The 115,343-nt window shown below is 30.0% G+C and carries 90 protein-coding genes, 7 tRNA genes, 1 other RNA gene and 1 pseudogene (2 of these 99 cut by a window edge); 33 read left to right on the plus strand and 66 right to left on the minus strand.

Annotation, left to right across the window (positions count from 1 at the left end; genetic code table 11):
* The 12 genes from nusA to rplU form a co-directional block, all read right to left on the minus strand.
* On the minus strand, positions 1-1,102 hold the 5' portion of the coding sequence (gene nusA, locus M9407_RS02170; protein WP_250236861.1) for a transcription termination factor NusA. 413 nt of this gene lie to the left of the window's left edge; the window shows 1,102 of its 1,515 coding nt (coding positions 1-1,102); its start codon is at positions 1,100-1,102; its stop codon lies beyond the left edge, outside the window.
* A 487-nt stretch (positions 1,103-1,589) separates the two neighbouring features.
* Positions 1,590-1,663 (minus strand) — tRNA-Met (locus M9407_RS02175).
* A 70-nt stretch (positions 1,664-1,733) separates the two neighbouring features.
* Positions 1,734-1,819, minus strand: a tRNA-Leu gene (locus M9407_RS02180).
* A gap of 162 nt (positions 1,820-1,981) precedes the next feature.
* Positions 1,982-2,266: a preprotein translocase subunit SecG gene (gene secG / locus M9407_RS02185; RefSeq protein WP_250236862.1), complete on the minus strand. Its 285-nt coding sequence runs from the start codon at positions 2,264-2,266 to the stop codon at positions 1,982-1,984.
* Positions 2,267-2,409: 143 nt separating this feature from the next.
* Complete coding sequence (gene glmM, locus M9407_RS02190; protein WP_250236863.1) at positions 2,410-3,771, minus strand: phosphoglucosamine mutase; 1,362 nt, start codon at positions 3,769-3,771, stop codon at positions 2,410-2,412.
* A 13-nt stretch (positions 3,772-3,784) separates the two neighbouring features.
* Complete coding sequence (folP, locus tag M9407_RS02195) at positions 3,785-4,624, minus strand: dihydropteroate synthase (protein ID WP_250236864.1); 840 nt, start codon at positions 4,622-4,624, stop codon at positions 3,785-3,787.
* A 132-nt stretch (positions 4,625-4,756) separates the two neighbouring features.
* The gene (gene ftsH / locus M9407_RS02200) at positions 4,757-6,685 is read right to left on the minus strand and encodes an ATP-dependent zinc metalloprotease FtsH (protein ID WP_250236865.1); all 1,929 of its coding nucleotides are present in this window, start codon (positions 6,683-6,685) and stop codon (positions 4,757-4,759) included.
* A gap of 72 nt (positions 6,686-6,757) precedes the next feature.
* Entirely contained in the window at positions 6,758-7,384 is a 627-nt protein-coding gene (gene rlmE / locus M9407_RS02205; RefSeq protein ID WP_250236866.1) for a 23S rRNA (uridine(2552)-2'-O)-methyltransferase RlmE, read from the minus strand.
* A gap of 374 nt (positions 7,385-7,758) precedes the next feature.
* Complete coding sequence (gene greA, locus M9407_RS02210) at positions 7,759-8,235, minus strand: transcription elongation factor GreA (RefSeq protein WP_250231541.1); 477 nt, start codon at positions 8,233-8,235, stop codon at positions 7,759-7,761.
* A 296-nt stretch (positions 8,236-8,531) separates the two neighbouring features.
* The gene (obgE, locus tag M9407_RS02215) at positions 8,532-9,587 is read right to left on the minus strand and encodes a GTPase ObgE (protein ID WP_250236867.1); all 1,056 of its coding nucleotides are present in this window, start codon (positions 9,585-9,587) and stop codon (positions 8,532-8,534) included.
* Positions 9,588-9,942: 355 nt separating this feature from the next.
* The gene (gene rpmA / locus M9407_RS02220) at positions 9,943-10,203 is read right to left on the minus strand and encodes a 50S ribosomal protein L27 (RefSeq protein ID WP_250231543.1); all 261 of its coding nucleotides are present in this window, start codon (positions 10,201-10,203) and stop codon (positions 9,943-9,945) included.
* 16 nt (positions 10,204-10,219) lie between these two features.
* The gene (gene rplU, locus M9407_RS02225) at positions 10,220-10,546 is read right to left on the minus strand and encodes a 50S ribosomal protein L21 (protein ID WP_250231544.1); all 327 of its coding nucleotides are present in this window, start codon (positions 10,544-10,546) and stop codon (positions 10,220-10,222) included.
* 194 nt (positions 10,547-10,740) lie between these two features.
* Between rplU and ispB the strand changes: the two genes are divergently transcribed.
* Positions 10,741-11,715 carry an octaprenyl diphosphate synthase gene (gene ispB, locus M9407_RS02230; protein WP_250236868.1) on the plus strand — a complete coding sequence of 325 codons (975 nt, stop codon included), beginning with the start codon at positions 10,741-10,743 and terminating at the stop codon, positions 11,713-11,715.
* Between the two features lie 238 nt (positions 11,716-11,953).
* Positions 11,954-12,487, plus strand: coding sequence for an inorganic diphosphatase (ppa, locus tag M9407_RS02235; protein WP_250236869.1), 534 nt, complete (start codon positions 11,954-11,956; stop codon positions 12,485-12,487).
* A gap of 64 nt (positions 12,488-12,551) precedes the next feature.
* On the opposite strand, the gene tamB is transcribed toward ppa, so the two are convergent.
* From tamB to orn, 18 genes and pseudogenes are all read right to left on the minus strand, one after another.
* On the minus strand, positions 12,552-16,388 hold the full coding sequence (gene tamB / locus M9407_RS02240; protein WP_250236870.1) for an autotransporter assembly complex protein TamB: 3,837 nt from the start codon (positions 16,386-16,388) through the stop codon (positions 12,552-12,554).
* Positions 16,385-17,131 carry an autotransporter assembly complex protein TamA gene (locus M9407_RS02245; RefSeq protein WP_250236871.1) on the minus strand — a complete coding sequence of 249 codons (747 nt, stop codon included), beginning with the start codon at positions 17,129-17,131 and terminating at the stop codon, positions 16,385-16,387. The genes tamB and M9407_RS02245 overlap by 4 nt, the downstream gene beginning before the upstream one ends.
* 236 nt (positions 17,132-17,367) lie before the next feature.
* Entirely contained in the window at positions 17,368-17,895 is a 528-nt protein-coding gene (locus tag M9407_RS02250; protein ID WP_250236872.1) for a POTRA domain-containing protein, read from the minus strand.
* Between the two features lie 634 nt (positions 17,896-18,529).
* Positions 18,530-19,285: a 3'(2'),5'-bisphosphate nucleotidase CysQ gene (gene cysQ / locus M9407_RS02255; protein WP_250237414.1), complete on the minus strand. Its 756-nt coding sequence runs from the start codon at positions 19,283-19,285 to the stop codon at positions 18,530-18,532.
* 290 nt (positions 19,286-19,575) lie between these two features.
* A complete protein-coding gene (gene rplI, locus M9407_RS02260; RefSeq protein ID WP_250236873.1) occupies positions 19,576-20,046 on the minus strand; it encodes a 50S ribosomal protein L9 in 471 nt (156 codons plus the stop codon).
* A 54-nt stretch (positions 20,047-20,100) separates the two neighbouring features.
* Positions 20,101-20,328, minus strand: coding sequence for a 30S ribosomal protein S18 (rpsR, locus tag M9407_RS02265; protein ID WP_015344384.1), 228 nt, complete (start codon positions 20,326-20,328; stop codon positions 20,101-20,103).
* A gap of 242 nt (positions 20,329-20,570) precedes the next feature.
* Complete coding sequence (gene rpsF / locus M9407_RS02270; RefSeq protein ID WP_250236874.1) at positions 20,571-20,924, minus strand: 30S ribosomal protein S6; 354 nt, start codon at positions 20,922-20,924, stop codon at positions 20,571-20,573.
* A 173-nt stretch (positions 20,925-21,097) separates the two neighbouring features.
* Complete coding sequence (gene rlmB, locus M9407_RS02275) at positions 21,098-21,841, minus strand: 23S rRNA (guanosine(2251)-2'-O)-methyltransferase RlmB (RefSeq protein ID WP_250236875.1); 744 nt, start codon at positions 21,839-21,841, stop codon at positions 21,098-21,100.
* A 227-nt stretch (positions 21,842-22,068) separates the two neighbouring features.
* Positions 22,069-23,367, minus strand: a complete 1,299-nt coding sequence (locus M9407_RS02280; protein ID WP_250236876.1) for an adenylosuccinate synthase — start codon at positions 23,365-23,367, stop codon at positions 22,069-22,071.
* Between the two features lie 146 nt (positions 23,368-23,513).
* Positions 23,514-24,539 carry a protease modulator HflC gene (hflC, locus tag M9407_RS02285; protein WP_250236877.1) on the minus strand — a complete coding sequence of 342 codons (1,026 nt, stop codon included), beginning with the start codon at positions 24,537-24,539 and terminating at the stop codon, positions 23,514-23,516.
* A complete protein-coding gene (gene hflK / locus M9407_RS02290) occupies positions 24,540-25,835 on the minus strand; it encodes an FtsH protease activity modulator HflK (RefSeq protein ID WP_250236878.1) in 1,296 nt (431 codons plus the stop codon). It lies immediately after the preceding gene.
* Positions 25,836-25,892: 57 nt separating this feature from the next.
* Positions 25,893-27,179, minus strand: coding sequence for a ribosome rescue GTPase HflX (hflX, locus tag M9407_RS02295; RefSeq protein WP_250236879.1), 1,287 nt, complete (start codon positions 27,177-27,179; stop codon positions 25,893-25,895).
* 159 nt (positions 27,180-27,338) lie between these two features.
* A pseudogene (gene hfq / locus M9407_RS02300) lies at positions 27,339-27,578 on the minus strand (RNA chaperone Hfq); the annotation flags it as partial.
* A gap of 82 nt (positions 27,579-27,660) precedes the next feature.
* Entirely contained in the window at positions 27,661-28,581 is a 921-nt protein-coding gene (miaA, locus tag M9407_RS02305) for a tRNA (adenosine(37)-N6)-dimethylallyltransferase MiaA (protein ID WP_250236880.1), read from the minus strand.
* A gap of 261 nt (positions 28,582-28,842) precedes the next feature.
* Positions 28,843-30,114, minus strand: coding sequence for an N-acetylmuramoyl-L-alanine amidase (locus M9407_RS02310; protein WP_250236881.1), 1,272 nt, complete (start codon positions 30,112-30,114; stop codon positions 28,843-28,845).
* Complete coding sequence (gene tsaE / locus M9407_RS02315) at positions 30,111-30,599, minus strand: tRNA (adenosine(37)-N6)-threonylcarbamoyltransferase complex ATPase subunit type 1 TsaE (protein WP_250236882.1); 489 nt, start codon at positions 30,597-30,599, stop codon at positions 30,111-30,113. Before tsaE ends, M9407_RS02310 begins: the two co-directional genes overlap by 4 nt.
* 587 nt (positions 30,600-31,186) lie before the next feature.
* Positions 31,187-31,262, minus strand: a tRNA-Gly gene (locus M9407_RS02320).
* Between the two features lie 155 nt (positions 31,263-31,417).
* The gene (orn, locus tag M9407_RS02325) at positions 31,418-31,957 is read right to left on the minus strand and encodes an oligoribonuclease (RefSeq protein WP_250236883.1); all 540 of its coding nucleotides are present in this window, start codon (positions 31,955-31,957) and stop codon (positions 31,418-31,420) included.
* Between the two features lie 712 nt (positions 31,958-32,669).
* Between orn and asd the strand changes: the two genes are divergently transcribed.
* Positions 32,670-33,560, plus strand: coding sequence for an archaetidylserine decarboxylase (gene asd / locus M9407_RS02330; protein WP_250236884.1), 891 nt, complete (start codon positions 32,670-32,672; stop codon positions 33,558-33,560).
* A gap of 46 nt (positions 33,561-33,606) precedes the next feature.
* Positions 33,607-36,993 carry a miniconductance mechanosensitive channel MscM gene (gene mscM / locus M9407_RS02335; RefSeq protein WP_250236885.1) on the plus strand — a complete coding sequence of 1,129 codons (3,387 nt, stop codon included), beginning with the start codon at positions 33,607-33,609 and terminating at the stop codon, positions 36,991-36,993.
* 13 nt (positions 36,994-37,006) lie between these two features.
* Here mscM and efp read toward each other — a convergent pair whose 3' ends face one another.
* From efp to M9407_RS02350, 3 genes are all read right to left on the minus strand, one after another.
* On the minus strand, positions 37,007-37,573 hold the full coding sequence (efp, locus tag M9407_RS02340) for an elongation factor P (RefSeq protein ID WP_250236886.1): 567 nt from the start codon (positions 37,571-37,573) through the stop codon (positions 37,007-37,009).
* 126 nt (positions 37,574-37,699) lie between these two features.
* Positions 37,700-39,337 carry a chaperonin GroEL gene (gene groL, locus M9407_RS02345; protein WP_011282623.1) on the minus strand — a complete coding sequence of 546 codons (1,638 nt, stop codon included), beginning with the start codon at positions 39,335-39,337 and terminating at the stop codon, positions 37,700-37,702.
* Positions 39,338-39,386: 49 nt separating this feature from the next.
* Positions 39,387-39,680, minus strand: coding sequence for a co-chaperone GroES (locus tag M9407_RS02350; RefSeq protein ID WP_011282622.1), 294 nt, complete (start codon positions 39,678-39,680; stop codon positions 39,387-39,389).
* Between the two features lie 413 nt (positions 39,681-40,093).
* Here M9407_RS02350 and cutA point away from each other — a divergent pair, with 413 nt between their 5' ends.
* The 3 genes from cutA (at position 40,094) to metC (ending at position 43,178) form a co-directional block, all read left to right on the plus strand.
* A complete protein-coding gene (gene cutA, locus M9407_RS02355) occupies positions 40,094-40,411 on the plus strand; it encodes a divalent-cation tolerance protein CutA (protein ID WP_284309672.1) in 318 nt (105 codons plus the stop codon).
* A gap of 363 nt (positions 40,412-40,774) precedes the next feature.
* Positions 40,775-40,847: transfer RNA gene (locus M9407_RS02360), tRNA-Phe, on the plus strand.
* 1,137 nt (positions 40,848-41,984) lie between these two features.
* Positions 41,985-43,178 carry a cystathionine beta-lyase gene (gene metC / locus M9407_RS02365; RefSeq protein WP_250236888.1) on the plus strand — a complete coding sequence of 398 codons (1,194 nt, stop codon included), beginning with the start codon at positions 41,985-41,987 and terminating at the stop codon, positions 43,176-43,178.
* 158 nt (positions 43,179-43,336) lie between these two features.
* Here metC and M9407_RS02370 read toward each other — a convergent pair whose 3' ends face one another.
* The 3 genes from M9407_RS02370 to hldE all read right to left on the minus strand — a co-directional run bounded on the left by M9407_RS02370 (position 43,337) and on the right by hldE (position 47,353).
* Positions 43,337-44,095, minus strand: a complete 759-nt coding sequence (locus M9407_RS02370; protein WP_250236889.1) for a 1-acylglycerol-3-phosphate O-acyltransferase — start codon at positions 44,093-44,095, stop codon at positions 43,337-43,339.
* 335 nt (positions 44,096-44,430) lie between these two features.
* The gene (gene ribB, locus M9407_RS02375) at positions 44,431-45,075 is read right to left on the minus strand and encodes a 3,4-dihydroxy-2-butanone-4-phosphate synthase (RefSeq protein ID WP_250236890.1); all 645 of its coding nucleotides are present in this window, start codon (positions 45,073-45,075) and stop codon (positions 44,431-44,433) included.
* A gap of 844 nt (positions 45,076-45,919) precedes the next feature.
* Complete coding sequence (gene hldE / locus M9407_RS02380) at positions 45,920-47,353, minus strand: bifunctional D-glycero-beta-D-manno-heptose-7-phosphate kinase/D-glycero-beta-D-manno-heptose 1-phosphate adenylyltransferase HldE (RefSeq protein ID WP_250236891.1); 1,434 nt, start codon at positions 47,351-47,353, stop codon at positions 45,920-45,922.
* Positions 47,354-47,788: 435 nt separating this feature from the next.
* Between hldE and M9407_RS02385 the strand changes: the two genes are divergently transcribed.
* Entirely contained in the window at positions 47,789-49,015 is a 1,227-nt protein-coding gene (locus M9407_RS02385) for a tRNA CCA-pyrophosphorylase (RefSeq protein WP_250236892.1), read from the plus strand.
* 266 nt (positions 49,016-49,281) lie between these two features.
* Here M9407_RS02385 and M9407_RS02390 read toward each other — a convergent pair whose 3' ends face one another.
* Positions 49,282-50,169 (minus strand): undecaprenyl-diphosphate phosphatase, encoded by an 888-nt coding sequence (locus tag M9407_RS02390; protein ID WP_250236893.1) that lies wholly within the window; start codon positions 50,167-50,169, stop codon positions 49,282-49,284.
* Between the two features lie 96 nt (positions 50,170-50,265).
* Positions 50,266-50,649 (minus strand): dihydroneopterin aldolase, encoded by a 384-nt coding sequence (folB, locus tag M9407_RS02395; protein ID WP_250236894.1) that lies wholly within the window; start codon positions 50,647-50,649, stop codon positions 50,266-50,268.
* A 121-nt stretch (positions 50,650-50,770) separates the two neighbouring features.
* On the opposite strand from folB, the gene plsY reads away from it, so the two are divergent.
* Positions 50,771-51,358, plus strand: coding sequence for a glycerol-3-phosphate 1-O-acyltransferase PlsY (gene plsY, locus M9407_RS02400; RefSeq protein WP_250236895.1), 588 nt, complete (start codon positions 50,771-50,773; stop codon positions 51,356-51,358).
* Between the two features lie 34 nt (positions 51,359-51,392).
* Here plsY and tsaD read toward each other — a convergent pair whose 3' ends face one another.
* The gene (tsaD, locus tag M9407_RS02405; RefSeq protein ID WP_250236896.1) at positions 51,393-52,409 is read right to left on the minus strand and encodes a tRNA (adenosine(37)-N6)-threonylcarbamoyltransferase complex transferase subunit TsaD; all 1,017 of its coding nucleotides are present in this window, start codon (positions 52,407-52,409) and stop codon (positions 51,393-51,395) included.
* Positions 52,410-52,572: 163 nt separating this feature from the next.
* Between tsaD and rpsU the strand changes: the two genes are divergently transcribed.
* The 4 genes from rpsU to M9407_RS02425 all read left to right on the plus strand — a co-directional run bounded on the left by rpsU (position 52,573) and on the right by M9407_RS02425 (position 57,097).
* On the plus strand, positions 52,573-52,788 hold the full coding sequence (gene rpsU, locus M9407_RS02410) for a 30S ribosomal protein S21 (protein WP_250226797.1): 216 nt from the start codon (positions 52,573-52,575) through the stop codon (positions 52,786-52,788).
* 159 nt (positions 52,789-52,947) lie between these two features.
* Positions 52,948-54,693 carry a DNA primase gene (dnaG, locus tag M9407_RS02415; RefSeq protein WP_250237415.1) on the plus strand — a complete coding sequence of 582 codons (1,746 nt, stop codon included), beginning with the start codon at positions 52,948-52,950 and terminating at the stop codon, positions 54,691-54,693.
* Between the two features lie 176 nt (positions 54,694-54,869).
* Positions 54,870-56,705 carry an RNA polymerase sigma factor RpoD gene (rpoD, locus tag M9407_RS02420; protein WP_250236897.1) on the plus strand — a complete coding sequence of 612 codons (1,836 nt, stop codon included), beginning with the start codon at positions 54,870-54,872 and terminating at the stop codon, positions 56,703-56,705.
* 317 nt (positions 56,706-57,022) lie between these two features.
* Positions 57,023-57,097: transfer RNA gene (locus tag M9407_RS02425), tRNA-Ile, on the plus strand.
* 167 nt (positions 57,098-57,264) lie between these two features.
* Here the strand turns inward: M9407_RS02425 and M9407_RS02430 are convergent.
* The 3 genes from M9407_RS02430 to rsmI form a co-directional block, all read right to left on the minus strand.
* Positions 57,265-57,831: a DedA family protein gene (locus tag M9407_RS02430; RefSeq protein ID WP_250236900.1), complete on the minus strand. Its 567-nt coding sequence runs from the start codon at positions 57,829-57,831 to the stop codon at positions 57,265-57,267.
* 603 nt (positions 57,832-58,434) lie between these two features.
* Positions 58,435-58,839: RNase P RNA component class A (gene rnpB / locus M9407_RS02435), an RNA gene on the minus strand.
* Between the two features lie 51 nt (positions 58,840-58,890).
* Positions 58,891-59,760, minus strand: coding sequence for a 16S rRNA (cytidine(1402)-2'-O)-methyltransferase (gene rsmI / locus M9407_RS02440; protein WP_250237416.1), 870 nt, complete (start codon positions 59,758-59,760; stop codon positions 58,891-58,893).
* Positions 59,761-60,284: 524 nt separating this feature from the next.
* Between rsmI and dolP the strand changes: the two genes are divergently transcribed.
* The gene (gene dolP, locus M9407_RS02445; RefSeq protein WP_250236903.1) at positions 60,285-60,875 is read left to right on the plus strand and encodes a division/outer membrane stress-associated lipid-binding lipoprotein; all 591 of its coding nucleotides are present in this window, start codon (positions 60,285-60,287) and stop codon (positions 60,873-60,875) included.
* Between the two features lie 1,527 nt (positions 60,876-62,402).
* Here dolP and rpsI read toward each other — a convergent pair.
* Both rpsI and rplM read right to left on the minus strand, forming a co-directional pair.
* Positions 62,403-62,801 carry a 30S ribosomal protein S9 gene (gene rpsI, locus M9407_RS02450; protein WP_250236905.1) on the minus strand — a complete coding sequence of 133 codons (399 nt, stop codon included), beginning with the start codon at positions 62,799-62,801 and terminating at the stop codon, positions 62,403-62,405.
* 17 nt (positions 62,802-62,818) lie between these two features.
* Positions 62,819-63,247: a 50S ribosomal protein L13 gene (gene rplM, locus M9407_RS02455; RefSeq protein WP_250235176.1), complete on the minus strand. Its 429-nt coding sequence runs from the start codon at positions 63,245-63,247 to the stop codon at positions 62,819-62,821.
* Positions 63,248-63,777: 530 nt separating this feature from the next.
* Between rplM and M9407_RS02460 the strand changes: the two genes are divergently transcribed.
* A complete protein-coding gene (locus tag M9407_RS02460; protein ID WP_284309675.1) occupies positions 63,778-64,176 on the plus strand; it encodes a Z-ring associated ZapG family protein in 399 nt (132 codons plus the stop codon).
* Positions 64,177-64,399: 223 nt separating this feature from the next.
* Complete coding sequence (locus tag M9407_RS02465) at positions 64,400-65,773, plus strand: Do family serine endopeptidase (protein ID WP_250236907.1); 1,374 nt, start codon at positions 64,400-64,402, stop codon at positions 65,771-65,773.
* A gap of 107 nt (positions 65,774-65,880) precedes the next feature.
* Here M9407_RS02465 and murA read toward each other — a convergent pair whose 3' ends face one another.
* Both murA and M9407_RS02475 read right to left on the minus strand, forming a co-directional pair.
* Entirely contained in the window at positions 65,881-67,146 is a 1,266-nt protein-coding gene (gene murA, locus M9407_RS02470) for a UDP-N-acetylglucosamine 1-carboxyvinyltransferase (RefSeq protein WP_420022226.1), read from the minus strand.
* Positions 67,147-67,194: 48 nt separating this feature from the next.
* The gene (locus M9407_RS02475) at positions 67,195-67,452 is read right to left on the minus strand and encodes a BolA family protein (protein WP_250235174.1); all 258 of its coding nucleotides are present in this window, start codon (positions 67,450-67,452) and stop codon (positions 67,195-67,197) included.
* Positions 67,453-70,111: 2,659 nt separating this feature from the next.
* Between M9407_RS02475 and lptC the strand changes: the two genes are divergently transcribed.
* Genes lptC through lptB form a run of 3 tightly spaced genes read left to right on the plus strand, consistent with a single transcriptional unit; the run spans position 70,112 to position 71,972 of the window.
* Positions 70,112-70,714 carry an LPS export ABC transporter periplasmic protein LptC gene (gene lptC, locus M9407_RS02480; protein ID WP_250237417.1) on the plus strand — a complete coding sequence of 201 codons (603 nt, stop codon included), beginning with the start codon at positions 70,112-70,114 and terminating at the stop codon, positions 70,712-70,714.
* Positions 70,692-71,201 (plus strand): lipopolysaccharide transport periplasmic protein LptA, encoded by a 510-nt coding sequence (gene lptA / locus M9407_RS02485; protein WP_284309677.1) that lies wholly within the window; start codon positions 70,692-70,694, stop codon positions 71,199-71,201. The genes lptC and lptA overlap by 23 nt, the downstream gene beginning before the upstream one ends.
* A 45-nt stretch (positions 71,202-71,246) precedes the next feature.
* Entirely contained in the window at positions 71,247-71,972 is a 726-nt protein-coding gene (gene lptB / locus M9407_RS02490; RefSeq protein ID WP_250236909.1) for an LPS export ABC transporter ATP-binding protein, read from the plus strand.
* 757 nt (positions 71,973-72,729) lie between these two features.
* On the opposite strand, the gene M9407_RS02495 is transcribed toward lptB, so the two are convergent.
* From M9407_RS02495 to M9407_RS02510, 4 genes are all read right to left on the minus strand, one after another.
* Positions 72,730-73,590 (minus strand): metal ABC transporter permease, encoded by an 861-nt coding sequence (locus tag M9407_RS02495; protein ID WP_250236910.1) that lies wholly within the window; start codon positions 73,588-73,590, stop codon positions 72,730-72,732.
* A 91-nt stretch (positions 73,591-73,681) separates the two neighbouring features.
* Positions 73,682-74,326: a metal ABC transporter ATP-binding protein gene (locus M9407_RS02500; protein ID WP_250236912.1), complete on the minus strand. Its 645-nt coding sequence runs from the start codon at positions 74,324-74,326 to the stop codon at positions 73,682-73,684.
* Positions 74,327-74,343: 17 nt separating this feature from the next.
* Complete coding sequence (locus tag M9407_RS02505) at positions 74,344-74,481, minus strand: hypothetical protein (protein WP_250231623.1); 138 nt, start codon at positions 74,479-74,481, stop codon at positions 74,344-74,346.
* A 323-nt stretch (positions 74,482-74,804) separates the two neighbouring features.
* Positions 74,805-74,887 (minus strand) — tRNA-Leu (locus M9407_RS02510).
* Positions 74,888-75,355: 468 nt separating this feature from the next.
* Here M9407_RS02510 and M9407_RS02515 point away from each other — a divergent pair.
* Positions 75,356-76,255, plus strand: coding sequence for a LysR family transcriptional regulator (locus tag M9407_RS02515; RefSeq protein WP_250236913.1), 900 nt, complete (start codon positions 75,356-75,358; stop codon positions 76,253-76,255).
* Positions 76,256-76,288: 33 nt separating this feature from the next.
* Here M9407_RS02515 and lptG read toward each other — a convergent pair whose 3' ends face one another.
* Together lptG and lptF are read right to left on the minus strand one after the other, a co-directional pair.
* Complete coding sequence (gene lptG, locus M9407_RS02520; RefSeq protein ID WP_284309735.1) at positions 76,289-77,362, minus strand: LPS export ABC transporter permease LptG; 1,074 nt, start codon at positions 77,360-77,362, stop codon at positions 76,289-76,291.
* Positions 77,363-77,367: 5 nt separating this feature from the next.
* Positions 77,368-78,489 carry an LPS export ABC transporter permease LptF gene (gene lptF / locus M9407_RS02525; protein ID WP_250236915.1) on the minus strand — a complete coding sequence of 374 codons (1,122 nt, stop codon included), beginning with the start codon at positions 78,487-78,489 and terminating at the stop codon, positions 77,368-77,370.
* A 251-nt stretch (positions 78,490-78,740) separates the two neighbouring features.
* Between lptF and M9407_RS02530 the strand changes: the two genes are divergently transcribed.
* From M9407_RS02530 to M9407_RS02550, 5 genes are all read left to right on the plus strand, one after another.
* Complete coding sequence (locus M9407_RS02530; RefSeq protein ID WP_250237418.1) at positions 78,741-80,246, plus strand: leucyl aminopeptidase; 1,506 nt, start codon at positions 78,741-78,743, stop codon at positions 80,244-80,246.
* Positions 80,247-80,360: 114 nt separating this feature from the next.
* Positions 80,361-80,813, plus strand: coding sequence for a DNA polymerase III subunit chi (locus tag M9407_RS02535; protein WP_250236916.1), 453 nt, complete (start codon positions 80,361-80,363; stop codon positions 80,811-80,813).
* A gap of 11 nt (positions 80,814-80,824) precedes the next feature.
* Positions 80,825-83,677 (plus strand): valine--tRNA ligase, encoded by a 2,853-nt coding sequence (locus M9407_RS02540; protein ID WP_250236918.1) that lies wholly within the window; start codon positions 80,825-80,827, stop codon positions 83,675-83,677.
* A 273-nt stretch (positions 83,678-83,950) separates the two neighbouring features.
* Positions 83,951-84,979: an ornithine carbamoyltransferase gene (gene argF / locus M9407_RS02545; protein ID WP_250236919.1), complete on the plus strand. Its 1,029-nt coding sequence runs from the start codon at positions 83,951-83,953 to the stop codon at positions 84,977-84,979.
* Positions 84,980-85,059: 80 nt separating this feature from the next.
* A complete protein-coding gene (locus M9407_RS02550) occupies positions 85,060-85,461 on the plus strand; it encodes a Rid family detoxifying hydrolase (protein WP_250236920.1) in 402 nt (133 codons plus the stop codon).
* A gap of 271 nt (positions 85,462-85,732) precedes the next feature.
* Here the strand turns inward: M9407_RS02550 and gltP are convergent, their stop codons facing one another.
* The 4 genes from gltP to dnaB all read right to left on the minus strand — a co-directional run bounded on the left by gltP (position 85,733) and on the right by dnaB (position 92,194).
* Positions 85,733-87,025 carry a glutamate/aspartate:proton symporter GltP gene (gltP, locus tag M9407_RS02555; RefSeq protein WP_420022286.1) on the minus strand — a complete coding sequence of 431 codons (1,293 nt, stop codon included), beginning with the start codon at positions 87,023-87,025 and terminating at the stop codon, positions 85,733-85,735.
* Between the two features lie 694 nt (positions 87,026-87,719).
* Positions 87,720-89,363, minus strand: a complete 1,644-nt coding sequence (locus M9407_RS02560; protein ID WP_250231638.1) for a Na+/H+ antiporter — start codon at positions 89,361-89,363, stop codon at positions 87,720-87,722.
* Between the two features lie 524 nt (positions 89,364-89,887).
* Positions 89,888-90,361: a single-stranded DNA-binding protein gene (gene ssb / locus M9407_RS02565; RefSeq protein ID WP_250236921.1), complete on the minus strand. Its 474-nt coding sequence runs from the start codon at positions 90,359-90,361 to the stop codon at positions 89,888-89,890.
* Positions 90,362-90,820: 459 nt separating this feature from the next.
* Complete coding sequence (dnaB, locus tag M9407_RS02570) at positions 90,821-92,194, minus strand: replicative DNA helicase (RefSeq protein ID WP_250235148.1); 1,374 nt, start codon at positions 92,192-92,194, stop codon at positions 90,821-90,823.
* A gap of 521 nt (positions 92,195-92,715) precedes the next feature.
* Here dnaB and zur point away from each other — a divergent pair.
* On the plus strand, positions 92,716-93,189 hold the full coding sequence (zur, locus tag M9407_RS02575) for a zinc uptake transcriptional repressor Zur (RefSeq protein WP_250236922.1): 474 nt from the start codon (positions 92,716-92,718) through the stop codon (positions 93,187-93,189).
* A gap of 292 nt (positions 93,190-93,481) precedes the next feature.
* On the opposite strand, the gene ubiA is transcribed toward zur, so the two are convergent.
* A complete protein-coding gene (gene ubiA / locus M9407_RS02580) occupies positions 93,482-94,354 on the minus strand; it encodes a 4-hydroxybenzoate octaprenyltransferase (RefSeq protein ID WP_250236924.1) in 873 nt (290 codons plus the stop codon).
* Between the two features lie 352 nt (positions 94,355-94,706).
* Here ubiA and M9407_RS02585 point away from each other — a divergent pair, with 352 nt between their 5' ends.
* The gene (locus M9407_RS02585) at positions 94,707-96,329 is read left to right on the plus strand and encodes an inorganic phosphate transporter (RefSeq protein ID WP_250236925.1); all 1,623 of its coding nucleotides are present in this window, start codon (positions 94,707-94,709) and stop codon (positions 96,327-96,329) included.
* 412 nt (positions 96,330-96,741) lie between these two features.
* Here M9407_RS02585 and M9407_RS02590 read toward each other — a convergent pair whose 3' ends face one another.
* The gene (locus M9407_RS02590; protein ID WP_250236926.1) at positions 96,742-98,823 is read right to left on the minus strand and encodes a M3 family metallopeptidase; all 2,082 of its coding nucleotides are present in this window, start codon (positions 98,821-98,823) and stop codon (positions 96,742-96,744) included.
* 191 nt (positions 98,824-99,014) lie between these two features.
* Positions 99,015-99,088: transfer RNA gene (locus M9407_RS02595), tRNA-Pro, on the minus strand.
* Between the two features lie 334 nt (positions 99,089-99,422).
* Between M9407_RS02595 and M9407_RS02600 the strand changes: the two genes are divergently transcribed.
* Complete coding sequence (locus tag M9407_RS02600; protein ID WP_250236928.1) at positions 99,423-100,040, plus strand: Fe-Mn family superoxide dismutase; 618 nt, start codon at positions 99,423-99,425, stop codon at positions 100,038-100,040.
* A gap of 179 nt (positions 100,041-100,219) precedes the next feature.
* Here the strand turns inward: M9407_RS02600 and glyS are convergent, their stop codons facing one another.
* Both glyS and glyQ read right to left on the minus strand, forming a co-directional pair.
* A complete protein-coding gene (gene glyS, locus M9407_RS02605; protein ID WP_250236929.1) occupies positions 100,220-102,313 on the minus strand; it encodes a glycine--tRNA ligase subunit beta in 2,094 nt (697 codons plus the stop codon).
* A gap of 26 nt (positions 102,314-102,339) precedes the next feature.
* Positions 102,340-103,251: a glycine--tRNA ligase subunit alpha gene (gene glyQ, locus M9407_RS02610; RefSeq protein WP_250236930.1), complete on the minus strand. Its 912-nt coding sequence runs from the start codon at positions 103,249-103,251 to the stop codon at positions 102,340-102,342.
* A gap of 445 nt (positions 103,252-103,696) precedes the next feature.
* On the opposite strand from glyQ, the gene M9407_RS02615 reads away from it, so the two are divergent.
* Positions 103,697-104,704, plus strand: a complete 1,008-nt coding sequence (locus M9407_RS02615) for an AI-2E family transporter (protein WP_250236931.1) — start codon at positions 103,697-103,699, stop codon at positions 104,702-104,704.
* A gap of 152 nt (positions 104,705-104,856) precedes the next feature.
* Here the strand turns inward: M9407_RS02615 and M9407_RS02620 are convergent, their stop codons facing one another.
* From M9407_RS02620 to dnaN, 3 genes are all read right to left on the minus strand, one after another.
* On the minus strand, positions 104,857-105,267 hold the full coding sequence (locus M9407_RS02620; protein ID WP_250236932.1) for an Hsp20 family protein: 411 nt from the start codon (positions 105,265-105,267) through the stop codon (positions 104,857-104,859).
* 212 nt (positions 105,268-105,479) lie between these two features.
* Complete coding sequence (gene gyrB / locus M9407_RS02625; RefSeq protein ID WP_250236933.1) at positions 105,480-107,894, minus strand: DNA topoisomerase (ATP-hydrolyzing) subunit B; 2,415 nt, start codon at positions 107,892-107,894, stop codon at positions 105,480-105,482.
* A 311-nt stretch (positions 107,895-108,205) separates the two neighbouring features.
* Positions 108,206-109,309, minus strand: a complete 1,104-nt coding sequence (dnaN, locus tag M9407_RS02630; RefSeq protein ID WP_250236934.1) for a DNA polymerase III subunit beta — start codon at positions 109,307-109,309, stop codon at positions 108,206-108,208.
* A 341-nt stretch (positions 109,310-109,650) separates the two neighbouring features.
* Between dnaN and rpmH the strand changes: the two genes are divergently transcribed.
* From rpmH to mnmE, 4 genes are all read left to right on the plus strand, one after another.
* Entirely contained in the window at positions 109,651-109,803 is a 153-nt protein-coding gene (rpmH, locus tag M9407_RS02635) for a 50S ribosomal protein L34 (RefSeq protein WP_250236936.1), read from the plus strand.
* 20 nt (positions 109,804-109,823) lie between these two features.
* Entirely contained in the window at positions 109,824-110,171 is a 348-nt protein-coding gene (rnpA, locus tag M9407_RS02640; RefSeq protein WP_250236937.1) for a ribonuclease P protein component, read from the plus strand.
* Positions 110,150-112,072: a membrane protein insertase YidC gene (gene yidC, locus M9407_RS02645; RefSeq protein ID WP_250236939.1), complete on the plus strand. Its 1,923-nt coding sequence runs from the start codon at positions 110,150-110,152 to the stop codon at positions 112,070-112,072. Before rnpA ends, yidC begins: the two co-directional genes overlap by 22 nt.
* Before the next feature lie 68 nt (positions 112,073-112,140).
* On the plus strand, positions 112,141-113,550 hold the full coding sequence (gene mnmE, locus M9407_RS02650) for a tRNA uridine-5-carboxymethylaminomethyl(34) synthesis GTPase MnmE (RefSeq protein WP_250237420.1): 1,410 nt from the start codon (positions 112,141-112,143) through the stop codon (positions 113,548-113,550).
* Positions 113,551-113,773: 223 nt separating this feature from the next.
* Here the strand turns inward: mnmE and glmU are convergent, their stop codons facing one another.
* Together glmU and M9407_RS02660 are read right to left on the minus strand one after the other, a co-directional pair.
* Positions 113,774-115,156 (minus strand): bifunctional UDP-N-acetylglucosamine diphosphorylase/glucosamine-1-phosphate N-acetyltransferase GlmU, encoded by a 1,383-nt coding sequence (glmU, locus tag M9407_RS02655; RefSeq protein ID WP_250236940.1) that lies wholly within the window; start codon positions 115,154-115,156, stop codon positions 113,774-113,776.
* 124 nt (positions 115,157-115,280) lie between these two features.
* Positions 115,281-115,343 carry the 3' portion of a F0F1 ATP synthase subunit epsilon gene (locus M9407_RS02660; RefSeq protein WP_250235137.1) on the minus strand. It continues 372 nt past the right edge of the window, so only the last 63 of its 435 coding nucleotides appear in the window; the start codon falls outside the window, past its right edge; the stop codon is at positions 115,281-115,283.

The following is a 115,343-nucleotide window of genomic DNA, read 5'->3' on the forward strand; positions in this document are numbered from 1 at the left end:
GCTCATTGATATTTAAAGCATGAATAAAAATATTGGTGATAGCACACATTTCAACTTGACGTTTCTTTTCCAACTCATCTACAGTCATAATGTTGAGTTCCCATCCACTTAATTGAGACACGAGACGAATATTTTGTCCATTCCTTCCAATAGCTTGAGGTAAATTAGATTCCTCTACTGAAATATCCATTGTATGCTTATCCTCATCTATCACAATAGACGCAACATCAGCAGGAGACATAGCGTTGATAACAAATTGAACAGGATTGTCATCCCATAATATAACATCTACACGTTCTCCTCCTAATTCACCAGATACAGCCTGAACACGTGCTCCTCTCATTCCTACACACGCTCCTACTGGATCAATACGCTTATCATTTGTTTTAACAGCAATTTTTGCTCGTGAACCAGGATCTCGCGCTGCAGCTTTAATTGTGATTAATTCTTCTCCGATTTCAGGTACTTCAATACGAAATAATTCAATCAACATTTCAGTTCTAGTACGACTTATAAGTAATTGAGGGCCCTTAAAATCTGGTCGCACCAAATAAAGAATACCACGAATTCTATCTCCCAATCTAAAATTTTCACGAGGTAACATTTCTTCTCTATTAATAATGCCTTCAGCATTATTTCCTAAATCTATACTTATACTATCTCTATTAATTTTCTTTACTATACCTGTAACAATATCACCCTGGCGATTTAAAAACTGTTCTATAATAATTGCACGTTCAGCTTCGCGTACCTTTTGAACAATAACTTGTTTTGCAGTTTGAGTTGTAATACGATCGAAACTAATAGATTCAATGACATCTTCAACGTAATCACAAATTTGAACTTTTGGATTCTCAAATCGAGCTGCATCTAATGTAATTTCTTTAGTAGGTTGAGTTACTTGTTCCACTACAATCCACCTCCGAAATGTATTAATCTGACCTGATTTACGATCAATTACAACACGAACTTCAATATCTTGTTCATATTTCTTTTTTGTAGCAGCAGCCAATGCTGTTTCTAATGCTTCAAAAATTTTTTCTTGAGGTACAGCTTTTTCATTAGAAACTGCTTCTATAACAGCCAAAATCTCTTTATTCATCCCAGTTTCTCAAAATGCTATTTCCTTAATAGCTATTGTATTATTATTGTGTAATTAAATTTCAAAAAATAACCCACCCCTACATCGTATTGAAAACATGATGTATTGCAATTTATCGGTTCAATTACAAACACTATGATTGTAATTGATACAAATTAATTTAATCGTCCTATTCATATCAGACAACCTTGTAACACATAACAGAATTCTATTCGATATTATAAAATTAATAAACCTTGAGAAATTTCCATAGAAAATAATCAGTGATCTACTTACTTGATAGGTATATCATCAACATAAAAAGAAATCTATTAATATTCTCTAAATATTAACGTTTAACCATAACTAATTTAATAAATTGATATTATTTATGTAACTTTACCTAACATCAACATATTTTCTATTATTCTTAAACTACAATACCAGGCCGGTATAACAACACTATACGTATTATTTCCGTATAGACAAAGCAAACTACTTGATACGGTTGCGGGGGTCGGATTTGAACCAACGACCTTCGGGTTATGAGCCCGACGAGCTACCATACTGCTCCACCCCGCGCCTGTATAAAACAATAGGAATTGTATACCATATAACTTCGAAAAAGCAAACTATTTATATTAAGAAACAATACCGAGGACGGGACTTGAACCCGTAATCTCAAATAAGAGAACTACCACCTCAAAGTAGCGTGTCTACCAATTCCACCACCTCGGTTATTAATAATCCATTAATATTACTATATGTGATTATAGTAATATTATGATGCATATATAAATTGATAGTTACACATATTTTATATCTTTTTTATATATATAAAAAAGATATCTCTAATTAATTTATTGGTTGGAAAACCTACGCTGAAAATTTATATAATTTTTATTGATCTTTCAATTGACTATTTTGCACATTCTTGTGAATATACTTTTGATTTTGTTTACTATTCATATTTCCCAGCAATAAACTAAATAAAAAAAATAATATAGCTAAAATTACTATTAAACATGTTATACCATCATTGATACCTCCCGAACCCAACATATCCCCTAAAGAACGACTACTAAACATCCCTCCTGAATCATTACTTTTGTTTTGCTGTAACATAATCAATGTAATTAAAGCTATTGCTATAATTAAAAATATAACTAAACAAACTTGATACATGACACTACATCACCTCATATAAACACATTATGCTTAAAAAAATAAACAATTTCTGCAACTACTAATATTTATTTTTATGTAAAAATATCACATAGTTCACTTATATTATAACTATTCGATATACGCATAATATTTAAAATAAATTACTGTTGTATTGACTTTATTTCTGATCTTATTACAGAAGCAATCCTATTTGCTAAATATAATATTTTACCATAACGTTTCCCCTCCACCATAATACGAATATACGGTTCAGTACCAGACTGACGCAATAATACGCGTCCTTGTTCAGATAACTCCTGTTCCACTGCTTTAGTTTCTTTTCTAACCAAATCAGATTCTAAAGGGCTTTTAATACTAGAACAATATACATTAACTAAAATTTGAGGCAATAAAGACACATCGTTGCATAATTCGTACAAACTTACGCAATTATTTACCATTGCGGATAATATTTGAAGAGCAACAATAATACCATCCCCCGTGGTAGTTTTATCTAAAAGTACAATATGCCCGGAATTTTCACCGCCAATATTCCAACCCTGTTTTTTTAACATTGCAAGTACACATCGATCGCCAACGTTAGAACGTATAAAAGGAATATTTAACTGTTTTAATGCCAATACAAGCCCCATATTACTCATAAGAGTTCCTACAATACCACCTGTTAATTGTTTACAATGTAATTTTTCTCGCGCAATAATGTACAGCATTTGATCGCCATCTACTTTATTTCCAAAATGATCAACCATAATGACCCTGTCTCCATCCCCATCATAAGCAATACCTAAATCTGCTTTTTTTGCTAATACATGGGCACGTAATTGTCGAATATCTGTAGTACCACATTCTTTATTAATATTAACTCCATTTGGACGACACGCAATAGTAACTACGTCAGCGCCCAACTCACGAAATACACTTGGAGCGATATGATAAGTAGCTCCATTAGCACAATCTACAATTATTTTTAATTTTCTTAAACTGAGATGAGCAGGGAAAGTTCCTTTGCAAAATTCTATATAACGACCTGCTGCATCAACAATACGACTGGCTTTTCCTAATTCTTTTGGGTCAACGCACGTTAAACATTTATTTAATTCTATTTCTATAGAATGCTCTACTTCATCATCTAATTTAGTGCCCTTAATAGAAAAAAACTTAATTCCGTTATCATGGAAAGGATTATGCGAAGCAGAAATTACAATGCCAGCTTCAGCTCTGAAAGCACGAGTCAAATATGCAATAGCTGGAGTAGGCATAGGACCGGTTAATGCAGCAGACAAACCAGCGGCGGCTAATCCTGATTCTAATGCCGATTCTAACATATACCCAGAAATGCGAGTATCTTTTCCAATAATAATGTAATTAGACCTACCACCACTAAAACGACTTAATACTTTTCCTGCAGCCCAACCAAGCTTTAAAATAAAATCTGGAGTAATCGGAATTCTCCCAACTTTACCTCTAATTCCATCAGTACCAAAGTATTTGCGATGCTTCATATTAATTTTTGCCTTACTTTTCTTGCTGTTTCAACATCATGCGCACCACTTTTAATGCTTCTGCCGTTTCCTTAACATCATGCACTCGAATAATTTGTACGCCTTGTGTAGCTGCAATCACTGCGCAAGCAATGCTACCTATTAATCTTTGTTTAGGATTATATGAATTAGAACTAAGACTAAGCATCGACTTACGTGATATGCCTACTAATAAAGGTAAACCAAAATGATGAAAATATTTCAAATTAGCTAATAGCTGATAATTATGTGATAAACTTTTCCCAAACCCAAAACCAGGATCAAGTAATAATTTATTTCTGCTAATACCCGACGATTCAAAACGAGCGATTTGTTTAGTAAAATACTCGTTTACTACATGTATAACATTAGAATATATGGGAGAATTTTGCATTGTATTAGGTTCTCCTTGCATATGGACTAAACATACCGGCAGTTTACAATATAATGCAGCCTGCAGCGCTCCTGTAGCAGTAAGAGAGCGGATATCATTAATCATATGAGCACCGATAGCTGCGCTCTCACGTATTATTAATGCTGATGATGTATTTATTGAAATATAAGTATCAAAACGCTGTGCTATAGCACGTACTACGGGTATAACACGATCCGCTTCTTCTTCATCGCTGACAACATCGGATCCAGGCCGCGTTGATTCTCCTCCAACATCAATACAAGTAGCGCCATAAGTAATCATATTAAATACATGATCAATTGCTTTAGGAAGGGTACAATAATTGCCTCCATCAAAAAAGGAATCAGGAGTAATATTTAAAATTCCCATAATTTGAATTTCAGAAAAATCTAAAATACGTTTATTTGTAATCAATGTCATAAATTTAAAGACATCTCCAAACATTATTTAAAAATTAATTTAAGTGATCTGATTTATATAAAAATGTAAAACATTATTTAAAGCTAACAATAAGTCAAATTTTTTTTGTTTTTATATGAAAATAATCACATATTATTGTGATGCAGCATCAGGATTATCATTGTAAGATTCGCTGTCTACTGATTTTGTCCCTTCTACAGAAGAAACACAAGTATCCTTACTGCTATCGTTAGTATCAGACGCGTTATTTTCCCATCCAGATGGAGGCTTAATTGATTTTCGATCCATCAAATCATTTATTTGAGATGCATTAATCGTCTCGTATTTTATTAACGCATCTTTCATAGAATGAAGAATATCCACATTTTCTATCAAAAGATTACGAGCACGTATATAATTTCTTTCAATCAGAAATTTAATTTCCTGATCAATAATACGAGCAGTTTCATCAGACATATGCTTTGCTTTAGCCACTGAACGCCCAAGAAATATTTCCCCTTCTTCTTCTGCATACAATAACGGACCAAGTTTTTCAGAAAACCCCCATTGAGTTACCATATTTCGAGCGATAGAAGTAGCTACTTTAATATCATTAGAGGCGCCAGTAGATACTTTATTAGGACCATAAATTATTTCTTCAGCAAGCCTACCCCCATATAATGTAGAAATTTGACTCTCTAATTTCTGTCGACTGGTGCTAATTGCATCGCCTTCTGGTAAAAAAAACGTTACACCTAAAGCACGTCCCCTAGGGATTATAGTCACTTTGTGAACCGGATCATGCTCCGGAACTAATCTACCAATTATAGCATGACCAGCTTCATGATAGGCTGTAGATTCTTTTTGAGCTTCTGTCATCACCATGGAACGACGCTCTGCCCCCATTACAATCTTATCTTTAGCTTTTTCAAACTCTACCATCGATACCATATGTTTGCTATCACGAGCGGCAAATAACGCCGCTTCATTCACGAGATTAGCTAAATCCGCTCCTGAGAATCCTGGTGTACCCCGAGCAATTACTAATATATCTACATCTGATGACAACGGTACATGGCTGATATGCACTTTTAATATTTGCTCTCTCCCCCGAATATCCGGTAATCCTACAACTACTTGACGGTCAAATCGCCCTGGTCTTAATAAAGCTGGATCTAACACATCTGGACGATTAGTAGCAGCTATGACAATAATACCTTCTTTTCCTTCGAACCCATCCATTTCTACTAACATCTGATTTAGAGTTTGTTCACGTTCATCATGTCCCCCTCCTAAACCTGCACCTCTCTGACGACCAACCGCATCAATTTCATCAATGAAAATAATACATGGGGCAGCTTTCTTAGCCTGCTCAAACATATCCCGCACACGAGACGCTCCGACACCAACAAACATCTCTACAAAGTCAGAACCCGAAATAGTAAAAAATGGAACTTTTGCTTCTCCCGCAATAGCTTTGGCTAAAAGTGTTTTTCCGGTTCCAGGAGGTCCTACCATTAAGACTCCTTTTGGAATTTTTCCCCCTAGTTTTTGAAATCTGCTAGGTTCACGTAAATAATCTACCAATTCCTTCACTTCTTCTTTTGCCTCATCACATCCTGCTACATCTGCGAAAGTAGTTTTTATTTGATCTTCAGTTAGCATACGTGCTTTACTTTTACCGAAAGACATAGCTCCCTTGCCACCTCCTTGCATTTGACGCATAAAGAAAACCCACACCCCAATCAATAATAACATCGGGAACCAAGAAATAAAAATAGATGTAATTAAACTAGGTTCTTCTGGGGGCTCCCCAACAACTTTAACTTTTTTAGTTAAAAGAATGTCGAGTAATTTCGGGTCATTTACTGGAATATAAGTAGTATAACGATTATTATCCTTTTTAATAACCACAATTTCACGGCCGTTAATGCGAGCTTCTTTAACTTGATCTTGGTTTAAATCATACATAAAAGTGGAATAATCCAATTTGCGACTGCTTGAGTCGCTAGGCCCAAAATTCTGGAATAAAGACATCAAGACTACTGCAATGACTAACCAGATCCCCAGATTTTTCGCCATATCACTCAAAAGATTAACCTCGCATTACAACAAAATTTAAATAATTTTAACATATCTACATATAAATTATGCTTATTTACGTTCTTTCGCTACAATATAAATCTCACGAGAATGAGACTTAGAGGCATTTGGCTTACGGATCCTTACTATGTTAAATAAGGAATGCATATCACACAAGTATTTATCCAAACCCTTTCCCTGGAAAACTTTCACTAAAAAAGTGCCTCTACGCATTAATACACTACGACATATATTTAATGCCAAATTCCCAAGATATATAGACCGACTTACATCGATTGTTGATATACCAGTTGTATTAGGAGACATATCAGATAAAACCACGTTAACTTTTTTATGCCCTACCCATTTGCATAATATTTTGAAAATATTAGGATTAGAACAATCTCCTTTCAAAAAGTTCACTCCAGAAATATTACGCATAGACAATATGTCGCACGCTACAATACGTCCTGTTTTACCTATTTTATTTTTTGCATAAAGTGCCCACCCCCCAGGCGCTGATCCCAAATCTATTACTGTCATACCAGTAGAAAATAATGCATCCATGCGATTTATTGCGTCAAGCTTAAACCAAGACCGTGACCGAAGTTTTTGTCTTTGTGCTTCTTTCGCATACTGGTCTTTGAAATGTTTTTGTAACCATACTGAAGAACGCGCAGAACGTTTGCTATTTACCATATCAGGTTACTTCTCAAATGTTTTTAATAAACAACATTGACAAAATGTCGATAACTTGTATCTCTTTCAATCTTACTTACACAAAAAATAAACATTCCATAAAACAAATAAATTTTTTATTTATATCCAATTTTTATATATTTTTCCAGCTATTACAAATAATAAGCATAAAAATATATCTCATTGTAAATAATTAAACATTTCAAAACAAATGAAAGTAAAAATATAAACTTATTAGTAAAAATATTAATAGCATCATATACTTGTGCTGTTAATGTTAATTAACACAATGACTACGAATAAAATTTATTTTTTACTTTCATAATCATCATTTTATAAAATTTTTAAAATAAAAACTAAAATAAAAAATATGTTTAACAATATTTAACCTGGAGTATTTTATATCTTACTTGCCCTTTCGGAGTATTAATTCGAACAATATCTCCTGCTTTATGACCAATCAAACCTCTAGCAATAGGAGAATTGATAGAAATCATACGTTCTTTAATATTTGCCTCATCATCTCCTACAATACTATACGTTTGTCTATATGTTGTATCTAAATTTTCGACATCAACCGTAGCGCCAAAAACTACTCTATCGTCAGTAGTTAGTTTGGCAATATCTATAATATGTGCATTAGAAAGCTTAGACTCTATTTCTTGAATACGCCCCTCACAAAATCCTTGTTGTTCTCGAGCAGCATGATACTCAGCGTTTTCTTTTAAGTCGCCATGCTCCCGCGCTTCGGAAATATTTTTTATAATTTCTGGACGACGAATATTTTTTAAATAATCCAGTTCTTCTCTCAACTTTTCAGCTCCACGTAAAGTCATTGGGATACGCTTCATGTTGTACCTTTATTATATTGCATACATTTAAACAATAAACAATCACACTACATACAAAAGCATGATTTAATTAAACATTATATATTTTTATCTTTTAAAAACACAAAAATTGTTATTACCCAACTTTTAAAAACTTAATTAAAAACATTTCTCTTAATATACATAAATTATTTTATAAATAGCTACGTTTATAAAACATCATAAATTGCGACATTAGGATATTAAATTTTTTTAAACTTAGCGGTATATTATGTGTATTGTTTTAAAATAACAATAAAATTAGCCAATCCTGATTCCTACTCATTGTCCTGTGTATACATAAGGGTTGTTTCTTGACTTTGAGTATGATGAACAATAAACTTCATAATACTGTTACATAGCGATGATACATTCGTATTATGCACAGAAGATATAGAGTAATAGCGCCCTTTCCATTTTAAGGAACTAATAACATGATTAATCCTTTTTTCCGCCACGTGTCGTTCCAACAAATCTATTTTATTGAATATTAACCAACAAGGTTTGCTAGCCAAATTTGTATTGTAATTACTTAACTCATGCTGAATAGTAATAATATTTTCTAATGGATCGGAATCATCCACAGGCGCAATATCAATAAAATGCAGTAAAATTTGACAGTGTTCTAGATGCTTCAAAAATCGCATTCCTAAACCCAATCCATGAGAAGCGCCTTTAATAACACCCGGAATATCCGCAATAATAAATCTATCATAGTTATTAATTTGTACTACACCCAAATACGGTACTAATGTAGTAAATGGATAATCTGCTACCTTTGGTTTAGCTGCCGATATCATACGAATAAAACTAGATTTTCCAGAATTAGGTAATCCAAATATTCCAACATTTGCTATTAGAAGCAATTCTAATAGCAAATGTTGGAATTCTCCCGTTGACCCATGCGTATTAAGTACATTACGACGTACAGAAGATTTAAAATGTCCATTTCCCAAACCATGGCGCCCTCCTTTAGCCACCATCAACCGCTTGTGATGAATACCCATGTCTCCTAATAATTTATTTGTTTTTTTATAACTCACTCTGGTTCCCCACGGGACTTTCACAATAACATCTTTACCTCTTTTCCCTGTACAACCACGACTACGTCCACATTGTCCATGTCCAGCTCTAAAAACACAATTAGAATGAAAATAATTTAAAGTATTAATATTAGGATCTGCTAATAACCAAACATCTCCACCATTTCCTCCATTGCTACCATTAGGTTTCTTCAAAAAAGAAGCTCTTCTTCCTGATTTTTGAAAACTAATACATCCATTCCCGCCGTTACCCGCAATAACCGTAATATTGGTCATGTCGACAAATTTCATAACATACCTCTAACATATCAGCTATATTTATGGTATATACATCTTATCCCTTAATAAATTAGTGTAAATTTTGTGATAACAAAATTTATTTCATATTGTTAAATAACGTTTTCAGCATTTTTGTTACTTCTATCGTTATCAATATACACAGTTATTTACCTTTCAAATCTATATGGATACATAGGCGTTTTTAATGATTCTTGAACTTTATAAAAAAACACATATGGCATGTTTAAAATACTAATACGATCACCACTAGTAACTATTCAATCAACAAAATATCTGGGCATGATTAATGTCTTATTCATAAAAATTAAAAATTTTAATTATTAATTAATGCTAACAAATCACGTTTCTATTCGTTAGAAACAATACTAATAAACCTACGACGCAACGCTCCTCTTTTTTCAAATAAAACTTTCCCAGATTTTAAAGCAAAAAGAGTATAATCCCTTCCACAACCTACGTATTTTCCTGGATGAAATGTATTGCCTCGTTGACGCACAATAATAGTGCCTGACGATACACATTCACCTCCAAAACATTTAACTCCTAAACGCTTACTATGTGAATCTCGGCCATTACGAGTAGAGCCTCCGGCTTTTTTATGTGCCATTTTTATTCCTTATTTCTTAATGATTTGAATTACAATTGCTGATACTTATTATTTTTATTGTTGTAAAACACTGACGATGTCCTTGAAATTTACGAAAATGTTTACGGCGTCTAAATTTAATAATCTTTATCTTCCGATTAAGACTTTGAGCTATAATTTGCGCTATAATCTGTCCATTTTTTATAAAAGGACTTCCTATGTGAAGGCACTCATTAGACTCAATAAGTAATATTTGATTAAATTCGACTTGATTACCAACGTCAATATCAATACGTTCTATATGAATCACTTGGCCTTCAACAACACGATGTTGTTTACTACCAGTTTGAAAAACTGCATACATAAATAATAATCCATCTCTTGTTTATAATCTGATATTATTTCTATACATATTCTTATACATTAAAAAAAAATGTTTCTCAACACAATAATAAAATTTACTACATACTCACAAATATAGTTTAACTTAATAAAAACTAAATTGCGTACGCAAGTAATATATAAATACATGAACATTTTATATTTATAATAATATTAATGAATATTGATCAAATCTCCGCACTAACTGAACAAGATATGGAAGATGTGAATTCAGAAATCCGCACGCGATTAGCATCTGAAATTACTTTAATCAACAAACTTGTTCAATACATTGTAAATAGTGGAGGGAAACGAATTAGACCCATGATTACCCTTCTGACCGCAAGGGCGTTACGCTATAAAAAAACACAACATGTTACTATTGCTACATTAATAGAGTTTATTCATACTGCTACTTTGTTACATGATGACGTAGTAGATAAATCACACATGAGACGAGGCAGGACAACTACTAATATAATTTTTGGTAATGCTGCTAGTGTATTGGTAGGAGATTTTATATATACACGAGCCTTTCAAATGATGACTGAATTAAAATCCTTGCGAATATTATCTTTGATGGCAGACGCTGTTAATATAATTGCGGCAGGTGAGATATTGCAATTAACGCACTGCAATGACCCCACTATTACTATCGCTAGTTACATGAAAATTATTTATAGCAAAACTGCTCGTTTATTTGAAGTAGCTTCTCAAGCATCTGCTATTTTAGCTGATGCTAATTCGTGCCAAGAAAAAGCATTGCGTAATTATGGACGATATATGGGGATTGCCTTTCAACTAGTTGATGATTTATTAGATTATTCTGCCTCAGAAACAATATTTGGGAAAAATGTCGGAAATGATTTAAGTGAAGGCAAGCTTACTCTTCCTTTGCTACACGCTATTCATCATAGCACCTCAAAACAAGCATCGCTTATAATTCAATCTATTAAAAAAAAAGGTAGCCATCGTCACTTGTTCAATATAATTTTAGATACCATGCACCAACATGGATCATTAGAATACACTCGACAATGCGCTGAAACAGAAGTCAAAAAAGCTATCTCTTGTCTTGATATTTTACCTCCTTCTCCTTATCGACAAGCATTAGCAAGTTTGGCAGCTTATACGATTCAAAGAATTTATTAAATTTTCACCTTGAAAATCACAAATACATTTGACATTAAAAAATTATATATCAAATATAGAAAATATAAAATTGTGATGCTTATAAACATGAAATTCCTTTGTTTTTTAAAAGTATGTAAATATTTTTATTAACTGTAATAAACACAACCATGTTGTATTAACAAACATATTGATAATAAGACATATGTGACATATAATTATTTTCAACATTTATTATTTACACAGATAGGCAATATACATGTATTTCAATCAAGTACCAGCGGGAAAAAATATTCCAGAAGATATATACGTGATTATTGAAATTCCAGCTAATTCTGATCCAATTAAATATGAAATTGATAAAAAAACAGGAATAATATTCGTTGATCGTTTTCTGTTAACACCTATGTTTTACCCGTGCAATTATGGCTATATTAATAATACTTTATCGCTGGATGGAGATCCAGTTGACGTATTAGTACCTACTCCATATCCTTTACGATCAGGTTGCGTAATACATTGCCGCCCTATAGGTATGCTGAATATGCTAGATGAATCTGGAGAAGATGCAAAAATAATTGCAGTACCCCATGAGAAAATATCAGAACAATACTCACTAGTGAGAGATATAAATGATTTTTCAATTTTATTACGTAATCAAATTAGTCATTTTTTTAAAAATTATAAAGAATTAGATTCTGGAAAGTGGGTAAAAATAAAAGGCTGGAGCAATATTAACGCCGCTAAAACAGAAATTTTAAACTCTTTTGAACGTTTTGAAAAGAAAATATAATATTACACTTTCACTGTATATTAGATCGCATATATTATAAGTTGCATATAAATATAAAAACAACTTAAAAATCAAACTTATATAATACGTCAACCGCTTGCTGATTGCTGCCAGACGTAACTTCTAAATATAGCTGCGAACCCAAGCAATAACGCACCGTTATCGTTGTCAATAAATCAAAAATGCTAATTCCATATTTAATTTGCAGACCAGGAGCAATATATCCACTTAATGCAACTAACGGTGCAGTACCAATATCTTGAGTATTTAATGTTAAATCTTGAACACCAAATATCTTTCCTATTTTATTAATAAACTTCTCGCTATTCCTGACAGTTGCTCCGATTAACAACGATGTTACTATGTTCGTATCTGTATTCAAAAGAATTATATTCTTGCTGCCGCTCAAAAAATAAGATGTTATCTCTTGCGAAGAAAGGGATGATGAATCAGAGAAAATTTCTATTTTTGGTTGACTAAAAGCACCATTAATCCGTATACCAACTATACTCCCTTCTTTAATAGAAGGGTCACAAATTGCTTCAATATCGATATATGGTTGGTTTATCGCTCCAGAAAACAATAATTGTCCTTTTCGGATTATTAAATTTTGTCCATATGCTTGAAAACAACCAGAAAGTATATCAATATGGCCTGTTAATGCTGAGTGATTTTTATTGTATTCAATTTCTAAATTACCCCTTAATTTCGTACGAAAACCCAATCCGTTAAAATTAACATCATTACCAAGACACACGTTAATATTAGCAGAAAAAGCAATAAATAAATTTTTAGAATTATTTAAAATAAGTTGGAAACTATCATCTAACAAAATCTCCTCTGAAGAAATATTTGTTATATTTTTTGAATACTCCTTCATTTCAATATGGGCCCAAGGGATTTCAATGTTGCCTTCTATATGAACTTTTTCTGCAGTAATTGCACAAGTAAAATCAGGAGATATCTTCATTTTTATTTCGGGAGACATACAAAAATTAATTTGGTTACCTCGTATTTTAAAAAACGCACGTATATTACTAATAGAATCAAAATTCATAATATTCCCGTTTACATGCAACCTACATCCGTAATCTGTATCTATTGTTCCATTTAATACAGCATGATCTCCAAAGAATTTTATAAATAATTGGCCATTTTTTACAAAAAATGGCGTATCAGGTTTATTAACATTAAAATTTTTTAATTGAGCTGTACCAAAAATTTTTAAGCGATGTTTATATCCATAAAAATAAATATTTAAATTTAATAATCCATTTACAGGTTCTTTTAACGAAAGCAATGAATTACAAAAAGATACTAACGAAACATTTTCAAAATGTGCATTTCCTACCAATTTAGATGTATTACGTAATTTAGTTATTTTAAACAATCCACGGATTTGATCATCATGCCCAATGTTCATAAACCATTTACAACACGAAGTAGTTTGTGTCAATACGATTTTTGCAGTTATGTTATTTATTTTAATCGGAAAAATTTCGAGCTCTTCAATAGAAGATTTAATGTTAAATTGTTTTCCTGAAAATAAAATTGTACCCTTAGGTAATAAGGTTCCTAATATCCAATAACAATCTGTACAATATATACGAGCAGTGTGCATGTTTATTAATCCTGGTAATAAAATTTTTAAAGAAACTACATTAAAATTTTTAAATGCATCATTCACTTTATTCAATATATTCTTCTTTAAAACATTAGAAATAGGGATTGTGCAATCAATAATTTCCCAATAATGTGAATTCAGGATAACTTTTCGAGTTAAATATTGATAAGTAAGAACAATATCTTGCATTAATTTCCATGTTCCTGTTGAAGTAACAATGCTTGTTTTGTCAATTTTACTATGCCAAGTTTTATGAAAAAGATCTAAATTTCCAAAAAGTTTTACTTGACCAGACAACATATCTCCGGAAGCAACTAAATTTAAATAATGTTCTTTAATATTACCTTGTCCTTGCATAATTAATTGACGTAACGATAAAATTCCACACTTTATCTGATTTGCTTGAAAAAAAATTTTGCTGGGTATAACGGTATCATAACAAATATCGCCATTTATCATTATTTTGTCAAAATTAAGGTTTTTATCGCGCCAATACAAAGAACATGCATCAATATTTAACAACAATCTAGGAGAATATTTAACGGAGTTATATAATTTAAATTTTCCATATACACTGCCATTTAATCCAGGTATAAGCACATTGCAATCTGGTGCCGCAAACACAATGTTGAAAATAGAATCTCTTTTAAAGTCTTCTTGTATTTTTAACGCATTAGGACCCCACTTAATTAGTAATGTGGGTATTTTCCATATACCAGTTGAATTATTATATAATACGCCTATGCATGAAATACTATTATTTTCTATACTCCCCCTGATATTTAAATCAGATATTGTTATGTCCCAAGCATCAGAACATACGTGCCCTTGTGTACTGATATTACCTGAAAAATTTACAGGATATTTTAACCAATTTTGAAAAATATTTATTTTGTTTAATACACACACACTGTTCCAACTAATCATATCGCCCTCCCAATTAATCACTCCTTGTATATCAAGATATTCTTCTAATGCGGTCATTCTTAATTTAGAAATAGAACAGCCATTAACATCTCCCTGAGCGTTCATAACCATATGTACTAACGATGAAAATTGAGCGCTACTTAATTGAGATATTATCTGAATAGAATAATTTCTTACTTCACCATTTACAGATACATCAAGTTCTTCTATTAAACAATCATTCTTTCCTAAAAAAGAAAGTGGTATTTTTCTGCCAACTATAGATATAGTTATAGGCATACCAAATTGTGTTATCTTAGTTTTTAATAATACATGTACTGTAGAAATAACACCTAAAAAATCACAACAAAGGCATATCTCATTATATAATTCTCCTGCAATAACTAATTTTATTTTACTTACGTCCTTGTTCTCTATATTGGTAGAATTACTACTAGTATTAGAATTATATTTCGTATAATTGAGGGTTAGATTTATGGGGTAATACTCTTTGAATATTATGCTACCTATTGCATCAAAGTATCCATACGGCAATTTAAGATTCAACTTGATATTTGCGGTCTGATTATATAAATATGTCTGCAAATAAAAATAATTAATAATATAAGAATTATTATTATTAAAAATATAAAAATTCTCTCCTATGATATCTTTTAGAATTATATCTATAGGAAGATTGAAAGAAGGTAATTTTATTAATAATTTACTAGACAGTAATTTTAATAAATACTTCATATTCTGTTGATTACTATACTTATATATATCTATCGCATTGGTTGTTATATTTAATACATTTATATCGGAAAGATTTAAAACCGCCCCTTTGATATTTACAGGCAAAACTGTCAATAAATTATCTTGAAATGTTAATTCAGTATCTAATTTTGTTACTTTAAGCGTAATGTTATTTGAATGAATACAAGTATTATTCAATACTATATTCTTTAATATTATAGCAAACGGGATAGAAAAAATATTATCTATTTTTATCCTTTCGTATTTTTTATGTGATTCACTCGGCGCATTGTTTTTTTTTATTTTTATACAAACATCCTCCAAAAAAAGATGATTAATATATATTTTTTTATTCCATATATATTTTAGATTAAAAAAAACATCACATTTATCAACGTTAATTATACTCTTGGCGGTTTCGTATACTACATGAGTTATATTAAAATTACCCCAACTACCAGAAACAGAATCAAATTTTAAACCAGGAATACAATACGTAATACCTGTAAAAGTTAAATATGTTCCTATATTAGTACCTAATAAAAACACAAAAAATCCGCATACTATTGATATCCATAATAAAAAAATAACACAGATTTTTTTTATAAACATCATAAATCTGGTCCTAAACTGACGTATAAATATAAAAACTGATGATTCATATTTCCTTTATGAATCAATGGAGTTGCTATGTCCAATTTTATAGGACCTATTGGTAATTGCCAGCGCGCTCCGATACCTATACCAGATTTAAAACTATTCCATTTAATATCATGAGTAATCTCTCCTGCGTCTATAAAAATAGCTCCCCACCATTTATTAATTACATTATACTGATATTCAAACGTAGTAGTAATAAATTTAGTAGCGACACCTATAAAAGATTCAGAATTATCATAAGGATATAAGGATTTATATTTATATCCACGGATACCATTATTTACATTAGAAAAAAATCGCGACATTAAATCAATAGATGAAAAATTATTGGTATCTATCCAACTTAAATTTCCACGAGCCAAAATACGATGTTTTTTTAACAATGTCCGAACCCAAATATTTTGAACTTGCACAACAATAAAATTAACATCCGATTTCCAACAATTATTAGATATATTAATTGAGTAACGCTGACTATCTCCCCAATACGGTATTATTTCTCCGCGTTTTCGAATACGGGATATACTTATCCCTGGATAAATTAACATAATATTTTTAGCGATAATATTATTAGAACAATGATTAAAGTGCCAATGCACATTAATTGAACGTTGCCATTTATGGGAACAATTCCAATAACGAGCTATATTTATAGTCGCAGCACTAGACTGAACATTATGTGTATCTTCATGTATCAACCCTCCTTGTAATAAATAATATTCTTCTAATGGATTAGAAAACAGTGGAATTTTGTAACTTAGGTCAAGATCTTGCTCTGGCCTAGATAAACTAAAATTAGTTTCTAAACTATGTCCGCGCGCATTAATCCACGGTTTTTTCCAAATGATTTTAGTTCTAGGGCCTGTATCAATAGCAAAACCAGATCCAGTTGAAAAATTATTTTTTGCGCAAGGATAAAGAAAAATATCTAATACTATTTTTTTTTTTGTTGAAGACGCATATAATCTGAAGAAATCGATATTGATTCAAACCAATTAGTATAAGAAAATCGGCGATTTAATTCCATAACGGATGTAGCACTGTAATATTCTCCCAATCGTATATTAGATATATTTTTTAAATAATCTTCCTTAATTTGACTACCATGAAATTTAATTCTTTCAAAAACATAACGCTGACCACTATAAAAATCTATGTTCCAAATACTCTGACAACGAGAAGGGATGACAATAAGTTGACTATTTTGGAACTTAGCATCAAAATATCCTTTAAATAAAGCTAAATTATATAGTTTATTTTTGCACTGTTCGTAATCATTGTGGTTCAATCTTTTCCCAATAAAAGACTTGCTGTCTTTTATTATTTTCTGGTAATCAACATCCTTTATGCCTTCTCCTCGTATGACGATATTTACATCAGTAACTACAACTGGATCCCCAGGTTCAACTTTAATAACTAATAGATCAGAGTCTTTGTTCAACGGCTTAAGCGGAAAAAACATCAATGTAGGAGCGTAATAACCCAGTGGGCGCAGTCCAGTTCTAATTGCATTGTCTATTTTTTTTTTAAATCTGAATCTATATATTTTACATTAGTATTTATATTCAATAATTTTTGACGTACATTATAATTTAATTCGCTATTTAAACCTTCTATTCTTAAATTGATACTACTATTACATATTAACGGCATAAAACAATATATTACTAAATAGAACCTTATTGTCATATATTTTTTAAAATCCCTAAACATATATCAAATCCTTAATTATACCAAATCTTTAAATAAAGAATTTTCATACTCTATTAATACACTATATTTTTATATAACCCTATATCAAAACATATAATATACATTTTATAATTTAAAAACATAAAACCTATTTGATAAGGCATATTAATAAATTAAAAAATAATAATTATATTTGTAATATATATTACATGCTATGATATTTGTATCTATTCGACATCTACAATTAATATATGAACCCAGCATGATACACCATATTTTTGTGTAAATTATTAATATCTTACTGACGATTCTGACAAATAATATTACAAATTTAAAAATTAAAACATTGATAGTAATTATTTATTTACCTAATATAAATAATTACTATCAATGCACATAATCAATCAACGCGATGAAACTTGAAAAGCGGGATTTAAAAAAGACTGATTGATATTTTTATAGTGCAAAGGATTGCCATTCCAATCATTAACAACGGCGCCAGCTGTTCTAGCGATTACATGACCAGCAGCCGTGTCCCAAATTTTAGTACAAGAAAATCTTGGATAAAATTGAGCACTACCTTCTGCTATTAAACAAAATTTAAATGAAGATCCAATATTGATAATTTTATAGTCTTTCAACCTGTTTAAATAATTGTCCAATTTATATTGATCATAACAAAAATTACTACGACTCATCACTATAATTGGATAACGAGACATACGTACTGCAATATTTATACGTTCTCCTCTAGCATTAATTTTCCATACCTGTCCATTATCTGCAGCATATAACATGTTATACACAGGAACATACACTACTCCCATAATAGGTTGGCCATGTTCAACGAAAGCAATATTAACAGTGAATTCGCCATTGCGTAATAAAAACTCTCTAGTTCCATCTAAAGGATCTATTAGCCAAAAACAACTTTTATCTCTACATTCCCGCCATGTAGTAATATCTTCTTCAGATAAAATTGGGATTTCAGGTGTCAAATTTTGCAAATAGTATACAATCATTTTGTGAGAGAATAAATCAGCATTAGTTACAGGAGATGTATCTAATTTTTTGTATGCGTTTAACTTTAAACCTCCATTATAAATCCTCATAATTTCTATTCCAGCTTTACGAGCAATACAACTTATTTTTTCAACCATTTTATGGTAAAAAATCATCATATATATCCTTTAATAAATTTTTAAGCACTCCATAGCATGGATTCGAAAACACAGTATATTAATAAACATATTTATAAAATATATACTCAGTTTTAAGCAATCATATACTATAATTATTGATTGAAATAAAAGACACGCGCATTCGTGTGTATATCTCTTTAAACAAAACATATACACTTTAATACTCTCATATTACGATAATTAAAAAAAGTTTAAATAAATTTTTTATTACGATAAATAACGATAAAAAATCATTGTATTACTTATGATTATTTACCCTTAAGTATTTCATCAAGAATAATGACATTTATTTTAGAAAAAATATCATTGTAAATATGAATATTTATGCTATATGTACCAATAGTTCTTAATACATCATGATTAGGCAATCTAATCTGAGATTTAGAAATATTAAAACCAGAAGCCGCTGTGATTGCAGTAGCAATATCACGAGAACCGATGGAACCAAACAATTTCCCTTCAACACCTGATTTAGCTTTAATAATAATACTACCTAATCTATTAATTGTTTTCGCACAAAATTCAGCCTGAGCGTGCGCCTCTATAGCTTTAGATTGCAACTCAAGTTGTTGTGCTTTAAATATTTCAATATTTTTCTTTGTGGCTGGCATTGCTTTAGATTTCGGTATTAAAAAATTACGGGCATAACCTGAACGCACGATAATCTCTGATCCTATATTTCCAAGTTTCTCGATATTATCCAGCAAAACAATCTTCATTCTTATTTCCATAATAATATATATAAATTATATTCATTTACAAAAAATTATACCTTACTGATGATGATCAGTATATGGTAATAAAGACAGATAACGCGCTCTCTTAATGGCACGCGCTAACTGTCGTTGATATCTCGCTCGTGTTCCAGTAATTCTACTTGGAATGATCTTTCCGCTTTCTATAATAGAATGCTGTATTGTAACAAGATCTTTATAATCAATATTAATGCATTTTTCCGCTGTAAACCTACAAAATTTGCGATGACGTACAAAACGTGCCATAACTAACTCCATACTTCATTATAAAACTAAATATAAATGTAATTAACTTTTTTTAAAATTAAAATTGTTATTTTTCTCCAAATTAAAAAGCTAATCAATATATTCTATACGTACAATTATTATTTTTATTACAAAAAAAATTTACAAAAAAACACTAGATCAACACAATACTGAATATATTTAAATAAAATCGGCAACTTACGTACTTCATGCTTGAAAGCATATATATTTCATTATACTATCTATGTATTAGCTACATAATACTCTTGGTTTTCTTCTCTTTTTTTCATCATAGGAGATGGCTCAACTACCGCATATTTAGTTCGTACAATCATGCTACGTATGATATTTTTATTAAAATGAAAATCATCATTTAATTCTTTAACAGTATCTTGAGATGCTTCTATATTTAATAATACATAATAAGCTTTATAAAGCTTTTTAACTGGATATGCTAATTGACGACGTCCCCAATTTTCTATGCGATGAACTTTTCCTTGAGCATTAGTAACAATTGTTGTATAGCGATTAATTATGCTAGATATTTGTTCGCTAAAATCGGGATGTACCATAAAAACTATTTCATAATAACGCATATATTATTTTCCTTTTATTATAAATCTTCCGATTGTATTGAAAATAACAACATTCTTAAAAAATTACAGATATTTATATTTTTACGTATTTCATCCCTAAATAATTTTTATATAAATTCTCAAACTTCATTTTCTATGAAGAAGACTATACTATTATATAATATCAATCCTCATTATTTATATTGACCACGTTGTCTTAATGTTTCAAACAAACATATTCCTGTGGCTACTGAGACATTCAGTGATGTCGCAGCCCCTAACATTGGAATAGTAACTAGTTCATCGCATTTTTTCTGAGTCAGATAACGAATACCATTCCCCTCAGAACCCATTACGAAGGCTAACGGTCTAATTAATTTGCTGTTAAAAATTAGACGTTGTGATTCTATTACAGTACCAATAATCCAGATATTATATTTTTTCAGTAATTGTAACGTCCTAACTAAATTAGTTACTTGCATAAAAGGTATATTATCTACAGATCCACTAGCCACTTTTCTAACTGTTCCATTTAAACATGCTGAACGATTACGGGGGGCGATGACTATATGTGCACCAGCTGCATCTGCAGATCTCAAACATGCACCCAAATTATGTGGATCAGTCACTCCATCTAATATCACTAATAACGGTGTAGTTTTACATTGCATTAAAAAATTCGGTAAATCATTTTCTTTCATACAATCATTTGGAACTATTTTAGCAACAATACCTTGATGCAACGCATCTTGCACTTGAATATCTAACTGTCGGCGACTGCATTCTCGAATGCTAATTCGACGTTGTTTTATTTGATCGATTAACGATTTCAAACGCAAATCTTTAGATTTCTGCATAACACATACAGACAAAATTCGATGTGAATAATTATCTAAAACCGACTTTATTGCATGTATACCGTATACTAATTCGCTCATTTCATTTATTAAAATAATTACTTCAACACACAGTATTGCAGTAAATTTTTCAAGTATCTCCTATACTCTTATCATGAGAATCATCAATTTAATATAATTAAGATGATTTATTAAATATTTTATTTATCATAACCGTATTTCTAATTATATTAGAAATACGGTTTAATATTTATTAACCACGCAAATAATCTTCTATTCAAAATAAGACATCACTTTCTTCGTATTAATCACAAATCAAACGGATTACGTAATATTATTATTGCGGACCGATCTGAACCGGTAGAAATAATATGTATAGGAACTCCAATAAGTTCTTCTATGCGTTTTACATAAAACTGTGACTCCTTAGGAAGCTGATGGAATGCCGTGATACCTGCGGTGCTTGTCATCCACCCGGGTAATGTTTCGTATATGGGTACACAATTTTCCAGTTCTTCTAAAGAACATGGAAAATTGTGTATTACTTGTCCATTTTTCTTGCGATATGCAATACAAATTTTTAGCTCTTTTAAGCCATCCAAAACATCAAGCTTTGTTAAACAACACGAAAAAAAAGAATTAATTTTTACAGAATACCGTACTGATACCGCGTCGAACCAACCAGTACGACGACGACGTCCAGTGGTAGAACCAAATTCATTCCCATGCATACATAACCAATTACTTATATCGTTTGACAATTCTGTAGGAAAAGGACCAAAGCCAACACGAGTAGAATACGCCTTTACAATACCTAAAACATAATCAATATAATTAAGGCCAACTCCTGCGCCAACACTCACACTCCCAGCAACAGTATGAGTGGAAGTAACATAAGGATATGTTCCATGATCGATATCTAATAAACTACCCTGCGCTCCCTCAAATATAACTGAATTACCCCGTTTTGTGGCATCATCTAATAACTCAGGCACATCCACAACCATATCTATCAGTATGGCGGATATCGACAACACTTCATCTAAAACAATCTGATAATTAATAGGCTGTGTTTTATAATAATGAACTAATTGAAAATTATAATAATCTACCACATCTTTCAATTTATTTTGAAAATTTTTTAGATTATATAAATCGCTGACTCGTAAAGCACGGCGCGCAACTTTATCCTCATATGCTGGCCCAATCCCGCACCCCGTGGTACCAATGACTTTAGAAAGATGATTATTTTCTCTAGCCAAATCCAATGCTACATGATAAGGTAGTAGCATAGGACAAGATGCAGAAATAAATATGCGTTTGCATGTTGACACGCCTAATTTCAGTAACATTTTCATTTCTTTTATTAAAGAACCCGGCGATAATACGACGCCGTTAGCAATAACAGCAGTAACATGATTATGCAAAATTCCAGAAGGAATTAAATGTAAAGTTATTGTTTTCTGGTTTACTGAAATAGTATGGCCAGCATTGTGCCCTCCTTGATAACGTACTACATATTGAGCTCGGGAAGTTAACCAATCAACTACTTTTCCTTTACCTTCATCGCCCCATTGAGCTCCTAATACAACAATACTTCTAGCCATTTCTTAAAACACCTATTAATTCAGATTAACTATTTTGATGATAAAATTAAATTATAATTTCTATTACATATACCATAACTCTATATATCAAACATAACGAATAATAACTATCCAAGAATATGCAAACACCCTTCTTAATTACATAATTAATTATTAACCCCGATAGTACTTTTTGGTGATTTCATAAAACGTAAAAAATCAGTTTCTGCGCTTAACACCATAAGATCGTTATTGTTTTTCTTAAAACTATTTTCATATGCACGCAAGGTACGTACTAAAGCATAAAATGACGGATCTTCATTAAAAGTAGTAGCATATAGTTTAGCAGTTTCTGCGTCAGCTTCACCCCGAACGATTAACGACTGACGTTTAGCCTCAGCTAGAGTACGTGTTACTTCATAATCTGCTGTAGCACGTAATTTTTCCGCTTCTTCTCGTCCCTGGGATCTATGGCGTCTAGCGACAGCATCGCGTTCTGCACGCATACGTTGATAAATTGCATCAGACACTTCTGTTGGCAAATTAATTTGCTTGATTCGCACATCCACTATCTCAATACCCAATGCAGCCATACTATTTGGATTAACCAAATCAGAAACACGATATTGTTCTGGCATTGACGAATCATAATTTTTCAAATGCAAATTCAACTTTTTAAAGTTATTAAAATAAAATTCTGACACTTCCTCTCCTGAAGTGCCATTATTTAACGATGCCCGTACATCAGTCATTAATTTATTTCGAGAATCTGTCACAATGCCTTGAACATTCAATCTCCCTAATTCTGAACGTAAGCGATCGGAAAATTTTCGTTTTATCAGTACTTCCGCTTGGGAAATATCACCCCCTCCTGTTGCTAAATAATATCGACTCAAATCACTAATACGCCATTTTATATAAGAATCAATAATCAGATCCTTTTTTTCCATAGTAACAAAGCGATCTGCTTGATTGTCCATAGTCTGAATACGCGAATCTAAAATTTTTATTGTCTCAATAAATGGAATTTTAATATGCAATCCAGGATTATAAATTAATGGATTGTTATCTGCATCACGTAATACTTTGCCAAAACGCAATATAATACCCTTATGCCCCTCTTCTATTGTAAATAAAGAAAAAAATAACACTATTATTACACATATAACAAATGAAAAAAAATTTCGTATCATCTACGACTCTCTCCCTTTGCGCACAATATCAACACGTTGTATATTAGCCTGTCTTTGATCTAATGCTTTTTCCTCAGGTATAACATTTGTATGACGAGACAGATGGTTACTCTTTGATATTAACTGCGCATTATTCATATTAGCATCACTAGTAGCACATATTTTATTTAAGTTCAAAGCATCATCAGTATTATCAATACTATCAGAATATGCAATGTCATTGTTATCTTTAATCTGTTTTAATTGACCCGAAGATAGTAATAGTACATTCTGGGTATCTTTTGAATTTACAAATATTTTTCTAGTATTGCTTAACACGCGCTCCATAGAATTAATATATAATCGCTCACGAGTAATTTCAGGAGCTGCTTTATATTCTGGCAAAATTTTAGTAAATCTTTGTACTTCACCTTGCGCTTCCAAAATAGTGCGTGCTTTATATGCACGCCCTTCCTCTAAAATACGTTGCGCGTGTCCATTGGCGCGTGGTTGCACTTCATTAGCATAAGCTTCAGCTTCACGAATATATTGTTGTTCATTTTCTCGGGCAGCAATAGCATCATCAAATGCTGCTTTTACTTCTTCTGGGGGACGAGCTGTTTGAAAATTTACATCTAATAAAGTAATACCCATATTATAAGGATATATCGTTTTCTCTAACACCTTTCGAGTATCACTGCGTACCACCGTGCGTCCTTCTGTTAAAATACGATCCATATTATATTTTCCAATAACCCCGCGCAAAGCGCTATCAGTAGCTTGACGCAAGCTATCGTCAGCATCAATAACGTTAAATAAATAGTTTTTTGGATCAGTGACGCGGTACTGTACATTCATCTCTACTCGGACTACATTTTCATCTGAAGTTAACATCATACCAGAAGCTGCTAATTCACGTACTGATTCTACATTTACTGGAATTACAACATCAAAAAAAGTAGGCTTCCAATTTAAACCTGGTTGTACTAAATGATGATATTTTCCAAATCTTAAAACTACCCCGCGTTCTGCTTCTTTAATCGTGTACAAACCACTAATAATCCACGTAAAAACAACAATAATTAACATTAACATTATAAAAAAATTTTTATTTTTAGGAAATTTTTCAGAATCTTGATTGCGTTTGTTAAATATATTTAATTTATCAGTTATTTTATCTAAATATTTATCTGCATCTAATATATTAAATTCAGATTTATTCTTGTCTTCAATAGAAGAACGATCTACATCATTCTTATCATGATGTCCCCATGGATCATGAATATATTTATAGTTATTAAGATGATTACAAATCATATTTTTCCTCACACATTATATGAGCGATATATATATTCCCTTTTTATTTTAAAAATATTAAACAATATAATTTATCAATAATTTATTATTTTTTAATAAACGACCCCAACTTACAGAAGATAAATATATTTTTAACCTAATATAATTATCATCTTCAACCCAATATTGTTTAACAACCTGTAGCTTATATAACTTCTCACATAAACCGTTACTTATAGGCATTCTTAATTCATAAGAAATCATATAATTTGACAACAATTCATTAATAGCTTGCACCAATAAAGAAAGACCTACATTGTTTTGAGCTGATATCCAGACCCGTATTGGACAGCCATGATTATCTCGATCAATACGTGGCGCTATTTCTTTCAATTGATCTATCTTGTTCATCACCAAAATCCTTGGAACATTATGAACACTCAAATTACTCAAAATACAATGTACCGTGTTAATATTTTGTTCAAATTTTTCATCAGCAACGTCTACAACATGTAATAATAGAGTTGCTTGTACTGTCTCTTGCAAAGTCGCCTTAAAAGAAGATATTAAACCACGCGGTAAATTTTGAATAAAACCTACCGTATCTGTTAATATAATATCATGAGCACCTTTGTATACAATACGTCTACTTGTAGGATCAAGAGTGGCAAAAAGTTTCGATGATGTATACGCATGTGATGCGGTCATTGTGTTAAATAAAGTAGATTTTCCAGCATTTGTATATCCTACTAAAGAAACAGTAGGCACTCCGATTCTAACACGATGTCGTCTACCCTGTTCCCGTTGGTTTTCTATTTTTTTTAGACGCAATAAAATCTGGGTCATCTCCTTACGTAATAAACGGCGATCACTTTCTAATTGCATCTCTCCTGATCCCCCTCGCAAACCAATACCTCCTTTTTGACGCTCCAGATGACTCCATTCATGTACTAAACGAGAATTTAAATGCCTCAGTTGAGCTAATTTCACTTGCAACTTACCTTCGTACGTACGTGCACGTTGCGCAAAAATATTGAGAATCAGTTGATTTCTATCAATTATCTTGCATTTCAACAAACACATAAGATTCCGTTCTTGATGAGGAGATAAAATACAATTGAACAACACAATAGATACGGAATTATTTCTAATCATTCGCTCAAGTTCTAATGTTTTTCCGATCCCGATAAAATATTTAGAGTTACAAGTCTTACAATTACTAGTAAGAATATCCAATATCTCCATGCCTGCCGTAGATGCCAAAGATAAAAATTCCTGTAAATTAAAATTTTCATTTTGGTTTTTTTTGGCAAAAAAAGTATGAACTAAAATAGATTGATTATTCAAATAACCTGAATCACACAATAAAAGTTACTCCACAAATAAGTTATACACATATAATCACATATAATGAAGTTATCAAACGTTTTATAGTATACCATACTTAATAGTATTCGATACTACTACATTTAGTACATAATTATACTTAAAAAATTAAAAAGTCTCTGAAATAAACGATCAGAATGTAGTGTGATTGCCAGCACGACTAACATAGTATGAAACAACACGGGAAGGGACAATAGTAGATATAGCATGCTTATAAATCATTTGATTCACTGTATTTCTTAACAAAATCACAAATTTATCAAAAGACTCAATTTCTCCTTGCAATTTAATACCGTTTACCAAATAAATAAAAACCGGAACGCGCTCACGACGTAATACGTTCAAAAATGGATCTTGTAATGATTGAACTTTGTGCATTTTCAATTTCCTTAAAAATTAATTTTATATTATTCTAAACGGTCTAAATAAAGCAGATGATTTCAAATTTAATTTTTTAATTTTATATATTAGATGAATTTTTAATTAATATCTTCGATATACTATCAGTCGCCTCAGATAAATTATCACTATTTAACCAACACAAATTCGGCCATCTACGTAACCAGGTTAATTGTCGTTTCGCAAGTTGCCGAGTAGCATAAATTCCTTTAATTATCATCTGATTATAGTTAATATCGCCAGATAAATATTCCCACATTTGACGATAACCTACGCAAGAAATGGATGATTTTACTGCTTTGGTATGCAAATCAGATCGATTAAATAATCTAATAACTTCATCTTCAAACCCGATATCTAACATTCTATGGAAACGTTTCTCAATTCGTTTATATAACAAATCACGACTTGATGGAACAATAGCAAATTGTTGAAATCGATATTTCAGTTTTTGACTATTAATTAGTTTTAATTCTGTCCATGTTTTACCAGAAATAAAAAAAATTTCTAATGCTCGGATTATTCTCTTATGATCATTTAAATGAATTTTGTTGGCCGAAATCGGATCAATATGTTTTAATAAATCGTGTATATTTATCCATCCCGTTCTTTTTGCTTCATATTCCAGATCATCACGAATTTTTTGATTAGTTGCTGGTAAAATAAACAACCCCTCTAGCAGAGTTTTAAAGTATAACATCGTTCCACCCACCAACAAAGGTGTATGTTCAGATTGTATAATATTTTCCATTTCATTATCTGCATCACGATAAAAATCTGCCACTGAATAACATTCAACTGGATCACGAATATCTATCAATTTATGCGGGGCTAGTTTTAATTCTTCAGCAACAGGCTTAGCTGTCCCGATATTCATATCACGATATATCAAAGCCGAATCAACACTGATAATATCTATTTTTTCTTTTCTTTTTTTTAAAGCTATAGCTAAACTTGTTTTCCCGGCAGCCGTAGGACCCATTAAAAATATAACTAACGGTTGATGTTTAATAAAATTCTCCCTTAATTTACATAAAATCAAAAATATTATTACCTGAAATCATTTTTACAATTTATCAAAAAATTCAATTATTTCAAGATACATGTTAACTCTTATATATATACGTATGTGCATAAGTATCAATAAATATTTCTTAAAAATACTGAATGTATGATAATTTATTTAATATAATAATTGTTGATTTTTTTGTTTATTAATTTACAGTAAATACATTTTTTGAGATCATGAATGATCTAATAATTTTTGTTGTGACATCATGAAATAAGAGCATAAGCCTTTGTACAAAGCATTAGCTATTTTTTCTTGATATCCGTTATTAACCAACAGAAATTCTTCTTTTACATTGCTAATAAATCCAGTTTCTACTAAAATAGATGGAATATCAGGAGATCGTAATATACCAAAACTAGAATATTCAGGTATATCCTTATGTAAAGGAGTAATATTTTTTAATTGATGTAAAACATGTGCTGCAATATCATACCCTGCTCTTTGAGCGTAACCAAATTGTAAATCTAAAACTAAATGATTAAAATACGGATCACTATGATAGCTGGTTAATATATCTCCCAATCCTCCCAATAACTCTGCGTGTTTCTCACTGCGTTGTAGCCAATGTATCATTTCACTTTTAGCGCGACGATTAGATAATACCCAAACTGATGCCCCTCTAACATTAGTGTTTAAAGCAGAATCTGCATGAATAGACACTAATACATTTGCTGCTCTTTTTCGAGCCAAATTAGAGCGTTCCATGACCGATAGAAAATAGTCTCCATCACGAATCATAACAGCTTTAAAACTCGGATCTAAATCCAATAATGTTTTTAGTTTTTTAGCTATGTTAATCGTAATATTTTTTTCATATATTCCATGGCGACCTGTAGCTCCTGGATCCTGCCCTCCATGTCCAGCATCGATAGCTACAATAATAGGAGATAATGTCTTATTGTGGTTCTGATTTTTTCTAAATTGCGTATCTATTATTCTCTCTTGATTATTTATTACTTGACCTGAATTAACATGAATTTTACGGTGTATAATGGGGGATATTTTGCGAGTATTTACATCAGAGACGGTAAACATTTTTTTTTTCAAAATTGTTAATACAATACGATAATGTTCTTTTATTTGTTTTTGTGCTACCGTTCCTATGTTGGAAGGAGAAGTTAAATCTAATACTATACGTATACTTTGGTGATTAAGAGATGTATTTGTTCGAATACGTTTAACTAAATTAGTGCCATTAAAATTTATTGGAAATATATTTTTTTGAACTTTAGATGTTTTTAAAAGATCTATTACAATTCTTTCCGGGTTATGCAAGGAAAATACCATATACATGGGAACAACAGCGCTATCTAATGTTACTATAGCTTGATTTGTATTATTGGTAACAGAGATTGAACTAAGAGTTGATGCTATAACTGGGTCAACACATAAATATTTTGAAAATATTGTCATTACGAAAATTATTTCGTATTTTAACTTCATGTTTCTAACTTCCAACATGCTAACAAAGTATCTAACATTTTGTTACCTAAACTACTAAAAGATTCTATAATGACTTTCCTAGATTCTTTACGATCATGATAATTTATCGTTACTGAAATATCTTCTTTTGGTAAAATTCCCATTCCTTGTTTTGGCCACTCTATTAAGCATACAGTGTAGCCATCAAAATAATCTCTAATCCCCATGTACTCTAGTTCTTCTGAAGAAGTTAACCGATAAAAATCAAAATGACATACACGCCAATGCGTCAAAATATAAGATTCAATTAAAGTGTAAGTAGGACTATGTATATGGCCATTATGTCCTAATGCATTTAAAAATCCCTTACAAAAAACAGATTTTCCTGATCCTATATAACCATTTAAATAAATCACACAACCTTGAACACAAACAGAAGCCAAAGTAGCACCTAATGACAGGGTTTTTAATTCATCAGATAATACCAATACACATTTCTTCATCATTAATATAAATTTAAGATCTTATACGCTAAAGTATTATTATAAGTAAAATAATATAAAAAATATTAACATAATCACTCATCATTCAATTAATTTTTTGTAGATACATAACAATATATATATAAAACTCATATAACAAATATAAAATTATAAACAACACTAATCACATCGCTCTACGCTAAAGAAAATTTTTTCGTTAAAATTAAAAAATAATAATCTATGCGCACTTAAAATTAATTTGTATTACTACAAACTACCCCAGCAAATAATTTACTCTTTATATCAATGTTAGGAGTTGATATAGAAAATAAGAGTAAATCAATCTCAAATCAAATGTATTCAAAAAAAATAATCGTATACTATTTATACTTATAAAAGCGAAAATAATTTTGTCGTATTCGCTATCCATTAATTTGTCAAACTCATTGCCATATCAATAAATATACATGCTCAATTTATTTTTAAACGACAAACAATTTTTAATTTATATATAATTGCCGCGCTAAAATATATTAATATTACACTTATTTTAAACTGTATTTAGAATGAGTATACAATGGTAATTAATGATATAAAATTAAATACTAAAATGGAGCGGGAAACGAGATTTGAACTCGCGACCCCAACCTTGGCAAGGTTGTGCTCTCCCAGCTGAGCTATTCCCGCTTACTTTAAATGAAAAATTAAAAACATAGCTACTTATTCAATGAATCTACATCATATATTTGACAACAATTACAAACTACATCAACTAACTAATTTAGTTAATTGATTTTTCTTGCGCTTTCAAATAATATCTAAATTATGAATTTTATGGCGCTTTATAATTGTATAAAATGCTCGCGATAATACATTAATTCTGAAACAGATTCGCGAATATCATCTAATGCGCAATGGGTTTTCTGTAATCGTAATCCAGATATCAAATCTGGTCTCCAGCGCATCATTAATTCTTTAATCGTACTCACATCTAAATAACGATGATTAAAATATGATTCTAATTCTGGCATATATCGGAGTAAAAATAGACGATCCTGAGCTATACTATTTCCGCATATCGGTGACTTTTTAAAATCGACCCAATTTATTAAAAATTTTATTGTCAAATTAGATGCGCTAATCTCATCCAATGCACTACATCTCACCTTTTCTATCAAACCAGTAGCGCTATGAACACGCATGTTCCAGTCGTCCATTAATAATAGCTGAGATTCAGATTGATGTATCGGTATAACAGGACCTTCTGATAAAATATTCAATTTACTATCGGTAACTAAAGTAGCCACTTCCAAAATACGATCCCGTTCTGGATTTAATCCAGTCATCTCTAAATCAATCCATATCAAATTATCATCACGCATATAACCCCGCTTATGCCTATATACCGAAAATCTTTACTTCAATAAGTGAATTACTACAGTACCGAATCATTTTATTCATATTACTCACACTATTCTTATTCTATATTAAATATTCATAAAACACATCAAATACTGTTTGTATATAACTCTAATAGATATCAGTCTACAATTTCATAATTTCAGATTGATACTAACATATTCTGTAAACACACATCAAATATAAAAAAAATAAATCATCGCATTATTTAAATAAAATTACAGATTTATTATTTACAAATTTCATTTTTACAATATTTCAGAAATAATAAAATTGATTACTAACAAATCACAAACAATTTCAGCTATAAATTTGAATAATGCTACAAGTATGAATAATTATTTTCGATCTCAAATTTAAAATAAATTTATGATCTATAAAGATTTCTCACAACTACATTTATAAAATCTATAACCTCATATATTCCTAAAAAATCAACAAAAACCATATAATTAATAATCACTATAACTGTATCGATGTTTATCGATAATACAATTAACTATATTTCTACAGTGAAACTGTAACAACTTTTACAACTTTTGAGCGATTAATAACATATTATATGTTATACTGGTCTTTGAAAGAAATATGAATTTCCAACGAAACTACAGCGAAATACATAATCTAATCACTATCTCATAATTACGAATTAATCATCCAAATTGGGTATACATTATGTTAGAAAAAATACAGATTTTATTGCAATATTTACTACCAAAGTACTGGATTACTTATTTGGTAGGACTTGGAGCCTCATGGAAAGGTGGATGGATAACACGTTATGCTATTCTTCTGTTTATTCATATTTATAAAATAGATATGAAAGAATCCGATAAACCTAATTTAACCGATTATACAACATTTAATGCATTTTTTACTCGAAAACTACATAAGAATGCTCGACCTATCGATAGCAATCCATCTACGTTAATTATCCCGGCTGATGGGATCATCACTCAAATAGGGAAAATAAGCCAAACAAATATCTTTCAGGCAAAAAATGCCCCTTATAATTTGGATGGGTTACTAGCAGGTCATGACAATATCATTGACTATTTTATTAATGGAAGTTTCGTTATTATTTATATACCCCCTCAAAACTGCCATCGCATCTACATGCCTTGTACCGGAACACTCCGTGAAGTGCTATATATACCCGGTAATTTATTTTCAGTACATCCAAAAATTACTAAAAATATGCCTAATATATTTTCTCGTAATGAAAGAGTCATCTGTTTATTTGAAACAGATTTTGGCTATATGGCTCAAATTTTAATTGGCGCTATAATAGTAGGGAGTATTGAAACTACATGGTTAGGCACAATTACCCCGCCACGCGAAGGTGTTGTTAGACATTGGCGTTACTCACCAAATAATACAAATACCGATGATTCAATAATATTACAAAAAGGGCATGAAATGGGTTTATTTAAATTAGGATCTACTGTTATCAATTTGTTCGGGGACAAAAAAGTTATCTTAAACAATCTACTACAACCGTATGATATTGCTCGTATTGGAATGCCTTTAGCACAAGGATATAGTCAAAAAAATAATCATACGTAATTTACATTATATATTTTTCAGAATCATGCAATAATATTGTGTCTATATGATTACTATTCAAAAGAAAATTATATTTTTTAAATATTTTTTTTTATTGACATACATAATAACATGGTTACTTCCATCAGTAACATTTTCTTATAACTTTTCAGATGAACAAGAAATAAAGAAATATTTACAATATGCACAGAAAAAAGAGCATATAAATGCTCATCAAAAAGCCATTATAGATGATTTACAATCTGCGTTGCATTTTATTTTTGAACGAAAATGTTCTAATATTAAAATTCAAGAATACCAAAACATCATAAACGACTTTTCATACATAACTCTTCAATTATATGAAGAGTATAATAATACATCTAATATCATCATTAATATCGATAAAAATCTTTCTGAAAATGAGCTAAAGCAAAAATTATTTCACATTGATCATCAATTAACAGATTTGTCGGAACAATTACAACGAGAACATGATCATGTACGTTCTATTAATGAATCATTGATATTGTTACCGCAACAACAAATTATAGCTAAAAATATATTAGATAATTTAGAACAACGACAAATATTATATACAAATGCAAATACTTTAATAGAACAAGCTAAATTTGCTGTATTACAATCAGAGCAAGCAGCTAGACAATTAAAAGTGGCCGAACTTAAGCTTTCTGAACTAAGCATCAATAATCGTAAAGAATTATCCCGGCTACGCATAGAATTGATTAAAAAAAAATACAATTATATAAACAATGAAGCACGTATACTAAGACACCAGTTAAATTGTTTATATCAAAAAGAAAAAAACCAATCCATTGATTATACCAAAAAAACACTATCAGAACATAGTAACACATTACCAAAATCCATCGAAAAACAATTACAAGTCAATCGTGACCTATTAATTATTTTAAATCAACAAACGCACCGCATGAACAACATCGAGTCGAAAAAGCAAGAAGTTGCATCATGTATATTACAAGTACGCCAGACCTTCAACAACTTAATTGAACAAGCACAATGGGTAGATACATCTTCAGTTCTTAAAGAAACGCTGCGTTCTCAAGTCTCTAAGTTACCAGAAACACCTAAATCTCGACAACTAGATCATGATATGGCTCAACTAAGAAATAAACGTCTACAATATGAAAATCAATTGAATAAAATAATACCACTATCATCGCAAATTAAACAAGACGACGGCACACCGCTAACAACTCCTCACAAACATATTTTGGAGACGCAACTCACCATACAACGTAACCTTATCACTGCATTATTAAATAGTTTTGATGCACAAATCTTAGAATTAACAAAATTAAAAGCTGCTCATAGACAGCTTAAAGAAGCGCTACAAGATGTACAAAAAGCTACACATCGCCATTTATTTTGGATTGCTGATTTTCATCCAATTACTATATCTTATCCTGTAAACGTTTATCAAGATTTGTACAAACTATTAACTTTAGATGAATTTAATTACCAAATAATATCTTCGTTAAATAGGATCTTTACTACTCGAAAAACACTGATACTAATAATATCATGTATTATAATATCAGCTGGATTGTATTGTGCTATACATCATCATTATCAAGTATTTTTAGAGCAATCCAGTAAAAAAATAGGAAAAGTAAATCAAGATACTTTCTTACTCACTTTCTATAATATATGGTACTCAATGTTGATAGCTTTACCAATCCCGATATTATGGGCAGTCGTAGGGTATAGTTTAAATCATGATTGGTTGTATCCTATTTCTGTTGCAATTAATGACGGAATTAAAGTTACAACTTTTATACTATGGGCATCCATAGTAGGAGCTTATTTCTCGTCCTCAAAAGGATTATTTATTGCTCATTTTGGTTGGTCTAAAAAAAGAGTTCAACAAGTTTTTTCGCATCATTATACCTGGGCTGTTGGAACAATTGTTTTTTTAATAATGATGCTAACTATATTTAATAATTATAACGACAGAGAGTTTTCCAATACTTTAGGTCGTTTATGTTTTATTCTATTATGCATTTATTTAACTTTTATTACCAATAACCTAAAACGTTCTGGATTGCCTTTATATTTAAACAAACATGATTCTTCCGACAATATCATTAATCATGGTTTATGGAATATAATAATATGCGCACCAGTAATAGCAGCAATCTCTTGCATGTTAGGCTATTTGTTTATCGCCCAAGAATTATTAGCACGACTGGAAACATCGTTATTCATTTGGATTATATCGTTAATCGTATACCATATAATTCGTAGGTGGACATCGATCCAACGGCGTCGTATTGCTTTTGAACGCGCCAAACAAAAACGAACTCTACAATTAACTCTAAGAATGCACAATGAATCTAATTCTACTCAACTACTACAAACTAACAAATTGGTATCTAATGATGAAAAAACTAGTAAGATTTTAGATTTAGATACCATTAGCACACAATCATTGCAATTGATACGATCTATTATTACTATTATTGCCCTATTATTAATGACTTTATTATGGTCTGAACTACATTCTTCATTTTCTTTTTTAGAAAACATTACATTATGGGATGTGACCTCTACTATAAAGGGGGTAGATAACATTCAACCTATAACATTAAATTCATTTCTTATTGCTGTTCTAGTAATTGTTATTACCAAAAAAACAGTGAAAAATTTACCAGCATTTTTAGAACTTACCGTTTTACAACATTTAGACCTCACACCAGGCACAGGATATGCTATTACCACGCTAATTAAGTATATATTGATGTTCCTTGGTGGAATAATAGGATGTTCTTTGATAGGCATAGAGTGGACTAAAATACAATGGTTAATAGCAGCATTGGGTGTTGGGTTAGGTTTTGGATTACAAGAAATATTTGCTAATCTCATATCTGGTTTAATGATACTTTTTGAAAAACCAATTCGTATTGGTGACACCGTAACTATTAACAAACTTACCGGTAATATTACTCGCATTAACACTCGTGCAACTATCATTACTGATTGGAATCATAAAGAAATCATTATTCCAAATAAAGAATTTATTACAAAACAATTCATTAATTGGTCCCTATCGGATACATTAACACGAGTAGTACTACGCGTACCTGCTCCTTTGGAAACAGATATGAAAAAAATAGTAAAAGTTTTATTACAAATAGCAAAAAATTCTTCTTTTTCCTTACACACCCCGCCTCCAGAAGTATATTTAGTAGATTTACAACAAGGATTACCTATCTTTGAAATACGAATACATATATCAGATATAAAACTGCGTATGCCTTTATGCCATCAAATGCATATGTTAATTATAGAATATTATCAAAATAATGGAATAAAATTACCATACATACCTTCCTATCTTTTTAATAATCAACTATCTATTAATAATTTTGATTCTAACTACCCGAATACAAATTATTACACAATAACATAAGTATTATTATGTTTTACTTTGCTCGGGATATATATATGCCTAAACGAGTATTAATTTTAATTAATTCCCCCAATTGAATAAAAAATGGAACTTTAACTACAGCGCCAGTGCTGACGGTAGCTAATTTAACGCCAGCCGAGCCAGCGCTATTCTTTTTTATTGGAGTAATTTTTATAATTTTTAACTCTACATAATCAGGAGGAGTTACAAGAATTGGTACTTTATTCCATAGAGTTACTATGTAATGTAATTGAGTTGTAATCCATTTTACGTTCGATCCTATTATTTTTGCAGCAACTGCGATTTCCTCAAAATTCCTTTCATCCATGAAATACCAAAATTCATTATTATGATACACATAAACCAACCTAACCTCCATGATATTAGCTGATTCTAAAAAATCTCCAGACTTGAAAGTCTTCTCTAGGATTTTACCAGAAATTATTTGTCTAAACCTCACACGACTAAAAGCTTGCCCTTTTCCAGGTTTTATGGATTCGCTACTAATGATAACACACGGTTCTTTATTTTGAATGATCTTAAGTCCAGTTTTAAATTCATTAATGCTGTACAATACCATAAAAATTATTCTGAATAAAATCTATAAAAATTAATTAACATTTTACGATAATCACTGAAACAAACAACCCTAATCTAGTTAGATTAGGGTTGTTTGTTTCAGTGATTATCGTAAAATTGATCTCAACTACATCATACCTCCCATATTTCCGCCAGCTCCTGCATTTCCTAAGTCTGGTTTATCTTCTTTAGGTAACTCAGTAACCATACATTCAGTAGTAATCATTAAACCTGCAATAGATGCTGCATATTGTAAAGCAGAACGAGTAACTTTAGTGGGGTCTAAAATTCCTAACTCGATCATATTACCATACTTTTCAGTAGCGGCATTATAACCAGTATTACCTTCTCCCGATCTGACATTATTAGCGATTACTGATGGTTCTTCTCCAGCATTCGCCATAATTTGACGCAAAGGGGCTTCCATTGCACGACGAGCGACCTTAATACCAACATTTTGATCCTCATTATCACCACATAGATTTCTGATGGCGTTAGCTACACGAATTAAAGCAACACCACCACCCGCAACGACACCTTCTTCAACAGCGGCGCGAGTTGCATGTAACGCATCTTCTACGCGCGCTTTCTTTTCTTTCATTTCTACTTCAGTAGCTGCTCCAACTTTAATTACTGCAACTCCACCCGCTAATTTAGCAACACGTTCTTGCAGCTTCTCACGATCATAATCAGAAGTAGCTTCATCACGTTGTTGATTAATTTGTGCTACACGACTATTTATAGCAGACTTATTACCTACTCCGTCAATAATAGTAGTAGCATCTTTGGTGATAACTACGCGCTTAGCTTGCCCCATATCTTCTAATGTTGCCTTTTCCAATTCCAATCCAATTTCTTCAGAAATCACGGTTCCCGCAGTCAACACAGCTATATCTTGTAACATAGCTTTACGTCGATCACCAAAACCTGGTGCCTTTACAGCAGTTACTTTTACTATACCACGCATATTATTTACCACTAAAGTCGCCAAAGCTTCGCCCTCTACATCTTCAGCAATAATAAGCAACGGTTTTCCTGCTTTTGCAACAGATTCTAGTATAGGTAACATTTCTCTAATATTAGAAATCTTTTTGTCTGCTAATAAAATGAAAGGATGCTCTAACTCCACAGTACCGCTTTCAGGTTTATTAACAAAATAAGGAGAAAGATAACCGCGATCAAATTGCATGCCTTCAACTACATCTAACTCATCCTGTAAACCCGATCCTTCTTCTACAGTGATAACTCCCTCTTTCCCCACCTTATCCATTGCTTGAGCAATAAGTTTACCAACAGTTTCATCAGAATTTGCAGAAATAGTACCCACTTGAGCAATAGCCTTAGGATCTGAACAAGGCACAGATAGTTTTTTCAATTCTTCTACTGCTGCAACTACTGCCTTATCGATTCCACGTTTTAAATCCATTGGGTTCATTCCAGCAGCTACAGCTTTTAGTCCTTCATTAACTATAGATTGAGCTAACACGGTAGCAGTAGTAGTTCCATCACCTGCAGAATCATTTGCTTTAGAAGCAACCTCCTTCACCATTTGAGCGCCCATATTTTCAAATTTGTCTTCTAACTCAATTTCTCGTGCCACAGATACTCCATCTTTAGTTATAACCGGCGCCCCGAAGGATTTATCTAATACCACATTTCTACCTTTAGGGCCAAGAGTAACTTTCACTGCGTCAGCCAACACGTTTACTCCGCGCAGCATTTTGACACGCGCATCATTACCAAATTTCACATCTTTAGCTGCCATTTCATTTTCCTTAAAAATTTCAAAGTTCAATTAATAAGTTAGTCGCGAATTATTTCTCAACGATAGCAAGGATATCGCTTTCTGACATAATCAATACTTCTTCATTATCAATTTTCTCCACTTTCACACCATACCCGTCATTGAAAATTACGGTATCACCAATACGTACATCTAAAGCTTTTACCCCCCCGTTTTCCAAAACGCGGCCATGACCAACAGCCAATACTTCTCCACGAGTAGATTTTCCTGCTGCCGATCCAGTCAGTACAATGCCTCCCGCAGACTTCGATTCAACCTCTTTACGTTTAACAATTACACGATCATGCAATGGACGAATTTTCATTTAATGCTCCCTAATTATGTTATCTAATTATTCGCATCCTACATTAATAAATTCTGACATTGAACATCAAATGCAAATTTTATTAATACTCATCACTTCAGGACAATACTTAAAATGGGGGCATTCAAGATTGCTTCAAGGGGGAATGCGAAAATTTTTATATATGTACATGTTCACGCCTTCATAAGTACATCTTCTTATAATCAATAAAAATTAATATTTATTTACTTAGTACTTCACACACAATCATTATCTAGTATAATGAATCAACGATTCATACAAAACATCATGCCATTATTAACATGAATATACAATTAAAAATAATCGGTAAGACATTTCTTTTATGTTGTTTAAAAATTTTTTCCATAGCAATGTAATTGACAGATACCTAATCGAATTATTTACAGAGAAAAATGATAATAATTTTATGCACCACACCTAACGATATGTCCATTGTTTTGAATTTAACAAAAGCTTTATTACATCATAAATTAGCGGCATGCATAACTTTATTATGCGAAGTTCGCTCGTTTTATTATTGGGACAACACCTTGAAAGATCAGGATGAATTACAATTATTAATCAAGACACGCAGTTCCTTAAAAGGAGCGGTGTTAAACACAATTAAACAATTACACCCCTATAAAGTTCCAGAATTTCTAGTGCTCCCCATTATAGATGGGGAGCCAAATTATTTATCATGGATGCAATCTGTATTACGGAAACACTAATGTTCTATAAATACAAAAAACAGAACAATCATTGATAATGCAACCCCAATAATTATAATCGCCACTTATGTAGTATATAAGATAAACTTTATTTTTAAAATTTAATTATAATCATAATATTTAAAAATTAGAAAAAGCAAATCCCATCTTATATTAAGGTTACGCAAATCTTCCTGATTGAATGAATAACATATAAATACTTTCTTCCAATGAAGATCTTATCTGAAACCATTTTCTATTTAAAAGTACTTTTAAATAGAAAATGGTTTCATCGACAAATAAAATATATTGACGAATTCAAAAGAATAAAGATAATACAATTAGATTTCTTTTGTATACATGTGTAACAAACACAACTAATAAGCCCGGATAGCTCAGTTGGTAGAGCAGAGGACTGAAGATCCTCGTGTCCTTGGTTCAATTCCAAGTCCGGGCACATCTTAAAGACCCCATCCAGTTGATTTGACGTTTCAATAAACTAATAATTATTTTTGCTGCATATCTACAAAATTTTCCATAGAGTTATAAACAACTCCAGGCATCTTCTATTGCTTATCGCAATATACTTCCATAGCAGAAAAATCAATAATCAACATTTAAATATTAAAAATAACACATCAACAACATAATTTTCAATGATACTCGACAATAATTAAGTAACACATTAACATTAACATCCTAAATTTCATTAAAGACAACTAATATCATTTAAACATAGAAATAATTGTTGTAATTAATTTAAAAAATATTATTTTCACAAATAAAATTTGATCTTTATAAGTATTCAAGTAAAATCATTTCATTTTTTCCATACAGCCCAATCGTTTATTATCACAACAAACCGATCGTATTAACTTTATCATTGAAAACATAGTAACCTATTGTTGTTAACCAATACTTACTGGTCTAGTCTATTAAATCCCGTACATCGTGTGACTATATATATAATGGTTTTGATCCCAATAACACTCATAATAACTTTCACTACTTACAAAACCTAAAACATAGCCAATGCCCATTAAATTTAATGTATATTAAAAGACTATAATAAATAAAATTGGTGTAACAACGATCTAAGTGAATTTAGACATGATATATAATGTATTTTATAACATTTAACAACCGCTGATGTTTAAATAAATAATTTTATTAAAAGATAACTTTTCTAGAATACAAAAATTATACTTCATTCTGTATTATTTTAAAATATTTTTAATTTTTTTTAGAAAAAATTACCATACATCTAGTTGATACTAGATGTATGGTAATTAAATAATTTCAAAAAAACACCCATGCATATCATATATTCGAACATCTTCAGGCATAAACCTCTATCTATAAATTATTATTATAAAATTAAAAATTAAAATTAACATATGCTTGTAAGGCACTAAATACTAGACATCGTCATATGGATTTATTAAAATTAGTAAAATATGAAGTTTTCATTATATTCAATTTTGATGCAACAAAATCCATATGAACATATGGAAATAACACCAAGAAAAATATAACATTTATTACATAACATAATCGAATAAACTTAGTTTTCATTATTAGTTCATTCAATACAATGATCATGAAAAAATTTGAAACTACATTAATCACTTCTGGAAGAGATCAGAAATATACATACGGCGCAATTAATCCTATTATCCAACGCACATCTTCAGTAGTATTCAATTCAATTCAACAAAAACAGCAAGCTGTTAACAATCATAATACAACTGATAAATTATTCTATGGTCGATATGGAACTATTACCCATTTTTCCCTACGCCAATCAATGACTGAATTAGAAAATGGTGTTGGTTGTGTACTATATCCATGCGGAACAGCAGCAATTACTCATACGATCCTGTCTTTTGTCCAACCAGGAGACCATATATTAATAACAGGATCTGCATATGAACCAACTCAAAAATTCTGTCGATATGTTTTAAAAAGAATGAATATAGACACTACCTTCTTTGATCCATTAATTGGAAATGATATTTCTAATTTAATTCAACATAACACCCGTTTAGTGATATTAGAATCACCAGGGTCAATAACGATGGAGGTACAAAATGTTCCTAGTATCGTTAAATCAGTACGTAAAAAAAAATCAGATATCATCATATTATTAGATAATACTTGGTCAGCAGGAGTTTTTTTTAAAGCATTAGATATAGGAGTAGATGTCTCTCTACAATCAGGTACTAAATATATCATAGGCCATTCTGATGGCATGATAGGAACTGCGGTTTCTAATGCACGTTGTTGGGATCAATTACGAGAACAATCTTATTTAATGGGGCAAATGGTTGATGCTGACACCGCTTACATGGCATCACGTGGATTACGCACTTTATATATTAGATTAAAACAACATGAAGAGAATGGACTGCATGTTGCTCATTGGTTAGCTCAACATCCAGCAATAGAACGAGTAAATCATCCCGCTTTAGCTACATGCAAAGGACATAAACATTTTATAAGAGATTTTAGTGGATCTAGCGGATTATTTTCATTTATTTTAAAGAAACGTTTAAATGATTTACAATTATCCAATTTTATTGATCATTTTAAATACTTTAAAATTGCATATTCCTGGGGTGGATTTGAATCTTTAATTTTAGTTAATCAAGTAGAAGAACTACGCTCTATACGTCCCTCGGGTACATTAGATTTTACAGGAACATTAGTTCGAGTTCATGTGGGATTAGAACACCCTAGTGATCTAATTCGTGATTTATCAGATGCTCTTAACCGCATAAATACATAATGACATAAACAACTTGAACATTTAAAAATATTTTTATCTTTATATATTAACTAAAAAGCATCTAATTAATAATATTGATACACATACCTGTAATTTTTACATATTCAAATTAACAAACGATAAAACTCGTATTCACTCCAATACAGTTAAAAACTATTTCATACACGTGTTTTTAATGATCGAGATATCTGTGTTTCGTATGCAATTACTTCTTTATTTAATGAATCAATTTTTACTTTCATAACTTCATAACAATATTTAGTCATGTCACGTACTTTGTTAGGTTCATATTTTTGAGTTGCTATAGGAGGCATAACTTCAATAATCACTAAACCATTAGACCAACGATTTAATTTTATTTTTTTATTAGAAATATTAGAAACACAAACAGGTACAATTGGTATTTGAGCTGTAATTGCAGCATAAAACGCACCAATTTTAAATGGTAACAATCCCCTTCCGGCGCTACGTGTGCCTTCTGGGAACACCCAAATAGAAATATCGTGCGTTTTAACAGATTTAGCTTTTTGTATCAAAATATTATGAGACCGAGTATTTTGACGGCGATTAATTAATATATTTCCGCATAACCAATACAGTTGCCCAAACAATGGAATCCACAGTAAATTTTTTTTACCTACCATTATCGTACGTGGCTTCACAACACAAGATACTGTGATCATATCGTAATTATTTTGATGATTAGCAATATATATACAATTCCTCGGTAATTGATTACTTGACAAATTTCGTATTTTAAGTTGAATCCCAAAAATAGGAGCCATACTGCCGAATAATCGACTAAAAAGAGCAGTATTATACGACTGACGCGGTCTTAATAAACAATAAATAATACCAAATATACAAATATTAATTGATAATATCAAGGCTAAAATAACACGTATAATGGCAAGCATATTTTCTCCTGGAGTATATCGCTAGGAACCTATTATCAAAAAAAATTATATAATCATTGTATTCGTGTTTAATCAGACAAGATCATTTCTTATAGTTAATATTTTCAGAACAATTATTGAATTATAATAGTTGCAGTCAAAAACACTATCCTGATTAGGATACATGAATTTTATTCATATAAAATATTGCCATGTAAATATGCTATTGGATACGTTCAAAAACCACATCATGAAATACAAGCATCATTGATGAGTATTTAATACATAATTCTTTATGCAATAAATATATTTAAAATATTCTTAAAACTTTATTACTTAATAGACAATGATTTTCGTTAAGTCATATGAATACGATAAGTTATCAAATCTGAAATAGTTAAAACTGGCATTCTATGCCTACGTGCAAACGCAATTATTTCTAATATACGCGCCATACTTCCATCTTCATTTGTTACTTCACACAATACCCCAAATGGTCCTAATCCAGCTAATGAAGTTAAATCAATAGCTGCTTCTGTATGACCAAAACGAGCTAATACTCCTCCATTTTGAGCACGTAAGGGAAATACATGCCCAGGACGATTTAAGTCAGAAGGCTTTGCGCTATCTTCTATAGAAGCTCTAATAGTAGTTAGTCGATCCGCAGCCGAAACCCCAGTAGTTACACCTTTTGCTGCTTCTATAGTAACAGTAAAAGCAGTTCTATAACGATTACTATTATTCTCTACCATCATTGTTAAATTTAATTGTTTACATCGATCCTCTGTAAGGCATAAACAAACTATTCCACTACCATAACGAATAGCTAATGCCATTTGTTCAACTGTCATATTTTCCGCAGCAAATATCATATCACCTTCATTCTCACGATTTTCATCATCCATTACTAAAATACCCCGACCATTTCGTAACGCTTTTAACGCATTTTGGACACGCTCTATAGGCGATCCAAATTCAGATAAAACACTCCTCCGGCGCATGATAATTAAATCCTCACTAAATTACCATAATTGATTGCAATAAAAATGCGATCAAACTGCAAACAAAAGTACAATTTAAATAAAACGAATATATATATATATATATATATATTGATTAAAATCTATATCCCCATCCCTCATTTAGACTATCGCTACTAGCATTCAAATTATATCAAATCATCTTTATAAAATCGTACTGATAATGCCGTCAAATTGCATATTTTTATGATCAAATACAATTTGTGTGCACTAAACCATCTTTACTCTGCATGCATCAACACTATATATACAAAACATGACGCACCGAATTTATATCAATAAATCAAAATTTATATCAAAACACTATTTATTATGAGTAATACTACATAAATTAAAAAATAATTAATAACATTGATATATTAATCTTGAAAATCAAAAAATTTAATGTCATTCATATAAATTTATTCCGAACATTATTCAAATATTACATATAATTTTAAATAGAAACATCTTGAAATTATTATGACATTAGACGAGTAAATAGGAATTATGAAGAATCAAAATAATTTTATGTCACTACATAATGTATGCGCAAACCACAATAAAAACAAAATAATTATAAAAATTTTAAAATATTACAAACCAATATAAACACAAATTGAAACCATCAGTCACATTAATCTATTTTAACTATATTGTCATAAATAGAATAATTATATCGATTCCATATCATATCAATATATCTACGTCTTACTTTTGTCCGGGTATTATCGCGCTCATACGCGCATCTCGTGACTTAAATATTTGCTGTATTTTAATGTCATACTAAAAATATATTTTTATAATAAATTACCTTACGTGTTTTTCAATTTTTACGTTTAATAGCACTAATAATATTGCTGCTAGAACAACCAGTTTGAAAATTTAACACACGCACTGTCCCTCCGTTATTCAGCACTACTTGGCTTCCCTCGATATCACATACATGATAATCACCACCTTTTACCAAAAAATCTGGAGACAAGTATGCAACTAATCTTGAGGGTGTATCCTCATAAAAAGGCACTACCCAATCTACGACTGATAAGGCAGCTACTATAAACATCCGTTGTTCTAAAGTATTTATAGGTCTTGTTTTACCTTTTAAACGTCTCGTTGAGCCATCGCTGTTTACGGCCACAATTAATCTATCCCCAAGTTTTTTAGCATTAGTCAAATAACTTACATGACCAGAATGCAATATATCGAAGACACCATTAGTCATGACTATTTTTTCGCCTCTATTACGAACTACAGATATTGTCTGTTTTAACGTCTTCTCATCTAATATACCGACAGGCAAAGTAGTACATATATGACTATTCATGATATTTTTCATTTCAGTTACATTGCTAGTAGAAGTCCCAGATTTTTTTATTACCGCACTGGCGGCCAAATTAGCTAAAAAACACGCTTTTTCCAAACTTTTACCAGAAGACAATGCTGCTGACAGCACACCAACTACTGTATCCCCAGCACCAGTTACATTATATACTTCCTTTGTCTGAGTTGAAAAATATAAAGGGGATGCATATCGTGTGCATAAAGTCATACCCCTTTCAGAGCGTGTAATCAATAAAGCTGATAAATTGTAATCAATTATAATTTCTTGAGCTCTATTTATCAAAATTTTTTCATTACGACAAGATCCTACTATCGATTCAAATTCTGATATATTAGGAGTTAATAAAGTCGCGCCTTTATAACGAGCAAATTGTATACCTTTAGGGTCTACGATAACCGGTACATTCATATAGCGTGCCAATTTAATAATTTCTTCTATGCAGTTTAAAGACCCCTTGGCATAATCAGACAATACTAATACCTTATATTTTGGTAAATACAATTCAACTTGATCAAGTAATTTCGTAGTATCAACATTATTAAAATATTGTTCAAAATCTAATCTAATGAGTTGTTGATCACGTGACATTACTCGTAATTTAATTATAGTAGGGCATGTTCTAACTGAAATAAAATTCCATTTTATATTTGATTCGTCAAGTTGCTTTTTTAAAATTTTAGCTGCTTCATCAACTCCAGTTAATCCTAATAATCTTGATTGAGCGCCTAAAGAAGCGATATTCATTGCAACATTAGCAGCTCCACCTGGTCGATCTATAATTTTACTGATCTTAACAACTGGAACAGGTGCTTCTGGGGAAATCTTATCGGTAGAACCATACCAATAACGGTCTAACATAACGTCCCCTACAATTAATACACTCGATTTGGAAAAATTTGGAAAAGTAACAGTCATAATTTACCTAATAAACATCTTGAACAAATAAAAGTATAGTTAATTATATATTATAATTATAACCATAATAAATTATTTGATAAGTAATCAAAATTAATAATACAAACAACTCTAGTACATTTATAATACTGCTTGAAATACAACTTAATTTATATTTTCAAAAAATTAAAAATAATATTTTGTATTAGACTACAGCCCATATTCATGCTTTATGTGTAAAATTATCTGCACCATATATAACTTTATGTATCTTAATTAATTGACTTGATTCATTACTATCAAAATAATTGTTTAAAAATTTTTATTTAATATAATTAATAAAAAAAAAAAAATCACTATATTTTATATATAAAATTTTATTCCATATAAAATAGTTTTATTTTAAGTTAATCAGTAGGATTTTAATATGAAAATCATTTAATTGAGAATTGCTTAATGGAAAAATATTTAGTGGGTGGCGCCGTACGAGACAAATTGCTAAAACTACCAGTTCAAGAAAAAGATTGGGTAGTAGTGGGATCTAGTCCTCAAGAAATGTTAGATATAGGCTATGAGCAAGTCGGAAAAGATTTTCCGGTATTCTTACACCCGGAAAGCCATGAAGAATATGCATTGGCACGCACTGAACGAAAATCCGGTCAAGGATATACTGGGTTTATTTGTCATACGGCTCCCTCAATTACTATTGAAGAAGATCTGTATCGTAGAGATTTGACTATTAATGCTATGGCTTATGACTCACACGGAAATCTTGTAGATCCATATCACGGACAACGAGATATAGAATTACGACTATTACGGCATGTTTCTCATACATTTCATGAAGACCCCCTACGAGTACTAAGAGTCGCTCGCTTTGCTGCGCGATTCGCACACTTGAATTTTACTATAGCTCCAGAAACGCTAATATTAATGAAACAAATGATTCATGAATTACTATCGTTATCTCCAGAACGTGTATGGACAGAAACAAAAAAAGCTTTGATCACAGATAATCCACAAGTATATTTTACAATATTGCGGCATTGCGGAGCCTTAAAGATTTTATTTCCTGAATTAGATGCACTATTTGATATACCTGATTCAACCCAGTATTGCACAAAAATTAACACTGGTTGTTATACTATGAGAACACTTTCTAAGACTGCTCATTTAACGGATGATATCAGTGTACGTTTTTCTGTTCTATGTCGTGATTTAGGAAAAGGAATCCCTCTTAATAAAAAAAACAAAAATATCAAACATCATAATCACAGAAAATTAGGGATTACTTTAATTCACGATTTATGCAATAGATTCAAAATACCACATGAAATTCGTAATTTTTCAAAAATTATCTCAGAATATCACAGCTATTTATATAACGTGAAAATATTGGCGCCTGAAATGTTAATGACCTTATTTCGTGTTTTTGATTGTTGGCGCCGACCAAGTAGAATAGATCAAATTATTTTGATTAGTCAATCCGAGACAATACGATGCGAAAATTATAACAATTATTCGATCAATCAAGAAAATTTACTACGTACCGCCTTTATTGTGACTAAAAAAATTTCCGTTGCAAACATTATTAAAGATGGATTCACCGGATCAAACATAAGTAAGGAATTATACGCCAGACGTTTACATGCTTTAAATTCATGGAAAAATAAACAAATATAAAAATATGTATCTACAAAATTTTAAAAACACTATAAACAATCAAATAACTTAAAGCAAATACGCACAACTAAAAACAAATTACAAATACATATGTAACTACTTTAATGGTTATTAAATTTATATACAAAAAAATAATATTTTTATATAAATCATAATAATAATTATCCCTATAGCAATAATTCTATTATTTAATATTCAACACAAAGCACATTAACCAATACAAATATCTAATAATTTTAAATTTCTATCAAACACATTAATGTCAATCATGTCATTAACCCCCAGTAAATACCCCCTGCTAATAAAAATCGATATATAGCAAAAGGAATTAAAGACACATTTTGAACTATTTTCAAAAAATATCTTACAGTAAATAATGCTATAACAAATGCTATGACGCTACCCCCTATCAATAATAAAGCATCTATGAGCCCAATAAACGATCTATAATGATATAAAGTTAATACCGCAGAACCAAATATAATAGGAACCGCTAAAAAAAATGAAAACTCTGATGATATACGTCGATTAAGCCCAACTAATAATCCTCCTCCGATAGTAGCTCCAGCACGAGAAAATCCCGGCCAAAAAGCTAAACATTGAAAACACCCAATTAAAAAAGCTTGCAAATAAGTTATATTATTGATATCTGATACACATGATGCTCTAGTAGATACACATAATTCTCCAACTAATAAAAAAATCCCTCCAATTATCAATCCATACATAATATATGTTAACTCAAAAATCAATCCAATTTTTTCATAAAAAATCATACCTAACATTATTCCGGGAATCGTTCCTAACAATATATGTCGAATACATAAATGATTATTATCATCATGTTGTTTAAAAAATATTTTTTTTATACAAATCATACTCATGCTATATAACTGATTCCAAAAAATCTTTGTTATAGACAAAATAGCACCCAATTGAATAATCACAGTAAAAGCTATAACCGAATCATCCATGCAATTTAAAACATTTTCTACCAATATCATATGCCCCGTTGAAGAAATAGGAAGAAATTCTGTTAAACCTTCTACTATCCCCAAAATCAATGAAACAACTAATTTACGTACATCTAATATTAATGATCCAAAATCAATAACATAAATTATAATATTTAACGTAATATCAATCATTGACATATGCACTGCCACGCTACTCATGGTTGTAGAATAATTGATGATTCTTTAAAAAAATTTTTCTTATTTTACAGATACATCTATATACTTCTCAATAAACTAAGTCCTTTTTAGAGAATTAAGAAACGTGTTATTCTTTCGTTCAACACATATACCAACATTAAAAGCATTATGAATGGCGCCAGGTTTGTTCACTTTTACACGAACCCAATTAACACCAAATTTTTCTACTAACGTGTTTGCTATTAAATTAGCAACATTTTCTATTAGGTAAAAATGTTTCTGGCTCACTAAATTAAGTATGACTTGATTTACATGAGTATAATCGATATAAGACACTATACTTTGGTGATCTGAAAAAAATTCAGTATTACATGACAATTGCAAATCAAAAATTAATTTTTGCAAACAATTTTTTTCCCAGTCATTTATACCAATATACGCCATTACTGTCAGTCGTTCAATAAATAAGATATCCATCATATATTATATTCAATTACATAAAAAACTATTTATTTAAATGATATTGACTGTTTAATATACACACATATATCTATAAAATATATGTAGTAATTGCTATTTAACTTCAATAAAATTAATTATTATGATTTTTTTTTCTATTCTAGTGACGATATTTGCTTATTTTTTAGGGTCAATATCTAGCGCTATTTTAATATGCAAAATATTACATTTTCCAGACCCAAGAAATTTTGGTTCTAAAAACCCCGGTGCTACTAATATTTTACGCATCGCAGGTCTTAAAATTGCAATTAGTGTAATTTTATTTGATATATTAAAAGGAGCAATTCCGGTATGGTTAGGATTTCATTTAGAAATTTCACCTATTTTTTTAGGAGCTACAGCCATTTTTTCCTGCCTGGGACACATGTATCCCATATTTTTTAAATTTTGCGGAGGAAAAGGTGTAGCTACCGCATTTGGAGCCCTTACAACCATAGACCTTAATCTTTCCATCGTCATGATCAGTACTTGGTCATTAACTGTGCTATCTTTTGGTTATTCCTCATTGGGAGCCATAGTTACTGCGTGCATTATACCTTGTTATGCTTGGTATTTTCAATCTCAATATTTACTTCCAACAATCATAATAGCTTCTTTAGTTATAATAAAGCACGCAGCTAATATTAAACGATTATGGCATCATAAAGAAAACTGTATTTGGCGTGATTAACATAAAAATATTACTAATACATAAATTATAACGATTACTGTATTCGTGGAAGATCTTCTAATGACCAGCGCGGTCTTACTAAAATTGGTAAATCACTAAATAATCCAGCCTTTAGTCTAATGAATCCAGCATAAGCCACCATTGCGCCGTTATCTGTACAAAACTCCGATCTAGGATAAAACAAGCTTCCCTGTAAAGTATGCATCATCTTCAAAAGATACGACCTTAACGCATGGTTAGCGCTAACACCTCCAGATATCACTAAACATTTTAATCCTGTTTGATTCAACGCCCGACGACATTTGATTGCTAATGTTTCAATAATTGCATCTTCAAAGGCACGTGCAATATCAGCGCAAGTTTGAGCATCACGAGAACTTGACATAATAGTATTCACCGTAAAAGTTTTTAATCCAGAAAAACTAAAATTCAAACCGGGACGGTCAGTCATAGGACGGGGAAATATATAACGCTTCGAAATGCCCTTCTGAGCCATTTTTGATAATAAAGCTCCTCCAGGATATTTTAATCCTAATAATACAGCAATCTTATCAAACACTTCTCCAACAGCATCATCAATAGATTCTCCTAATAATTTATATTCCCCTATATTGCTTGCAGACACAAGTTGAGTGTGTCCTCCAGATACCAATAATGCTATAAATGGAAAAGTAGGGGCCTTTTTTTCTAACATTGGCGCTAATAAATGAGCTTCCATATGATGAATATCGATAGCGGGTATTTTCCAAGCATACGCAAGTGTTCTAGCAATTGTTGCTCCGACCAATAAGGCGCCCATCAATCCAGGTCCAGCAGTGTATGCTATTCCATCGATATTTTTTGGCTCTAAACGAGCTCGATCTAGTGTACATAAAATTAAAGGAACTATTTTTCGTACATGATCACGAGCAGCTAATTCAGGAACAACGCCTCCATAATTAGCATGCAATTCATTTTGACTATATACTTTATTAACTAATAATCCTTTGTCTTGATCATAAATTGCTACGCCTGTTTCATCACATGAAGTTTCAATGCCTAAAACACGCATATAATACCCCCATATTCAATTGATAATTATAAAAATACTCACACTATTTATATTTCATGTCATAATATTTAATGTTATATTACAAAATAGTAAAAATATAGTTATATATATAATGTTAATGACAATAATCTTCAATCAAATATTAAATAATAGAGACAAATATATGCCAATAATTAAAGTGCGTGAAAACGAATCATTTGATGTGGCGTTACGTCGTTTTAAAAGATCTTGTGAAAAATCAGGAATTTTATCTGAAGTACGTCGTAGAGAATTTTACGAAAAACCAACTACAGAACGTAAACGAGCCAAAGCATCGGCTATTAAACGTCATATAAAAAAACTAGCTCGAGAAAATTTAAGACGCATTCGATTATACTAAATAAACTTGTAGTTTTTCATGCGCAGAAATTAACAATAAAAACTTATTTTTCTAGTTATAAAATACCAAAGCGCATTTAGTTACATATATAACATTCAATCATCCATGATGATGATAATTTTGTTATCTGTTCTCAATAAAATGAGCTAAGGAGATACAATTACTCGAATCCCAAATACAGTAATTAATGAATTGATATCGCGTACTAATATTGTTGAGTTAATTAGTCAACGCGTTCCTTTAAAAAGACAAGGAAAGAATTTTTTGGCCTGTTGTCCATTTCATACTGAAAAACATCCATCATTTACTGTTAATATCGAAAAACAATTCTATTATTGCTTCAGCTGTGGATCACATGGAAATGTGATAGATTTTTTGATGAATTATAATCGACTTACATTTATTGAAGCTATCAAAGAACTATCGATCATGCACGGAATCTCAATAGAGAAAAATATAAACGTTTATAAACATAATAATTGTCTAAAAGATAACTTATATCAGTTAATGAATAAATTATGCGTATACTATAAAAATATCTTAACCCAAAAAAAATATTTATACGCTTACAAATATTTGAAAAATCGTGGATTACATGACAAAACCATTGATGACTTCAATATTGGATTTGCTCCGCCCAGATGGAATAATATAATACAAAAATTTAATCTTACATTATACGATCAAAAACTACTTGATCAATCAGGCATGTTAATTAGCAATAATACAAAAAAATATAAATATGATCGCTTTCGTGACCGATTAATGTTTCCTATACGGGATGTAGCAGGAAGAATTGTGGCATTCGGAGGTCGTGTTATTACTCAAAAAAAAATACCCAAGTATTTGAATTCACCAGATACCGAAATTTTTAAAAAAAGTCAACATTTATATGGCTTATACGAAGCGCGTATAAAACACAAAAATCTCTCTTGCATACTTTTAGTAGAAGGTTATATTGATGTTATCACGTTAACACAATTTGGAATTACTTATGCAGTTGCTGCTTTAGGAACTTCTACTACTGATAACCATATTCGGTTGTTATATAGTATTACTGATCAAATCATTTGTTGTTATGATGGCGATTATGCTGGTAAAAAAGCTGCTTGGCGTACATTAAATACTGCTCTGCCGTATCTTACTGACGAACGTCAAATACATTTCTCATTTTTGCCTCATGGAGAAGATCCGGATACATTAATACGTAAAATAGGAAAAGACAACTTTTTAAAAAAGCTAACTCAAACACAAGACTTATCAAATTTTTTATTTGAAACATTATCGCAAAAAACAAATTTACAAACATTATCAGGTCGAGTTAAATTAAGTAGTTTGATGCTACCTATACTTAAAAAAATTCCAGGACAAACATTGAAATTATGTTTACTGCAACAATTAGGCAACAAAATAGGAATTCTAGATGATAATAAATTAAGTCAATTGCTCGTAAGCAAACCTATTACATATACTAATAAAATAAAAAGATGTTATATAAATAACAGCATAGAGCACGTATTGGTAGGATTATTAATACAAAATCCACAACTTTCTAAATTAGTGCCAAGTATACAAGGATTGGAACAATTGAAACAAGATGATATTGTAATGTTTATTGATTTAATTCAAATATGCAAAACATATCCAATATCAACTGCTGCGCAATTATTAGAGCATTATCGTGGAAATAAATTTTTTTCAAAACTTGAATCACTAGCATATTGGAATCATTTAATCACAAATGATATGATAGAGACTACTTTTATTGATGCTTTGACCAAATTATATAATCTGACTCTTGAAAAACGCCAAGAGCTACTCATTGCTCGTGATCGTACATCTGGCCTAACAACTCAAGAACGTCAAGAATTATGGTTACTAAATCAAACATTGTCAAAACATTAATATAAAAATTACAAACTCTTTGGATTTAATGTCACTAATGAAAACAATCATGAAGATACCTCCTGAATGAATTATTTTTGTAATAATTTACTACATATCATCGATAGATGGGATGGGCATTACACCACTATTAAACTTTTAAATATAAATATTATTTTGAAACGTGGGAGTCTTTTATGGAACATAACCCACAATCGCAACTTAAGTTACTCGTCACACTCGGTAAAGAACAAGGATACTTAACTTTTTCTGAAGTCAATGATCATTTGCCAGAAGACATCGTGGATCCTAGTCAAATAGAAAATATAATCCAAATGATGAATGATATGGGTATTCAAGTCATGGAAGAAGCCCCTAATTCCGACGAGTTTTTATTAGTCGAACACACTAATTCTACTAATGATGAAGAAGATGCAACAGAAGCAGCTGTGCAAGCATTAACTAGCGTTGACTCAGAGTTAGGTAGGACAACTGATCCAGTACGCATGTATATGCGAGAAATGGGTACTGTAGAATTATTAACACGAGAAGGTGAAATAGATATTGCTAAAAGAATTGAAGACGGAATAAATCAAGTACAATGTTCAGTTTCTGAATATCCAGAAGCAATTACTTATCTTTTAGAACAATATAAGCGCGTAGAAACCGGTGAAACACGCCTTTCGGATTTAATTACAGGTTTTGTAGATCCCGATATAAATGAAAATACATCAATACACACAAACATAAATCACATCACTGCTGAAGTTACGACTGAATCAATATCTGATGACGATGAAGAAGACAATAATGATGAGAATAACATTGATCCAGAAATAGCCTATGTAAAATTTACAGCACTACGTGACCAGTATGAAATAACACGTAAAACGATTAAATACAATGGACGAAATCACATTCAATCATCAAAAGAAATTTTAAAGCTCTCTGAAATATTTAAACAATTTAGGTTAGTTCCAAAACAATTTGATTATTTAGTTAATAATATGCGCTCTATGATGGAACGAGTACGTCAACAAGAACGCTTAATTATGAAATTATGTGTTGAAATTAGTAAAATGCCAAAAAAAAATTTCATAGCGTTATTTTCAGGAAACCAAACCAATAAAACATGGTTTAATACAGCTTTATCTATGCACACATCATGGTCAGAAAAATTGTATAAAGTTGATGAAGATGTACAGAACAGTTTGTCAAAATTACATCAAATTGAAAAAGAAACCGGACTAACAATAGAACAAGTGAAAGATATCAATCGTCGTATGTCTATTGGAGAAGCTAAAGCTCGAAGAGCTAAAAAAGAAATGGTTGAAGCTAATCTTCGTTTAGTTATATCTATTGCCAAAAAATATACAAATAGAGGATTACAATTTTTAGATTTAATACAAGAAGGCAATATTGGTTTAATGAAAGCCGTAGATAAATTTGAGTATCGTCGTGGTTATAAATTTTCCACTTACGCTACTTGGTGGATTCGTCAAGCAATTACTAGATCGATAGCCGATCAAGCACGTACTATTCGAATCCCAGTCCATATGATAGAAACTATTAATAAACTTAACCGAGTTTCTCGACAAATGTTACAAGAAATAGGGCATGAACCAACGCCAGAAGAATTAGCAGAGCGTATGCTTATATCAGAAGATAAAATTAGAAAAGTGTTAAAAATTGCTAAAGAACCTATTTCTATGGAAACTCCTATAGGAGATGATGAAGATTCTCATCTTGGAGATTTTATTGAAGATACTAATCATGATTTACCTTTAGATTCAGCAACTTCAGATAATTTACGTACTGCTACTCATGATATACTTGCCGGATTAACCCCAAGAGAAGCCAAAGTATTGCGTATGCGATTTGGGATTGATATGAATACTGACCACACTCTAGAAGAAGTGGGTAAACAATTTGACGTAACTCGCGAACGTATTCGTCAAATAGAGGCAAAAGCTTTAAGAAAATTACGTCATCCTAGTCGATCTGAAATATTACGAAGCTTTTTAGATGATTAAGTAAATATAATTTAAAAATCATGATTACTCGTTTTCTTTATAATCATGATACCATATACTTTATTCAACACATAACATCGAAAATAATAACTCTGATCATTGTAAAATATGATATACATTATGACAATCAAGCGCATCAATAAATACAAAATCACATAATGCAGAAATAATTAAAATTAATAAAAAACATTATATTCTGTATATTATGTATCATACATAACATTTTATTTAATAAATGAAACAAATTATTATGTACATGAAGTGAGATTATTAATATAATTTGAATGCTATTATATCATCATAATAGCCATCGACGAGGCCCCTTAGCTCAGATTGGTTAGAGCAGGCGACTCATAATCGCTTGGTCGCTGGTTCAAATCCAGCAGGGGCCATTCCTTATATTTTAAAGTATTTTACAAATCATTTATTCTGCAATCAAAATCTGATGTTTCATTCTTAATAAACAAAAACATACAAGAATGTACGTATGGCCATTCTTGTTGTTAAAAAACATAAAATCTACATCTCGCTTATTATTGATAATAATTAAATTTTTTTATTACATACTATAATATGTATGAAAAAATTCCAGTCGTTCTAAAAAAAAACCTAAAACAATAAATACAAATACCCACAAAAACGAACTGATCCAATTGAATAACTGAAAACGAAAAGAACTTAATCCAGATATTCCTGCAATAATAGGTAATACTGTTCGTACTAATGCTATAAAGCGACCAATAAAAAGAGCGGACAATCCATGTCTATGGATCATATAATTCGCTCTTTGATAAAATTTATTAGGTAACAAAGATAACCAACGTTTTAAAATTTTGTTATTTTCCAAAAATTTACCTTGTAAATAACTAATCCAACTACCTAAGCTTACAGCTATTGTTAAAATTCCTAAAGTAATAGTAAAGTTTAAAACACCTTTTGCGACCAATACCCCTAATATTACTAATAAACTATCTCCAGGCAAAAAAACAGCCGGAATAATAGCATTCTCCAAAAAAAGAATAAGAAATGCTAACGAATAAATAGCTAGTGCTAATCTCGCATTAGGAAAAAATACAATATTGTTTTGCCATAAAACTACATTTAGTAATTCTTTTAAAATATTCATTACTTACTGAATTCCATAGCACACAAAATATCTAATTATTCAAATAAATATAATTCATATTAATAAATTTACCCCAATTAAATGACTTTTTCTTTAACAGTCTGAATATACTATCCTATTAAAATCTAAAATAACACTCTAATTCCATTTCAGAACGAATAATTTCTAACTAATTACTATAATTCTCAATTTTTTGGAAAAATCGTTATAAAAACAACCAATCTATAATTTGGAATAACGCATAACAACATATAATTTTGATATCTATTGATATTTTTCATATAACAATGCGTATTTTGATAAATACTACTATTATTTTTTTACTAAATGTAGTTTAAAACATATGTATTCCAAGTATTAACAAATCTTTAAAAAATTGATTTAAACTTCCACAAAACATATCTATTCTAAAAAACAACAACTTTCTCATAAAATGTATCATGATCAATAACTCATGAATCATTAAACGTAATTTGATTGCCATCCAAATATAATTTGCGATCTTCTTCCCTGAAGAAACATTATTTGAATATACGATACTAAAAATATCTTTATATATGAATAACAACAACAGCATACACGATGATTATATTTAATTTTTTTTAGAGGAGTTAGCCGATAAGCCGGGTTCTGTCTCGGACAATCATTCATCTAAACTAGCATTCACACGTTAGTTTCAGCAGCTTACCCAAGTTCAGTACGGACCATACTATAGAACTTCTATTTAGCCTTGCTCCGAGTGGAGTTTACATAACACGAACTGTTACCAATTCGGATGGTGTGCTCTTACCACGCCTTTTCACCCTTACCTATATTATTTTCTATAATCCATTATAAAAATAATTATCGGCGGTTTTCTTTCTGTTGCACTTGTCGTAGATTGATATCCCCCAGGCGTTACCTGGCACTCTGCCCTATGGAGCCCGGACTTTCCTCCCCTTCACTTGTAATTACAGCAACTATAAATCACTATAAACACAAAAAAGCAGCGATTGTCTAGCCAACTCCTCGAAGTATTATAACCCTTCTTTCTACGCTATGTCATCAATCAATAAATATCTAATCGTTAATATTATTTAATTTTTCATCTAGATACTTCTTATAAAGCATATTCTTTTTCACACCATATATGTATCCTGCTAAAGTTGCAGCTCTTTTTACGGATAATTCAGATGCTAATAATCGCATGACCTGAAGTATTTTTGGAGACAATTCATTCTTTTTTAAACAATTTCCTGCTACAACTAAAACTATTTCTCCTTGAATCCGATAATGATCTTTTTGCACCCAAGATAATAATTGACCAACAGGAGCTCCATAAATAGATTCCCATATTTTAGTTAACTCTCGAGCTAACACAACATAACGCTCTAACCCAAAAACACTAGCCATATCTTTTAAAGTATCTATTATACGATGTTTTACATCATAAAAAATTAACGTACGTGATTCTTCTGACAAATCTCGTAAACGCTCTATGCGTAAATTATGTTTATGTGGCAAAAACCCTTCAAAACAAAAACGATCGGATGGTAAACCAGATCCACACAATGCAGTAATAGCAGCACATGGGCCAGGCAAAGGAACAACTCGAATACTTAACTTCTGACAAGATTGTACCAAACAATATCCTGGGTCATTAATCAATGGAGTACCCGCATCAGAAACTAAAGCAATACTCAATCCTTCTTGTAGTTTTGATATTAACATTGGTATTCTCTTGCGTTCATTGTATTGATGTAATATATATAAAGATGTATGAATAGAAAAAAAATCCAACAATATACGAGTACGACGTTTATCCTCTGCAGCAATACAGTCTACTTGACGTAATACTGATAAAGCCCGAAACGTAATATCTTGCAAATTTCCAATAGGAGTCGGCACTATATACAACGCAGATACAAAATTGGGTATCGATGGCAGCATATTCTTCACATATCAACATCTACTACAACAAATATCATACTTATAAAATAAACAAAAAATATTTTCAAATTCTTTACTAAAGGCTTCAACACGCTAATTTGTCATTTTAATACGGAATTTGTATAAAATATAATACATAAATTATATTCGTTAATCTTATTATTACTAAAAAATTCTAATATATTTCTAGTTTGCAGCTCTTAAAAGATATTTTTGGTGTATCTGATAATATTAAATGACAACCATTTTTGTTTGTAACATTCTTTTTCAAAGACATCCTCCATTAATATGGTATACTTTAAGAACAGATTGTAAATACGATTATATACTAAAAATAATTTTATAAATATATTATAATTTTTGAATGTATTTTAATGATCATACTATGGCTATATCTATGACATAATCACTATTACTCGCTCCATATCTCAACACAGTGTACTTAAAATAAGTTTATTCATGAACTTGATAAACCTCTAACATTAGTATTATATTTTCAGTGTCAAGTGCGTAAATGCGTGTACATGAACATTTCATATCATATATCACAGATGTTATTAATTTTATTCTCTATATTAACGTTGCAAGCTTGTTGTTCAAGTATATTAGCTATTGGAACTGCTGCATTTATAACTACAGCATGGAATGATCCGCGTACTATAGGTACTCAATTGGATGATAGTATCTTAGAAAATCATATTGCTCATGCTCTTAAAAAAAACAAACATATAAAAAAATCAACAAGAATAAAAAACACTGTATACCAAGGTAATGTATTGTTAACTGGACAGACTCCTTCTATGTCTTTCGCTGAAGAAGCTATAAAAATAATAATAAAAATTAATGGAACAAAAAATATTTATAACGCAATTCGTCAAGATAAACCAATATGCATACAATCTATTTTTACAGATGCTTGGATTAGCACTCAAATACGCTTAAATTTCTTCATAAAAAGTGATATACATGCTTCCAATATTAAAATAATTACAGAGAATAAAGAAGTATTTCTTTTAGGACAAGTGACTCATGAAGAAAGTAAAAGCGCCGAAAAAATAGCAAAAACAATAGACGGAGTAAAAAATGTATTTACTGCTTTTTCCTATATTTCTTAAAATTTAGGTAATTATAATAAGATCATATCATCACATTATCTACTATCACATCCTTAAAATTTCTTATATTAATTACATATAGATAACGCCTACGAATATTATATAAAAACATTTACTCTCATGATATTATTAGGAATTAATTTAATATTTAATTTTTAACCACCTTTTACTTTATTCTCATCCAATACATTTATATATAAATGTAACATTTTGATTCCTGCTATATTTAATAATAGCTATTGTTTTGCTAATATTCATAGAATAAAACCATAAAACGACTTTAATTGAAGATGTACTACACACAAAAAATTAATTAATATACTTAATTTACACATCTACAAATTTGATTTATTTTAAATACACTTGCAAATATAAAACATATCGATACTCTTATCGATAGCTTTAAAGATTTTGAATTTTATATTGTGATCGTATTTACACCTATAATCAATTCTTGAAAATATACTTCAACACTCTAATAAAATATCTAATTTAAAAAAATAATGTCCCTGTAGAATCAGAACACACTTATTAATTTATTACACTAATATTAAAATAGACACCCTATGGATAAACCCTCACTGTCTAAGTACCAATTAATACAATAATTACATATAGCTACTATATACAATCAACGATAATAAATACATAAATTCATATTAAATGAATAAAATTCGTCTAATGAATTAAATAAAAATTAACGATACCATTAAAAATTTTTTAATAATACCATCCCATACCTCAGTTAAATTGATATAAGTGATATTGTTGACTCTGATCTATAAATTATATAATCTTCTCTCGTGCTGCAGGTGTGTTTTCACCTGATATTTAAATTAAACTAATTCTGATTTTCACCAAAAAATATTGTATATTGTTATATCAAAAGTGATTTCCTCTGTATGAACAAAACAATAGCTACTTTTTTGTATCGATTACAATCGCATGATTTACCATATGACCACTATTAAAACACCATTATAAATCACACATATGCCCAAATAATAAAAATTTCATATAAAACAACAACTATTATAATCATAATAAAGTAATAAAGGATTATATTGTCTTGTGACAAAGATCTCTTTATTACTAATCGTTTTAAAATCATTCTCAAATAAACGTCAAAAAATATAACACCCGTGATTTAACTAACTACTTGTTTGATCAAGATTCTTATCTTTTCGTGTTTAACCATAACAGTAAGTAGTTAGTTAAATCAGTTTAAATAGTATTGCCTATCTTCAAATTTAGAGATAAAATCCTTCAAATAATGAATAAAGAGTAAAAAATATAATTTCTAATCTTCTCCAAGAAGAACACACCTACTAATTATAATCAATACCTCTTCAATACACTCAAATTTTGATATAACTCAATAAAAATATAATGTCTTCAATTTAATCATCAACCACCCCTGTAGATTGATTACATCTAATACTTATTATAATTGTATATTCTTTATAATAATTTTATACTTAATTATTGAGCTAATACCAACTAAATACATGTATTATAAAACAAATATTAACGCTTAGAAAACTGAGGACGCCTGCGTGCTTTACGCAAACCCACCTTTTTTCTTTCTACTTCTCTAGAATCCCTAGTAACTAATCCAACTGATCGCAATACACCGCGCAATTTCTCATCATACCTCAATAATGCACGTGTCATCCCATGACATATCGCGCCAGCCTGACCAGATGTCCCTCCGCCTTTTACAGTAATATATATATCTAATTTATCCAATAAATTAGTAATTTTCAAAGGCCTAATAATGATATATTGTGTATTGTTTCTAGGAAAATATTGATCTAATGCACGTTTATTTATAATAACCCTTCCATTACTTACCCCAGACTTAATGAACACTCGAGCGGAAGCGGTTTTTCGCCGTCCAGTGCCATAATATTGATTTACATTCATACTTTGTTTTCCATTCATTAACAATCTATACATTGAGGTTCTTGAGCAGCATGTGCATGTACATTTCCGGGGTATACTCTAAGTCTACAATACATCATACGACCTAAGGGGCCTTTAGGTAACATACCCTTTACTGCAATTTCAATCACCTTTTCAGGATATCTATTTATCATTCCTTTAAAATTTAATTGCTTAATTCCTCCAATATATCCAGTATGATGATAATATATTTTATCATCGCGTTTATGCCCGCTTACAGATACCTCTTTCGCATTTAAAACAATAACATAATCTCCAATGTCGACATGCGGAGTATATTCTATTTTATGTTTACCAATTAAATATCTAGAAATCATAGTAGATATACGACCAAGTATTTTATTCTTAGCATCAATAATATGCCATGTTCTCCTAATTACATGTGATTTTGCCATAAAAGTTTTCATAGAGATAAACCTAACTCAATATAAAAATGCAATCATATTAATTAAATATGAAGTAATTAACAAATATAAAAATAAGATACCTGATTGGTGCAGGGCACACGTACTACTATTAAAATCAAATTTCTCTAACATCTTCGATTCTAAAATAGGTACACGCTAGTATTTACTTCATACAATATTCTTAATCTGTAATATATTATATCAATTAAAACAAATAATTGATATAATTAAGAGACAGTCTAGCATCATTTCATTTTTTTAAATTACTCAGATATTTATTTGAAAAATATTACTAAAGATCTCTATCTATTTACTGACTTCAGTATATTCTATACGAATACTTATTGATAAAGAAAATTAAGTAGAATAAAATTCTACTAAAATAATGTACATACTAGCCAATCGGTGATTGGATACTTATCACTTAAATTGTTATACAATAACATATAAACATATGCAAAAATTACGTATCAATCAGTTAGCACGCCAAAATAAACACATAAATAAAATGAATTTAGGAGTATATCATCATGATATGGATATGTATATTCATAAGCTCAATAATTGGAGTTATTATAGGAGCATTTATCATGTATTATAAAGCACGTTATTTACTACATGATCAAAAAACTTTATATAGCGAACTACAAGATAAAAAAAACAAACTAAATGAATATCAAAAAGAATTGAGTAATCACTTTACTTACACTATAAAATTATTAAAAAAAATAGAAGATGACTACCGTCACTTATACCATAATGTTAAAAGAAGCGCCAATTTTTTTTTACCAAATACACATATACAAGATAACGTACACGCATTTAATGCAAAAAAAACAACTATAAAAAACGAACAATTACCAATAGAAGCGCCGTTAGATTATTCCAGTAATACGGAAAATACAATAAAAAGTCATGATAATAAATAATATAAGAAAACTTTTATTAGTTTACATAAACTATTCGACATCTTATCATGCTATGCATAATATAATAATGTGCAATATAGGCAGTTCATCCACCTAAATCTGTTATGGACGTTAAAATTTACCAAAAATAAAATAGAAATTCGAATTTTAGTCATTAAGGTTTTATGAATATTTAAAACAATATTATTCTTGATTACAATATAACTAATTATATTAATTACCTATGAAGATAACACATTTCCTAAAGATATTGAGTATATTATTTACATTGGGAATTTCATATGCTGAGTCTTCTATAAATCATACAACATTTTCTACAGAAATGTCAGGGCTCTTACCGAGTTTAGCCCCCATGTTAGATACAGTGCTTCCAGCAGTAGTAAGTGTGCATGTTGAAGGTATTCAACCTGCGAGAAGACTTACATTGCCTAAAGAATTTAAATATTTTTTTGGACCAGATATTCCTGGAGGAAATTTTGGATCTAGACCATTCGAAGGACTAGGATCAGGGGTGATTATTAACGCTAATAAAGGCTACATTATTACCAATAACCATGTTGTCAATGGTGCAGATAAAATTAAGATACAACTTAACGATGGGCGTGAATTTAACGCTAAACTGGTAGGACATGATGAACAAACTGATTTAGCATTACTTCAATTATTAAAATTTAAAAATCTCTCTGAAATAAAAATGGCTGATTCTGATATTTTAAAAGTTGGTGATTTTGCTGTTGCTATTGGTAATCCTTTTGGATTAGGTCAAACAGCAACTTCTGGTATTATATCAGCATTAGGAAGAAGTGGTTTAAACCTGGAAGGATTAGAAAATTTTATACAAACTGATGCCTCCATAAATAGAGGAAATTCTGGAGGAGCTCTAGTAAACTTACATGGAGAATTAATTGGAATTAATACTGCTATTTTAGCACCTGGAGGAGGAAATATTGGCATTGGTTTTGCTATTCCTAGTAATATTGTGAAAAATTTAAGTCAACAATTAATTGAATTTGGAGAAGTAAAACGAGGTCAATTAGGAATAAAAGGCACAGAATTGACCGCTGATATCGCTAAAGCACTTAATATCGATGCGCAACGCGGCGCTTTTGTTAGCGAGGTACTACCGGGTACTGCAGCCGCTAAAGCAAATATTAAAGCAGGAGATATTATTGTATCCATAGAAGGAAAACCAATAAAAAATTTTGCAGAATTAAGGGTGAAAATTGGTACTACTACTCCAGGTAAAATTATAAAACTAGGATTATTACGGGATGGGAAACTGCAAACAGTATCAGTTCTATTAGATGATAGCACCTCTGTGAGTACCAGTGAGGAAATGCTAACCCCAGCATTACAAGGGGCTTCTTTAAGCAATGGATATTTAAAAGATGGAACAAAAGGAGTGCAGGTTGAAGACGTCGTAAAAGATTCTCCAGCTTACTCTATTGGCCTACAAAAAGGCGACATAATTGTCGGACTGAATCGTACGAAAGTACACAATTTATCTCAATTACGTAAAATTTTAAACGAAAAACCATCAGTTATAGCACTAAATATTATGCGTGGAGATACAAATATATTCTTACTACTTCGTTAATTTTTGCTCTATTTTAAACAACGACACAGATAAAAAATAATAATAAACCTATACCATACTTTATGAAATCATCATAATTAAAAATTGCTACACACCTGATAATAAGATTATTTATTAGTAACTCGTTGGATATGAGCTCCCATATTTTTTAACTTTTTCTCAATATGATCATATCCACGATCAATATGATAAACACAATCCACTATCGTCAATCCTTCAGCAATACAACCAGCTAATACTAAACTTGCAGAAGCCCGCAAGTCCGTTGCCATGACTTGAGTACCAATTAATGAATCGACACCATGGCAAACAATCATATTGTTTAATATTTTAACACGAGCTCCCATACGAACAAGTTCTGGTACGTGCATAAACCTATTTTCAAATATAGTTTCTATAATTTTTCCCGTTCCTTTGGAGACTATATTTAATAAAGTAAACTGTGCTTGCATATCAGTAGGAAACCCTGGATACGGCTTAGTGCATACAGTAATAGCTTTAGGCCTTTTCCCGTGCATATTTAAACCGATCCAATCTTTACCCGTATTAATATCAGCTCCAGATTCGCGTAATTTTTTTATCACAAAACGTAACGTATCCGGACGAGATCCCAAACATACTACATTTGTACGTGAAACAGCGGCAGCAACTAAAAAGGTACCAGTTTCAATGCGATCTGGCATGATTGAATACTTTCCCCCTCCTAATTTTTGAGCCCCTTCGATAGTGATTCTATTGCTTCCAGCTCCATTAATATTGGTTCCTAACATAATAAGAAAATTAGCAGTATCAACAATCTCTGGTTCACGAGCAGCATTGTCAATTATAGTAATTCCCTCTGCTAACGCAGCAGCACTCATGATAGTAACCGTGGCTCCAACGCTAATTTTATCCATGATAATATGAGCACCATGTAATCGTCCATTCACAGAAGCTGTAACATACTCCTCTTCTAAGATAATTGTTGCCCCTAACCGCTCTAAACCGTTAACATGTAAATCTACTGATCTTTTCCCAATTGAACATCCGCCAGGCAGCCAAATTTTACCTTCTCCAAACCGTGCTACTAATGGTCCTAATGCCCAAATGGAAGCGCGCATGGATTTAGCTAAATCATAAGATGCACAACACGTGTTAACACTGCTAGCATCTACAAAAACTACATCGCAATGATCCACTTTTGCTCCAAGTTGTGTTAACAATTTTATAGTCACATCAATATCTTTTAATTTAGGTACATTAAAAATTTCTACTGGTTCTTCAGTTAATAACGTAGCAAACAAAATTGGTAATGCAGAATTTTTAGCACCTGATATACTCACTTCACCACTTAAAGGAGTAGGACCATGAATATAAAATCTATCCACTGTCATGACCTGATATCAATTATTATAATTAATTCATATTAATTAAAAACTGCTTTATACGCCACATAATCTACGCTTTTTGTTCCATTCCTTAGGATTAAATGCTTGAATAGATATTGAATGAATTTCATTATTTAATATATACTTCATAAGAGGAGCATATATAATTTTATGCCGTTCTAATTCAGTCATACCATCATAAAAAATATGACTTATAGCAATAATTTGATAATTATCCTCGTACAAAGAAACATATGCTTCATCTAATGTCAAATCTTTTAATAAAATACTTTTAATATCATCCACGTTCATAATTTTCACCATTTAAACAATTATAATAACAGCGAAACGCAGAATTTTGTTCTCATAATTTTACGCCATACAATTATTATTCTATTGTCATTTTTATTTCCAAATATCAATCATTTATATTTCATGATGCATTAAAAAAATGAATTATTTAAACTATTATAAATAATATAATTTATTAATTAATTGCTGTTCTCACTCTTTTTACAAAATAAATTACAATATAAAATATTTATAAAATAACCCAACAAATATCAAGAAATTTCCGTTATTAAATAGAATATTTTTATATAATTACTATATATAAATAAATATAAAAACTCTATATTCCTAAAAAAAGAAGCGTACAACAACATCCTTGCAGCTATAAATAGCGAATAAATATATCTCAGAAATGAGATATCAGTATTTGGCGCTAAAATATTTATTTAAATATGAAAAATAAATAAGATCTAATTTTATTTTTAGCATAAATACTATAAACAACTATGCTTTTTTTAAAAAGCATACCATTATATCCATAGGATATAATATCCTACATTAAAAAGATTTCATTTTAATTTTTCATTCAATCATAATAACATATCTCAAGGAGATATATATTTATCTATATATAAATATATATATCAAAAATCAATTGTAATGCTGTTAATCAGAATAATTATGTTTAATTTACAATAAAAATAAAAATTAATTATTCATATAATCTATAAAATAACTAATCGACGCAAAAGTATTAACCTCTCTTAAATAGAGAGATATTGATGATCAGCAGACTCTATACAACTTAAAAAATTATTTTTTATTTATTACAAATATAAGGACTGTCCTATTTGTAATTGCCAAATACAAATACGCACATTCTTATGATTTCAATACCAAAACTTGAAAAATAATAAAAATTATGATTTGAATCATTTATTACTGTACCTATACAACCTTAAGATATGTATCGATTATTATTTAAATTCACGGTATTATTATTTGTCGCTAATTTAAACTAATATTAACTATATCTTAATAACTTTTTTATAAAAAAACAATATTCACATTTTGACATTGAAATCATATTAAATGTTATATTCAACAAATTAAATAAACATCAAATAAATAGCACTTTACTTATATTTTTATATACACTACATACAAGCAATCAACAACGATAATTAACAATTATCTCACAACATCTATCATAGCGATGTAATATCTTTAACTATTTTAAGATATTCGTATTCTTAATTATTAATATCGTCAAAATAATGATAATTACAACAAAAAATTTTAATGATTCTTTAATCATCATTATTGATTGAACAAATAATATTGAATAATGCAATTACTAATATTAATGTACTTTTATCTCTATAGTTAAATATACCTTAAATGAAAATTTTCTTTCAAAATTCAAATACCTTCTAATTTTCAATTTTTAATTTTATTAAAGATCAAATTCTTTTTTTGATTTTGAACAATCATAATAATAAGAATAATTTTTATTTAAATACACCCTAAATAAATACTTATTTTCAACAAATCACATAACGCTTATGTCTCTATTTATAATGACACTTGCAATTATTCCATCTATTCTATTTTTAATATCTATACTCTACAGACTAGACTGTAGTCATCATAAATAATAATTTAATTTTAAAAATAATTTTTTCCATAAAAACAAAAAATTAAAATACACACATCCATTTAATGAAATAAATTATAATACATAACTTACTTAATATTTTTACTGAAATATCAAACATTCATTAAGTAATCACAGATATTCTGTCTACCACATTAATGAATAAATCACAACAAGTCTTTAACATAAATAATCATTAAGAATGATAATAAATTAATCTTATATAAAGATTATACGTTCGTATGTTTAATGGTAAAATACTTTTTCACTGATCCATATTCTCATCTAGAAACATGATTATTTTTATGACACAAGTTATTGTGTCTATTATTTTCTATTAAAAAACCAAAATATTTTTAATAGAAAATAATATTATACGTATAACACTTCGTTAAAAATATATATCAAAAAATTGAAAATCTATTTTCTATGTGTAAATAATATTAGATTGAATTCTGATGTTCATTAAAAAATCTATTTAAAAAAATAAATTCAGGTATTTTATTTAATTGCCTATTAAACGATTGTAAATCTATGTAAATCAACAGTAATATATATTTATTTACATTAAAATGAATTAATTGACATAGCAATTAATTATGTTGAGCATATTCATGTATAATGAATACTATTCAAGCAAATTAAACTACAATACTTAACATACGCGATCTTGTTATAGATAAATACTTAAAAACACGCAATACTCCTCGGATATATATATCACCGAAACAAAATTATATAATATATATATCAGAAATATTAATATAAAAGTATTAATAACTGTACTGATAATTTATATCTCAACACAATTTCTTATACATTATCTTGCAAAAGATCATCTAAAAATATTTATTTATATATATCTTAAATATCTATTTATTTTAATATGTATTTCGTCAAAAAAAGTTAAAACTAACAATCACAACAATAATATTGATTCATAATCATCTCTCCAAAAATATCTTTTATTGTCTAAAAATAAAAAATATTAAATGACAATCATTAAATATGAGATCCCCCATAATGTTTTATGTAGCAAAATCACTGAAAAAAAATAAAAAATATACTTTTATTGCAATTTTATTGATATTGATAATAATCTTTCTATATTTTATTATGAGAAAATCATTAATCATGTGTAATGCATCATTACACTCATTAACTCAGAATGATATATGTACTCATCAAGGCAACGATGTAACAATTAATGTATATAATAAAACAGGACAACTTAAATTTAAATTGACAGCGCACTGCATTCAACGTTTTTCAAATCAAAGAATTACTTGGTTCATATATCCTAGCATTACAGCTTTTGACGATAACAATATCCCAACATGGAAAATTATAGCAAATCAAGCCAAACTAAGTTACGAAAAAACACTGCACCTATACGGATATGTGTATCTCAATAATTTAATACATGACGCATACTTTCAATCCATTATTACAAACCAAGCGACAATTAACTTAATAACTCAAGATATTATTTCAAACGAAAAAGTAATTATACATGGTCATTATTTTTATTCTGTTGGCATGAAAATGCATGCCAATTTACATACCCAAACAGCAAAATTAATTGATAGCGCACAAACTTGTTATGAAATCCAATGCATATGGTAAATACAAAATAATACTTACCTATATCAATATACTTTTAATATTTACATACTCTCACGCTTTAGCGCATAAAAAATCACAAATACTTCAAGTATATTCTGAATGTCAATCAATTAATATGTTGACTAATACAATAATTTTTACAGATCGAGTTATACTTAAATATAAAAATATTGATCTTTATGCAGATAAGATATTAATCTCTCATACAGAAGATACGCATCATCTATCCATGATAGAAGCGCATGGAAACCCTGTTACTTTAAATCAAACACAAAAAATGGGGAATACGATATTTGCTCAATCATCGATAATACATTACAATACCAGCGATGACACTATTACTCTGATTGGTAATGCTTACATAAAACAATCAGGAAACTCTATACAAAGTGATAAAATCATATACTCAATAAAAAACAAGCAAATAAAAGCCATTTCTAATCAAGGAAATAAAGTTATAACAATTTTATCAGAAAAATCTATCTGAAAATATATTTAATACACACTATATAATTAGTGATAGTTTAATTTTATGACAACACTGACTATAAAAAATCTATCCAAAATTTATAAAGGACGATATGTAGTGAAAAATATAAGCTTATATATAACTTCTGGAGAAATTGTTGGATTATTAGGCCCAAATGGATCTGGAAAGACTACAACATTTTATATGATATTAGGAATTGTTCAACACAATTCCGGTAGTATTTCAATTGGGGAAAAAGATATTAGCATGTTACCAATCTATCGTAGAGCTCGATTAGGGATAGGCTATTTGCCTCAAGAAAGCTCAATTTTTCGTCGATTAACTGTATTTGACAACTTAATGGCTATATTGCAAACTCAACGTAATCTCAATACAAAAAAACGTAATAAACTTATTATAGAATTAATGAATAATTTTCATATTAGTCATTTAAAAAACAATATTGGACAAACGTTGTCTGGAGGAGAACGAAAACGTGTAGAAATTGCACGAGCATTAGCCGCTAACCCTAAATTTATATTACTTGACGAGCCTTTTTCTGGAGTAGATCCAATTTCAATAACAGATATACAAAAAATTATTAAACAACTTAAAGCCCGCAAACTTGGAGTACTAATCACCGATCATAATGTACGAGAAACATTGCGTATATGTGAGCGAGCATATATAGTTAATCAAGGAAAATCAATTGCTCATGGATCTCCTAATGAAATATTAAATAATAAACACGTACAACAAGTATACTTAGGGAATGTATTTAATCTATAAAACATGATATATATATATGTAATAATTTAAAGTCAAACAATTTTAACAATTAAACACTCAAACACTATACCGAACAATTCAAAAAATAACTTGTGATATATATATTACAAATATCATGTAAATTAATCTATAAATCACCACATTTAACACTTCGCATCAAAGTGAATATGAAATTACTAATAACAGATACTTTATATATCATATAATAAAAATATGAACATCGTCAGCTAAATAATTAGCTCCACAGAAACAACTTTTAAACAGGCATATTATACTAATTTATAGTAATCAGTTAAAATAATTACAAATTGATAATATTTTAAGTATAAATACATTTATATTTTTAATAACTAATATTACTTTAACCAAAACAGCGATTTTGCTTATAAAGATAATCAAGAACAAGACATGAAGAATATTATCCACTATATATTCTTAATAAATTATTTTAATAATTTATTTTTATTTATATCTTATAATTATTCTAATTTCACTCAAAACTAATTATTGATATCATTATTCTGAACCTTCTTGAATCAATACTTAAATTTCCTTAGACTTTCCAGGTATTTATTTAAATGGAAATTAAGATATGTTGCTGTTATTGGTATAGCGTGTACAGATCAATGTTAATATATATTCTACAGGTATCATTATATATAACGCGATCATCTATATCCAAAATTATATCTTTAAAACACACCGAGTTCCTTGCCAGGTACAAAAAATAATTTAATTAAATAAACAGTAGAAATTTTTATTTTTTGTTATATACAGAAAATAAAATACCTTTATTCCTGCCAAACAACACCGAAATTAAAAAAATTACACTACCACAGAACACTATAGTCGGGCCTGCAGGCAAAAACATATAAAATGACCCAAGCAACCCGATCCACGAACAAAAAAAAGCAATAAATATTGATAACAATAACATATGTATTAAACTCTTAACCCAACACCGAGCTGATAACCCAGGTAACATCATTAAACCAACAGACATTAAAGTACCAGTCACTTGAAAACTTGCTACTAAATTCAACATAACTATTGATAAAAAAAATATTTGAATACATCTCGATGCTTCAACATTATTATCTCTTAAAAAATCTGGATCAAATGTTTCAATAATTAAAGCTCTGTAAAATAATGCGATAGTAAGTAAAGTTATAGTACTAATGATCCCAATACATTCTAAATTTAATAAATTTACAGATAAAATAGATCCAAATAACAAATCCAACAAATCTACATTAGGACCATGTAACGACATTAATATAACTCCAAATGCCAAAGATCCAAGATAAAGCCCAGCAAAACTAGCATCTTGTTGCAACAATGTTTTTTCGCTAATCCAACTAGATAATATCGCGACCATTAATCCAGAAATAAATCCCCCTATACTCATTATCATAAATGACATACCTGAAAAAAAATACCCTATCGCTACGCCCGGTAATATAGCATGAGATAACACATCTCCCACTAAACTCATACGCCTCAACATTAAAAAACTACCTATTGGCGTTATGCTAATAGATAATACACAACACGCAACTATAGCTCTTCGCATATATCCACAGTTAATAAAAGGATCAAATAACATATGAATCATCATACAAACCTTTTCCTTTTCTAAAATAAATATTTACATACACATAGGCCATATGTAATCAATTCACAATACCATAAAATTAATTTTTTTGCATTTATATGGATGGATTCCAAATACTACGAGAATAAGTTAATGACAATGTATTAGGAAAATATTCAGTTACGAATTCATGATTATGTAGTGCAGCAATCACAGTACATCCACGCCTACACAATAGATTTACAGCACGTATCATTATTTTGCAAGTATTTATATCAATTCCTTGAAATGGCTCATCAAGTAAAATTAATGATGCTTGCTGAGCCAATATTCTAGCAAATAACATACGTTGCACTTGCCCTCCTGACAAAGTTTCTATGTATTGATTTAATACATCTAACAATTTTACCTGATCTAAAGAACGCCAGATCACTGCTCTTTGATGTTGATTCAGTCTTTTTAATAAATTTATTCTCGGCCAACAACCCATAGATACCACGTCGAATACAGTTAATGGAAAATGGGGATCTATAGTTCTGTTCTGAGGTAAATAACCCATACGAGGTCTACCTTTTTTTCCAAATTCCAATCGACCGGAGACTGGAGGTAACAATCCAGCTAATGTTTTTAATAAAGTAGATTTTCCTATTCCGTTAGGCCCTATAATAGCAATCATGCTACCATATTTAATCCGACCACTTACGGATGGACTAACATTACGACCGTAGTAACCCGCTATTAAGTTATATAATGTCATCATCGTTTTACTTTGTATTATCATGGTAACAAAGAGGACCAAAAAATAGCAGCCCATGAACATAGCAATATACCCAGTACTATGAGCATACGAACCAAACCTGAAGCAAGAAACAATTTCATACCAATAGACAAACGTTGCTTAGAGTGATATGACAACAGTGAATTTCCTTAATAATTTAGTTATGTTATAACATAACATTCAATGAACACAACACCAACCACTTTCTTTCACTACTGAAAGCCAGGCTAACATATAATCCTTACAGATTTAATGAATTCGTATAAACATTTTAGATTTTTCATGCTAATACTTGCATAATTACTAAAATTATTAGATTATTACCAATATAAAACTTACTTTACAAGTATATAAAATTTGTTGTCACAACACGACATTATTGTTATCTGTTAAAAACAAAAAATTAAAATTCAATATTTGTTCATCTAAAATTATTTTTTATAATTACTTGATACAACACTGCCGAAGGCCGGACTCGAACCGGCACGCCATTAAGGTGATTGATTTTGAGTCAATTGCGTCTACCTATTTCGCCACTTCGGCAAAACATGACATATCTAACAAATCCATCTGATATAGAACTTGCAGTCACTAAAATTTATCAAATTTTACAAGAGAATTCAATATACAGAATCAATTTCTTCACAATCATTCAGTGCAAAGTATTAAATTTGTAAACATAATATAATTTTTCCATAAAATATAATTTTTAAAAAATATTAAAAAAAATTCACAAAACCATCTATAAACATTTCATTGTTGCAACATAAATAATGACTGAATGCATATTTAATATGCTACATTATAATAATAGTAATAACTTTTACTTATATCAACAATACCCGTCGCTGATGCTGCTTATGCTTACAAAAATACAATCATATTGTTGTGTGCTCGATTATATCTGTGATCAACGAACATATTATGCTTGATACATTTAATATATTTTACTCTTATATATTTATACATTATAATACAGGGTAAAATAAATATTACATGAAAATTTATTATATGAATAATTTTGATTTCAATCTACTAATAATCCTCAATGCACTACTCGAAGATAATAGTGTAAACCTAGCAGCAAAAAAATTGAATGTCACTGCTCCAGCTATTAGTAAATCCCTTAACAAAATACGCATTCTATTTAACGATCAAATTTTAGTTCGCAGTGGAACTAAATTAATCCCTACGCCTAAAGCAATCTCTCTAAAAGAAAATATTAAAGAGTTAGTGAACCGTATTGAATCAATATTTAACAGTAACGTAGTATTCGAACCTAAAATTACTACCATATCATTTATTATTGCATCGAATAACGCTATTCTCTTTATCCTTAATACCGTCTTATTTCAAGAAATAAAAGATAAAGCTCCCAATGCATTGATTCATTTAGTAAATGATTCAGACTACGATGATAATTTTTTGAGAAACCACACCATAGATTTATATATAGGAGAAATGCGCGCACTTAACCCAGAAATAACTATTCGAACTATCTACGTATCCAAATGTTGTATAATATCTCGGAACCATCATCCTATTTTATCTCAAACTAAAAATATGGACAATTTATTAAAATATCAATTCATTAAAACCAAACATGAGCAATTAACCAATTCCGATGAATGTAGTAAATATTTTTGGTCAGAACGCAACTTAATTGGTATTACTCCAGAATATATTACTACTATAAACGCTATAATTCATTCAGATGCATTGGCAATAATACCAGAATTTATATTAACAATGATACAGAAATTAAATATGCCAGTAACACATTTTAATACTGATTTTAACTTAGGAAAAAAAAGCATTATTCAAGCATGGCATTCTAAACATAATTACTCTTCCTCTCATAAATGGCTGAGAGAATTTACTAAAAACATATTTTTACGTAAAATAATATAAAAAAATTTATTAAAAATTTTTATGTTCACAAAATTATGAATATATCCGCATAATGATAACACTAATTACCAAAAATATTATACTAGGCGATATTGATCCAATTATTGGAGAAATACTGTGCATAGAACTTAGTATTCCAAATATTTGATTTAAAATATAAAATAAAAACCCCGCTATACTTCCTACGAATAATCTAACACCTATCTTTTTTTTATATAATGGCCCAAAAGTAAACGCTAACGCCATTATGATCATAACCGATTCAGAGATAGGGGATAATATTTTCTTCCAAAAAATCACTTGATAATATTTAGAATTTTGCCCAATTCTATTAAAATATTTAGCGCAATGATATAATTTAGAGATAGATAAAAAATTTGGATGAGTAATCATCATGGATAATCTATATGGAGTTAATTCAGTATTCCATTCAGAATGTGGTATTTTTTTATTAGCAACGGATATTTCTTGAGAAATATCCAATTCATTTACATTAATCAAATGCCATACTTTATTAACAAACACCGCCCGTTCGATATAATATATCTTTTTTAGCTTTTTTTCTTCGTTAAAATTATACAGCTTTACTCCTAATAATTCATTATGGGCTATTACATTCTCAACACAAACAAAATCATTGTTATCTATGAACCACAGATTTTTAATCTTTATAGAAAGCAAAGAAGCATCATGTTGTGATTGATTGCGATACATGCACATTATTTTTTCGCTATTAGGCACTACCCATTCATTAGAAATGATACTGCATAATAATACAGGAATAGAAGCTTTTATGACTGATAAAGTGATCTGTACTCTGCTAAATCCAGAGACCTGCATTGCTATAAATTCATTATGTACTTCAAGCATGCATAAACCTAAAAGACCGCCTAATAAAGTAGCTATGGGAAAAAATAATTCAAAATCTTTTGGCAAACTTAAAATCATGTAAATAATAACTTCAAAAACCGAATGATTTCCTTCTCCTATCTTACGCAGTTCATCAATCACTTTAATTACGCTAGATAAAGATAGTAGCACTAGAAACACCGTCGTTGTATTTGATATTACCATTTTTATAATGTAATAATTTAAAATGCTGTACATATACACTATATTTTTATGTGATGACGATAACACATTGTTAAAACTAATTTTTTGATATAAGAAGTATCCCATGAATTAAGCAATAAAACTATCGATAGATAAATACTATTAATAACCCACATCCATACTATAGGATTTATATTATCTAAAAGAACACAGGAACGTAGTAAAATATGAAAAATAAAAAAAATTATATATAAAAAAACTGTTACCAATAAATTTACTAAATAATTATATGAAACAACAGTGATTAATAACGTTGCGATCATCGGCATAAGAAAAATAGATACTAATAAAGTTAAACGCCAATGTAACTCTACGCGCATTTCTAATTTATCAGAACACCATAACTGATGCATAGACATATGATCAACGGACTCATTTTCTTTATACAATGTTTTAATAGTATTATTGATTAGCATTTGATATTGAGAAAAGTCAGTAATAAGCACATCCTTACACAACTCACATTTATTATAAATTTCATAATATGTGCCGTTTTCTAAAATAATTAATCGGGAACCATCAGGATTTCTACGAATACTGCCTTGATCTGAGGTAATAATTATAAACATATTGTTATCTTTGTCTGGATTTATTTTTGATAAAAACACGTTTTTTAATTTACTTCCCTGAATACTACCCGCAAATAAAATTAAATATTTGGTAACTAATGGTTGAAATTTTTTTTCTGACAAAACAACCAAATTAATGTTTTCCTTAATTTTATACAATAATCTACTTTGATAACTTGAGCAATAAGGAGATAACCACGCTATATTAATCATAGTGAATGTAGCAACGATCCAACTAAAAACAAACATACTTCTTAAAAAAATGTATTTATCTACAGCACAAGAATACATAGCTATAATTTCATTATGAGCATGTAATCGATAAAATGTTACCAATACGCTCAAAAACACGCTAAAGGGGATGAGTAATTTTCCTGATTCCGGCATACTTAATCCAAGACATAGAAAAATTAAATATATTGAAATATTGCTATCTATTACCAAACCCAGCATTCTGATCAATTTTTGACAAAAACACACTAAAAATAATAATGTTAGAATGATTAACTGATTTTTAAATATTTCTTTCAATATATATTTGGTAAATATCATTATTTTACCTAAAAAACTTGTTTTTAAATAAAAAATAAGTATCGTAATAGTAACAGATTGTAATATTGAAGAAATAATACATATCCGGTTTTTTTATAATGCAATAAAAATTATCATTATGTTATAAACCCAATACAATCTCACAGTGATATGTTTCAATATTTTACATAAAATATAAAAATGCGAATATTGTAACTGATTTATTTTTTAAATATTTCATTTTGATATATTTATATACAGGAAATATTATGATAAAATTTAGCGTTACTAGCGGACATCTAGAATTATATCCTGATAGTTGCATCGTTACTGGTATATTTGAAGAATTAAATTTATTTCCTTCGACAAAAAAAATTGATGACGTAAGCAAAGGATATATCAGTTCATTGTTGCGGCGTGGTGCATTGTACGGAAAAACCGCGCAAACGCTCTTATTATACGATGTACCTCATTTACATAATAGACAAATTTTATTAATTGGTTGCGGTAAGAAATCTGATTTTAATGAAAATTGTTATAGAAAATTAATTAGAAAAATAACAATATTATGTAAAGAGATACCTATAATTAAAATATTACTTTTTTTAAGCGAATTAAATATAAAAGGATACGATAATTATTGGAAAATAAGACAAACAATGGAAATCGTTCATGAAGAATTATATGTTTTTAATAGATTTAACAACAATAAAACTACACTAAATCAGTCACTAAATGAGATAACATTACATATACCTAATGAAAACGAATTAGGATCTTGCAAAAGATCTATTAGGGATGGATTATCTATCGTTCACGGAATAAAAATAGCTAAAGACCTGGGAAATATGCCCCCTAATTTTTGTACCCCTGATTATTTTGTAAATCAAACAAATGAATTATCTAATTGTGAGAACGTCACAATAAATATAATCAATGCTTCAGAAATGAAACAATTAGGCATGAATGCTTACTTAGCGGTAGGAAAAGGGTCTAATTACGCTCCCACAATGCCTATAATTAAATACAAAGGACATCCTGCAGGGTCTAATGTTCCTCCTATTGTATTTATAGGAAAAGGTTTAACCTTTGATTCTGGTGGGATTTCTATTAAAGAATCAAATAAAATGGATGAAATGAAATATGATATGTGCGGAGCTGCTGCAGTGTATGCAATTATGCATATAGCCATAGAGCTGAATTTACCATTAAATATTATCGGAATACTTGCTATGTGTGAAAATATGATAAGTAATACTTCATTTCGTCCAGGTGACATACTAACTACTTTATCAGGAAAAACCGTGGAGGTATTAAACACCGACGCTGAAGGTCGTTTGGTTCTATGTGATGTATTGACATACGCAGAACGTTATAAACCTGATGTTGTAATAGATATAGCTACATTAACTGGAGCTTGTGTTATTGCTTTAGGACATCATTTTAGCGGTTTAATGTCTAATAACAAAAATTTAGCTAACGAATTAATTCTAGCCGGACAACAATCCAGAGATTATGTTTGGAAATTACCATTAGATGAAGTGTTCCAAAAACAATTAAAATCTACATGTGCGGATATGACAAATGTTGGGGGTAGACCTGCCGGCGCTATTACAGCCGGGTGTTTTCTTCAACAGTTCGCTTATAAATATCGCTGGGCACATTTAGATATTGCTGGAACAGCATGGGTATCTGATTATTGTGATAAAAGCGCAACGGGGCGACCCGTTGCGCTTTTATCACAATATCTGATCAATAGATCATCCCATAAAATTTAAATTATTTTTATTAATCAGTATTAACTTTGTAACAAAATTACATCAAAATAAATTTATGTTTTATTTAAATAATCAGTTTTTATTGACTATAAAAACAATAAAAATTAATAACGTATGAAACGCGGTACTTTTTATTTACTGTCTCAAGAATTTGAACAAAAAAATAAACCTAACTGCATAGAACGGTTTGCTTGTAAGTTAATAAGCACACAATGGAGATCCGGAAAAACCATCTTAGTAACTTGCGAAGATAAACATCAAGCTACAAAAATAGACGAAATATTGTGGACATTTGATCAAAATTCATTTTTGCCACATAATCTATTTGGAAAAGCCACCCATCATACTCCAATAATCATATACTGGAATCAATGTTGCTACGACAATCAACCAAAAGATCTACTAATAAATCTTATGTCAAAAAATATGAACTTTTTTTTAGATTTTAACGAAATAATAGACTTTGTTCCCATACCTAACATTTTAAAAAAATGGGCAAGATACAGATACCGATCTTACAAAAAAAATGGATTTCAGATAAGTGTTGTTAACATACCAACTGAATGAGTAATTATATCGTGGAAAAAATATATAATCCTAAAGATATAGAAGAACCAATTTATAAATTTTGGGAATATGGGGATTACTTTAGCCCCCATGGAAATACATCTCAGGAAAGTTATTGCATTATGATGCCTCCGCCTAATATTACAGGACAATTACATCTCGGACACGCATTTCAACAAACTATTATGGACGTTTTAATTCGTTACCAAAGAATGCAGGGTAAGAATACTTTATGGCAAACAGGAACAGATCATGCTGGGATTGCCGCACAAATACTAGTGGAACATAAAATTTATAACAACACAGGTAAAACAAGGCATGATTACACACGAGATGAATTAATAAAAAATATTTGGGCATGGAAAAGTCAATCCGAACAATTTATTACCTACCAAATGAAACGATTAGGAAATTCAGTAGATTGGAAGCGCAAGCGTTTCACCATGGATGAGGGAATGTCTTATGCGGTAACAGAGGCTTTCATTCGTTTGTATCAAAATAATTTAATTTATAGAGGAAAAAGGTTAGTAAACTGGGATTATAAATTACAAACCGCAATTTCTGATCTAGAAGTTATAAATAAACCAACAAAAAGTTCTATGTGGTATTTATACTATAAATTAGATAATTCTGCTATCAGTGCAAATTCTAATCACTTAATTGTCGCAACAACACGACCAGAAACTATATTAGGAGATACTGCCGTTGCAGTACATCCAGAAGATACTCGCTATAAAAATTTAATCGGACAATACGTTATAGTACCCATAACTAATAGACGTATTCCTATTATTTCTGATAAAAATGTAGACATGTTTAAAGGAACTGGTTGTCTTAAGATAACTCCTGCCCATGATTTTAATGATTATATTATAGGAAAAAGACATGGATTACCTATGATAAACATTTTTTCGCTTGATGGTAAAATTCTTAAAAAACTAGAAGTGTTTAACAATGATGGACAGCTTACCGATCAATTATACTACAACGTTCCCCAAATATTTCATAATCTTGACAGCAATAATGCACGAAAAAAAATAATTTCCGAATGCAATGCGCTTAAATTGTTACATAATATAGAGCCTCACGATTTAACAATTCCGTATAGTGATCGCACTGGCACTATAATTGAACCCATGTTAACTAATCAGTGGTATATACGGGTTAAACACTTAACACAACACGCGATAAAGGCGGTAAATCTAAATATAATTAATTTTGTTCCGAAACAATATAAAAATATGTATTTCAGTTGGATGAACAATCTTCAAGATTGGTGCATCTCTCGTCAAATCTGGTGGGGACATAAAATCCCTGCTTGGTATGATGATAACAACACAATATACGTAGGACACTGCGAGCAAGATATCAGAATAAAAAATAAATTAAATAATGACGTAATATTACATAGAGATAAAGATGTATTAGATACATGGTTTTCTTCAAGTCTTTGGACATTTGCAGCTTTAGGTTGGCCTAAAAATACTAGTTTATTAAATGTTTTTCATCCTACTAACATTATAATAAGTGGATTTGACATCATATTTTTTTGGATCGCACGAATGATTATGTTAACTATGCATTTCATTAAAAATGATAACGGATCAGCACAAATTCCTTTTAAAACTGTATACATTACTGGCCTTATACGCGACGAATTAGGTCAAAAAATGTCTAAATCTAAAGGCAACATTATTGATCCAATAGACATAATAGATGGTATTTCAATAGAAAATTTATTAGAAAAACGTACACAAAACATGTTACAACCTCAATTATCTAATAAAATTGTAAAATATACTAGAAAACAATTTCCTAATGGAATTAAACCCCACGGAACTGATGCTTTACGATTTACCTTAGTAGCATTAGCATCATCTGGACGCGATATACATTGGGATATGCAACGACTAACAGGTTATCATAATTTTTGCAATAAATTATGGCATGCTAGTCGCTTTGTTATTATGCATACCAAAAATCAAGATTGTGGTATATCTGTCCATGAAAAATCATTTTCCTTGGCAGATCGTTGGATCATTACAAAATTTCATCAAACAGTACAAATTTTTCATAAAAAATTAGAAATTTATCGTTTTGATAAAATAGCCAATATTTTACATGAATTTATTTGGCATCAGTTTTGTGATTGGTACGTAGAATTAACGAAACCAATATTCTATAATGGGAATGCATTAGAACTAAGAGGTACACGTTACACATTAATCACATTACTAGAATCATTACTGCGATTAGCACACCCCATTATTCCTTTTATTACAGAAAAAATTTGGCAAGAAGTTAAAATAATTACTGGGAATAATGGAAAAACTATCATGTTACAACCATTTCCAAAATACGATGAATCCGTAATTGACATGAAATCCGTAATAGATATTGAATGGATTAAAAATGCTATTATAGCAATACGCACCACTCGTATAAACATGAATATATCATACAATACACCCCTACAAATAGCGTTTAGGGATACTTCATTAGAAGTAAAAAAACGCATTACAGAAAATTCTAATATTTTATGTCATATTGCTCGATTAAAAAGTATCTATTTCATATCAAAAGGCACGATCTATTCAAAATCAGTAACAATACCCTTAGATTCATCAGAATTATTAATACGTATACCAGACACATTTAATAAAGAAAGAGAAATAAATAGATTAAAAAAAGAATCAGAATTAATAAATCGTAAAATTGAAGCAATACAAAAACTACTAAGTGACAATAATTTTATGAAGCACGCGCCAAAATCTGTCATCAAAAACAAACAAACACTATTAAATTATTATAAACAAATTCAAAATAAATTGATTGATCAATGTGCTATCATGAAGAAACTATGATCATTTTATATAACAATATCTAAATAAAAATAACTTGGAGAATAAAGTTTGTATTCGTATTCTAAGTATACAAAATTTTTAATAATAAATTTATTTCGTTATTATTAATTAATTTATTAAATAATTGTCGCACTACATTTATCAAAATTAATTTCCACGCATTTAAAAAATTTAAATATCACACAACAAAAAATTTTTTTTAAATGACATTTTTCATTGAAATATAAATAACCACGTTATTTATATAAATATCAACAAATAGGTAAATGTCATATGAATCAACTATATAAACGATCTTTTTTACGATTAATAGATTTCACTATAAATGAAATTCATTATCTATTGCAATTATCCAGTTATTTAAAATACAAAAAAAATACATGCACTGAAATTAAAAAATTAAACGGAAAAAATATTGTACTCATTTTTGAAAACCATTCAACTAGAACAAGATGTGCTTTTGAAGTAGCGGCATTTGATCAAGGCGCATGTGTGACCTGTTTGACTCCAAATATTAGTCAAATTGGACATAAAGAATCTATTAAAGATACTGCTAAAATATTAGGACGGATGTATCACGGGATTCAATATCGTGGTTACAGTCAAGATACAGTCACTACATTTGCACAATATTCTGGAGTACCAGTATGGAATGGACTTACTGTAAAATTTCATCCAACACAATTACTTGCCGATCTTATGACTATGAAGGAACAACTACCGCATAAAACGTTTCATCAAATGAAGTTAGCCTATATAGGGGACGCAAAAAACAACATTAGTAATTCTTTATTAGAAGCCGCAGCAATAATGGGATTTGATTTAAGATTAGTATCACCTAAAATGTTTTGGCCAACACCAGAACTATTTATAAATTGTCAAAATATTGCGCAACGTAATAATGGAAATATTACGCTTACTGAAGATATCCCTATCGGAATAAAGGACGTAGATTTTTTATACACTGATGTATGGGTATCTATGGGAGAAAATGAAAAAGTGTGGAAAGAACGTATTTCTTTATTATCTCCGTATCAAGTAAATCACCGTATGATCCAAAACACCAATAACCCAAATGTAAAATTTTTACATTGTTTGCCGGCATTACACAACAACAAAACCACTATTGGCAAAAAAATAGCACGACAATATAATTTAAAAAATGGGCTAGAAGTAACGAATGATATATTCGAATCTCCGTATAGTGTAGTGTTTGATCAAGCCGAAAACCGATTACATACTGTCAAAGCTCTGATTTTGGCAACATTACTTCCTGATTCCACTAATTTTAATACACAATAATAAGAATGAGGTTTATTATATTTTTATATAAGGCTAAAATTAATACTTTATTTTTTCACGCAAATCATTAGGAAAATTATATGCTTCACGTTATCAATACAAAAAAATCTCCCACACCTCTTGGACCTTATGTGCAGGCGATAGACATAGGAAACATAACATTTGTATCCGGGCAAATAGGAATACGGCCGGATACAAATGTTATTCCTGACAACGTTTACGATCAAACGTATCAATCACTAGAAAATATCAAAAATATCATAGAAGCGGCTGGTCTACAAATCAACAATATCATTAAAACTACATTATTTATCATTGATATCAATGATGTACCTATTATAAATGCTAGCTATATAAAATTTTTTCATTCATCTTCTTCTTATGAAGATGCAATTTTACCAACACGTTCCTGCGTAGAGGTTTCTAAATTACCAAAAAATGCTAAAATAGAAATCGAGGCTATCGCTGCACGTATTTTATAAATCTAATAACAATCGTAATAATAAAACACCAATAAACAGTAAACGAACAAATTACTTTCGAATAATCCTTACCTTACCTATCTCTATGGACTTGCTCATATCTCCCACAGTTACTTACATAAAACAATCACGTAGTCACACAATATGACTAAGATTTTTATCATTATTTGCATGCATTTTATTTTTGAAACAAGAAACACTTGACAATACTAAACATGTATAATCCTATTTCTTCAATAATTACGAAAATAATGAACATATTATTTACTATTTATTTATTAGATAGCATCTCTGATTCATATATTAGCGCTTGTTCAGTATCATATTGATTCTCCCACTTTGCAATTACTAACACCGCTAAAGCATTGCCTATAACATTTAATGCTGTACGACCCATGTCTAAAACCCTATCCACTCCTGCTATAAACGCTAATCCCTCTAATGGAATACCTACACTACCTAATGTAGCTAACAATACTACAAAGGAAACTCCTGGAACACCAGCGATACCTTTAGAAGTAATCATTAAAGTCAATACTAAAATAATTTCTTGACTTAAAGATAATTCAATACCATACAATTGTGCAATGAAAATAGCAGCAATACTTTGATATAAAGTTGATCCATCTAAATTAAAAGAATAACCAGTAGGCACTACAAATCCAGTAATAGTTGACGGAGCTCCATAAGCTTCCATTTTCTCTATAATACGTGGTAATACAGTCTCTGAACTAGCAGTAGAAAAAGATAAAATTAGTTCTTCTTTTAAAATACAAATTAATTTCCAAATTCTAAGATTACATATACGCGCCACTATACCCAATACTACTAATGCAAAAAAAACAATAGCACCATAAACTAATAATACAAGTTTAGTAAGAGGTAGCAAAGAGCTAAATCCAAAAGTCGCAACTGTAACTGAAATTAAAGCAAATACCCCAATAGGAGCATAACGCATTACTATATGTGTTACTTCGAACATAGTATCCGCTACAGAATTAAAAATCTCTAATAATGGATTTTTAGTTTTTTCTGGCAATGTAGCCAATCCAAGTCCAAAAATTACTGAGAAAAAAATAACTGGTAACATGTCTCCTTTAGCCATAGAATGAATAATATTCGAAGGAATCAACGATAGCATAGTATTCACTAAGTTTGATTGTATTTCAGATGTAGTTTGCTCGTACATTGAAATATCCGTTTTCGAAAGAAGAGACATGTCAATGCCATAACCAGGATGCAGCAAATTAGCAAAAGCTACACCAAGTACTATAGCAAGTGTTGTAATAATTTCAAAATAAATAATAGTCTTCAAACCAATACTTCCCAATTTTCTTGCATCTCCAATACCAGCGATTCCAACTACCAATGTAGCCATTACAATGGGAACCACGATCATTTTTATCATACGAATAAAAATTTCTCCAGCTGGAGATAGGAATGTCATGATCATCCAATCTTTTAATTCTGTTTGATTATGCAATACAATTCCTAAAACAATACCCAAGTTTAAAGCAAAAAAAATTTTCCAAGCAAGGGTAATTTTAAACTTTCTAATCATCATCGTTACCCCTTAATTAAAATGAGTTATTTTTTTTATTTAACATCAATCCACAATAATTATATCACTTGATTTAAACAATTTTCTTCTAAAAAACCCCGTTAAATAACATTTAACGTACACTAAGAAGCTACTAACTAAAAATATAAATTAATTTATAGAAAATCTCTTAATCTTCATACCAAAAACGCCAGCCACATAACCCATAAATTATTTATTAAACACAATCACTTGAAAAAATAAAACTCAACGCAACATCTTTTTATGTGCATTGAGTAATATATACACTTAACACTGAAAATTACATATTAACTATTTATAAACATTTACAACGAGACAAAAGAACAGTAACATTAATATTTATAACTTCTAAAATAAAGACACATCCTTAATAATTCTTCAATTACCTTTTCAAAGGATAAGGTTATCCTTCATGTAAGTCAACTGTTTGCCTAATTAAATATCCATAAAAATTTCATTTTTATTAACAAGTTATATCTTTACGTCAATACATAACAGCCATAACAATAATGATGTATTTTATAATATATGTAAACGCTCTTTATTATATAAATAGACTATGACAATAGTATTCGTATGATTTGCATATCAGTTTCTGTTAATTTCTTAAAATTTATCAACATTAATGATGTAAATATTTATAAATCGCAATCGGCCTGATCAAAATAAAATAATATTATTCATTCTCCGCTAATAAAGCTTCTAAAAAATCTAAGTCGCGTAATAATTTAGTTAATGTTTCATTACTAATTTTTTGTTGCGCGCGTAAATGATAATATTCTCCTCGTTCAGCACGTAATGCATTTAATCTCATCCGCCTCTCTAACTCTTCAGTTAACATAGAATTTACGTCATTATTTCCGTCTATACGACGACGTAAGTTACCGATAACACGCGCGCTTACCTCATTAATAATTTGACTATCAATGTTTTCTTCTTGGCTATGCATTAATCGTTCTTCTAGTTTATATAAACTTTCAATAGCTACTTCTGCCGCTATAGCCCGTGCCATGCGCTCTTCTTTGCGTTGTAATAATTTATCAGATACTATAATTCCCTGCAACAACCACGGCAGAACAATGACACCGCATAATAAAGAGAATAAAATAACACCAGTAGCAATAAAAACTAATTGATAACGAAAAGGAAAAACTGATCCATCTCTTAAAAAAAGCGGTATTGAAAGTACTCCTGCTAATGTAATAGCACCACGTACTCCAGCAAAAGAAGCAATTAGGATTTCTCGTATACTATATTCGCTAAATACCATTGGACGTTTAGTCATACAATATAAACTTATATTTTTCATTAACCACAACCATCCAAATCTAAGTATCATTAACGCGAAATAAATAAGAATTACATATACAAATAACATCCATGTTTTAGTAGTTGGATCCATTTCTGCTTGTGAAATAGAGGTCGATAAAATATCTGGTAATTGCAATCCCAACATAATAAACACCATGCCATTAAACACAAACTCTAACATTGTCCAAACACTATTCCCTCTTAAACGCATAGCTAACGGAGCATTACGAATTATTCCTGATTGACCAATAGTCATGCCCGAAGCAACTGACGATAATATCCCAGATACTCCAATATGCTCAGCAACTAAATACGCCGCAAAAGGTAACAATAAAAGAAGTATTGTTTGAGTAGCAGGATCACCACCACTCCAATGAGTGATAAACCTTAATGACTTACTATATCCCCAAGTAACAGCTATCCCTGTTAATAAACCACCCATAGATACTTTGATAAACTCTATAGAAGCTCCACTCACACTGAAAACCATAGTGCCCATAGCTACCGAAATAGCAAATTTAAGAGATACTAATCCTGACGCATCATTCATCAAAGCCTCTCCTTGAAGAATATCCATAAGCTTTTTAGAAATACGTCCCTCTCCTACAATACCTGAAAGCGCTACCGCATCCGTTGGAGATAAAACCGCTGCTAATGCTAATGCTGCTACAAGAGGCATGTCTGGTATCATCCAATGAATTAAATATCCGATACCAACCACAGTAATAATCACCAACACCAATGCTAATATAACAATTTCTCCTCCATGACGTAAAAACTCACGCATTGGCGTTTTCCATCCATCAGAGAATAATAACGGGGGAATAAAAAGCAATAAAAATAATTCAGGATTAAAATCTACATGTAATCCAAATCTAGGCCAAGCTAATAAAGCCCCTAATACAATTTGCATTAGAGGTAATGGCATTTGAAACGGCAAAATTCGTGTTATAACTCCTGAAACAGAGACAGCCAAAGTAAGAATAAGAATCGTAAAAAAAATCTCCATGCTTTAAATCTCAACCGTATCCAAAAAAACAAATATTCTTCCTACAAATATAGTATTTAGTTTTGATATTTACTTCATATTGTGTATAAGCATGGCATACTCACAAAGTATTAAACAAGTGATAAAATTCACGCATATATATGTATGCGACCTTTAATTATACACTACTTACAAGAAATGAAATATTTTTATATTTGCTCTAACAATATAAATTTTATGATTTTTATTTAAGTGGCCTCGGTATGCATGTTGCAATAGATTTTAAAACATCTAACACTCTTTAATATGATCATATTGGTTAAATAGCAGCAAGCATATAGACACATATTTAATTAAATTGTAGCTTAAAAACACAACAACAATATCAAATTTTTATTGGTATACTAAAAATATAAAATATAATTTATGCATGTTATGTTTATAAGTGTATATAAACGTAAAAATAACTATTTGAAAATCCAACCCATATACGCCTACGCAATAATAAAAAAATGACTTATTAATTTTTAATAGATACAGGTCGTCTAAAAAGGAATATCCTCATCATCAAAATTAACATCGGATGGGGCACCCGATACATCATTCGATATGGTTTTATCGCCGCTATTCATTACGTTCTGATTATCTAACGATACATGTTCTCCTGAATGACGGCTACCTAACATTTGCATTGCGCCTCCGATACTAACAATAATTTCAGTAATATACCGATCTTGTCCATTTTGATTTTGCCATTTTCTAGTTTTTAACGATCCTTCAATATATACCTGAGAACCTTTATGCAAATATTCTGATGCAATTTCTGCTAATCTCCCAAATAACACTACACGATGCCACTCAGTTTTTTCTTTAAATTCATTAGTTTGTTTATCTTTCCAGGATTCAGTAGTAGCTACTGAAATATTAGTAACCATATTACCACTAGACATATAACGAACCTCTGGTTCCTGACCGAGATACCCTATTAAAATAACTTTATTAATTCCCCTATTAGCCACAACTCCTCCATTAATTACATCATATGGTATTTTTAATATTTTATTAACATAATCATGCTATGCCGTTTAATAAAACCGTATAGTTAATATACTTAAATAAAGATCAATATTATTAACTAATATTTTCATAAAAAACCACACAATAAAATGCATTATATTAAAAATCAACATTCTCCGATCAACACCGCACTATGTTAGTAAAAATAATTTTAAAATTATTTAATATATTTTATAAATAAATGTAAATTACGTTTACACCAAAATATATAATAGTGAATTTCAAATAATAATTCATTCCATTTTTTATGCTTATTGCAGTATAAAACATAACAAAAATAATATACGTACATTATATGTCATTTGACATAAAACAGATATTAAAACTTTTTCATAGAATAAATACATAAATTATTTTCATATAATAATATTCTATAACCAATCCACATTAATAATAGAATATTAATATTGACCAGATTCAACATAGTTATCGAATCGAGAGCATTGTCCGTTAAACATCAATCGTATGGTACCAATGGGGCCATTCCGTTGTTTCCCTAGGATAATCTCAGCGATCCCTTTCATTTCACTGTTTTCATGGTATACTTCATCACGGTAAATAAATAAAATCAAATCAGCATCTTGTTCAATTGCTCCGGACTCACGCAAATCTGAGTTAACGGGGTGCTTGTCATTGCGTTGCTCCAAACCTCTATTTAACTGAGAAATAGCTATAACTGGCACTTTCAATTCCTTAGCTAAAGCTTTTAACGATCGAGAAATTTCGGAAATTTCTAATGTGCGATTATTAGATAAAGACGGTACTCTCATTAATTGCAAATAATCAATCATAATTAAACTCAAGCCATCATGTTCTCGGAACAACCTACGCGCCCGTCCACGCACTTCAGCAGGTGTTAAACACGAGGAATCGTCAATATATATATTACGTTTTTCCAAAAGAAGTTCCATAGCACTAGTAATTCTTTCTCGATCTTCATTATTCAGTCGACCCGTGCGAATACGTACTTGATCAACTCGAGATAATGAAGCTAACATACGTATCATAATTTGATCACCAGGCATTTCCAAACTAAATATCAATACCGGTTTTTTTTCGGTCATCGCGGCATGTTCACATAAATTCATAGCAAAAGCAGTTTTTCCCATAGAAGGGCGTGCGGCAATAATTATAAGATCAGATTTTTGTAAACCATCAGTTTTTTTATCCAGGTCTTTATATCCGCTAGAAACACCGGTAACACCGTATTTCGGTCTATTACATACCTGTTCAATATGAGCAACTGTCTTTTCTAAAATATGGTCTATTCCTTTTGGATTAAGATTATGATTGCTTTTACTATGTGAAATTTGAAAAATAAGAGATTCAGCTAAATCTAATAGCTCATCACTGCGTCGACCTTGAGGATTATATCCAGCGTCGGCAATTTTATTTGCTATAGAAATCATTGCGCGTATTACCGATCGTTCACGTACTATATCAGCATATGCAACTACATTAGAAGCACTGGGAACATTTTTTGATAATTCTGCTAAATACGCAAATCCTCCGACTAATTCCAATTTTCCTTGAATCTCTAAAGATTCTGACAGTGTTATTAAATCAATAGGTTTATTTGTTTCCAATAAACGTTTCATTTCATTAAAAATAATTCGATGAGCATAATTAAAAAAATCATCAGAATTTACTTGTACTGATATATATTCCCATTGAGTATTATCTAACATTAAACCACCCAGCACTGACTGTTCAGCTTCTAACGAATACGGTGGTATTTTCATATTATTTACTTGCTGATCATGAGAAACATGCATTTTTTAATATTTTCCTCGTATAAATTTCTATTTTCCTTAACAAGAAATATCTAAATTTTAAACATGCACAATCATATTTCCGCTATTACAATACCATATAAAACACCCAAAATAATTAAACTAATATAAATCATGAAACCATATGTACAGACATCATGCGCGCATATATTAGTTATTTAAAATATTATAAATGAAGTTAAAAAATACGCTTTTGTATCTAATAATCTCAGAATTTTCATTAACGTAATTTGAAAATACTTACAGTTGATTAATGAATTAAAAACATACAACACATAAACATCTATTATAGATAAAAATAACATCGCTTGTGTGTAATTATTCTACAATATCATTCATATTCACTTACTGTAAACTGTATACATGATAAATGTAAAAGAATGTAATTAATTTAATAAGTCCATAATTTTTTATATACTATATAATTGCTCTATAGCATCATCTTTTCAGTACCTCCTATACTGACAGCAGTATAAACATATCATCAATAATTAAGGAACAGTATGGATACTAATATCCAAAAAATATTAACTCAAATTAAAAAACTATGCGAACAGCGATGTGTGCGTTTAACACCGCAGCGCTTGGCAGTATTACGATTGATGTCCCAATACAACGGAGCTATAAGCGCTTATGATTTGCTGCATTTACTGCGACAATCCTCACTACCTCATGCAAAACCTTCCACTATTTATCGTGCTTTAAACTTTCTGTTAGCACAAGGATTTATTCATCGTATTGAATCCACCAATAGTTTTATGTTATGCCGCTATTTTTTTGGATTATCACATAATTTTGCTTTCTTTATTTGTAAAAGTTGCAAACAGGTTACTGAACAAACGACAAAAGGAATCGAAGAAATTTTACAAAACACAGCTAAAATTACAGGATTTACTATGTTTAATAACATTATTGAAGCACACGGACTATGTCCTAAATGTATTAACCTTGAATTACGACCACATTTTAAAGCCTAATTATTTTTATATGTGTAATGATATTAATAAAATATTTTTTATATACGTTATCAACTAACGCAATAATACACATTAATTTAACTAACAATTAATGTTGCCACTACACCTGTATATTAGTACCAATTTACACTAAAATTATTAATATTCAGAATCTATATAAACTGCATAAAAATTATTTTATAAATACCACGGACTTGTTATGAATATTTCCTTACAGACAGCAATCATTTTTATTTAAATACGTTTGTTCCGAGCACTCTTATTGTTTAGAGTGCAATTGATTATATTTAAATTAACAAAAACTCGAAGCAATACCCATGAACACTAACATACCTACATAATTATTACTCAAAAAAGCCTGAAAATATCTTATTCGTGTTCTTTTATGAATTAATATTTGTTGCCACATAAATAATATGATGACACCAAACAATGAAAAAAAATAAAATACTACAGTAAATCGCTCCTTCCATCCAATAATTCCTAATATAAATACAATACATAATTGAAGTATTCCTATCAAAAATTTATCCATGTCACCAAAAAATACAGCAAATGATTTAATTCCAACACATATATCATCTTCTCGATCTATCATAGCATACTGTGTGTCATATACTATTGTCCATACGGTATTCGTCAGAAATAATAACCAAGCAGTACTACTTATGGGATTATTAATTGCAGTAAACGTCATTAAAATAGGCCAACTAAACAATATTCCTAATATTAATTGGGGGAAATAAGTATATCTTTTAAGATATGGATATATCCAAGATAATATCAAAGCTACTGCAGATAAAAAGATAGTAACAAAATTCAAACTTAAAACCAATATAAATGCAATAAAAAGAAGCATCGCTAACGTCACTAATGCCTCTTTTTTCGTAATCTTTCCAGATGTTAAAGGACGCATTTTAGTACGTTGAACATGCCTATCGATATCATAATCAACATAATCATTGATTATACAACCTGCAGAGCGCATACACAGCGCTCCGACAACAAACACTATTAAAATAACTTTGTCAGGGATACCTTTGTGTGATAACCACAGCCCCCATAAAGTAGGCCATAATAACAGAAAAAACCCAATAGGTTGATTAATACGCATTAACTGTGCTAGATTAGAACACTTTTTAATAAAAAAAAGCTTATTTGACATGAAATTAGTAAATAATATAATCGTTGTAACTTTACCAATAATACTATCAATGATTGATATCGTTATCATAGTATATAGAATGGCATTACCGGATATTTATTTCGCTTGTATTTCATGAAATAACTACGTATTACTGTAATCGTATCCATTGCCAATTTGTTAAACCAATAAATATTTTGTCGTATACAATAGGAAGCAGACATGAAATATTTTTATAAAAAAAATGATCATACGATAGCAAAATATATCATAAATACATATGATCATCATAAAAAAATATAATTTTCTTTTTCTCTACATAGATTCTCTTAGATAATACGAATTTTATCATTTTAATAATGGCGTATTTCTCATGTCACACTTTCTCTTCAACTTAGAAATACACATCAGCATTATGTTGATTCTCGCATTGATTCTCGTATTTATTTATGAAGCTATTAATGGTTTTCATGATACTGCTAATTCTGTAGTCACAGTAATTTATACCTGTTCGTTACGTTCTCATAACGCAGTATTAATGTCAGGAATATTTAATTTTTTAGGCGTAACATTAAGTGGTTTAAGTGTTGCATATACAATTATCCATTTACTTCCTACATATTTTTTTATGAATACTAATGCTAATCATATTTTAGCTATGATTTTTTCCACATTATTTGCAGCAATACTGTGGAATCTTGGAACGTGGTATTTCAGGTTTCCTACCTCTAGTTCTCATACTCTAATTGGAGCATTAATTGGGATTGGATTAGTGCACGCAATTGTTACGCATTGCCCAATGGTGCAAGGATTGAATATTCCGAAATTAATTAATATTTTTTTATCATTAATAATATCACCGATAATAGGTTTGACGCTAGCTAGAATAATGATGTTAATATTATGTAGATATTGGAATAACAACAAAAAACATAAAAACATTCATATTACTCCAACCCAACAAACACAAAAATATGGAAGACCTCAACCATCATTATGGACTCGTATTATATTAATTTTATCTGCAGCTGGAGTTAGTTTTTCTCATGGAGCAAACGATGGGCAAAAAGGAATTGGGCTCGTTATGTTACTGTTAATAGGAGTAGCTCCGGCAAACTTTATGCTGAATATGCATGCTAGCAATCATGAAATATCTCGCACTCGAAATGCCGTTAGCAATTTTTATGAATATTATACTCAACACTATAATAATTTTAAAACTATCGTGCCATCAGAAATAACATCTATGCCTATATCAATAGCATTAAATCAACTAAAAGGTATCGTTCCTTCCATCAAAGATTCTACGCAAATGTTTGTGAATAACAATAATGTAACATACTTTAACAAATATCTCTCTGCTTCAGAAAAAGAGATACAACTAAGAAAAATTTTTCATGATTTTTCATTAACTCTTACTATTATTAATAACGCTTTATTATTACTTGAAAATTTAGATAGTTATGCTCAATTAAATATAGATCAACGCTCCCAAATGAGACAACTACTCATATATATAGTAGATATTTTAGATCAAATCATAATGCTTCCAGAAACCTCATATAAAAATAAAAATTTTCTTAAACATTTAAAAGAACATTTGCTGAACACAATTGAATATGCACCAACTTGGATTATTTTATCTGTTGCATTGTCATTATCTCTGGGAACGATCATTGGGTGGAAACGGGTTGCTACTACCATTGGTGAAAAAATAGGAAAAAAAGAGATGACTTATGCGCAAGGTTTATCAGCCCAATTAACCACAGCTATATCCATAGGCACAGCAAGTTATGCTGGTATGCCTGTTTCAACGACTCATGTGTTATCCTCATCCATCACAGGAAGCATGCTAATTCGTGGATGGGGAGTACAAGGGAAAACAATAAAAAATATATTAATAACTTGGTCATTAACTGTGCCTGTCTCTATCGTACTAAGCGGGAGTTTTTATTGGGCTGCATTAAGATTATTACACAAATATATTCAAATATAAAACAAATAAAAAAATTAAATCAACACACCTGTCATATTGTTCTATCTTTTTATTAAAAAAGAACATTTTCATTTTAAATGAAATTTAAAAATTAAGAATTTTGTAAGCAATTAAAAATAAATAATATTTATTGGCCATTCCTATTTATTAATTTAACGCTTTTATTTATAGATAACACGATTATCCAAATTTCCTTACACATGACTATCGAAATATCTGGTAGAAAAACTAATGTGAAAAATCTTTTATCGTCAGTATATCGATAATTCTTTTAATCAATAATTTAAAAAACACATATCTTATTTTAAGAAACAAAAATCACATTCTTTATTTACAATAAGAATGAACAAACACCAATCTATCATTCTTAATGTAAGAATGATTCACATATTAAAACAATATTTTTAATAATTTATATATACTTTACTGACATAGAATGGTCAATAGAATCAGAAATCCCATAATACCTTAGCATAGATTCTACTGTCATAGTTTGTGTACAAAATTTTACAAGACATTTCTCCAAATCGATAGTACCCCCCAACGCAAGTATGTCATTAAGAAATAATTTCCCTATTTTCGAATTAAGAACACCTTTTTCTTGAAAACGACACCAAACGTTAGACGCTAACATATCTGCCCATAAATAACTATAATACCCCGCAGAATAATCATCCGAAAAAATATGTAGAAAAGAATTAGGGAACCGATCCCAATCCATTGAGAAATGATGCGTTGATACTTGTTTTATTACTTCGTTAAATATTTTCAATGCACTCCTCTTTTCCCCTGGCATATATTCATGATGTATTCGTAAATCAAATAACCCATATACCACTTGACGTAAAAGATAAGATGATGATTGATATGTTTTTGTTTTTAATAAATTATTTATTATATAATCAGGTAGCGGTTCTTTTTTTTGATAATGCATAGAAATTAATTGTAATACATTAGGGTCCCAACAAAATTTTTCCATAAGTTGACTAGGTAATTCTACTGCATCCCAAGGCACTCCATTAACTCCAGATATTTCCGGAATATCAATACGCGTCATAATATGATGTAGTACATGGCCAAATTCATGAAATAAAGTTATCACATCATGATGCGTCAACAAACATGATGATTTCTGATTTTCTGAACAATTAAAGTTACAAGTTAAGTATGCAATAGGTTTTTGGATAATGGTATTATTTCGATACATCTTACCCACTAATTCATCCATCCAAGCGCCCTCTCGTTTATCGTCTCTAAGATATATATCTAAATAAAATCCTCCCATCCATTCATCTTCTTCATCAAAAATATCAAAAAATTGTACATCAGAATGCCATGTTTCTACGTCATAGCGCTCTTTAATGGTGATTCCATAAATACGATTCACTACTGAAAACATTCCATAAAGTACTGTTTTTTCAGGAAAATAGTAACGTAATTCTTCATTTTTAATAGAAAAAAGATATTGTTTTTGTTTCTCTCCATAATATGCAATATCCCATGGATTTAAAGATACACAAGAACATTTTTTTTTAGCAAAATTTTGTATTTCTAAAAATTCCTTATATTCATAAGCACGTATCTGAATAGATAAATTCATAAGAAAATTAAATACTTGTTCTGGGCTCTGTATCATTCTTTTGGATAAAGATTTTTCAAGATAAGTGTTAAATCCTAATATTTTTGCTAGCTCATAGCGTAATGCAAGAATTTCATCCATTACTAAAGTATTATCCCATTTTCCACTATTGGGTCCTTGATCAGAAGCACGAGTATTAAAAGCCCAATATAGCTCTTTTCTAAGTTCTTGTGTATCGCAATACAAAAGAACTGAAGAATAACTAGGGTATTGCAATGTAAATAACCATCCTTTTTCTCCACGAACTTGTGCTGCTAAGCGAGCAATCTCCAATGTATGCTCTGGTATCCCAGATAGTAATCTTTTTTCAGTAATTAACTTATTCCAACCTAACGTTGCGTCAAACACATTATTAGCATAATTTGAACTCAATCGGGATAATCTAGAAGTTATATGTGCATATATTTTTTTTTTCTGTGGAGATAGATAAATCCCCGAGAACTTAAAATTATGTAAAATATTATTTAATACTTTTTTCTGTATTACGCTCAACTTTTGATAAGAATCTCCATGTTGTAATGCTTGATAAGACTTATACAATCCATCATGTTGATTGATCCAGTTTCTATATTCAAAAATAAACGATAGACTTTCTTCATAAACCTTACGTAATTCTAGGTTATGTTGTACAGAATTTAAATGTGTTATCGGAGACCAAGTACGTTGCAATTCATTTTCTGCAATCATCAATGGATAATATAGCGTATCCCAATTTATACGTCTTTCGGATACAATCTGATTTACCGTATTATAACAATTAGTCAAAACCTTTTGTACAGCCTCTTTTACATGATGTACCTTAATAGAAGAAAATGGAGGAAATATAGAATAATTTAATAACGGATTACTATCCATATAATAAAACCTAAAAAATTTGTAGCTATTATGTCGCCAATTTTAAAATATTCCGTTATATCGAGTGTATATGTGTAACGAGACACATATATATATCTTGAGGATATATTTTTTTAATATCTATTAAATAATCTTAATTACAGTATCATTTCGTATAAATAATTAAATAAAAATACGTTATTAGTTTCATATCGGTGAGGAAGGATTTGAACCTTCGACCTATACGTCCCGAACGTATTGCGCTACCAAACTACGCTACTCACCGTACTATAAGTATAGTCATATATATATAACTTGCGATTTAAATGGAAATATTTTTGCTTTTATTAACACAATTAATAATAATAGAATCTAAAAATTACTCATTCAATCTTATCAATAAAATAAGTACTGAATGTATATTTCGATTATATTATTATAATATCATGTTTTATTAAAAATTAATATATACATAAATATCAATTCAAAAATGCAATTATTTTTATACATTCATTAATAAATAATCTACTTGTATACATTATTTATTAATGAATGTATAATTTGAATTGTTCTTAACATTACTACTCTTAATATTTACATAATTATGGAGAAATTTTATTATGAATTTTATACTGCCTTCTTTAACTTATTCATATGATGCTTTAGAGCCATTTTTTGATGAAAAAACTATGAAGATTCATCATACAAAACACCATCAAACATATATCGATAACACTAATGCAGCACTAATTGACTTGCCTGAATTTTCCAATCTACCTATCATAGAATTAATAAAAAAATTAAACCATTTGCCTAATCACAAAAAAACTATATTACGCAACAATGCTGGAGGACATATCAATCATAGCCTTTTTTGGAAGTATCTTAAAAAGAATACTATACTTCAAGGTTCATTAAAAGACGCAATAGAATATAACTTTTCAAGTATCTCTTCTTTTAAAGATCATTTTGAAAAAACTGCTATCAGTCGTTTTGGATCTGGTTGGATATGGCTCATAAAACAAAATAATATTTTGTCTATAGTATCTACTGCCAATCAAGATAACCCATTAATGGGGGCAGATATCTCCGGAACAAATGGACACCCAATTCTTGGATTAGATGTGTGGGAACACGCTTATTATTTAAAATATCAAAATCGGCGTTTAGATTATATTAGATCATTTTGGAATGTAGTCAACTGGGATGAAGTATGCGCGCAATTTAATCAAATATAAAAATGCTTGTTATTAACTTAAGTTGGGTTATAAGTTTTACATGCATATCAAACATTTGATCATATTCTAGACATCGATTACATTTTGATATAAATGATAATTATCAGTCATGACTTCAGTAGCCCGTAAAGGATGATTACGGGCTACTGAGAACATAATGAATATATACAGATGTACATTTAAACATGTAATAAAGAAATATCTGCCACCTTTAAAAATAAATTTCTAACCTTATTTAGCAAGGTTAATCGATTAATTCTCACATTTTCATTTTCATCCATAATCATAACATTATCAAAAAATGAATTTACTGCGCTCATTATTGTTAATACGACAGTTAGTGCATCATAATAACGATAATCCGCACACAATACTTGCAATCTTTTTTCTATAGAAATTACCTCCATGGCTAAACATATTTCTTCTGGAATTTTTAATAAAAAATACTGCACATCCTCATTATAAGAGATTTTATTTTTTAATAGTATATTAGATATGCGTTTATAAATTAAATTTAATTTAACGTTTTCCTCTTTTTGTAATCCAAAAAAATCAGTGACTGCTTGTATTCGGGCATCGATATCTACTACATTACCAGATTTAACATTTAAAACTGATCTAATAACATCTAATTTATACCCTCTTGAATGATACCACGAAAACAAACGCTTATACATAAAATTATGAATATCATTAATAACTGTCGTATTCATTAATTGTGAACCATATAATTTTACTGACTTTTGTATTAGATCAAATAAGTTTATTGGTAATTTTTTATATATAAGAATACGTAAAATCCCAATTGCAGATCTTTTTAAAGCAAACGGATCTCTATTACCTTTCGGTAACTCTTTAACGCCAAATATACCTGATATAGTATCCATTTTATCTGCAATAGATACAGCACAAGAAATATGAGTAGTAGGAAGTTTATCCTTAGAAAAACGTGGTTTATAATGTTCCTTTTGTGCTAATGCTATTTCTTCTGATTCACCATCACGGCGAGCATAATACATACCAATAGTTCCCTGAGTCGAAGGAAACTCAAATACCATATTGCTCATTAAATCACACTTACATAAATATCCAGCGCGTCTCGTTTGCTTTATATCTATACCTATTTTCTCAGCAATCCATCCAGATAATTCTTCTATACGCCAACTTTTATCACGCAAAGTACCAAGTCTTCTATGAAATAACACAGAATTTAATTTAGGTATGTAATCTTCTAAACGACATGTATTATCTTGCATTAAAAAAAACTCTGCATCCATTAAACGTGGAATTATCACATTTTCATGTCCATTAATAATTTTTTTATAGTTATCTGAAATCGTATTCGATACGAAAATAAAATACGGTAATAAGACTCCATCGATAACATTATATACCGGAAAATACTTTTGATCGTATCTCATAATATGAAGTATTACTTCACGTGGCAATACCAAAAATTTATTATTAAATTGACCAGAAAGAATTACAGGCCATTCTACTAACGAAGTAACCTCTTCTAACAAACTATTTGCATCCTGAACATCTACAACTCCCCCGAGTTTTCTAGCTTCTTTTTCTATCTCTGCGCATATGGTATTTTTACGGGTATCATAATCTGCTATTACCCAACCGTTTTTAATCAAAACATCTGGATAATGATCTGCGTGTTCGAGAGTAATTTTATCGTCTTCCATACATCTATTACCATACAATACTCGATCTGTTTTTATACCAAAAAAACAACCCGGAATAAGATATGTATCTAACAACATAGTTACAGTACGAACAGGGCGAACAAATGGAACATCTATGTCGCTCCAACGCATCATTTCATAATTGCTTAATTTTTCTAAAGCGGAACTAATTATTTTGCACAATAAATATTTTAAATTTTTATGTATTCCTATATTTCTATCACATTCCAATATTTTTTGAAAATTATTAGCACACACATTACTTCTAATATTGATATTATTAACTATATGATTAATTTGAGTATCTGTATTGTTAATATATTTGTCATACGTGTCGCTAGTAGTATCTGATTGATCAACGCATTCAATATTAGTGTTGTTAGAATCACTTTTTATTACTAAATTAGCCTTGACTGCTAAACGACATGAAGATGCAAACCAGTTAACCTTATCGTAAACAAAATTATTTTTTTTAAATCCACTAATAATTTGATAAAAAAAGTCTTTTCCTAATTTTTTTAAAATTTTAGATGGTAACGATTCAGTACCAATTTCTACTAAAAACGTACATACTTTCATTATAAAATTATCCTTTCATTATATTATCATTTCCTCATACACATAGGAAATCCTAATTTTCTACGAGATACATAGTAAGCTTCTGCTATCATTTTTGATAATTTGCGAATACGTAAAATATAATTTTTCCTTTCCGTAATGGAAATTACTTTTCTGGCGTCTAATAAATTAAAAATATGTATTGCTTTTAAAACTCGTTCATATGCTGGCATAAGTAATGGTTGTGTCATAGTAATTAAGTATTTTATCTCATTTTCATATTGACTAAAAATTTTAAATAAAAATTCAATATCCGTATGCTCACAATTATAAATTGATTGTTCTAATTCATTTTGATGAAATAAATCTCCATACGTAACAGGTCCTAATGCACCATAACTCCAAATCAAATCATAGACATGATTTACTCCTTGTAAGAATAAAGATAAGCGCTCTAAACCATAAGTGATTTCTCCAGTAACAGGTCTGCATTCTAATCCACCTATTTGCTGAAAATAAGTAAGTTGTGTAATTTCCATGCCATTCAACCAAACTTCCCAACCTAATCCCCATGCTCCAAGCGTAGGATTTTCCCAATTATCTTCAATAAAAAAAATATCATTTTTTATGTGATTTAATCCAAGTTTTTTTAAAGAATCTAAATATAGTTGCAGCATATTTTTTGGAGAAGGTTTTATAATTACTTGAAACTGATAATATTGTTGCAACTTATTTGGATTGTGACCATATCGACTATCCATCGGGCGGCGAGATACCTGAACATAAGAGACAGCAACAGGTTCTGGGCCAATAGCATTAAAAAAAGTCATAGGATGTGAAGTAGCTGCTCCAACTTCTATATCTAATGGTTGAGCGGCGATACAACCATAACCTTCCCAATAACTTTCTAATGCCCGTATTAGTCCTTGAAAAGTTTTTGTATCATTGTTATCGTGCATTTTATCTTATCTATTAAAAAAATATTGTAAGTTTCACACCTACTTAAAAAAATAAAAATGATTCATTAATTATTATTAATAACATTTATAATGTCATGAAAACTGAATCTATATTTACAGAAAATAGTTGCTATCATGTAATTAAAATATTTTTAAATTAAAAAATCAGTATATATTATACATGTATAGGTCATCACAAAATATCAATGCTTATATTTTTATATCTATTAGTATTAGATGTTATTTTTTCAACACACATATATAATTATGAGATATTTTTAAAATAAATTATTTAAAACACATTGATTCTACATCGGTTTTATAAATATGCTATATAAACGAAATAAAAAAATCCACATTCATATGTCATGAATACCGTGGTTTTGTCCTTAATATCGATAAGAAATTGTATACTGCAGAAATCTACATGCGCTAGGATATAAAAATGATTTCCCGAAAGACACCAATCATAATAATTTCTTATCTAATAATGTTTATTTTTATAATGATCGTGATACCATTGGGTTTATTTCCTTGTTTTTTTTCTGGATTTTTAACTTATGAAATTATAATATCTTTCGCGTCTTACTTTGAACGATTTATTGGAATAAATCGTGCTCGTTGGGTTGCGGTAGCATTCATTCTCATAAGTATATCTATTGTTATAACCATAGGAATTATTAATTGTACTAATTTTTTCTCAGAAGATGTTAATAAAATTAGTATTTCCATTGAAATTAATAGAATCTTCTCTGATTTTAAAAAAAGACTTCCTGATTTTTTACCTTCTTTTTTACCAAACACTACCGAAGAACTAAAAGATCAAATATTTACTTGGATTGAGTCACACTTAATTCTTATTCGAAATATGGGACATACTTTCTTACACGGATTTATTACTTTACTAGTAGGAGTAGTAGTTGGTGTTTTAATATCTTGTTCTAAATCTACACAACAACACACTCATAATACATTTTTTATTACTCAATTATCAGAACGTATATACAATCTTTCTAGGGCGTTTCGTAACATTGTTTTTGCTCAAATTAAAATTTCTTCAGTAAACACATTGTTAACATCTATTATAATTTTTGTTTTATTACCATTAATTGGGCAGTCTTTACCATTAGGAAAGACCTTAACTATCATGACTTTTATTTTGGGTATGTTACCAATTATTGGTAATCTTATTTCCAATATTATGATTACTATTTCGGCTTTATCTATCTCATTAAGCATCGGAGTAATGATGCTCATTTATTTAGTGTTAATTCATAAATTAGAATATTTTCTGAATGCCGAAATTATTGGAAATAAAATCAATGCTAACCCTTGGGAATTGATACTTTCAATGCTTGTACTAGAATCAATATTTGGATTAGAAGGCTTAATAGCAGCTCCAATTTTTTATGCTTATTTAAAAAATGAACTACGTTCGAAAAAATTAATCTGATATTTCAGTATTAAACTAATACACATACGTAACCGATGCTAATTGAACATCAAAAACTAAAAAACAAACCGAGCTCCCGTATATATAACAATTAATAAAGCCCGGCTTGATTATCGCACACATTAACAAATAAATATAACAATAAATTTATCCTATTTAATTTCTATGCGCCTTGGCTTTAATGTATCTGGCAGGATTCTTTCTAAATGTATATAAAGAATTCCATATTCCAAATTTGCGCCTGTTATTTGAATGTGTTCGGATAATTGAAATTTTCTTTCAAAATTATGCTCAGTAATACCCTGATACAAATAATTCTTAGAATTTTGATGAGAATCAATATGTATTCCTTTTACTACTAACATATTATCATGCATTGTAATATCCAACTCACTATTCGTAAAACCGGCTACTACAATAGAAATACAGTATTTGTGTTCGCTCACTAACTCAACATTATAGGGCGGATAACTTCCATTACTTTGTCCAATCTCCAAAAAATTCACTAATCTATCAAATCCAATGACAGAACCATACAATGGTGAAAAATCGAAATTATGCATACATAATACTCCTAATCAAGTGTTTGATAACTTTTATGAATACAAAAAATTAAATAAAGTTTAATTATTAAATCTTTTACTCTAATATCACCCACCTGCATTATAGTACTATTTATACCGATAATATCAATACATAATTACATAATAACAATCTATTGACTCAGAAAACCATTTTTCTATATAAAATTCATATATTAAATTATCTTCATAATTTAATAATCTACATTTGTTGCTTTTAACGCATTCTTTTCAATAAATGCACGTCTTGGTTCCACTAAATCACCCATGAGCGTAGTAAACAAATGATCAGCTTCTATCGCATCTTTTATTGTTACACGCAACATACATCTGTTTTTAGGGTTCATAGTTGTTTCCCATAATTGATCTGGATTCATTTCACCTAGTCCTTTATAGCGTTGTATTATTAATCCTTTTCTAGATTCTTGCATAAGCCATTCCATTGCTTGATCAAAAGAATATACCTGTTTACGAGATATCCCATATTCTATGTACGCATCTGAAAGAAACAACTCGTTCATTCGCATCCCAAAAGAAACTAGTTTTTTATATTCATAACTTTTAATAAAATCTATACCTAATACATAATCTATGTTAATACCGTATGTTCGTATACGTAATATCGGCTCAAAATATTCATTCTCATGATGTTTTAAAATAATAAAATCATAACTACTGCCATATTCTTCAAAACTACTCAAAGAGTCAACTAAAGACCTCATCCATATTTTAACGCTTTCATAACAATAGTATTGTTCCTCGGATAGAACTGAATGATAAATTAGTCTGTTCAATAGTATCTTTGGAAATTGATGTTCCATACGAACAATGATTTTTTGTATTAAATAATATTCAAAAACTAATTGTTCCAATATTTTTCCTTTCAAAGGAGGTGTATCAGGATTAATGTAAAAACAAGAACTTCCTACTGCTATTGATATTTGATATTTACTCATTGCTTCTTCATCTTTAAGATATCGCTCTTGGTGTCCTTTCTGAACTTTATATAAAGGAGGTTGCGCGATAAATATATGTCCTCTTTCAATAATTTCTGGCATCTGGCGATAAAAAAAAGTCAATAACAAAGTCCGAATATGCGCGCCGTCGACATCTGCATCCGTCATAACTATAATATTGTGGTATCTCAATTTATCTGGATTATATTCATTTGGGCCAATTCCACATCCAAGAGCAGTAATCAATGTCATTACTTCCTGAGAAGTCAACATTTTATCGAAACGTGCTTTTTCTACATTCAATATTTTCCCCTTAAGTGGTAGTATTGCTTGATTTTTACGATTTCTACCTTGTTTTGCAGAACCACCAGCAGAATCTCCTTCTACCAAATATAATTCAGAATAAACTGGATTTTTCTCTTGACAATCAGCTAATTTACCTGGAAGAGTTGAAAACTCTGATAAACCCTTACGACGTGTCAAATCTCTAATTTTTCTCGCTGCTTCTCGAGCGCGGGCAGCCCCTATAACTTTATTTACTATATTCTTAGAATCTATTGGATTTTCTAAAAAAAATTCTATTAACTTTTCATAAACTAATGACTCAACAGCGGTTTTCACTTCTGATGACACCAATTTATCCTTAGTTTGAGAAGAAAATTTTGGATCCGGTACTTTAATAGATAATATAGCAACAAGTCCTTCTCTAGCATCGTCTCCTATGGTTACAACCTTAACTTTTCTATTATACCCTTCTTTATCCATATAAAAATGCAGTGTTCTTGTAATAGCAGCTTTTAATCCCGATAAATGAGTTCCTCCATCCCGTTGAGGGATATTGTTAGTAAAAGAATATATCTTTTCTTGAAAGTTATCATTCCATTGTAATGCAACCTCTATATTAATTTCCCCTTTATTACCTAAGCAATAAAATATATTAGGATGGATTGATGTTTTATTGATACTCAAATACTTTACAAAAGCTTTCACTCCACCTGCACAATGAAAATTTTCTTCTTTATTATTGCGACAATCACGCAAAATAATTACGATTCCAGAATTTAAAAACGATAACTCTCGAAAACGTCTAGCTAAAATATCATATTGAAACTCAGTCTTACCTGTAAACGTTTTAAGACTTGGCCAAAACCGCACTATGGTGCCACTATGTTCGCTGTCGCCTATAATTTCTAAAGGTGATAGCGGTTTTCCTTCACAATACACCTGTTTGTAGGTTTTAAAATCTCTTTTTATTACTAACTCCAATCTCTCCGACAATGCGTTTACTACTGACACTCCAACGCCATGCAATCCTCCTGACACTTTATAATTACTGTTGTCAAATTTACCTCCAGCATGCAATATTGTCATAATAACTTCAGCCGCAGATACTCCTTCTTCTTCATGTATACCCGTGGGAATACCACGTCCATCATCCTGAACCGATACTGAATGATCCTGATGAATTATTACTACTATTTTTTTGCAATACCCTGAAATAGCTTCGTCAATAGCGTTATCCACTACTTCAAATACCATGTGGTGCAATCCTGTTCCATCGTCAGTATCCCCAATATACATCCCAGGACGTTTTCGTACTGCATCCAACCCTTTTAAGATCTTAATACTTGAAGAATTATAAGCACTCAACATGATCTTATTCCTGTATAAATACACATATAATATGAACTAATTTTTCCAAAAATACATATAACCAAATATAACTGCAACCGAACTATTACACTTACTAAATATACACGCATATATGCATACATACTTTTTATCATGACGAGAAAAATTTATTTTCATAAGAAAAGTATATCGATTTATACTTTTTTGAATTTTAAATATCTAATCATGTAGATAGTTTATACGTTCTAGTATTATTGTTATTGCGTGCTATCCATTTAATCACAAGTAATAGCCATTAAAATACATGCTAGGTTACAATCTGTAAATCATTATTATACCCGAATTGGCATGACGATATATGTTGCTCCATAATATTTCTCGGTGCCTTCAATTTGCACACTGGATACTTCATCTGTCAAATAAAACCGTAAAAACTGAGTATCCATTACCTGAAGAACATCAATCAAGTAATCTACATTAAAAGATATTTTCGTATTCTGACCTGAATATAAAACATCCAAAATTTCTTCCGATGCTTCATGTTCAAAATTATACGCGGTTATTTTTAATTGATTAGTAATTAATGTAAATTGAACGATACGAAGTTTTTCATTCGTAAGAATAGCTGCACGTTTTAAAGCCTGCTTCAAAATATCGCATTCTACTTCCAAAAAATTTTTTGAACGCTTTACAAAAACATCATGACAATTTGGAAAAATTGCATCAATCAATTTAGAAGTAAAAGTATAATTCTCTGTCTCCATACGAATATTATTATTATTTGTCTGAATATTAACTAATTTTTCTTTAACGTTCAACAAACGTAAGATTTCAATAACGCCCTTACGAGGTATAATCGATGATTGATCAGGTAATAATACATCCATAGTTACTTCACAACTTGCCAACCGATGCCCATCTGTCGCAACAATACGTAAGACATGTTCTTTGGTTTCAAACAGTATACCATTTAGGCAATAACGTACATCTTGATGACCCATAGCAAATTGGGTTAATTCAATCATTTTTTTTAAAGTAGCCTGGGATATAACTAATTTTAAATCATTATCCCATTTTTCTAATTTAGGAAAATCTAACGAAGAAAATGTAGATAAATAAAATTTACTACATCCAGAACAAATAATCAGTTTTTTGTCTTTTGATACTATAGAAATTTTTGATGATTCAGATAAACTTCGACAAATTTCAAAAAACTTACGCCCTGGTACTGTCACAGATCCAATGGGACATGTATCTTGTAATATAATGCGAACTGTTATCTCTATTTCTAAATCTGTAGCAGTAATACATAAGCAGTTATCATTCACTTCTAATAGCACATGAGTTAATATGGGCATTCTTGGGCGCCCGCTAAGAATGCCCACGACTTTTTGCAAAGGTTGATATAATAATTTCCTATCTATTATAAAATTCATAACTAAACTTATTAAAAAGTAACATGTCAAATAATCACATGATGATATGATATCAATTTAAAAATCTCAAACACATATCGCACAATATAATATGCAAAATTGAAACATAAACACATTGACGAATTAAAAACCGAATAATACATTCACGCAAGTAATCACCTTCTATTAGTACTATTCTTACAAAACAATTATTATCGAACATAGTGAAACAAAATTTAAATATTTTGACTTTGTATACTATATCCTATAATATAAGTGTCAATTATCAACGCATGATAATTAACTAACAACAATTAAAAAATTTTATTCTTATTATCAAATAAATACACAAGAATGTAAATATGAAACGCACCTTCCAGCCTTCCATACTAAAACGCAATAGAACGCACGGGTTTAGAGCAAGAATGTCAAGAAGACAAGGCCGTAAAATATTATCAAGGCGTAGGTCTAAAGGGCGCGTTCGATTGGTTGTATCTATTTTAAATATTCACTAAAATTTTATTAGTGCAACCAAATGAATAGAAAATTTTTACCTAAACAAGCACGTTTGTTAACTTTAAATGAGTTTATTTTTGTATTTCAAAAACCAGAACGCGTTAAAACAAGTGGAATCACTTTATTCAGTCGATCCAATCGATTAGGACATCCTCGTATTGGGCTAGCTATCTCAAAAAAATATGTTAAGTGCGCTCATGAGCGCAATAGAATAAAAAGACATATTCGTGAAACTTTTCGTATATATCAACATAACTTATTGGCTAAAGACTTTGTTATAACCATCCGCTCAAAAGAGATTATTCATTATAAAAATCAAACATTGATACAAGAGCTCGAAAAATTATGGTATCGCCATTTGTGTTAATAGAAAAAAGCATAATTTGGCTAATATATGGATACCAAATCAGTATTAGTCCTATATTGGGTCATCGTTGTCGTTTTCAAAAAACATGTTCTCAATATGGGGTGGAATCAATACGTAAATTCGGAGTATTACGAGGTATCTGGATAACATGTATTCGTATATTGCAATGCCATCCTTTAACCTTAAATAACAATGAAGATTTTAAATATTATTCACATTCACATATTCAGGACATAATCAACATGGATTCGCAACGTAATTTCTTTGTGATAGCTTTTCTAATTATGTCATTTATACTATGGCAAATATGGCACACAGAATATCATCAAAGAACTAATATTCAAAAAATAAATATACATGAAAATACATATCCATTAATTCGTTCTGAAGATAATGATGAAATAAAACATGTTAATCACAGAAGTCATATGATTACAGTAAAAACAGACGTGTTGTTATTAAAAATAAATACTTATGGAGGAGATATTGAAGAAGCATATCTAGTGAACTATTTAGAGAATTTACATTCTAAAGAACCTTTTCATTTATTAAGTACTTCACAAGATTTTATATATCAAACAAATAGTGGACTAATAAACGAAAACATACCGGGTAAATCATGTAATAACAAAAAATTTTTGTACACTACCTCAACTGACAAAAGCATATACACCATACCAAAAAATGAAAATAAATTACAATTAACTTTAACACATTACGCTGCCGACGGGATTACATATACTAAGAATTATATTTTTAATAGAAATGACTACTCCATATATGTATCCTATACCGTAAATAATATGAGCACTTATCCATTAAGAATTAAATTGTTTGGTAATATAGTACAATCCGAACACTATCCCAAATCATATAATAACATCGATAACGGAGATAATTTTCCTTTATACTCTTATCGAGGACCAGCATATTCTACTGATAAAAAAAAATATCAAAAATATAGTTTTAAAGATATAAAAAATATGAACTTAAAAATTAATACCTCTACAGGTTGGATAGCAATGTCACAAAAATATTTTGCGACAGCCTGGATACCTCTTACTCAAGGAAATAACACATTTTATGCTACCTACCATAATAATAATAATAGTGCTGCTATAGGTTTTCAATCTGATTCAATATATCTCCCGATAGGAGAAACAGGTAAATTCCAATCTATATTATGGATAGGACCAAAAATTCAAGAAAGAATGAAAGCAATAGCTCCAAATTTAGATCTATTGGTTGACTATGGATGGTTGTGGTTTATCTCCCAACCATTGTTTAAATTATTGAGCTTTATTTACAGTTACATAGAAAATTGGGGTGTATCTATTATCATTATAACATTAATTATACGTCTAACCATGTATCCTTTAACTAAAGCGCAATATACTTCTATGGCAAAAATACGTATGCTACAACCTAAATTATCTATAATACAAGAAGAATATAAACACGACAAATATCGATATCATCAAAAAACTATAGAATTATATAAATTAGAAAAAGTGAATCCATTGGGGGGATGCTTACCTTTATTAATTCAAATGCCAATATTCTTAGCTTTATACTATATGTTGTCAGGTTCTGTAGAATTAAGGCACGCTGAATTTGCTTTCTGGATTCATGATTTATCTGCTCAGGATCCTTATTACATATTACCGATATTAATGGGAATTACTATGTTTTTTATACAAAAAATGTCGCCTACTACAATTACTGATGCAATACAGAAAAAAATGATGACTATCATGTTAATAATTTTTACTATATTTTTTTTATGGTTCCCATCTGGTTTAGTATTATATTATATAGCAAGCAATATAATCACTATTGTCCAACAATACATGATTTATCGAGAACTAGAAAAACGAGGGTTACGCAATAAAAATAACTAATAAAAATATTAAAAAAATTATAATTCAAGTATATATATACTATGTTTTAAAGTAATATAACAACTATGATCTATACAACAGATACAGTGGTTGCTATTTCCACACCTCCAGGCCGTGGAGGTATTGGGGTTATACGAATATCTGGAAAATCCGTTCCTTCAATTGCTCTTAAATTATTAGGAAAAATACCAAATCCCAGAAAGGCAGAATATTTGCCTTTTTTAGACGCGGACGGATCCATATTAGAACAAGTAATAGCCTTGTTTTTTCCCGAACCAAATTCTTTTACCGGGGAAAACATACTAGAAATCCATGGACATGGAGGGCAAATAATTCTAGATATATTATTAGAACGTATTTTAAAAACATCCTCTGATATTCGAATAGCACATCCAGGAGAATTTACCAAACGAGCATTCTTAAATGACAAAATAGATCTTGTCCAAGCAGAAGCAATAGCTGACATTATCGATGCTACTTCATATCAAGCTGCAAAATCAGCATCCAATTCCTTACAAGGAACTTTTTCTCGTAAAATACACATAATATCAGAACAACTTACTAATCTACGCATGTATGCAGAATCATCTATTGACTTTTCAGAAGACGAAATTAGTATTTTACCATATGAAACTATAAAAAAAAAATTAAGGAACATTATAAACGATATACAACACATGTATAAATCAGCCTATCACGGTGTTTTACTCCGTGAAGGGATAAAAATAGTAATTGCTGGAAAACCAAATGCTGGAAAATCTAGTTTATTTAATGCATTAGTTGGGACTGATAGGGCAATTACAAGTACGATATCGGGAACCACCCGAGATACATTACATGAATGTATCCAATTAAATGGAATAGCATTCCATATTACTGATACTGCTGGGCTACAAAAAAAAGGCGATAATGAAATAGAACAAATTGGGATGAAACGTACATGGGAAGAATTAAGTAACGCAGATCATATATTATGGATAATTGATCCTAACGACGAAAAAAATGAGGAACATGACATCACACTAGAACACGTAGAAAAAGTATTATTTTGTAAAAAGAAAAAAACTCCCATCACGGTTATACATAACAAATCTGATTTAACTAAAAATCAAATAGGAATTAGTATACTAAATAATTATACAAATATCACGTTATCAGCTTTATTTGATGATGGAACAGACTTATTAAAAGAATATTTAAGTAATAATATCAAATTTCAAATACAGAAAAATTGTTCTTTCAATCTTTCTGAAAACCAAGGGAATTTCATTGCTCGTAGACGTCACTTAGATGCTCTTGAAAAATCTTCTAAATGCCTTTTGTCTGCTCAAACACAACTATTATCTGCTATGTCGATCAATGAACTTTTTGCTGAAGATCTTGGGTTAGCACATAAGGAATTAAGCAAAATTTTCGGAAAGTTTACTCCTGATGATTTATTAACAAGAATATTCTCTACATTTTGTATTGGAAAATGATGACTTATAAACTCACAAGTAATTTACAAATATTTTAATAAATATAAATTTCGAATGATACCGTTTCTTTGCTACGATTACATATAGACTACAGATCAATAAATTATAATTCAAACCAATATACACATTTGACAGTGATATATAACTAATTTATTAGTAAACTGTGTAATACAATGTTTAATTGACGAATAATTCTTGAATAATAAAAAAATAAAATTATTTTTTATTTTTTTGATCGCTTCCGATTTAATATAGAAAATTGTCGTATTCTACTAATAATAGTTTCACTAGCTGGCACATCTCGAGTTACTGTAGTTCCAGCTCCAATAGTCGCCTGTTTTCCAATAGTAACTGGAGCCACCAGCTGACTATCAGCTCCAATAAAAACATCATCACCAATAATCGTTTGATGTTTCTTGATGCCATCGTAATTGCAAATAATAGTACCAGCCCCTATATTTACTTGATCACCAATTTCTGCATCACCTAAATAACTAAGGTGTTTGACCTTGGATTTCTCGCCCAACCGAGTATTTTTTATCTCTACAAAATTTCCCACATGACTTTTTTCTTTTAATTCAGTTCCCGGTCTCAACCGAACAAATGGTCCAACTTTGCTTTGGAAACTTATTTTTGTATTTTCAATAATTGAAAACGGGTATATCTCTACATCATCTGCAACTACCGTGTCTTTCAATATACAACTTGCTCCTATTTTAACTCTATTCCCCAAAGAAACATGTCCCTTAATGATCACATTAATATCAATATACACATCCTTCCCATGTACTAATGTTCCTCGTAAATCAAACCTATTTGGATCAATAATCATCAACCCTGATGATAACAAATATTGTACTTTTCTTTGTTGATATCGTTTATCTAAATAAACAAAATCTGATTTGCTATTTACTCCCATTATTTCAAATGTATCAGTAGGACACATAGTATGTATACTGTAACCTGATTGATGAGCTATCTGCACTATATCTGTTAAATAAAATTCATTTTTTGACTTATGAGTTGTTAATGCGCTTAACCAACACTTTAAATGATCAGAAATAGCAATAAAAATACCAGTACTGACTTCCTTAATTTTTTTTTGGTCATCATTGATGATATCATCATGTTCTATAATTCTGACAACACTTCCTTCCTGGTTCCGAATAATACGTCCGTATCCTTTTGGGTTAGATAGTGTAGCAGTTAACATACTTATATCACATTGGGATTTAATGGCATGCAATCGTTGTAATGTTTGATAAGAAACAAAAGGAACATCACCATATAAAACAAGAACTTCTTCACCATCACTAATGACGGGTAACACTCTCCGAACAGCATCTCCAGTCCCAACAAGATCATTTTGCAATATCCAATGCACAGGAATTTTGTATTGATCTGTATTAATTTTTTTTATTATCATTTCTCCTTTGTATCCATATACCACATATATGGACCTAACGCCTACCTGTATTACAGAATCAATTAAATGTTGTAACATACACTTACCACCAATTTGGTACAACACCTTTGGCGTATCAGACAACATTCTGTTACCTCTACCAGCAGCAAGGATAATCGCGCTGAAATTAATATACGACATAATCTTTATATATTTCTTATGATTCTTATTTTTAGTTATAAACTATTCTTATTACATTAAATATATAACTCGCATACATAAACAGAAAAATTATTTATACAACAAATAGAAATATTATTACTAGTTACATATTCTTATTTTTTTTAGTTAATTCCATTAATCTCAATTTTGCAATGGCTTTAGATAT

It is taken from the genome of Blochmannia endosymbiont of Camponotus sp. (genome assembly GCF_023586365.1).
Taxonomy (GTDB): Bacteria; Pseudomonadota; Gammaproteobacteria; order Enterobacterales; family Enterobacteriaceae; genus Blochmanniella.

Excerpts from the sequence above, each read along its gene's own strand:
- secG (WP_250236862.1), bottom strand. The coding sequence starts at position 2,266 with ATGTATCAAGTTTGTTTAGTTATATTTTTAATTATAGCAATAGCTTTA.
- glmM (WP_250236863.1), bottom strand. The coding sequence starts at position 3,771 with ATGAAGCATCGCAAATACTTTGGTACTGATGGAATTAGAGGTAAAGTT.
- folP (WP_250236864.1), bottom strand. The coding sequence starts at position 4,624 with ATGACATTGATTACAAATAAACGTATTTTAGATTTTTCTGAAATTCAA.
- ftsH (WP_250236865.1), bottom strand. The coding sequence starts at position 6,685 with ATGGCGAAAAATCTGGGGATCTGGTTAGTCATTGCAGTAGTCTTGATG.
- rlmE (WP_250236866.1), bottom strand. The coding sequence starts at position 7,384 with ATGGTAAATAGCAAACGTTCTGCGCGTTCTTCAGTATGGTTACAAAAA.
- greA (WP_250231541.1), bottom strand. The coding sequence starts at position 8,235 with ATGAAGCGTATCCCAATGACTTTACGTGGAGCTGAAAAGTTGAGAGAA.
- obgE (WP_250236867.1), bottom strand. The coding sequence starts at position 9,587 with ATGAAATTTGTCGACATGACCAATATTACGGTTATTGCGGGTAACGGC.
- rpmA (WP_250231543.1), bottom strand. The coding sequence starts at position 10,203 with ATGGCACATAAAAAAGCCGGAGGCTCTACTCGTAATGGCCGAGATTCA.
- rplU (WP_250231544.1), bottom strand. The coding sequence starts at position 10,546 with ATGTATGCAGTTTTTCAAACTGGTAGTAAACAACATCGTGTTGTTGAA.
- ispB (WP_250236868.1), top strand. The coding sequence starts at position 10,741 with ATGAATATTGATCAAATCTCCGCACTAACTGAACAAGATATGGAAGAT.
- ppa (WP_250236869.1), top strand. The coding sequence starts at position 11,954 with ATGTATTTCAATCAAGTACCAGCGGGAAAAAATATTCCAGAAGATATA.
- tamB (WP_250236870.1), bottom strand. The coding sequence starts at position 16,388 with ATGATGTTTATAAAAAAAATCTGTGTTATTTTTTTATTATGGATATCA.
- M9407_RS02250 (WP_250236872.1), bottom strand. The coding sequence starts at position 17,895 with ATGTTTTTTCCGCTTAAGCCGTTGAACAAAGACTCTGATCTATTAGTT.
- cysQ (WP_250237414.1), bottom strand. The coding sequence starts at position 19,285 with ATGGTTGAAAAAATAAGTTGTATTGCTCGTAAAGCTGGAATAGAAATT.
- rplI (WP_250236873.1), bottom strand. The coding sequence starts at position 20,046 with ATGAAGATTGTTTTGCTGGATAATATCGAGAAACTTGGAAATATAGGA.
- rpsR (WP_015344384.1), bottom strand. The coding sequence starts at position 20,328 with ATGGCACGTTTTGTACGTCATCGCAAATTTTGTAGGTTTACAGCGGAA.
- rpsF (WP_250236874.1), bottom strand. The coding sequence starts at position 20,924 with ATGCGTTATTATGAAATAGTTTTTATGGTACATCCCGATTTTAGCGAA.
- rlmB (WP_250236875.1), bottom strand. The coding sequence starts at position 21,841 with ATGAGCGAATTAGTATACGGTATACATGCAATAAAGTCGGTTTTAGAT.
- M9407_RS02280 (WP_250236876.1), bottom strand. The coding sequence starts at position 23,367 with ATGGCTAGAAGTATTGTTGTATTAGGAGCTCAATGGGGCGATGAAGGT.
- hflC (WP_250236877.1), bottom strand. The coding sequence starts at position 24,539 with ATGATACGAAATTTTTTTTCATTTGTTATATGTGTAATAATAGTGTTA.
- hflK (WP_250236878.1), bottom strand. The coding sequence starts at position 25,835 with ATGATTTGTAATCATCTTAATAACTATAAATATATTCATGATCCATGG.
- miaA (WP_250236880.1), bottom strand. The coding sequence starts at position 28,581 with ATGGGTCCTACGGCTGCCGGGAAAACAAGTTTAGCTATAGCTTTAAAA.
- M9407_RS02310 (WP_250236881.1), bottom strand. The coding sequence starts at position 30,114 with ATGAAGTTAAAATACGAAATAATTTTCGTAATGACAATATTTTCAAAA.
- tsaE (WP_250236882.1), bottom strand. The coding sequence starts at position 30,599 with ATGATGAAGAAATGTGTATTGGTATTATCTGATGAATTAAAAACCCTG.
- orn (WP_250236883.1), bottom strand. The coding sequence starts at position 31,957 with ATGCGTGATGATAATTTGATATGGATTGATTTAGAGATGACTGGATTA.
- asd (WP_250236884.1), top strand. The coding sequence starts at position 32,670 with ATGTTAGAAAAAATACAGATTTTATTGCAATATTTACTACCAAAGTAC.
- mscM (WP_250236885.1), top strand. The coding sequence starts at position 33,607 with ATGATTACTATTCAAAAGAAAATTATATTTTTTAAATATTTTTTTTTA.
- efp (WP_250236886.1), bottom strand. The coding sequence starts at position 37,573 with ATGGTATTGTACAGCATTAATGAATTTAAAACTGGACTTAAGATCATT.
- groL (WP_011282623.1), bottom strand. The coding sequence starts at position 39,337 with ATGGCAGCTAAAGATGTGAAATTTGGTAATGATGCGCGTGTCAAAATG.
- M9407_RS02350 (WP_011282622.1), bottom strand. The coding sequence starts at position 39,680 with ATGAAAATTCGTCCATTGCATGATCGTGTAATTGTTAAACGTAAAGAG.
- cutA (WP_284309672.1), top strand. The coding sequence starts at position 40,094 with ATGATAATAATTTTATGCACCACACCTAACGATATGTCCATTGTTTTG.
- metC (WP_250236888.1), top strand. The coding sequence starts at position 41,985 with ATGATCATGAAAAAATTTGAAACTACATTAATCACTTCTGGAAGAGAT.
- M9407_RS02370 (WP_250236889.1), bottom strand. The coding sequence starts at position 44,095 with ATGCTTGCCATTATACGTGTTATTTTAGCCTTGATATTATCAATTAAT.
- ribB (WP_250236890.1), bottom strand. The coding sequence starts at position 45,075 with ATGCGCCGGAGGAGTGTTTTATCTGAATTTGGATCGCCTATAGAGCGT.
- hldE (WP_250236891.1), bottom strand. The coding sequence starts at position 47,353 with ATGACTGTTACTTTTCCAAATTTTTCCAAATCGAGTGTATTAATTGTA.
- M9407_RS02385 (WP_250236892.1), top strand. The coding sequence starts at position 47,789 with ATGGAAAAATATTTAGTGGGTGGCGCCGTACGAGACAAATTGCTAAAA.
- M9407_RS02390 (WP_250236893.1), bottom strand. The coding sequence starts at position 50,169 with ATGTCAATGATTGATATTACGTTAAATATTATAATTTATGTTATTGAT.
- folB (WP_250236894.1), bottom strand. The coding sequence starts at position 50,649 with ATGATGGATATCTTATTTATTGAACGACTGACAGTAATGGCGTATATT.
- plsY (WP_250236895.1), top strand. The coding sequence starts at position 50,771 with ATGATTTTTTTTTCTATTCTAGTGACGATATTTGCTTATTTTTTAGGG.
- tsaD (WP_250236896.1), bottom strand. The coding sequence starts at position 52,409 with ATGCGTGTTTTAGGCATTGAAACTTCATGTGATGAAACAGGCGTAGCA.
- rpsU (WP_250226797.1), top strand. The coding sequence starts at position 52,573 with ATGCCAATAATTAAAGTGCGTGAAAACGAATCATTTGATGTGGCGTTA.
- rpoD (WP_250236897.1), top strand. The coding sequence starts at position 54,870 with ATGGAACATAACCCACAATCGCAACTTAAGTTACTCGTCACACTCGGT.
- M9407_RS02430 (WP_250236900.1), bottom strand. The coding sequence starts at position 57,831 with ATGAATATTTTAAAAGAATTACTAAATGTAGTTTTATGGCAAAACAAT.
- rsmI (WP_250237416.1), bottom strand. The coding sequence starts at position 59,760 with ATGCTGCCATCGATACCCAATTTTGTATCTGCGTTGTATATAGTGCCG.
- dolP (WP_250236903.1), top strand. The coding sequence starts at position 60,285 with ATGAACATTTCATATCATATATCACAGATGTTATTAATTTTATTCTCT.
- rpsI (WP_250236905.1), bottom strand. The coding sequence starts at position 62,801 with ATGAATGTAAATCAATATTATGGCACTGGACGGCGAAAAACCGCTTCC.
- rplM (WP_250235176.1), bottom strand. The coding sequence starts at position 63,247 with ATGAAAACTTTTATGGCAAAATCACATGTAATTAGGAGAACATGGCAT.
- M9407_RS02460 (WP_284309675.1), top strand. The coding sequence starts at position 63,778 with ATGATATGGATATGTATATTCATAAGCTCAATAATTGGAGTTATTATA.
- M9407_RS02465 (WP_250236907.1), top strand. The coding sequence starts at position 64,400 with ATGAAGATAACACATTTCCTAAAGATATTGAGTATATTATTTACATTG.
- murA (WP_420022226.1), bottom strand. The coding sequence starts at position 67,146 with ATGACAGTGGATAGATTTTATATTCATGGTCCTACTCCTTTAAGTGGT.
- M9407_RS02475 (WP_250235174.1), bottom strand. The coding sequence starts at position 67,452 with ATGAACGTGGATGATATTAAAAGTATTTTATTAAAAGATTTGACATTA.
- lptC (WP_250237417.1), top strand. The coding sequence starts at position 70,112 with ATGTTTTATGTAGCAAAATCACTGAAAAAAAATAAAAAATATACTTTT.
- lptA (WP_284309677.1), top strand. The coding sequence starts at position 70,692 with ATGAAATCCAATGCATATGGTAAATACAAAATAATACTTACCTATATC.
- lptB (WP_250236909.1), top strand. The coding sequence starts at position 71,247 with ATGACAACACTGACTATAAAAAATCTATCCAAAATTTATAAAGGACGA.
- M9407_RS02495 (WP_250236910.1), bottom strand. The coding sequence starts at position 73,590 with ATGATGATTCATATGTTATTTGATCCTTTTATTAACTGTGGATATATG.
- M9407_RS02500 (WP_250236912.1), bottom strand. The coding sequence starts at position 74,326 with ATGATGACATTATATAACTTAATAGCGGGTTACTACGGTCGTAATGTT.
- M9407_RS02515 (WP_250236913.1), top strand. The coding sequence starts at position 75,356 with ATGAATAATTTTGATTTCAATCTACTAATAATCCTCAATGCACTACTC.
- lptG (WP_284309735.1), bottom strand. The coding sequence starts at position 77,362 with ATGTACAGCATTTTAAATTATTACATTATAAAAATGGTAATATCAAAT.
- lptF (WP_250236915.1), bottom strand. The coding sequence starts at position 78,489 with ATGATATTTACCAAATATATATTGAAAGAAATATTTAAAAATCAGTTA.
- M9407_RS02535 (WP_250236916.1), top strand. The coding sequence starts at position 80,361 with ATGAAACGCGGTACTTTTTATTTACTGTCTCAAGAATTTGAACAAAAA.
- argF (WP_250236919.1), top strand. The coding sequence starts at position 83,951 with ATGAATCAACTATATAAACGATCTTTTTTACGATTAATAGATTTCACT.
- M9407_RS02550 (WP_250236920.1), top strand. The coding sequence starts at position 85,060 with ATGCTTCACGTTATCAATACAAAAAAATCTCCCACACCTCTTGGACCT.
- gltP (WP_420022286.1), bottom strand. The coding sequence starts at position 87,025 with ATGATGATTAGAAAGTTTAAAATTACCCTTGCTTGGAAAATTTTTTTT.
- M9407_RS02560 (WP_250231638.1), bottom strand. The coding sequence starts at position 89,363 with ATGGAGATTTTTTTTACGATTCTTATTCTTACTTTGGCTGTCTCTGTT.
- dnaB (WP_250235148.1), bottom strand. The coding sequence starts at position 92,194 with ATGCATGTTTCTCATGATCAGCAAGTAAATAATATGAAAATACCACCG.
- zur (WP_250236922.1), top strand. The coding sequence starts at position 92,716 with ATGGATACTAATATCCAAAAAATATTAACTCAAATTAAAAAACTATGC.
- ubiA (WP_250236924.1), bottom strand. The coding sequence starts at position 94,354 with ATGTCAAATAAGCTTTTTTTTATTAAAAAGTGTTCTAATCTAGCACAG.
- M9407_RS02585 (WP_250236925.1), top strand. The coding sequence starts at position 94,707 with ATGTCACACTTTCTCTTCAACTTAGAAATACACATCAGCATTATGTTG.
- M9407_RS02590 (WP_250236926.1), bottom strand. The coding sequence starts at position 98,823 with ATGGATAGTAATCCGTTATTAAATTATTCTATATTTCCTCCATTTTCT.
- M9407_RS02600 (WP_250236928.1), top strand. The coding sequence starts at position 99,423 with ATGAATTTTATACTGCCTTCTTTAACTTATTCATATGATGCTTTAGAG.
- glyS (WP_250236929.1), bottom strand. The coding sequence starts at position 102,313 with ATGAAAGTATGTACGTTTTTAGTAGAAATTGGTACTGAATCGTTACCA.
- glyQ (WP_250236930.1), bottom strand. The coding sequence starts at position 103,251 with ATGCACGATAACAATGATACAAAAACTTTTCAAGGACTAATACGGGCA.
- M9407_RS02615 (WP_250236931.1), top strand. The coding sequence starts at position 103,697 with ATGATTTCCCGAAAGACACCAATCATAATAATTTCTTATCTAATAATG.
- M9407_RS02620 (WP_250236932.1), bottom strand. The coding sequence starts at position 105,267 with ATGCATAATTTCGATTTTTCACCATTGTATGGTTCTGTCATTGGATTT.
- gyrB (WP_250236933.1), bottom strand. The coding sequence starts at position 107,894 with ATGTTGAGTGCTTATAATTCTTCAAGTATTAAGATCTTAAAAGGGTTG.
- dnaN (WP_250236934.1), bottom strand. The coding sequence starts at position 109,309 with ATGAATTTTATAATAGATAGGAAATTATTATATCAACCTTTGCAAAAA.
- rpmH (WP_250236936.1), top strand. The coding sequence starts at position 109,651 with ATGAAACGCACCTTCCAGCCTTCCATACTAAAACGCAATAGAACGCAC.
- rnpA (WP_250236937.1), top strand. The coding sequence starts at position 109,824 with ATGAATAGAAAATTTTTACCTAAACAAGCACGTTTGTTAACTTTAAAT.
- yidC (WP_250236939.1), top strand. The coding sequence starts at position 110,150 with ATGGTATCGCCATTTGTGTTAATAGAAAAAAGCATAATTTGGCTAATA.
- glmU (WP_250236940.1), bottom strand. The coding sequence starts at position 115,156 with ATGTCGTATATTAATTTCAGCGCGATTATCCTTGCTGCTGGTAGAGGT.